Genomic DNA, 89546 nt, shown 5'->3' with positions numbered 1-89546 from the left:
GCGACGGACCTCTTTACGGTCTCCCGCGCGAATGGGAGGGCCCGCTGCTCACCTATCGCGGCGGCCGCCTCGCGATTGCGCAGGATCAGGAAGGCCGGGAGATCCCCGACACCTTCCGGCGTCAGGCCGCGCAGCCGGGACAGGGGCCATACGGCGGCGGGCAGGCATGAAGGCACGTGCCGCTCACCCGTCATTCCGGGGCCGCGCAGCGGAGCCCGGCCGCGACACCGTTGCGGCCGGGCGTTCTCCGGCTACTGCGACTTCCGGGGATCGTCCGCCGGATTCACGTAAGTGATCCCCCAAGGACCCCGCGTGCTCAGCTGCACGACCGTTTCCCGGTCGGTCTGCACGTAGTGCTGCGTTCCCGGCGGCATTGCGATGACGCCGCCGGTTTCGATGGTTTTCATTGCCGCCGGGTCGAACTCGGTTCCCATGCCGATGCCGAACTCGCCGTCCACGACGGTGACCACCTCATGGGCCGGATGGGTGTGGGGCGGAATCCTGTAATCGGCCGGGAACTTGAGCCGCATCACGAACATCTCCTCCTTTGCCGGGTCCCCATAGAGAACCGACATCTGCGCCCCCTTCGGAAGGGACGGAGGACCGTCCTTCCAGGTGACCTCACCTGGATTGACCATGGTGTGCTGGTGCTGCTGGGCGAAGGCCGGCGCCAGGACGAGCAGAAAGGCTGAAACGCAAGTTGTGGCTGGAAGCATGAACGACTGCATCGCGACCTCCCGAAATGGGGTGAGTTGGCGGACGCAAACGAGGCGGTCAGGAAACATCATCTGCCGCCGGACCGAGGCTCTTCCTTTCGCACCCGGTTGTCAAGAAAATGCAGGGCAAGAGCTCCTGCACGGGTTCCTGCCCGTCAATATTCGCCGCCAGGGCAGCATCGCCGGACAAGCTTAGCTTCGTCCATACGCAGTCTTACGTAATACCAAGGGAGAGCGAATTCGCTTAGACCCGCTTCCATTGAAGAAGCAATTCTCTCGACATTCACCAAGGACATAATCGACAACTGCTGTGTTGCGGGGGCAAACACAGTCGTAAGCCGCGTGCGCAGCGACGAGCTGAGCCGCGGCTTTTCTTTTGACCGGACGGGCTTCAGTGGGCCGCCGCCTCCAGCAGGCGCGCGGCGGCGGCGCGGGCCTCTTCGGTGATCGTCGCGCCGGCGAGCATCCGGGCGATCTCCTCGCGGCGGGGCGCGGCGTCGAGCGGCACGACCCGGGTCGCGACCCGGTCGGACCCGCGCACGCCCTCCTTGGCGATGAGGAAGTGGCTCTCCGCCCGGGCGGCCACCTGCGGCGCATGGGTGACGGCCATGACCTGGACCCGCTGCGACAGGCGCGCCAGGCGCTGGCCGATGGCATCGGCCACCGCGCCGCCGACGCCCGTGTCGATTTCGTCGAAGACCAGGGTGGGTGCGGAGCCCTTGTCCGCAAGAACCACCTTCAGGGCCAGCATGAAGCGCGAAAGCTCGCCGCCCGAGGCCACCTTCATGAGGGGACCGCCCCGGGTGCCGGGGTTCGTCTGGGCCCAGAACTCGACCCGCTCGAAGCCGGCCGGGTCGCGACTGTTCTCATCGGTCTGGATTTCGGTGATGAAGCGCGCCCGCTCCAGCTTGAGGGGCGGCAGCTCGGCCTGAACGGCGGCATCCAGCGCCTGGGCGGCCTTCTTGCGGCCCGCCGACAGGGCCCTGGCGGCGCCGATATAGACCTTGTCGGCCTCCTTCACGGCGGCTTCGAGCGCGGCGAGCTTCTCCTCGCCCGCGTCGATGGCGGCCACGTCCTCCAGGAAGCGCTCGCGCAGGTCGGCGAGTTCGTCGGCCGGAACGTCGTATTTGCGGGCGGCGGCTCGGAGGGCGAACAGGCGCTCCTCGGTCTGCTCCAGCTCGCGCGGGTCGTATTCGGTGGCGCGGATGGCCTCTTCCAGCGCCGCCCGCGCCTCGTCGATGGCCACGAGGGCGGCATCGAGCGCCCTGACGCTCGGCTCCACCAGGGCGGGCGCCTGCGCGCTGCGGCGTTCGAGCTTGCGCACGGCCGCCGAGAGTTCGGGAACGGGGGAGGAATTGCCGGCAACCGCCTCGTAGGCTTCGTTGAGGTCCTGCGCGACCTTCTCGGACTGCATCATGACGATGCGGCGCTCGGCGAGGCTCTCCTCCTCCCCGGCGAGGGGCGCGAGCTTGTCCAGCTCCTCCACCGCGTGGCGCAGGAAATCGGATTCCTTGCGGGCCTTGTCGATCCGGGCGCGATGCTCCTGCAGGGCCGCGCGGGCGTCGCGCACCCGGCGCGCGGCCTCGCCCACGGCCTGGACCTCGTTGGAAAGGCCCCCGAAGGCGTCGAGGATCGCCCGGTGGGTGACGGGATCGACGAGAGCCCGGTCGTCGTGCTGGCCGTGGATCTCGACCAGGGCCGCGCCGATGCTCTTGAGAACCTGCACGCTGACCGGCTGGTCGTTGACGAAGGCGCGCGTCCGGCCGTCGGCCACCTGGACGCGGCGCAGGATCAGGTCGCCCTCGGTGTCGATCTCCGCATCCGCGGCGATCCTGCGGGCGGGATGATCCAGGGGGCAGTCGAAGACCGCCGTCACCTGGCCTTGCGTTTCCCCGTGCCGCACGAGGCTTCCGTCGCCTCGTCCGCCCAGAGCCAATGCGAACGCATCGAGCAGAATGGACTTGCCGGCCCCGGTCTCTCCCGTGAGGACGCTGAGGCCCTCACGGAAATGGAGCTCGAGCTTGTCGATCAGGACAATGTCGCGAATCGCGAGCTGGATCAGCATGGAAGGTGGGGTTTTAAGCCCTCTTCTGCCCGACCTGGGGAACGCCGCGGAACGCCTTGCTGATCCACGACTGGGAATCCTCGCGCGGCTCGAGGCCGCCCTTGGTCAGCAGGGCATGGGCGTCCTTGTACCAAGGACTGTCGGGGAAGTTGTGACCGAGAACGGCGGCCGCGGTCTGCGCCTCGTTGACGATGCCCATGGCCATGTAGGCCTCGGTGAGACGCTCGAGAGCCTCTTCCACGTGGCGGGTCGTCTGGTAGCGCGAGACCACGGTGCGGAAGCGGTTGATGGCGCCCGCATAGTTGCGCTTCTGGAGATAGAAGCGGCCGACTTCGAGCTCCTTGCCGGCGAGCTGATCGCTCGCGACCTGGATCTTCTTTCTCGCGTCGGCGACGTACTCGGAATTCGGGTAGCGCTCGACCAGCTCCTGAAGGGCCAGGATGGCGCGCTCCGACTTCTCCTGATCGCGGGTGATGTCCGGGATCTGGTCGTAGTAGGACGACGCCATCAGGTACTGGGCATAGGCCGCATCCGACGTGTTGGGATGCTGCTGCAGGTAGCGACGGGACGCCGTGATGGCCTCCTCATAGAGCCCGCCCTCGTAATTGGCGTAGGCCTCCATGATCATGCCCTTCCGCGACCACTCCGAATAGGGGTACTGGCGGTCGAGGCTGTTGAACTTCTTGGCCGCGCCCTCGAAGTCCCGCTTCTGAATGCGCGCCAGCCCGTCGTTGTAGATCTGCTCGGCCGGAACGTCGGCCACGATCTCGGGCTTGTAGGTCTCGCTCTTATCGAACGGGTTGATCGATGAAAGGGTGTCGCAGCCCGCGAGCACGAGGCCGCACGCTCCGATGACGAGAGCGCGACCGGCAACGCCCGTCAGACCCAAATAAACCTTCGCGAAAGGCATGTTTCGCGGTCCTCCGATAAAACCGTGCTCGATATTCTCAACGATGCACCGCAGGTTCTTTACCCTATGCGCGCGCAAAGCGCCAACCCCCATCCGACAGGCTATGCCCAAGGGATAAGGGGGAGTTGTGGCGAAGCGATGCGGCCAAACGGCGCTCGGCCCGGGAACCGGGCCGGCCAGACTGCGGCTCAGTGCACTTCCGGAGCGAAGGCCGGCATGGCGATGCCGTTGCCGAGCTCGGCGTAGCCCGTCTCGCGGCGGATGCCGGCATCGACGATGGCGTAGTTCGCGCGGCTCGAGAACAGGGCCTCGAGCACCGAGAAGTTCAGGCGGTGGCCGCCGCAATAGGAGCGGTAGGTGCCCAGGAGCGGAAGGCCCGCGAGGGAGAGGTCGCCGACGGCGTCGAGGATCTTGTGCCGCACGAACTCGTCGGCATAGCGCAGGCCCTCGGGGTTCATGATGCCGTCCTCGCCGATGGCGACGGTGTTCTCGAGCGAGGCGCCCAGGGCGAAACCGGCGCTCCACAGCTTCTCGACGTCGCGCATGAAGCCGAAGGTGCGGGCGCGGGAGATGTCGCGGCGGAAGACGGTGGGGGACAGGTCGATGGCCTTGCGCTGGCGGCCGATGACCGGGGTCGGAAAATCGATTTCCACGTCGAGGCGGAAGGCGCGCTCATTGGGAAGAAGCTCGGCGAAGGCCTTGCCCTGGGTCACGCGGACGGGCTTGAGAACCTTCAGGTAGCGGCGGCTGGCGCTCAGGACCGTCAGGCCGACCTGGTCGATCGCGTCGATGAAGGGAGCCGAGCTGCCGTCGAGGATCGGAACCTCGGGACCGTCGATCTCCACGAGGACGTTGTCGACGCCCAGGCCCGCGAAGGCCGCCATCAGGTGCTCGATGGTCGCCACCGCCCCGCTGTCGCGGTCGCCGATGACGGTGCAGAGTTCGGTGGCGGTCACGGTGAGGTGCCGGGCATCGATCAGCCGGTCGAGACCACCGGGAAGGCCGGTCCGGAGAAAGGCAATGCCATGGTTCGCTTCAGCCGGGTGGAGGATCATCTTCACCTCGTCGCCGGAGTGAACTCCGACACCGAGGAGCGTGATGGCTGCGCGAAGCGTGGTTTGCTGGCTTTGTTTCATTATTCTCGGACCTCGTACGCCACAAACTCAGCAGGCAAACGGCCTGGCAGGGATGAAGACGTCCGCTGTTGTTCTTGAAAGACCGGCCGGTTCCCCTTGAATCCCGCCGATCGACTGGAGGCAACATAGTCCTAGAGCCAGGCTAGGCCAAATCACGCTTTCTTACGGTCTGTTACAATCTCGACAATTCGCAACCCCTTGAAAAACAAGAGGTTTACAAATGGTTAAGCCCACGGCCGCGTCCCGGCCGTGGGCTTTCGTTAACACCTTGCGTTAGGTCAGTTTGCCTGACGGCGCAGGAAGGCGGGAATCTCCAGCTGGTCGTCTTCCGCCGTCCGCTGCGGAGGGGTCACCCGGCCCTGGGGGTCGAGCTGTCCCTGAGTCGGACGGTAGCCCTGCGCACCCGCCGCAGGACGCTTGGCGTATTCGGCGTGGACGGAGGACATGGGCTGGCGGGGCGCCTCCTGCTGCACCGGACGCTGGGCGGCCGGCTCCGCCGGAGCCGTCTCGTCCCGGCGGCCGAAGCCCACGGTGGCGAGACGCTGGATCAGCGACATGCGCTTCGTCTCGGGAGCCTGATCGGCCTCGCCGCGGCTGGCGCGGATCTGATTCTGGACCGGCATCGGCAGCTCGTCGATCCGCGGCATGCGGGCCGGACGCATGGCCCGCTCGGCCTGCGGCGGAATGAACGCGGACTGCTCGACCGGCTCGTCGCGATAGACCGGCTGAGCCGCGACCGGAGCCTCGAAGGCAGGCTTCGGCTGCGCCGGGGTGAGGACGACGTCGTCGCGGATCACCGGCTGGGGAGCGGGCTCCACCGGGGTCGCGAGGGACGCATAGGACGGGGCCGGAGCGGCCGGGGCCACGGGGGCCGGCGCCGCGACGGGCTCGGGTGACGTTCCGACCGCCTTCACCGGTTCGGCTTGGGCGGCGGAGCGAAAGGTGGAGGTGGGCTGAGCCTGTGTGGCGCGGGCCCGGGCCTCGGCCCGAAGACGCTCGGCGACCTCGGAGATGCGCTGCTCGGTCGAGGCGATGTCGTTGGTGTTGCCGATCAGGGCCTGATCGATGCCGGTCGCCACCACGGAGACGCGGATGATGCCTTCCAGGCTCTCGTCGAAGGTCGCGCCGAGGATGATGTTGGCATCCTGGTCCACTTCCTCGCGGATGCGGGTCGCGGCTTCGTCGAGTTCGTAGAGGGTGAGGTCGTTGCCGCCCGTGATCGAGATCAGCAGGCCGCGGGCGCCCTTCATCGACACCTCGTCGAGGAGCGGGTTGGCGATGGCGGCTTCGGCCGCGCGGATCGCGCGCTTCTCGCCGGAGGCCTCGCCGGTGCCCATCATCGCCTTGCCCATGCCGCGCATGACCGAGCGGACGTCGGCGAAGTCGAGGTTGATGAGGCCTTCCTTCACCATCAGGTCGGTGATGCAGGCCACGCCGGAATAGAGCACCTGGTCGGCCATGGCGAAGGCGTCCGCGAAGGTCGTCTTCTCCGTGGCGACACGGAAGAGGTTCTGGTTGGGGATGACGATCAGGGTGTCGACCGCCTGCTGGAGCTCCGCGATGCCGGCCTCGGCCAGACGCATGCGGCGGATGCCCTCGAACTGGAACGGCTTCGTGACGACGCCGACAGTGAGTATACCGAGCTCACGGGCCGCGCGGGCCACGACCGGGGCAGCGCCCGTTCCCGTGCCGCCGCCCATGCCGGCGGTGATGAAGACCATGTGGGAGCCGGAGAGCTGATCGCGGATCTCGTCGATCACCTCCTCCGCGGCGGCCCGGCCGACCTCGGGCTGGGAGCCGGCGCCGAGACCCTCGGTCACCTGAACGCCCATCTGGATCACGCGCTGGGCCCGCGACGAGGCCAGAGCCTGCGCGTCGGTGTTCGACACCACGAACTCGACGCCCTCCAGACCGGACTCGATCATGTTGTTCACGGCGTTGCCGCCAGCGCCGCCGACGCCGAAAACGGTGATGTGCGGCTTGAGTTCCCGGATATCCGGAGCATGCAGATTGATTGCCATGACCTGTTGCCTCTTTGGCCTTTGTATCGACAGCGCTTGGCGGACGCTTACCCTTGGTTGACTTGTACTCAGAGCGATGACCGCCGCGCCACCGCTTTACGCGTTAAAAACTCTCGCGAATCCAACGGCCCACCCGCGAGATGTAGCCATCGGTTCCCGTACTCTGAAACAAGCCGCCGGAACGCGGCTCGAAATACTCGATATGCGCCACCTGCGGATAAACCAGCAGGCCGACCACCGCCGAGAAGGCGGGACCCTTGGCGGCTTCGGGCAGCCCCTTGATGCCGAGCGGACGCCCGACCCGGACCTGTCCCTGCAGAATGCGCCGTGCCGTTTCCGGCAGGCCCACGAGCTGGCTTGCGCCGCCCGTCAGCACCACGCGCCGTCCGGCCTGGGCCGCGAAGCCCGCGCCCTTCAGCCGGTCGCGCACCAGTTCGAGAACCTCCTCGACGCGCGGCTTGATGATGCGCACGAGGTGCGATTTCGGCAGGTGATTCGGCACGTCGCGCTCGTCCTCGTCGACCTGCGGCACCGCGATCATGTCGCGATCGTCCGCGCTCGAAGCGATGGCCGAGCCGTAGAGGGTCTTGAGGCGCTCGGCCGCGGACACGCGGGTCGTGAGGCCGCGGGCGATGTCCATGGTCACGTGATGCCCGCCGACCGCGATGGCGTCGCTGTGCACCAGATGGCCGTTGGAGAAGATGCCGACGCTGGTCGTGCCGCCGCCCATGTCCACCACGGCGCAGCCCATCTCCGCCTCGTCGTCCACGAGAGCCGACAGACCGGCCGCGTAGGGCGTGGCGATCACGGCTTCCACTCCGAGGTGGCAGCGCTCGACCGCCAGCATCAGGTTGCGGGCCGCCGCCGCTTCCGACGTGACCACGTGCAGGTCCACGCCGAGGCGCTCGCCGATCATGCCGGTGGGATCGACGATGTGGCTCTGCGCGTCGAGGGAGTAGCCCGTCGGCAGCGCGTGCAGCACGGTGCGCCCGCGGCGCATGTCGTAGTTGCTCGCGATGTCGAGCACGCGATGGATGTCGCCCTGCCCGACCGCGCCGCGCACGGGCACATGCGCCTCGAAATGCTCGGAGCTGAGACGTCCGCCCGTGAGGTTGACGATCACCGACTGGATCTCGACCTTCGCCATCCGCTCGGCGGCATGGACCGCCTGACGGATCGAGGATTCGGCCGCTTCCAGATCGACGATGACGCCGCCCTTGAGGCCGACGGAGCGCTGATGGCCGATGCCGAGAATGCGCGCGAGATGCGTGCGGCCCCTCAGGGACTCGATCTCGTCGACCGGCTTCAGCTCGGCCACGATGCACACGACCTTGCTCGTGCCGATGTCGAGAACCGAGAGAATGGCGCCCTTGCGCGCAGACAGCGGCTTCAGGCGTGGCGTCAAACCATGACCTGAGACACTCATGTATCAACCCCCTTGCCGCGCATAGGCTTCTTCTTGAGAGCATCGGCCCGCGCCGACGCCGCTTCTTCGGTGAGACGAACGACGACCCGGTCGGCCATGCGCAGGTCGATGGCCAGCACATCCTTCTCCAGGATCTTCTGTTCGCGTTCGAGCTTGACGAGCCGGGCCAGCGCATCGGCGGCCCCGAGCTCCGGCAGGCGCACGTCCATGCCGTTATCCATCTTGAGGGTCCAGCGGCGCCCGGAGACGAGGCTTCCGGCGCGGATCCGCTCCTTCAGCGGACCTGCGGCCTCCAGCAGCGCCAGGTAATCCTTGCTGCGCATGTTGGCGCCCTCGCCCACCACCAGCGGCAGATCGACGAATCGCTCGTCCTGCATGAGGTCGATCACGGTACCGTCGGCCGCGATGACGAAGAGCTCGCCGTTGAGCTGCCAGATGGCATGGGGCTCGCGCTCCGTGAGCGTGATGACCAGTTCGTTGGGATAGAGCTTGCGGACGGCGGCGCTCTTGATCATCGGAACGCGCTCGAGACGCTCGCGCAGGTCGTTCACGTCCAGGAACGCGAGGGAGAGCTTGTCGTGCAGCCCTCCGGCCGCCAGCACTTCGTTCTCGCGGATCTGGGAGATGCCGGAAATGGTGATGCGGTCGAGGCCGAGGCCGAACGCGCTGGCGAGGGCGTGATGCGGCTCGCCGTGGTTGCGCATGATCTCGTCGAGATGACCGCCCTGCCAGAGGCCGGTGACGGTGACGGCGCCGAAGAAGCCGAGGGCCAGGCCCGTCCCGAGGAAGCGCGGCACGCGGCGCTCGATCGGGAGGCTGACGGAGCGCCGGCGGGTGCCCCGGGAGGGGCGGAAGACGTTAAGAAATCCGAAACGGGAAGAGCCGGGCCTCCGGGGTTCGAAGGTCGCAGCGCGCGCAACCGCAGCGTCGGCCGGGTAGGCCGTCATCGGTTGCAGGTAGCGTCCTCCACCATCCATTGCACAAGCTCGCCAAACGTATAGCCCGCATGGGCTGCAAGTTCTGGCACCAAGCTTGTCTCGGTCATGCCGGGTTGCGTGTTGACCTCGAGAACCACGAGCTCCCCGGTTCCTCCGGGCGTGTCGTCGTACCTGAAGTCGGCGCGGCTGATTCCCCGACAGCCGAGCGCTTGATGCGCCGTTAACGCCAACTCTTGGACCTTTTGGTAAATATTCGGTTTAATTTCTGCCGGCAGCACGTGAATGGACCCGCCCTTCGCGTACTTTGCGTCATAATCGTAGAACACCCCCGTCGCGGGGCGGATGTCGATGACGCCGAGGGGCTTGTCGCCCATGACCGCGCAGGTCAGTTCACGGCCCGCAACATATGATTCGACAAGGACTTTTTCGCCGAAGGCCCAGTCCTCGCGCAGCAGTTCCTGCGGCGGATGGGAGCGGTCCTCGCGCACGATGATGACCCCGACGGAAGAGCCTTCATCGACCGGTTTGACCACGTAGGGAGCCGGAAGAACGTGGTTTCTGGCCGCTTCCGATCTGTTAACGACCTTCCCCTGCGGCACAGGGACGCCGGCCGCCTGCATGACCATCTTCGCCTTGTCCTTCTGCATGGCGAGGGCCGAAGCGAGAACGCCCGAATGGGTGTAGGGAATCCGGAGGATTTCCAGCAGGCCCTGGATCGTGCCGTCCTCGCCGACGCGGCCGTGGAGGGCGTTGAACACCACGTCCGGGTTCGTGGCCTGGAGCACGGTGGCGATGTCGGGCTGCACGTCGATGGGGGTGACCCGGTAGCCCATCTCCTCCAGCGCCTTGCAGCAGGACCGGCCGGTCGACAGACTGACCTGGCGCTCGGCGGACCATCCGCCCAGAAGGACGGCAACGTGCTTGGCCATGTTGTGCTCTCCTTAAGAGCCCCGCCGTTCGCGCCGGACCGGGGACGGATGCTTGATTCGCCTCAGGCCCGAGAGAGGCCGACGCGTTTGATTTCCCATTCGAGCTCGATTCCGGAATTCTCCCGAACCCGGCGGCGGACCTCCTCGCCCAGCCCCTCGATGTCGGCCGCCGAGGCGGAGCCGTGGTTGATGAGGAAGTTGCAGTGCATCTCGGAGACCTGGGCCTCGCCGATTCGCAGGCCCCGGCATCCGGCCGCGTCCACCAGTTCCCAGGCCTTGCGGCCGGGCGGGTTCTTGAAGGTGGAGCCGCCCGTGCGGGTGTTGACCGGCTGGGTCGAGGAGCGCGCCTCGGTGATGGCGTTCATCTCGGCCAGAATCGCCTCGGGATCCCCGGGACGTCCCTCGAAGAGGGCTTCCGTGAAGATCACGTCCTCCGGCACGCTCGAATGGCGATAGGTGAAGCCCATCTGCCGGTTGGTGAAGGCGACATTCTCGCCCGCGCGGGTGATGCCTCTCGCCTCGACCAGCACGTCCTTCGTCTCGCCGCCATAGGCGCCGCCGTTCATGCGCAGGGCGCCGCCGATGGTGCCGGGAATGCCGCGCAGGAACGACAGGCCGGCGATGCCCGCCTCCGCGGCCGTGCGGGCGACCTTCACGTCGGCCGCGCCCGCGCCCGCCCGGATCCGCTGCCCCGGCTCGATGGCGATGTCGGCGAAGCCCTTGCCGAGGCGGATCACCACGCCCTCCCAGCCTCCGTCCCGGATCAGCAGGTTGGAGCCGAGGCCGACCACGAGAACCGGCATGGCCGGGTCGAGGCGGGCCAGGAAATAGGCGAGGTCGTCCTCGTCGGCGGGCGAGAACAGGACCTGCGCCGGCCCGCCGGTGCGGAACCAGGACAGGGGCGCCGTGGGCGCGTTGGCCTCGAGCTTGCCGCGCAGGTCGGGCATCCGCTCCCTGAGGTCGGCGGTCACGTCCGGAAACATCAGGCCGCCTTCTCGCTCAGCGCCTCGAGCTCTCCCGGCAGGGCATAGGCCCATTGGGTGATGTTGCCCGCGCCCAAGCAGATCACGTAATCGCCGGGCTTGGCGATGCCCTTGACGAGCCCGGCGAGATCCTCGGACTTCTCGAGCGCCATAGCGTTGCGGTGGCCGCGGGCCTTGAGGCCGGAGACGAGGCTGTCGCGATCCGCTCCCGGGATCGGCTGCTCGCCCGCCGCATAGACCGGCGACACGATGACCGCATCCGCGTCGTTGAAGCAGGTGCAGAACTGGTCGAACAGGGACGACAGGCGCGAATAGCGGTGCGGCTGAACCACGGCGATGACCTGTCCGTCCGTCGAGGCGCGGGCGGCCTTGAGAACGGCCGCGATCTCGATGGGATGGTGGCCGTAATCGTCGAAGATCGTCACGCCGTTCCAGTCTCCGGTGCGGGTGAAGCGGCGCTTTACGCCGCCGAACCCGGCGAGGGCCTTGCGGATGGCGTCCGGCGACACGCCGAGCTCGTGGGCGACGGCGATCGCCGCCGTGGCGTTGAGGGCATTGTGGGCGCCGGGCATCGGCAGGACGAGGTCGCCGAGTTCCTGGCGGAAGCCGGGGCGGCGGTCGCGGATCATGACGCGGAAGCGGTTCTGGCCGCCGCGCGAATCGACGTCCATCAGGCGCACGTCCGCCTGCGGGTTCTCGCCGTAGGTGATGATGCGCCGGTCCTCGATGCGCCCCACCAGGTCCTGCACGGTGGGATGGTCGATGCACATCACGGCGAAGCCGTAGAAGGGGATCGAGTCGATGAAGGAGCGGAAGGCGTCCTTGATCGCGTCGAAGGTGCCGAAATGATCGAGGTGCTCGGCATCGATGTTGGTCACGATGGCCACGTCGGCCGGAAGCTTGAGGAAGGTGCCGTCGGATTCGTCCGCCTCCACCACCATCCACTGGCCGTCGCCCATGCGGGCATTGGTGCCGTAGGCGTTGATGATGCCGCCGTTGATGACCGTCGGGTCGAGGCCGCCCGCGTCGAGCAGGGTCGCCACGAGGGAGGTGGTCGTCGTCTTGCCGTGGGTTCCGGCAACGGCCACACAGGACTTGAAACGCATCAGCTCGGCCAGCATCTCGGCGCGCCGGACGACCGGGAGCCGCTTCTCGCGGGCCGTGGTCAATTCCGGGTTGTCGCGCTTGATCGCGGTGGAGACCACGACGATCTCGGCGCCCTCCACGTTCTCGGCCCGGTGGCCGATGAAGGTCTTGATGCCCTTCTCGTTGAGGCGCTTGACGTTGTAGTTGTCGGAGGCGTCCGAGCCCTGAACCGTATAGCCGAGATTGTGCATGACCTCGGCGATGCCAGACATGCCGATGCCGCCGATACCGATGAAATGAATGGGACCTAGCTTCGGCGGCAGTTTCATGGGTTTTTTCCGTTTTTGTTAGAGGCCAATGCGAGAACCGCCTGAGCCAAGCGCTCGGCGGCATCCGTTATGCTGGCGCTATGTGCAGCGGCAGCGGCCCGGGTCAAGCGGTCGGGCTGCTCGATGAACGTGCGCAGCTCGGTCGCGAGGCGCTCGGGCGTGAATTCCGCCTGGGGCAGAACGACCGCCGCGCCGATATCGCCGAGGGTCTTGGCGTTGGCGGCCTGGTCCTGATCGAGCGCCCCCGGCAGGGGCACCAGGATCGAGGGGCGGCCGATCACCGCCAGTTCCGCCACCGTGGAGGCGCCCGAGCGGGAAATGACGAGATGCGCCCGGGCGAGCCGCTGGGGCAGGTCCTTGAAGAAGGGCTCGGCCTCGAAATTCAGACCAAGCCCTTGATAATGCGACCGAACGCGCTCCAGGTCCTCTCCCCTCGCCTGCTGGCAGACGACGAGGCGGGAGCGGATCTCGGCGGGCAGGAGTTCGAGGGCCGGCGGGACCACGTCGCTCATCACCCGGGCGCCCTGGCTGCCGCCGACCACGAGAAGGCTGAACGGCCCGCCCTCCGGCAGGGCCGGATAGGGCTGCCGCGCCGCGTCGAGCACCGCCGGACGGATGGGGTTGCCGGTCTGGACCGTCTTGCCCGGAACATTGGCCGGGATGCCCCTGACGGCGGCGAAGCCCGTCGCGATCAGGGAGGCCCGGCGGGCCAGCAGACGGTTGGCGCGGCCCATGACGCCGTTCGCCTCGTGGATCACCGTCGGCACCCGCAGGAGCGAGGCCGCCACCACCGGCGGAACGGTGGGATAGCCGCCGAACCCGACGACGACGGCGGGTTTCAGGCGCCGGATGGCCGGGATGGCCCTGAACGTGCCTTGGGCCAGCACGAGGGCCGCCTTCGCGATCTGGGGAACCGAGCGGCCGGAGGGCGTGGCGGAGGGAATCTCGACGATCTCGTCGGCGGGAAACGAGCCTGCATAGGCATTGGCGCGCTTGTCGGTGGCGAGCGCGACGCGGGCGCCCGACGCCTTGAGGGCGTTGGCGAGCGCCTCGGCCGGGAACAGGTGTCCGCCCGTGCCGCCGGCCGTCAGGAGGATGAGGGGAGCACTCATCCGCGCACCCCCTCCTGCCCGAAATGGCTCATCATCTCGGCACGGGGGCGGCGGCGGGTGAGCGCGACGAGGAAGCCCATCCCGAGCGCCAGCGACAGCAGCGAGGAGCCGCCGTAGGAGATGAAGGGAAGCGTCATGCCCTTGGCCGGCATGAGGTGGACGTTCACCATCATGTTGATCGAGGCCTGCAGGCCGAACATGAGCACCAGACCCGTCGCCGCGAGGCGGCAGAACGTGTCCTCGCTGCGCCGCGCGAGAGACAGGCCGCGCAGGACGATGAAGGCGAAGAGCATCAGCAGACCCAGGCACACAACGATGCCGAACTCCTCCGCCGTGACGGCGAAGATGAAGTCTGTATGCGCGTCGGGAAGGATGCGCTTCACCGAGCCCTCGCCCGGCCCCCGGCCGAACCATCCGCCGCGGGAGAAGGATTCCATGGCGGTGTCGACCTGGAAGGTATCGCCCGACTCCTTGTCCAGGAAGCGCTCGATGCGGGCGCGCACGTGCGGCAGGAACTCGTAGGCCGCCACGATGCCCACGAGGCCGGCGCCGCCCAGCCCCATGACCCAGAACCAGTGCAGGCCCGCGATGAAGAACAGGCCGCACCACACGATGGTGACGAGCATGGTCTGGCCGAAATCGGGCTGGAGGATGAGCGGGACGATGGTGGCCGGCAGGATCAGGAAGGCGAGCAGCGTGCCCGGCACGTCGCTGCGCCTCGACCCTTCGGAGAAGGCCCAGGCGGCCAGCACGACGAAGGCGGGCTTCACGAATTCCGAGGGCTGGATTCCCAGCGGCCCGATCATGATCCAGCGGTGGGCGCCCTTGATCTCCGGCCCGTACTGGAAGGCCAGGAGGATGAGGGCCATTCCGACCAGATAGACCAGCAGCGCGAGCCGTCGCACATGGCGCAGGGACAGGAAGGAGACCGGGATCAGGATGAGGAGCGCCGGCACGAGGAACAGCACCTGCCGGTTGACGAAATGGAACGTGGACAGCCCGAGACGCTCCGCCACGGGCGGGCCGCCCGCCATGAGGAAGACGAGGCCCGCCACGACGAGGATCGCCAGGGCCGCCAGCAGCAGCCGGTCGACGGTCCACCACCAGTCGCTGAAGGGCGAGCGTTCCGCGCGTGACACCATGGATTTCAGGCTCCCATCGTGGGGTTGATGCCGGGCAAGGCTTTGACGAGGTCGCGGAAGTGGTTCCCGCGCACCTCGAAGTTCGCGTACTGGTCGTAGGAGGCGCAGGCCGGGGACAGCAGAACCACCGTCCCGTCCTCACGCGCTGCCGCGTCCTGCGCCGCCTTCTCGACCGCTTTGTCGAGAGTCCCACAAAACTCGTAAGGAACCGTATCTCCCAAGGTCGCCGCAAACTGCTCCGACGCGGCACCGATCAGGTAGGCCTTGCGGATCTTCGGGAAGTACGGCCGCAGATCCTCGATGCCGCCCTCCTTCGCCTTGCCGCCGAGAATCCAGAGGATGTCGTCGAAGGACTTCAGGGCCTTCTCGGTGGAATCCGCGTTGGTGGCCTTCGAGTCGTTGATGAAGAGCGCCTTCCCGCGCTGGGCCACCTCCTCCATGCGGTGAGGCAGGCCGGGGAAGCTGTGCAGGGCGCGCTGGATGGTCTGCGGGTCCACGCTGCACAGGATGGCGACGGCGACGGCCGCGGCCGCGTTCTGGGCGTTGTGATCCCCCCGCAGGGAGCGGATGTCCGCGAGGCTCGCGACCTCGAAGACATGACCGTCGCGGTTCGACACGATCACGCCGCCCTTCGCGAAGATGCTTCCGCTCTCCCGGTCAGAAAGGCCGACGCGGACGACGCCGCCTTTCGCGGTATTCCGCCCGATGATCGCGCGGCTCGGGGCGTCGTCGGCTCCGATGACCGCCTGCTCGGCGTTGGCGACGAGGCGCTCCTTGATCGCCGCATAGTTCTCCATGGTCCCATGACGGTCGAGATGATCCGGAGAGATGTTCAACATCACGCCGATGGAGGGCGCGAGCGACGGCGCGAGGTCGATCTGGAACGAGGAACACTCGATCACGTGGATCCGGTTGTCGGCGGGCGGATCGAGCGAGAGGATCGCGGTGCCGATATTGCCGCCCATCTGCACGTCGTGCCCCGCCTCGCGCAGGATATGCGCGACGAGCGCCGTGGTGGTCGACTTGCCGTTCGTGCCGGTGATGGCGATGAAGGGGGCGTTCGGCGCGATCTTCGCCCGCTCGCGGCAGAACAGCTCGATGTCGCCGATGATCTCGATGCCCGCCGCCTTCGCGAGCTTGGCCGACCAGTGCGGCTCCGGATGGGTCAAGGGCACGCCCGGAGACAGGATGAGCGCGGAAAAGCGCGACCAGTCGGCCTCGCGCAGGTCGCCGGTCTCGATGCCTTTCGCCCCCGCTTCAGCCATCTTCGCCGGATTGTCATCGCAGGCCACCACATGCGCCCCGCCCTCCTTCAGGGCGAGCGCCGTCACCAGACCCGACCCGCCCAGGCCGAAGAGCGCGACCGTTTTTCCGGAGAACGTGGTGACGGGGGTCATCGGATCACCGCAGCTTCAGGGTCGCGAGACCGATCAGGGCCAGCACCACGGACACGATCCAGAACCGGATCACCACCTGCGGCTCGGTCCAGCCGAGCTGCTCGAAATGGTGGTGGATCGGCGCCATCTTGAACACGCGCTTGCCCGTGAGCTTGAACGACGTGACCTGGATGATGACCGAGAAGATCTCCAGCACGAAGAGGCCGCCGACGATGGCGAGAACGATCTCGTGCTTGGTGGCGACCGCGATGGTGCCGAGAAGGCCGCCGAGCGCCAGGGAGCCCGTGTCGCCCATGAAGATCTGGGCCGGAGGCGCGTTGAACCACAGGAAGCCGAGGCCCGCCCCGATGAGCGCGCCGCAGATCACGGCCAGTTCGCCCGTGCCGGGCACGAAGTGGATCTGCAGGTAGTTGGCGAAGACCGCGTTGCCCACGAGATAGGCGATGAACCCGAAGGTGCCCGCCGCGATCATCACCGGTACGATGGCGAGACCGTCGAGGCCGTCCGTGATGTTGACCGCATTGCCCGCGCCGACGATGACGAAGGCCGCGAACACGATGTAGAACCAGCCGAGATTGAAGATCAGGTCCTTGGAGAAGGGCAGCGCCAGCTTGTTGGTGAGGCCCGGGGCGTCCACATAGGAAATGACGATGCACGCGATGGCGGCGATCACGGCCTCGATGGCGAGGCGCGAGCGGCCCGAGAAGCCCTTGTGCGACTGCTTCGTCACCTTCAGGAAATCGTCGTAGAAGCCGATGGCGCCGAAACCGACCGTGACGAAGATCACGACCCATACGTAAGGATTGGTCAGGTTGGCCCAGAGCAGGGTCGAGACCAGCACGCCGGCCATGATCATCAACCCGCCCATGGTGGGCGTGCCGCGCTTCGTCAGCAGGTGGGACTGGGGTCCGTCCTCGCGGATCGGCTGGCCCTTGCCCTGGCGCACGCGCAGGAGCGAGATGATCGACGGGCCGAACAGGAACACGAAAAGAAGGCCGGTCGCCGTGGCGCCACCGGTTCGAAAAGTGATGTATCGGAAAATGTTGAGGGGGCTGAAATAGGGGCTGAGCTCAGCCAACCAGGTGAACATAGACTATCCTTTCAGCGCGTGCGCCATCTGGGCCGCGCCGTAACGTTCTTTCAAGGCTTTGACAACCAGAGCCATCTTCATGCTGAGGGAGCCCTTGACCATGACGGCGTCGCCGGGGCCGACCGCGGCGCAGACCGCCTCGACCAGCTCGGCCGACGTCTCGGCATGCGCCGAGACCTTGGCCTTCGGCAGCGCATCCACGAGGTTGCGCATCAGCGGCCCGGCGGCGAAGACCATGTCGATGGCGTTGGCCGCGACCGCTTCCGCGAGTTCCTCGTGCAGGCGCGGGCCCTCTTCCCCCAATTCCTTCATGTCGCCCAGTACGGCAATGCGTCGCCCCCGGCGGTCGAGCTCGACCGCGCCCAGATTGGCGAGCGCCGCCCGCATGGAAGCCGGGTTGGCGTTGTAGCTCTCGTCGATCAGGAGGGCCTCGCCGCCCCCGACCGACAGCATGGTGCGCTCGCCGCGCCCGACCGGCGGCTTCAGCTCGGACAGGGAAAGGGCGACGTGCGTCACGTCCGCGCCCAGGGCATGGGCCGCGGCCAGGACGCTCAGGGAGTTCAGCGCGATGTGCCGTCCGGGCATGCCGATGCGGTAGGTCAGGGGCTGGCCGAAGATCCGGGCCTCGACCAGGGACTGATCCGGCTTCACGACGATGCGCTCGGCACGGATATCGGCCGCCTCATGCTCGCCGAAGGTCAGGATGCGCCCGGCATCGGAGGCCAGGGCATGGGCGCGAACCCGCTCGAAATAAGGATTGTCGCGGTTGACGACCGCGGTGCCGCCGGGCTCCAGGCCCGAAAAGATCTCGCCCTTCGCGTCCGCGATTCCCCACATGGAGGGGAAGAACTCGATATGGACCGGCTCGATGGTCGTGATCACGGCCACATGCGGGCGGACCATCCCGGTCAGGGGCAGGATTTCGCCGGCATGGTTCATGCCGATCTCGAAGACCCCGAAGGTGCTCTCGCGCGGCAGGCGAGCCAGGGTGAGCGGCACGCCCCAATGGTTGTTGTAGGACGCCACGGAGGCATGGGTGGAGCCCTGGCGGGACAGGGCGAGGCGCATCGCCTCCTTCGTGCCCGTCTTGCCGACGGAACCGGTGATGGCAACGATCCGGGCCCGGCTGCGCCTGCGGGCGGCCGTTCCGAGCTGCCGCATGGCTTCGAGGACGTCCGGCACCACGATCAGCCTGTCGGAACCCGGGAAATCCCCGGCCTTCGCCTCGGAGACGACGGCGGCCGAAGCGCCCTTCTCCAGGGCCGCGGGCACGAAATCGTGCCCGTCATGCACGTCGCCCCTGATGGCGAAGTAAAGGTCGCCGGGCTCCAGGGTGCGCGTGTCGATGGAGGCCCCGGACGCGTGCGTGAAGCCGCTCCCGACGCGGGCGCCGGTGGCGGCAACGATCTCGTCCAAGGTCCATAAGGGCGCGTTCATCCCTGCCTCTCCGCAATGGCCGCCCTCACCTCGTCGTGATCCGAGAACGGCAGGGTCCGGTCGCCGATGATTTGGCCCGTTTCATGACCCTTGCCCGCCACGACCAGCAGGTCGCCGGGGCGAAGGTCCCTGACGGCCATGCGAATGGCCAGGGCGCGATCACCGATTTCTTGGGCGCCGGGCGCGCCTTTCAAGACCTCGGCCCGAATGGCGGCCGGGTCCTCGGAGCGGGGATTGTCGTCCGTGACGATGACCACGTCGGCCTTTTCCGCCGCGATCTGCCCCATGAGCGGGCGCTTGCCCCGGTCCCGGTCCCCGCCGCAGCCGACGATGCAGATCAGGCGGCCCGTCGTGAACGGACGCAGGGCATCGAGCACATGGGACAGGGCATCGGGCTTGTGGGCATAGTCGACGATGCAGATGGCGCCGTCGACCTCGCCGACCTGCTCCAGGCGGCCGGAAACCCCTTTCAGGCCCGAGAAACCCTCCAGAACCTCGGCCGCCCTCTCCTCGCCCTCGACCGCGAGGACGAGGCCTGCGGCCAGGAGGGCGTTTTCGACCTGGAAGGCCCCGAGGAGCGGCAGCACGGTCCTGACCGTCCGTCCGAAGGCCTCGACCGTCAGCGCCTGCCGGAAGCCCTCTGGGCGCGCTTCGACGAGCCGAACGGTCTCGCCGGTGCGTCCCGTGGTGAGGAGCCGGAGACCGCGCTCCTTCACTCCCTGGAGGAATACATCCGCGAAGGGGCCGTCCGTGTTGATGACCGCCGGAGCATCCTCGGGCAGCAGGGTCTCGAACAGGCGCAGCTTCGCCTTGGCATAGGCCTCGGTGGTGCCGTGATAGTCCAGGTGATCGCGCCCGAGATTGGTGAAACCGGCCGCCCCCAGGCGCACCCCGTCGAGCCGCCGCTGCTCGATGCCGTGCGACGAGGCTTCCATCGCGAGACGGGTCACCCCGTCCCCCGCGAGCCTGTCGAGGGTTTCGTGCAGGGAAATCGGATCGGGCGTGGTTAGCGAACCGTAGGCGGCACCGTCCGACGTGATGACGCCGAGGGTGCCCAGACTCGCGGATTTATGGCCCAGGACCGCGAAGAGCTGGCGGGTGAAGTCCGCCACCGAACTCTTCCCGCTGGTGCCGGTGACCGCCACCACCTTGTCCGGCTGGCGCGGATGGAGGCGCATCGCCGCGAGCGCGAGGGCGCGGCGCACGTCGGGGACTCTGACGTAGGAGATTCCGGCAACGAGGCCGGAAGGACGCTCGGCCTCTCCGACGATGGCGACCGCGCCCGCGGCGACCGCCTGCGGCACGAAGCTCATCCCGTCGGCCTTGGTGCCGGGCACGGCGAAGAACACGCTGCCCTTGCCGACCTTGCGGCTGTCGGAGGCGATCTTCTCGACCGGTAGGCCCGCGTCGCGGCCCTGCGCGTCGGGAAGGAGGTCGCCCAGCTGGACGCTTCCGGCGCTCATGGCTTGGATCCCCAGGCGCCGAGGCGCGACATCAGCGGGAACGGTTCCACCGGCGGCTCGAACCGGGGCGGAATGCCCAGAAGGGGCGCCACGCGCTCGATGACGTTGCCGGTGACGGGACCGGCGTTCCAGCCGGCGGTCGAGAAGCCGTAGGTGCCCTCCACCGCCTGAGGCTCGTCCATGATGGTCAGGAAGACGTATTTCGGCTTGTCGGCGGGCACCACGGCGGTGAACGTGGTGAAGTTCTTGTTCTTCGAATAGCGGCCGTTGATGACCTTCTCGGCGGTGCCGGTCTTGCCCCCGACATAGAAGCCCGCGATGGCGGCGGAGGACGCGGAGCCCTGCGGGACCGACGCGTTGAGGCGCAGCACGTAGCGCATCGCCTCGCTCGTCTCGGGCTTAAGAACCTGCATCGCGTCCTTGCGCGCTTCGGTCTCGTCCCGCTTGAGGAAGGTGGGCTTGATGAGCACGCCGCCGTTGACGAGCGCGCCCACGGCCATGAGCGCCTGAAGCGGCGCCACCGCAAGGCCGTGGCCGAAGGCGATGGTCATGGTGTTGAGCTCGCCCCAGCGCGGCGGAACGATCGGCGCCGCGTTCTCCGGCAGCTCCGTCTCGAGGCGCGCGAGCTGCCCCATCTTGCGCAGGAAGGCCTTGTGACCCTCGACGCCGATGCCGAGCGCCATGCGCGCGGTGCCGATGTTGGAGGAGTGAACGAAGACTTCCGGCGTGGTGAGGACGCGGCGGGTCGGATGATAGTCGCCGATGGTGAAGCGGCCGTAGCGCAGGCCCGACCGGGCATCGAAGCTCGAATTGATGTTGTACTTGCCGGAGTCGAGGGCCATCGCGACCGTGAGCGCCTTGAAGGTGGAGCCCATCTCGAAGACGCCGACATTGATGCGGTTGATCTTGTCGTCCTGGAGCGCATCGACCGGGTTGTTGGGGTCGTAGTCGGGCAGCGACACGAGGGCGATGATCTCGCCCGTGTTCACGTCCATGATGGCGCCGGCCGTCGCCTTGGCCTTGAACTTCGCCATGCCCTTCTGAAGCTCGTCGCGCAGCGCGTGCTGCACGCGCAGATCGAGCGAGAGCTGAACCGGCTTCAGGTCCGCCGCCGTGATGGCGAAGCCGGCCCCGTTGAGATCCTGCAGGCCCTGGCTGTCGATGTATTTCTCGATGCCGGCGATGCCGACATTGTCCACGTTGGCGAACCCCAGCACGTGGGCCGCCGCCACCGCGTTGGGATAGACGCGCTTGTTCTCGGGCAGGAAGCCGACGCCCGGGATGCCGAGCCGATGGACCTCGGCCTGCTGACGCGGCGTGATCTCGCGCTTGACCCAGACGAAGCCTCTCTTGGTGCCGAGCTTGTTGCGGAGTTCGGTGGCGTTGAGATCGGGCAGGACGGCCGTCAGGAGTTCGACCGCCTCGTCCTTGTCGACGATGTTGCGCGGCTCGGCGAAGACCGAAACCATCTTCACGTCGGTGGCCAGGATCTCGCCGTTGCGGTCGACGATATCCGGACGCGCGGCCGAGATTTCCGACGATGCCGCGCGCCGGACGGCGCTCGTGTTGTCGCTCGTCACCGCGAGATAGACGAGACGTCCGCCGATGAGGCTGAACAGCCCCACGAAGCAGAGCGAGGCCAGGCGCACGCGCGCCGTGCTCTTGTCGACGCGCAGGCGGAACAACTCGCGGGCATGGGTCAGAAGACCTCTCTGCGGCGGAGCGATCTGACCCTGCGGTTCGATGTCGGGTTGCTGCAACACGGGCATCACCGTTTCGGAGTTTGTGTCGTCGGAGTGCGGGATTCGCCGTTCTTGTCCTTCGGAGTCGTGGTCGGCCCGAAGAGCCCGAGCGCCTCGAGCTTGCGGCCGATCTCATCCTCGCGTTCGGGACGGGCGGGAAGTTCGGACAGGCGGGCCAGCTGCTGGATCTTCATGGGCTGGAGATCGAGGTGCTGGTCGGCCGCCTCCTGGAGACGGTCGGGACGGTCGAGATACTGCCACTCCGCCCGCAGGACCGCGATGATGTCGCGCTCGCGCTGCACCTTGGATTTGAGCTTCGCCACCTGCTCCACGTAGTAGAGCGTCTCGTACTTGACCGAGTAGGCGTAAGCCGCCGAGGCGATCAGGGCCGTGATGGCGATGATGTGAAGCAATCGGATCACCGGCGCCCTCCCCTTTTTTCAGCCGTTTGCGGCAATTCCGCCAGCATCTCGATGGCACTCAGCGGTTCCTGGGCCGGAGCGTCCGTGCGTGCGCCCGCCCGGAGCTTCGCGGAGCGGGCCCTCGGATTGCGGGACACTTCTTCGTCGCTCGGTCCGACAGGACCCTTCGTGACGGCCTCGAATGTCGGTGCCGCCGACGCGCTCGCGGGCAGATGCCGCGAGCCGCCCGGCGCCCGGCCGGTGCGGGCCGCGAAGAACTGCTTCACGATTCGGTCTTCCAGCGAATGGAAGGTGACGACGACGAGGCGTCCGCCGGGCTTCAGGATGCGTTCGGCCGCATGCAGCGCGCGCACCAGTTCGCCCAGCTCGTCGTTGACCGCGATGCGCAGCCCCTGGAACACGCGCGTCGCCGGATGGATGCCGTTCGGCTCCTGCCTGATGAGCGAGGCCACGAGATCCGCGAGCTGCCGCGTCGTCTCGATGGGCTGCCGGCGCCGCGCCTCGATGACCGCACGCGCCACGGCGCGGGCGCGCCGCTCTTCGCCGTAGTGATAGAAGATGTCCGCCAGCTCGGCTTCCGACGACTCGTTGACGAGATCCGCCGCGCTCGGGCCGGCCTGCTCCATGCGCATGTCGAGAGGGCCGTCGTTGCGGAACGAGAAGCCGCGCTCGGCCTGGTCGAGCTGCATCGACGACACGCCGATGTCGAGCACGACGCCGTCGACGCTCTCGGCGCCCTGCGCCTTCGCGATGTCGTCCAGATCTCCGAAGCGTCCCGCCACGAGCGTGAGACGCTTCTTCGCCTTCGCGACGAGAGCGGCGCCTCCCTCGATCGCGGCGGGATCGCGGTCGATGGCGATGACCGTGTTGCGGGGATGGGCATCGATGATGGCGCGCGTGTATCCGCCTGCGCCGAACGTGCCGTCTATGAAAATGCCGCCGCGCTTGACATCAAGCGCCGTGCAGACCTCTCCCAGGAGCACAGGAACGTGACGGGTCGGTCCGCCAGCGGCTCCGGCTTCTGGGCCGTCGCCGCGTCCCATCATCGCTCCCGTACTCCTGGTGAGGCGTCTTGCACCATACGTGGCTCCAAAACCCGGTTGCCCAAGACCTTCTTCAGATCCCGCACCTTCGCGCGTGCCCCCTCCAGATGCGCGCGAAACTGCTCCGGCTCCCAAATCTGGAACTTGTGACCGAGCCCGACGAACGTCACCGTATCGCGGATCCCGGCATGTACTTTCACTGAGTCCGTCAGGATGACACGCCCCTCCGGATCGACTTTCAGGATTTCGCTGGTTCCGAACAACGCCGTCGACAACTGATCCCGCTCGTCCGAATAGGGAGACATCGTCGACAAGAACGCGTCGATTTCGTTCAGAAGCACGTTGCCGCCCGCGTCCAAAGCCGGCGCATCCAGCGCCGGATGCACGTACAGCCCCTCGAACCCATCCCTGGCGAGAACCGCCCGAAAGGATGCTGGGATCGACACCCGACCCTTCGAATCCAACTTGTTGGTGAAATTGGACACGAAGCGGTTCATGGGCCGCAGCTTGCGCACTCCCGATTGTCAGCCCCCCGGCGGATCGGATCGATCCGCCGCCGCCCGCAGCCGGCAGTAACGCCTCTTTCCGAAGGTGGTTTCCATCGCTTTTCGAGCGATTGGCGGCCCCTTCGGAAGACACCGTCAACGGGATGATTTGGGATAACATGGGATAGTATGGTCGTCAACGGAACGGGGATGGGCTGCAGACCGGTTGGCCGGCAATCCACATCAGAATCGTTTAGGGTTAATGAACCGTAAGCGTCGCAACGGTTTGCGCTCGCTGTTGCAAAATTCTCGGGAGATTTTCGGGAAGAAGAAGAGGTGTCAGCTGGCCTGTAAGCCGGGTTCTGTAGGGCCCAAGTCACCTTGGACGTGGCGGCCATTCCTCTGGGACGATCATTGCTGACCGCCTCTAGCAACCAACCCGGACGACCGGCCTGGAAACGGGCCTGGCGCGAACGCCTGTCGTCCCTATTCGGTTTTGCTCCTGGTGGGGTTTACCCTGCCGTCCGCATTACTGCGTCCGCGGTGCGCTCTTACCGCACCCTTTCACCCTTACCTCGCATGCGAGGCGGTTTGCTTTCTGTGGCACTTTCCCTGGGGTCGCCCCCGCCGGACGTTATCCGGCACCGTGCTTCCATGGAGCCCGGACTTTCCTCCTCGAGCGAACTCGAAGCGGCCGCCCGGCCAGCTGACAGCCCGGATGTGGTGCACAATGCACGCCTACGTCAAGGCTCAATCCCATGCGGCGTGACGAGCGACCGCGTTTCGGAGCCGGAGACCGTGCCTACTCGGCGGCCGCGATGATGGTCTTGACCTTGGAGCAATAGACCCGGGAGGCTTTCGTCATCGTTTGGGTGCGGTGCCCGAACTGGTAGCGCAGGATGGTGCCGCAGGTATCGCCGCCCGCGAGCTGATAGGCTTGGGCGAGGTATTTCAGGCCATAGCGAAGATTGGTCTCGGCATCGAAGAGACCCGCCGCACTGCCCTTGTATCCCAAGGACTGCGCCGTCCGGAAATTCACCTGAGTCAGGCCGAGATTGGGTCCGTTGCGCGCTCCCGCATTGTAGCGGCTCTCGAGGCGCACCACCGCATCGGCCAGCTCGAACGGCAGATTGTTCTCGGACGCATACCGGGCAATCAGCGGTTTCAGGGCGGCCGCGCGGACGGCATCCGAGGAGGCCGCCCTGGACGACCTGGCCTGAACCGGCGCAAGGGCCGAGGTCTGCTCGACGAGCGCCTCCTCGCCGGGGACCGTCTGCGACGCCTTGCCGGCAACCTTTTTCGAAGACTTTTCCGCCGGAGCCGATTCCGTCTCCGCAGCCGCCTCCTCCGAGGGGGCCGATTCGGCCGCCGCGGCTGCGGCCTGCTGCATCGCCTCGAACTGGTCGGGGAGGATGATGCTGGGGCCGTCCCCGCCTTCCGCCTTGGCTTGCGTAGCAAAGGCAAGTGCAGCGACACTCAATGCAGCGACGACCGTCGTCTTCGAGAAATTCTGCCAAGTCATACTACAGCCCCGCTTTGTTGATCGTCGCGTAGCCTGGTGGGTGATGGCCAAATCGGGCGAAGATGTGGCAGATCAAGTCGCAAATATGTTCAAGCCTTTTGAAGCTAGACCGTATTATTCTTCGAACAAACTGCGCCGCTGTCGGTTTTACATGGACGGGATTTCGGAAAATTTTCTAGGGACGAAGCTCCCGCAGGGGAACCGATTTGAACCTGGAGAGTTGGCGAGATCGTAAGGCCAAGCTAAGTAGGGCTGGGCGGCCTACAGCCCGCAAATACAGGGAAGCTTCCATGAAGAAGATCATCACAGCGATTGCCGCCGGTGCGCTCACCCTCTCGATGGCAGCCTGCAACACCCCCGGCGAGCGTGCCGTTGGCGGCGCAGCGATCGGCGGCCTTGCCGGCGCGGCGATCGGCGGCGCGGCGACCGGTCGTGCGGGCGGCGCTCTGGCCGGTGCGGCCATCGGTGCGGCCGGTGGTGCTATCGTCGGCGCCGGCACGGCTCCGCGCGGCCCGGCTTGCCCCTACGGCACCTATCAGGACGTCTACGGCAACGTCTATTGCCGCTAATCGCCACCTGACGCGAATTTTAGGGGCCGGGATTTCTCTCGGCCCTTTTCTTTTGCCTGCTCTTGAGCGTACCACTCACTCATCATGATTCAGTCGATTTGGGGCAAGTTGAGCGGCGCCGGCATCGGGCTTGCGCTCGGGGGACCGATCGGCGCCCTCCTGGGCGGCGTGGCCGGCCATATGCTCGTCGATCGCGAAGGCTCGCTGTTCGGGCGCCCGCCGCGCGACGTCATGTTCACGATGGGTCTCGTCGCCCTCGCGGCCAAGATGGCGAAGGCCGACGGCATCGTGGTCGACCGGGAGGTCAAGGCCTTCGAGCAGGTCGTGGACGTGCCGCCCGAGGAGCATGAGCGCGTGACGCGCCTGTTTCGCCTCGCCATGGAAACGACCGAGGGGTTCGAGGCCTATGCGCGCCAGATCGGCGACGCCTTCAAGGACGAGCCCGCGCTTCTGGAGGACGTGCTCGACGGCCTGTTCCACGTCGCCAAGGCCGACGAAGCGGTGCACGAGGCGGAATTCGCCTATGTGCGGGACGTGGCGACGATCTTCGAGTTCAGCCAGACGGATTTCGAGCGCATCGCCGCGCGCCACGTCAGGCTCGCCGACGATCCCTATCTCATCCTCAAGGCCGACCGGGACATGAGCGACGACGAGTTGAAGCGCCACTACCGCAAGCTCGTCGCGGAAAACCATCCCGACCGGGAAATCGCGCGCGGCCTTCCCCCGGAGGCCGTGAAGATCGCGACGGAACGTCTGGCCGCCATCAACGCCGCGTGGGAGCGCGTCGCCGCCGAGCGGAACCTGAGGTGACCGGATGAGCCCCTCCCTTTCTCCCGAAAGTCCCGTTGCCGCGAAGGTCTTCCCCTCGCCCAACCATGGGGAGAGGAAGGACGGTCAGCATCCCTCGATGATCATCCTGCACTACACCGGAATGCCGGATGCGGGCGAAGCCTTGCAATGGTTGTGCAATCCGGTCTCGCAGGTCTCAGCGCACTATTTCGTCTTCGAGGACGGACGGGTCCTGCAGATGGTGCCCGAGGCTCGCCGGGCCTGGCACGCGGGCGTCTCCTCCTGGAATGGGGAAAGCGACATCAACTCCCGCTCCATCGGCATCGAGATCGCCAATCCCGGGCATCCGGGCGGTCTGCCGCCCTTCCCCGATGCGCAGATGGAAAGCGTCGTCGCCCTGACCAAGGACATCGTGACCCGCTGGCGCATTCCGGCGGTGCGGGTCCTCGCCCATTCGGACGTGGCGCCGGGCCGCAAGCTCGATCCCGGCGAGGGCTTTCCGTGGGAGCGACTCCATCGCGCGGGCGTCGGCCACTGGGTCGCCCCCGCCCCCATCCGCGACGGGCGCTTCTTCTCCCGCGGGGACCAGGGCATGCCCATCGAGGCGCTTCAGGCAATGCTCGCCATGTACGGCTACGGCCTGAGGATCAACGGCACCTTCGACGAGGACACCGAGAAGGTGGTCACGGCCTTCCAGCGCCACTTCCGGCCCGAGCGGGTGGATGGGGTGGCCGACGCCTCGACCATCACCACGCTCCGGGACCTGATCGCGACACGGCCGGCGAACTCCACAGCATGACAAAGAGTTAACTCGAATTCGGGTAAGAATTCAGCCACAATCCGCGCTCATGGACGTCATGTCTGAAGGGGTGCTCCGGTGCGGCGGGTTTGGTTCTGGGTGATTGGCGTTCTGGCGGTGGCCGGAGCCGCAGGCTTCTTCGTGTGGAAGCCTGCCGGCGGGAATGCGTCCGATGTCGCCTATCGCCTCGCCGCCGCCGACCGCGGCACCGTCGTCGCGAGCGTACGCGCCACCGGCACCCTGAACCCCGTCACCACGGTCCTCGTAGGCTCCCAGCTCTCGGGACAGGTCGTGGAGATCCTCGCCGACTACAACACCTCCGTGAAGGAGGGGCAGGTCGTTGCCCGCCTGAACGCCGAACAGATCGAATCCCGCCGCGATGCCGCCCAGGCCGATCTCGCACAAGCCAGGGCCGACCGTGAAACCAAGGGCGCGCAGGTGGACAAGGCCAGATCCGCCCTTCAGCGGTCCGAAGCGATCGCCCTCGACCTTGCGGCCCAGCGGGACCGCGCCCGGGTGCAGCTTGCGGAGGCGGAGCGCAATCTCGAACGTCAGAAGACCCTGAGCGCCCGCGCGGTTGGAACCCAGAGCGCCCTCGAGCAGGCGCAGACCCAGGTCGAGATCCAGAAGGCGGCTCTCGCATCCGCCGAAGCCCAGATCGCCTCCAACAAGGCCGAGGCGACGGGCCTCAGGGCCGATATCGCTCTTGCGGAAGCGGGCCTGAAATCCGCGGATGCCGTCATCCTGCAGCGTCAGGCCAAGCTGAAGGATATCGAGATCGATCTCGGCCGCACGGACATCCGCTCGCCCGTGGACGGCGTCGTGGTGAAGCGCGACATCGAACTCGGCCAGACCGTGGCCGCCTCGCTTTCTGCGCCGACCCTCTTCACCATCGCGCAGGATCTGCGGGAGATCGACATCCATGCCAATATCGACGAGGCGGATGTGGGGCGCCTGAAGCCGGACCAGGCGGTCAGCTTCACGGTGAACGCCTATCCCAACCGCACCTTCGAAGGCACGGTGCGCATGGTCCGCCTCGGCTCGCAGACGGTGCAGAACGTGGTGACCTATACGGCCGTGATCGGCGTGGACAACCGCGACCTCGCGCTTCTGCCCGGCATGACCGCCAACCTTCAGATCGTGACCGACGAGCGCGAGGATGTTCTGCGCGTTCCCAACGCAGCCCTGCGCTTTCGCCCTGCCGTCACCCCCGCCTCCACGGGCAGGAGGGGCGCCGCGGAGGCCGGAACCGCCGGGCCGCAGCGCGGCCCTCGCCTGTCCACGGATGAGGGAACGGGCGGGCGCATCTACCGGCTCGGGCCGGACGGTGCGCCGCAGGCCGTGCCCGTGCGCCTCGGCGTGACGGACGGGAGTGTGACCGAGGTGCTGAGCGGAGAGCTGCAGGAAGGCGACGCCGTGATCGTCGGCGGTCCGCGCGGCGGCGCTGCCGACGCTTCCGCCGGACCGGGCCAGCGCTCACGCCCGCGCCCTCCCCGCATGTTCTGAGGAAGCGGCCATGGCCCTCATCGAAACGCGGGATCTCGGACGCACCTACGAACTCGACGCAGGACGCGTCGTCGCGCTCGACCGCGTCTCCCTCGACATCGAGGAAGGCGACTTCGTCGCGGTCATGGGACCGTCCGGCTCCGGCAAGTCCACCTTCATGAACCTGATCGGCTGCCTCGACAGGCCGACCCACGGTCATTACCGGCTGGCCGGCACGGCCGTCGAAAGCCTCGACGCGAACGGTCTCGCGCGGTTGCGCAACAGCGAGATCGGGTTCGTCTTCCAACAGTTCAATCTTCTGCCGCGGGTGGACGCCCTGAACAACGTGGCCCTGCCGATGATCTATGCCGGCACGGACCGCAGGACGCGCCAGGAACGCGCCCTGCAGGCCCTCGGCCGCGTCGGCTTGGCCGAACGCGCCCATCACCGTCCCATGCAGCTCTCGGGCGGGCAGCAGCAGCGCGTCGCCATCGCGCGCGCCCTCGTGAACAATCCGAGCCTGCTTCTGGCCGACGAGCCGACCGGCGCGCTCGACAGCCGGACGGCGGCCGAGATCCTGAGCCTCTTCCAGGAGCTGAACCGCGAGGGCGTCACCATCGTTCTCGTGACCCACGATGCCGATGTGGGCCGCCATGCGCGCCGCCTCGTCCGCTTCAAGGACGGTCGCGTCATCGAGGACCTGCGTCAGACGCCCCTCGATGCGCGCGACCTCGTGGCGGCGGAGACCGCCGCATGAGACTGATCGAAGCGATCCGCTCCGCGCTTTCCGCGATTTTGGCGAACGCCCTGCGCAGCCTGCTGACCATGCTCGGCATCGTCATCGGCGTCGCCGCCGTCATCGCCATGGTGGCCATCGGCTCTGGCGCCCGCAACCTCGTCGATCAGCAGATCCGGTCGCTGGGCGCGAACCTCGTCATCGTCACGCCGGGCAACGTCACGCAAGGCGGCGCGCGGCTGGGCGCGGGCGCGGCCTCCACCCTGACCGACGAGGATGCGGAGGCGATCAGGAACGAGATCGACGGCGTGGTGGCGGCCGCCCCGTTCGTGCAGGGCGGCGCCCAGGTGGTCGCCGGCGGCAGCAACTGGGGCACGCGGATCTACGGCGTCGATCTCGACTGGTTCTCGGCCCGCGAGTGGGACGTCGCCACGGGCCGGACCTTCGACCCGGAGGAAATCCGCCGGGGCGACATCGCCGTCATTCTCGGCCAGACGGTGGCGAGGAACCTGTTCGGCGACGAGGATCCCGTCGATCAGATCGTGCGGGTGCGCAACGTTCCGTTCCGGGTCATCGGCGTCATGGCGCCGAAAGGCCAGTCGGCCTTCGGCCAGGACCAGGACGACGTGATCTTCGTCCCGCTCGATGCGGGCCGCCGCCGCGTCATCGGCCGTAACTATGCGAAGGACGGCTCCGTCGGCTCGATCTTCGTGAAGTTCGCCAATGAGGAGGACATCGAGCCCGGCATCGAGAGCATGACGTCGCTCCTCAGGCAGCGGCACCGCATCCTGGGCGAACAGGAGGACGATTTCTCCATCCGCAACCTGACGGAGATCGCCAACACCGCGTCGGCCTCGGCCAATACGCTGTCCATGCTGCTGGCGGCCGTGGCCGCCGTCTCGCTGCTCGTGGGCGGCATCGGCATCATGAACATCATGCTGGTCTCGGTGACCGAGCGGACGCGGGAAATCGGCCTGCGTCTCGCGGTCGGGGCGCGGCCACGGGACATCCTGAGCCAGTTCCTGATCGAGGCGACGACGCTCTCCACCATCGGCGGAGCGCTGGGCGTCGGGTTGGGCGCAGGCGCCGCCTATCTCGTCGCGCAGCTCGCGGGCTGGCCCTCGCTGGTTTCGACGAACGCCATCGTCCTAGCGGTCGGATTCTCCGCGCTGGTGGGGATCTTCTTCGGCTTCTACCCGGCGCAGCGAGCCGCGAGGCTCGACCCCATCGAGGCCCTGCGGAGGGAGTGACCGGAGGTCACTCCGCCGCCATCGCCCGGTAGCGCGCCGGATCGTAGTTGAGGATCGGCGAGAGCCAGCGCTCCACTTCCGGAATGCTCATGCCCTTGCGGGCGGCATAATCCTCCACCTGATCGCGCTCCACCTTGGCGACGCCGAAATAGTAGGCGTCCGGATGGGACAGGTAGAGACCGGAGACCGATGAGCCCGGCCACATGGCATAGGCCTCGGTCAGCGTCACGCCGATGCGGCGCTCGGCCTCCAGCAGGCTGAACAGGGTCGCCTTCTCCGTGTGATCGGGCTGGGCCGGATAACCCGGAGCCGGACGAATGCCCTGGTACTCCTCGCGGATCAGGTCCTCGTTGGAATAGGCCTCATCCGGCGCATAGGCCCAGAACTCCTTGCGCACGCGCTGGTGCATGCGCTCCGCAAAGGCTTCCGCCAGGCGATCGGCCAAGGCCTTCACCAGGATCGACTGGTAATCGTCGTTCGCCCGCTCGAAGCGCTCGGCGATGCGGACCTCCTCGATGCCCGAGGTCACGACGAAGCCGCCGACGTAATCGGCCTTGCCGCTCTCGACCGGGGCCACGAAGTCCGACAGGCAGAGATTGGGCTTGCCGTCGCGCTTGGAGAGCTGCTGGCGCAGTCCGTGGAACGTGGCGAGCTGTTCGGAGCGGCTCTCGCCCGTGAACAGCCGGATATCGTCGCCGACCGCGTTCGCGGGCCAGAAGCCGATGACCGCCTTCGGATTGAACCAGCGCTCGTCCACGAGGCGCTTGAGCATTGCCTGGGCATCCTCGAAGAGCTGGCGTGCCGCCTCGCCCTGTTCGGGGTCGTCGAGGATGGCCGGGAAACGGCCCTTCAGCTCCCAGGTCTGGAAGAACGGCGTCCAGTCGATATACGGCACCAGCTCCCCGACATCGTAGCTGCGGAACACCCGGGCGCCGGTGAAGGTGGGCTTGGGCGGCTGATAGGCCGACCAGTCGATCCTCAGCGCATTGGAGCGCGCCTTTTCGAGCGGCAGGCGCTGCTTGTCCGCCTCGGAACGGGCATGGGCGTCGGCGACCTTGCGGTACTCGGCTTGCACCGTCTCCACATAGCCGGGCTTCATCTCGGGCGAGAGCAGCGAGGACACCACGCCGACGGCGCGGCTCGCGTCCGTGACGTAGACGGCCTGCCCCTTGTTGTAGTTCGGGTGGATCTTCACCGCCGTATGAACCCGGCTCGTGGTGGCTCCTCCGATCAGCAGCGGAATGTCGAAACCCTCGCGCTCCATCTCGCTCGCCACATGGACCATCTCGTCCAGGGAGGGCGTGATGAGGCCGGAAAGGCCGATCACGTCCACGTTCTCCTTGCGGGCCGTCTCCAGGATCTTCTGGGCAGGCACCATGACGCCGAGGTCGATCACCTCGTAGTTGTTGCAGGCCAGAACCACGCCGACGATGTTCTTGCCGATGTCGTGCACGTCCCCCTTCACGGTCGCCATCAGCACCTTGCCGGCGGCGGAGCGCGCAGCCGCTCCGGATTTCTCCTTCTCCGCCTCCATGTAGGGCATGAGGTAGGCCACCGCCTGCTTCATCACGCGGGCGGATTTCACCACCTGGGGCAGGAACATCTTGCCGGCGCCGAACAGGTCGCCGACCACGTTCATGCCCGCCATGAGCGGCCCTTCGATCACGTGCAGCGGACGTTCGGCGGCTTGACGGGCCTCCTCCGTGTCCTGCTCGATGAACTCGGTGATGCCGTTGACAAGCGCATGTTCCAGGCGCTTCTCGACCGGCCAGCCGCGCCATTCGAGGTCGACGGTCTTGGCCGCCCCCGCGCCGTCGCCCTTGAAGCGGGGCGCCGCATCCAGCAGGCGCTCCGTCGCGTCGGGCCGGCGGTTGAGGACGACGTCCTCGCACAGTTCGCGCAGCTCCGGATCGATCTGCTCGTAGACGGCGAGCTGACCGGCGTTCACGATGCCCATATCCATGCCGACCTTGATGGCGTGGAACAGGAAGACCGAGTGCATCGCCTCGCGCACCGGCTCGTTGCCGCGGAACGAGAACGAGAGGTTCGACACGCCGCCCGAGATATGGGCGTGCGGCAGCGTCTCGCGGATGATCCGCGTCGCCTCGATGAAGGCGACGCCGTAACCGTTGTGCTCCTCGATGCCGGTGGCGACCGCGAACACGTTCGGATCGAAGATAATGTCCTCCGGCGGGAACCCCACCTCCTCGGTGAGAATCCTGTAGGCGCGGGTGCAGATCTCGACCTTGCGCTCCAGGGTATCCGCCTGCCCCTGTTCGTCGAAGGCCATCACCACGACGGCGGCGCCGTAGGAACGGCAGATCCAGGCCTGCTCGACGAAGGCGTCCACGCCCTCCTTCATGGAGATCGAGTTCACGATGGCCTTGCCTTGAATGCATTTCAGGCCGGCCTCGATCACGTGGAACTTGGACGAGTCCACCATCACGGGCACGCGGGCGATGTCGGGCTCGCCGGCCACGAGATTCAGGAACTCCACCATGGCCTTCTCGGAATCGAGCAGGCCCTCGTCCATGTTCACGTCGATGATCTGCGCGCCGTTCGCCACCTGGTCGCGCGCCACGTCGAGAGCCGCCGCATAATCGCCGTTGGTGATGAGTTTGCGGAACTTGGCGGAGCCGGTGACGTTCGTGCGCTCGCCCACGTTCACGAAGGGAATGTCGGAGGTGAGAACGAAGGGTTCGAGCCCCGAAAGGCGCATGAGCGGCTTGACTTCGGGCACCTGCCTCGGGGCCTTGCCCGCAACCGCATCCGCAATGGCGCGGATATGGTCCGGCGTCGTGCCGCAACAGCCGCCGACCACGTTCACGAGGCCCGCATCGGCGAACTCGGCCAGCATTCCCGCCGTCGCTTCGGGACGCTCGTCGTAGAGGCCGAACTCGTTGGGCAGGCCCGCATTCGGATAGGCGCACACGAGCGTATCCGCGACCTTGCTGATCTCCTGGATATGCGCCCGCATCTCGCGCGCACCGAGCGCGCAGTTGAGGCCGATGGAGAACGGATCGGCATGACGCACGGAATGCCAGAACGCCGTCGGCGTCTGGCCGGAGAGCGTGCGTCCGGACAGGTCCGTGATGGTGCCCGAGATCATGATCGGGAGCCTGACGCCCTTCTCGGCGAAGACCCGATGCGTCGCGACGATGGCCGCCTTGGCGTTGAGGGTGTCGAAGATGGTCTCGATGAGGATGATCTCGGATCCGCCGTCGATGAGCCCCCTCACCTGCTCGGCATAAGAATCGCGCACCTCGTCGAAGGTCACGGCGCGATAGCCGGGATTGTTCACGTCGGGAGAGATCGACAGCGTGCGGTTCGTCGGCCCGATGGCGCCGGCCACGAAGCGGCGGCGGCCATCCTCCTTCTGCGCCATGAGCGCGGCCTCGCGCGCAAGGCGGGCGCCCTCGAAGTTCAGGTCGTAGACGATCTCCTCCATGCCGTAATCGGCCTGGGCGATGGAGGTGCCGGAAAAGGTGTTGGTCTCGACGATGTCGGCGCCTGCGCGGAAATAGTTGAGATGCACGTCCCGCACCGCGTCCGGCTGGGTCAGGATCAAGAGGTCGTTGTTGCCCTTGACGTCCTGCTTCCAGTCCTTGAACCGCTCGCCCCTGAAATCCTCCTCGGAGAAGCGGTAGCTCTGGAGCTCGGTTCCCATCGCGCCGTCGAGCACGAGAATGCGCTTCGATGCGGCTTCGCGAAGGGCCTTCAGAATATCGGCACCGTCGGCAGGACAAGGAGTGAAAGTCGTCATTTTCTTTTCTTTCGCCATGACCGCACGGTCCGGCACGTCGCAGAATGATCAGGCTGCCGCTTTCACGGCGTGGTCGCGCAATCCCAGCAGGTGGCAGATCGCGTAGACCAGGTCCGCGCGGTTCATGGTGTAGAAGTGGAACTCGCTGACGCCCCGGTCCACGAGATCGATCACCTGCTCGGCGGCGACGGCGGCGGCGATGAGCTTCCGCGTGTCCACGTCGTTGTCGAGACCGTCGAACCGCGCAGCGAGCCATGCCGGAATGGTGGCGCCCGCCTTTGCGGCGAAATTCGCAGTCTGCTTGAAGTTCTGGACGGGAACGATGCCGGGAACGATGGGAATGTCGATGCCCCGCGCCCGGACGCGGTCGAGATAGCGGAAGTAATGGTCGTTATCGAAGAAGAACTGCGTGATCGCGCGGTCGGCGCCGCAATCGACCTTGGCCTTCAGGGCGTCGATATCCGCGTCAAGCGACGTGGCCTCCGGATGCTTCTCGGGATAAGCCGAGACCGACACCTCGAAGTCGCCGATGGATTTGATCGCCGACACCAGGTCGCAGGCCTGCTGATAACCGCCCGGATGGGGCACGTAAGTCGTGCCGAGCCCGCCGACCGGGTCGCCGCGCAGGGCCAGACATGGCGGACGCCTGCCTCCCAATAGGAGCGGACGACGTCGTTCACCTCTTCCTTGGTGGCCGCCACGCAGGTGAGATGCGCGGCGGGCTTCAGCGCCGTTTCGCGCACGAGGCGGGATACCGTGGCGTGGGTCCGCTCGCGGGTCGAACCGCCGGCGCCGTACGTGACGGAGACGAATTGCGGATTGAGGGGAGCCAGACGCTCGATGGAGGACCAGAGCGTGGCCTCCATCTCCGGAGTCTTGGGCGGGAAGAACTCGAACGAGACTCGGATCGAACAGGTGTCCTGCCGGCTGGGGCGGAGCGTGAGCGGCGACATCAGGCAACCTCTTTGTTGGATTCGATCAGAGGCCAATCCGTCGCCACGCGGCGATCCTGGCCGAGCCAAAGGGAAACGATCAGCTGCTCGCCGGCCTTCTTTTGCGGCGCGACATCCCGCGTGAGCGTGCAGTCGAGGCCGGATTCATCGAGCCAGGTGGAGACCTGCTCGGGCGCGAAGCCGAGACGGCGATGGGCCTGGGCCTCGCGCAGGAACTCGAGATTGTGGGGCGCGAAATCCACGACCAGGATGCGCCCGCCGGGAGCGACGAGACGGGCCGCCTCGCGGATCGCCCGGGCCGGATCGTCGAGATAGTGCAGCACCTGATGGATGACGACGAGATCGAACGTGTCGCGCGGGAACGGAGGCGCATAGATGTCTCCCTGCCGGAGTTCGATCCGCGAGAGCCCGGCCTTTTCCAGGTTCGCCCGCGCCACGGAGAGCATGGCGTGGCTGGCATCGAGCCCGACTGTCCGCAGCGCGCGCGGCGCCAGCAGCTGCAGCATTCGGCCGGTGCCGGTGCCGAGATCGACGAGATTGACGATCGGCTTCGACCCGAGGGCGTCCACCACGGCCGCCTCGACAACCGCCTCGGGAGCATGGAGCGACCGGATGCGGTCCCAATCGGGAGCAAGGCGGGAGAAGAAGGCCTGAGCCGCCTGGGCACGCTGCTCGCGAACGGTCTGCAGCCGGGTGCGGTCCTCCAGCAGTTGCGGATCCGATCGGTCGAGGCTGTCCAGCATCGGGCGGAGGATGCTCAGGGCCGGTCCCCGGTCCGTCAGCCGGAAGAAGGCCCAGGCCCCTTCGCGGTGGCGCTCCACGAGGCCGGCCTCGACGAGAAGCTTCAGATGACGGGAAATCCGGGGCTGGGACTGGCCGAGGATATCGGTGAGGTCCGACACCGAAAGCTCGCCCTCCGTGAGAAGAGCCAGGATCCGCATGCGCGTTTCCTCGGCCGCAGCCCGCAGCACGTTCAGGGTCGTATCAAGAGACGGGGACGCAGAATCGGTCACAGCCAAATCTCGCTCTCACATATAAAGATATGTTTATATCTTCATCGTAAGCGCGCGGCAAGCGGATCCTCACCCCTTTCTGCGGACCACCTTGGCCCGTTGCGCCATCAGGACCAGGACGAACACCCCGGTGGCGACGAGCCACGCCGTCGGCTCGATGGGCTCCCGGTTGAGGAGTGCCGCGAAGATAAGGGTGATGAAGGTCTGCAGCAGCTGAACCTGGCTCACATGGGCAATCCCGCCGAGGGCAAGGCCGGCGTTCCAGGCGAAGAAGCCGAGATACTGGCTCATGAGCGCGACGTAGGCGAAGCCGATCCAGCTCCAGGCCGGAACGGCCGCAGGCGTGGCCGGCATGGTCCAGAGGGCCAGGGGAATCGTGGCCGGAAGGGCCACCACGAGAACCCAGGAAATCACCTCCCATCCGGCATAGCCGCTGCGGACGAGCTTGCCGGACAGGACGTAGCCGAGGGCGGAGGTCAGGGCGGCTGCCAAAAGGTAGAGGTCGCCCCTCCCCAGGGAGCCGCCTCCCTCGTACAGCGTGAACCCGACGACCAGGGCCGCACCGGCCACGGCGGCTGCCCAGAAGGCCGGGCTCGGCCGCTCTCCCGCGATCAGGGCGCTGATGGCGGAGGTGGCGAGCGGCAGGATGCCCAGGACGACGCCCCCATGCGAGGCGGGCACGCTCTGCATCGCAAGCGCGGTGAATCCCGGGAAGCCTCCGACGAGGCACAGGGCGACGAGCGCCAGCGTCCCCACCTGTCTTCTCTCCGGCCAGGGCTTGCGCAGAAGCAGCAGCGTCGTCCCGGCCAGAAGCCCCGCCACCGCCGCCCGGCCGGCCGTCACGAAAAGCGGGCTGAGAAACTCGACGGCGAGATGGGTGAAGGGGAGCGTGCCGGCGAAGATGCACACGCCCACGAAGCCCAGGAGCAGGCCCGAGGTTTCACGCGACATGGTGGGCCATCAGCGGAAGGGCGGCTCGTCGAAGCTCCGCAGTTTTCGGGAATGGAGCGAGCCGCGCTGGCCCCGGAGGTTGTCCAGGGCGGCAAGCCCGATCATGAGGTGCTCCCCCACAGCGCGCTCGTAGAACGCATTCGCCGCGCCCGGCAGCTTGATCTCGCCGTGAAGGGGCTTGTCGGACACGCAGAGCAGCGTCCCATAGGGAACGCGCAGGCGATAGCCCTGAGCCGCGATGGTGCCGCTTTCCATGTCCACGGCGATGGCGCGGGACAAGTTGATCTGCCGCCGCTCCTGGCTCCAGCGAAGCTCCCAGTTGCGGTCGTCGTAGGTCACGACCGTGCCGGTGCGCAGGCGCCGCTTCAGGTCGTCGCCCCGGTCGCCGGTGACCTGGGCCGCCGCCTCCTGCAGGGCGACCTGGACCTCGGCCAGGGCGGGAATCGGGATTTCCGGCGGCACGGCACCGTCGAGAATGCGGTCGCGCCGGAGATAGCCGTGGGCCAGCACGTAATCGCCGATGGTTTGGGACTGCCGCAGGCCGCCGCAATGGCCGACCATGAGCCAGCAATGGGGACGCATCACCGCCAGGTGGTCCGTGATGTTCTTCGCGTTGGAGGGCCCGACCCCGATATTCACCAGGGTGACGCCGTGTCCGTTGCGGTGGATCAGGTGATAGGCCGGCATCTGGAACCGGTGCCAGGGGGAGGATGCCACGAGTTCGGCGACGGCGGAGCCCTTCAGTCCCCGCTCCACCACGATCCCGCCCGGCAGGACCAGCCTCTCGAACTCGCTGTCCTCCTTCGCCAGTTCACCGACCGCCCACTGGACGAACTGGTCCACGTAGCGGTGATAGTTGGTCAGCAGGATCCAGGGTTGAACGGACCGCCAGTCGCTGCCCGTGTAATGCACGAGGCGCCGGAGCGAATAGTCTACCCGGGCGGCGTCGAACAGCGCCAGCGGCCGCGGATCGCCCTCCCGGAAGATCCAGGTGCCGTCGGCGATCTCGTCGCCGACCTTGGCGAGCAGCGGCGTCGGGAAATGCTGCGCCAGCTCCGCAGCGGAATGGGCGCCCCGGCCCAGCTCGTCGCCACGTTCGAAAACGTAAGGGTACGGGATCTCCTGATCGCTGACGCCAACCTCGAGGGTCGCGCCGTAGTCGCGCACGAGATAGTTCAGCTGCTCCAGGAGGTAGCTCTTGAAAAAGGTGGGCTGGGTGATCGTCGTCGCATAGACGCCGGGCCCCTGGAACTTGGCATAGGCACGCTGCTTGACCGGCGGCAGGGATGTGGCCCGATAGGTCAGCCGCAATTCCGGATAGCGAAAGCGGGCCCTCTCGCTGGCGGTGGGGGCGGTCCCGGTGGAGAAGAAGTGCTCCAGCGCATGGCGCTGCGCCTCGATGGCCGTGTCGTAGAGGTGAATGAGCCGATCGACGGCTTCTTCAGGAGTCGCAACGGTTTGAAAGGCTGGAATCTGATCGGCTGGCACGGGGACGTCTCATGTCATGTCTCGTGCCTCAAGGGTCATACACCCTTTCGAGCAGGAACCCAACTGCCTTGATGGGCGGCCCGCAACCGCCGATGACAAAAGGACGAAGGGGGCGCTGCCGGCCGACAGCCCCCCTTCAAACGACGTTGCGCAGGCGAATTACCGCGCGAACTTCTTGTACTTGATCCGGTGCGGAATCGTGGAATCCGTACCGAGGCGGCGCTTCTTGTCCTCCTCGTAATCGGCGAAGTTGCCCTCGAACCACTCCACGTGGCTGTCGCCCTCGAAGGCGAGGATGTGGGTGGCGATGCGGTCCAGGAACCAGCGATCGTGGCTGATGATCACGGCGCAGCCCGCATAATCCTCCAGCGCCTCTTCGAGGGCGCGCAGGGTGTCCACGTCGAGGTCGTTGGTCGGCTCGTCGAGAAGCAGGACGTTCGAGCCCGACTTCAGGATCTTGGCGAGGTGCACGCGGTTGCGCTCGCCGCCCGAGAGAACGCCCACCTTCTTCTGCTGGTCCGATCCCTTGAAGTTGAAGGCGGAGCAATAGGCGCGGGCATTGATCTCGCGCTTGCCGAGATAGAGCACCTCGTTGCCGCCGGAGATCTCCTCGTAGAGGGTCTTGTTGGCATCGAGCGAATCGCGGCTCTGGTCCACATAGCCGAGCTTGACGCTCTCGCCGATCTGGATCGAGCCCTCGTCCGGCTGCTCCTGCCCCGTGATCATGCGGAACAGGGTGGTCTTGCCGGCGCCGTTCGGGCCGATGACGCCCACGATGCCGCCCGGAGGCAGCTTGAAGGACAGGCCGTCGATGAGCAGCTTGTCGCCGAAGGCCTTCTTGAGGTTGTCGAACTCGATGACGTTGTTGCCCAGGCGCTCGGCGATGGGAATGATGATCTGCGCCGTGGTCGGCCCCTTCTCGGCCGCCTTGGCGACGAGGTCCTCGTAGCGCTGGATACGGGCCTTGGACTTGGCCTGACGGGCCTTGGGCGAGGCCGAGACCCATTCGCGCTCGCGCTCGATGGTGCGCTGGCGCGCCTCTTCCTCGCGGCCTTCCTGGGCCAGGCGCTTCTGCTTCTGCTCGAGCCAGGACGAGTAGTTGCCCTCGTAGGGGATGCCCCGGCCGCGGTCGAGCTCGAGGATCCAGCCGGTCACGTTGTCGAGGAAGTAGCGGTCGTGGGTGACGATCAGGATGGCGCCCGGATAGGTCCGCAGATGGCCTTCGAGCCAGGCGGTGGTCTCGGCGTCCAGGTGGTTGGTGGGCTCGTCGAGGAGGAGCAGTTCCGGCTGCTCCAGGAGGAGCTTGCACAGCGCCACGCGACGGCGCTCGCCGCCCGAGAGCTTGTCCACGGACCAGTCGTCCGGCGGGCAGCGCAGGGCGTCCATGGCCTGATCCACCTGGGAATCCAGGTCCCACAGGCCCTTCGCCTCGATCTCGTCCTGGAGGCGGGTCATCTCGTCCGCCGTCTCCTCGGAATAGTTCATGGCGAGCTCGTTGTAGCGGTCGAGGATCGCCTTCTTGGCGGCCACGCCCTCCATCACGTTCTCGCGGACGTTCTTGGTCGGGTCGAGCTGCGGCTCCTGCGGCAGATAGCCGACCCGCGCGCCTTCGGCCACCCAACCTTCGCCGTTCCAGTCCTTGTCGATGCCGGCCATGATCCGGAGCAGGGTCGACTTACCGGCGCCGTTGACGCCGAGCACGCCGATCTTGGCGTCCGGGTAGAAGGACAGGTGGATGTTGTCCAAGACCTTCTTGCCGTTCGGGTAGGTCTTGGTGAGACCACGCATGTGGTAGATGAACTGACGGGACACGGCAAAAACCCTGCTGAATGGTGAACGCGATGAATGGATTGCGCGTCAGTTAGCAGGGGGAGCCAAGACCGGCAAGGGTTTGGGATCAGAGACCGAAGGGATAGGTCTCCGGCATTCCCTTCCCGTGGGCATGGGTGAGCGGCGTCACGGCCCTGGTCTCGTCGAACCACACGAAGGCATCGAACTGCTCGGCCATGACGGCCTCGAAATAGTGGCTGTAGAGCTCGGTCTCGGGCCGGTAGATCACCCCGATGGCCCGTTCCAGGCGTGGCCGCGACAGAGCTTCCTTCAGATCCTGCTGTCCGTTTTCCCGCCAGTCGGTCAGGAAACAGCCGAGCCCGGCATCGCGGAAGATCCGCTCGTGGCTGTCGGGCCTCGCCGGCCGGACGTCCTTGACCTCCATGGGGCCGTCCCAGTCGCTGGCGGCGGCGACCGTGCCGCGGTCGGTGCCGAACCCGATCAGCACCGCCTCGCCGCGATAGGCCGTGCGGCAGAGCTCACCGATATTGAACTCCCCCTGCCAGCCCATGGCGGTCGCGGAGGCGTTGCCGATATGGGAGTTGTGCGCCCAGATCACCGCCTTGGCGTTCTCGCGCCGGGCCAGGAGGCTCTGGAGCGTGTCGAACATGTGCCGGTCGCGCAGGTTCCAGGACTCCGTCGAGCCCTCGTACATGATGCGGTAGTAATGCTCCGCCGCATGAACGATCTTAGCGTTCTGCACCGCGTCGAAGAATGCCTCGCCGCCATCGGCCTTCAGGTATTCCAGCCTCCGGTCGAGCATGGATTGGAGCTGGTCGAGCAGGGCCTGGTCGCAGGGCCGTTTGCGGCCCGTGAGGACGGCTCGCCCGTAGAGGGCGGGATCCGATTGCCAGGGGCTGAGGCAGCCATATCGTCCCCGGGCCTCATCGACACCCTCGGGATCCACCTTCTCCAGATATTTCAGCACCGACTGAATGGACGAGTGCAGGCTGTAGACGTCGAGGCCCCGGAACTCGGCGCGCTCGGCCTCCGGCCGGTCACGGTTGTGGTCGCGCATCCAGTTGACGAAATCCGCCACCTCGTCATTGCGCCACATCCAGGTGGGAAAACGCTCGAAAGCGGCATCGTCCGTGTCCGGAACCTTGCGATGCCGCACATAGGCGTCGATCCTGGCGGCGTCCGGCCAATCGGCCTCGACGGCCACGATGTTGAAGCCGTGCTCCTCGATCAGGCGCCGGGTGATCGCGGCCCGCGCCCTGTAGAATTCCGACGTGCCGTGGGTGGCCTCGCCGAGCAGAACGACCTTGGCGTCGGAAAAGCGGTCGAACATGGAACCGAACGCGGTTGCATCCGAAATCGGAGGCAATGTCTCGCCATGCTCGCGCACGACCTCGACCGCCTCACGGATGCCCGCCTCGTTCTCTTTCTGCTTCCATGACAATCCGGCCATCGCAACACCTCGTGAAGCCCAGAGACAACGCTTCTGCGGTGCTCCACTAACGATGGGGAGGTTGTCCTGTTCCGGGTGATCAGGATGCCCTGGCTTGCGGCTCGTCCGTTTTCGACATGCTCTCCAGCGCGGTCAGCGCGGCGGCTCTTGCCGCCTCCGGATGCTCGACGCCCGGCGGCATTTGGACGATGACCTGAGGACGGGCGAACTGAATTCCCTCACGAGCGAAGGCGTCGCGAACGCGCTGGTACACCTCACGCTGCAGCCCCCATTGCTCGCCGGGCTTGGCCGTGAACTTGACGCCGACGACGATGCCGTACTGCTCCATGCGTCGGACGCCCTGGAACTTCAGCGGCTGGAGCAGATGGGAGCCGAACTCCTCGTCCCCGTCCAGCTCGGCGGCGATCTGCTTCACGATCTTTTTCGCTTTGACGAGGTCGGTGTCGAACGCGATCGTGAACTCGATCTTCACGATGGTGTAGTCGCGGCTGAAATTGGTGATCTGGCGGATTTCGCCGAACGGCACCGTATAGAGCTGACCGCGCGGATGCCTCAGCCGCAGGGAACGGATCGACATTTTCTCGACGGTGCCCTTGGCATTGCCGATCTCGACGAACTCGCCGAGTCGAAAGGCATCGTCCGCCAGGAAGAACAATCCGGAGATCACGTCCTTCACCAGGGTCTGCGACCCGAAGCCGATGGCGATGCCCAGCACGCCCGCCCCGGCGAGCATGGGCGCGATGTTGATCCCCATCGCCATCAGGATCACCATGCCGGCGACCGAAAAGATGAAGATCGCCGTCGCCGCCCGCAGGAGCGGCAGAAAGGTCTGCAGGCGCGTCGCCGCCGGGATGTGCCCTTGATCGTCGGAGCGGGTGATGTCCGCATGAGCGGCAGGGGCGTAGGAATCCAAGGCCGTGCGGGCGAGTTCCCACAGCATGAGCGCAAGCGCGCAGGCGATGCCGATATCGATGACGGCCCGGGCGAAAGGCTCGCCCAGTCGATCCGTCGCCAGAGCCAACGGATTGATGTTCCAGATCAGGGCGAAGCCGATCCCGTAGCCGGCGAAAGCCGCGAGACGGGCACTGCGCCGCAGCGCCAACCGCCACGCCTTCACCTCCTCCGCCGCGACGGAAGGCTTCGCGAACAGAAAGGCGAGAACGATGCCGAGAAGCAGAACGCTCGCGGCCCCCTTCACGAATGCCGCACCCTGATGATGAACGGATGCCACCACCGTCACGACGCCGGTCAGGCTCAGCATGAAAACGGAGACGCCATACCAGTGGGGCCTGATGTACCGGACGATCACGTCTCCCGCTTCGTAGGGCCTTCCCCAGTCCTGCGGAAGAGCGCTCCGAAAGGCGCCGAGGGCGCCGAAACCCGCACCGAGAAAGCCGAGCCAAAGCAGGGTCGCGAGGGCGAGCCGAGGCTCCGCCTCGACGCCGGCGAGCCTCAACAGACCGAGGAAAACGTAACCGAACGCGAGGATGCCGAGCCCCGAACGAATGCGGTGCAGCGGCTTGCGGATCGTCTCTTCCCGATCCCGGCCGGCAAGCAGCCGCAGGAATGTATCCACCACATGCATGAAGCCCCAGGCGAGGCTGAGGGCGAGCGCTGCGGACCGGATCGGAGATCCCTTGAACGCGAGGACGATCAGCGTCGGCAGAGGGAACAGGAGCGCGGCGAGCAAGGCCCCGGCCCTGTGCGTGCGAGCGAAGTGCCAGGACCGCCGGACGACCCCTTCCAGCAGGTAACCTGCCAGAACGGCCGCAGCCATGGCGGCAAGCAAGAGCAGGAGCGACTGAGGCACGGAGCGGCTGCTCGCCAGCCAGGCAAGCATCTGGCCCAGAGCCTCCGGAATACCTCCGATTCCTGTGCCCACCGCCTCGGCATGGGCGGCCATTCGCTCCGCCGCCCGTTCGGAGGCGGCAACGAGGGCGGCGGCATCCTCCTGGGCCAGCGCCGTCCCGGTGAGCGCCGGAAAGGCACCCGCCGATGCGCCGATAGAGCCAACCCGCAACATGATCCGATCCCTCGCATGCAGCCGCCCGGGCGCCGAATGCCCGGACGGCTCCCTCATGAGATACGACAGGATGGATTGACGCAACGCTAAGGCCAGGAAAGCCTTAAACGGACGCTACCGCCAGATCTTCCGCCATGTCCGCCATCATGGCCGCATAGGCCTCCTCGGCGGCCAGAACGGTGGTCATCTGCACCGTATGGGCGAAACGGTAGGGCTCGCCATAGATCGTCTCGTCCGGGAACTCCGTGATCAGCGTGAGCGGCGTCGGATAGCGCTCGTCGGCCGTCAGCAGGCACGGCACGTCGTTGATGATCTCGTAAGGCGTCCCGCCGGAATGGATCGCGCAGATCTCGATCTGGCGCCGGTTGAACTCGGGCAGGCCCGGAACGGCCGAAAGGCGCTTCGTCACGGCCTCGACCAGCCTGCGCGCCTGCTCCGCCCAGGAGGGCTTGTGCCGCATGACCAGGAAGAAGCCCTTGGGGATCGACCAGAGTTCGAACCCGCGCGGCAGATAGCCGGTGAAGGGCCGCGTCCATTCATGGGCCGGATAGCCGTGCAGATTGACGTGGAGCTGCGCACCCGACATCTGCAGCGCCTGGATCCGCGCCCCCTTCTCGTAGGTCGGGCTGCCCCGGTCGTATTCCAGATCGTTGCCGAGGGAAGTGTAGCGCGCCGCATGGTGCATGTGGCGCGGATTGCCCTCGCAGAGACGACCATGCAGCGCGTAGCCGTCCGGGTTCTCCACGGGGATGAGGGCGATGTTCGCCTCGGGATCGGCAAGCAGGCGCCTGGCCGCCCTCAGGGCGCCCACCGGCGCCGAGGTCTCGTTGGCGTGCTGGCCGCCGGTGACGAGCACCGCCGGACGCGAGCCCGACCGGTAGAGGCCACGCACCGGCCGCCCTTCGCGGGACAGGCCTTCGAAGGTCTCGCCCGGAAGTTCCGCCAGCTCCCGGTGGATCTGCGCCAATCCGGGGGCCGCATCCGCAGCGTCGAGGTCCTGTTCCGCCCGGTGCGGATCCTCGGGAGCGCCGAAGGAGCGCAGTTCCACGCGCACATGCGCGTCCCCGTCCCCTTCGCGGATGTCGGGCACGATCTGGCCCGGCTGCAACCCGCGATCCTCCGGGGGGCGGCCCGACCTGTGCTTGAAGAACTCGAGCAGCGAGAAATAGAAATCCTCGTGCAGCGCCTCACGAGTGCTCATCACCTCGTCGTCGTAGCCCAGGGATCTTTCGATCCCGGGGATCGTCACATCGATCGCAAGGGTCTCCGCATAGGGCTCCGCCGCAGGCCATTCATGGGCTGCGACCGCTTCCATGACTTTCCGGAAGACGATTTCGATCTCCGTTTCGAGCGCCCGGTCGATGTCGGGCGCATTTCCGGGAAGCCCCGTGACCTTGAGCCAGCCTGTCGGCGTCAGGTCGACCTGTTCGAGATGGTTCGTGCGCAGGCGGTTCGGAGCGAACACCTCGTGCTCCGCCGCACGCCCATCGGTGTATTCCACGCGCACCCGGTAGGTCAGATCGGCCTCGCCGGGCTCGAAGACGGCCTCGACGCCGTCGAGCAGGGCGGCGAGCGGATAGGCCTCCGACAGGAAGCGCATGGGATCCGCCTCCTCGTGCACGGGATAGCGGACGGCGACCCGCTTCAGGTCCGCCATGTCGATGTCTTCGAGGAAGGCATGAACGAGAGGCTTGTAGGCACTATGCAGCCGCGCCGAAATGCCCGCCTCCGCAAGAGTCCGCTCCGCCTCGCGGCGCGCGGGCTCATTCTCGAAGAGCCAAGCCTCGAGACGAGCCCCGCGGCGGGTTTCACCGGTCCACTCGCGCAGGAGAGTGTCGAGGGTACGGGGGACCCGCTCATTGAGTAGAATCGTCATTTTCCTGTCTGTCCTGTCGGATCCAAGAGGTCGCGCAGCCAATCGCCCAGGAGGTTGAGGCCGAGCACGGTGAACATGATGGCGAGGCCCGGGAAGACGCTGACCCACCAGGCCGACTGCAGGTAGGTGCGCCCGTCGGCCAGCATGCCGCCCCAGCTCGGGATCAGCGGATCGACGCCAAGCCCGAGGAAGGTGAGGCTGCTCTCGAGCAGAATGTTGTTGGCGACGTTCAGCGTCATGAGAATGACGATGGGGCCGAGCACGTTGGGCAGGATATGGGTGAAGATGATGCGTCCGTTGCCGACGCCGATGGCGCGGGCCGACAGGATGAATTCCCGGTCCCGCAGGGCCAGGACGGAGCCGCGCACCAGACGGGCATACTGCACCCATTGCGCGACGATCATGAAGAAGATCACCTTGTCGACGCCGGTTCCGAGAATGGCCAGGAACATGATGGCGATCAGGATGAACGGCAGGGCGAGCTGGATGTCGGCGAAACGCATCAGCAGCACCTCGGCGATGCCGCGGTAATAGCCCGCCACGAGGCCGACGAGCGTGCCGAGCACCACCGCCCCGAGCACCGACAGAATGCCCACCGTCAGCGAGATCTTGCCGCCGACGATGACGCGCGCCAGCACGTCCCGCCCCAGCGGATCGGTGCCGAGGATGTGCGCCGGATCCTGGAAGGGCGGGATCAGGCGGGCCATCAGGTCCATGCTCTCGCCGCCATCCGGAAACAGGAAGCCGGAGAACAGGACCGCCAGACACATGCCGCCGGTGAGAGTGATGCCGAGGGCGAATTCCAGCGAGCGGAAACGCCGGCGGTTCGGGGATACGGCCTGAGCTCCTGCCATGGGATCACTCCGTCCGGATGCGCGGGTCGATCAGCCCGTAGGCGATGTCGACCAGAAGGTTGATGAGAACGATGAACAGGGCGAGCACCGTGATGGTGCCCTGCAGCACCGGATAGTCGCGGCCCGAGATCGCGTCGAAGGCCAGCGTGCCCATGCCGGGCCAGTTGAACACGCGCTCCACGATCACGATGCCGCCGATCAGGCCGCCGAACTGCAGGCCGATATAGGTCACGAGCGGAATCGCGGAGTTGCGCAGGGCGTGCTTGTAGAGGACGACGCGATCCGCCAGACCCTTGGAGCGGGCCACCATGATGTATTGCTGCGACAGCGTTTCCAGCATCGAGGTGCGCACGAGGCGGACGTTGGTGGCCGTGAGAATGATCGCCATGGTCAGGGCCGGCATGATGAAGCTCTCGGGCCCCTCCATGCCGCTCGGCGGCAGAATGCCGAGCACGATGGAGAACAAGAGCACCATCATGATGGCGAGCCAGAAATTCGGGAAGGACAGGCCGACGAGGGACAGGATGCGGATCAGCTGATCCGGCCAGCGGCCGCGATTGACTGCCGCATAGACGCCGAGCGGCACCGACAGGGCAATCGACACCAGAAGCGAGGTGAAGGCGAGGAGAAGCGTCGAGGGAAGGGCCTGCGCGATCAGCGTGGAGACGGGCGTTCCCCCCATGAAGCTGCGCCCGAAATCGCCCACGAAGATCCCTTGCAGGAAGCTGAAATACTGGACGAAGAAGGGGCGTTCGAGGCCCAGAGCCTGCCGGATGTTCTGCAGATCCTCCTCGGTGACGTTGCCGCCGCCGCCCATGAGCATGATGGCGGGATCTCCCGACAGCCTGACCGCAGACGAGACGATCAAGGTGACGGCCAGGACCACGAATATGGCCTGCAGCAGTCGTTTGAGGATGAAGCCCGCCATGCGGTGAACCTTCCTGGTCTTGGAAAAACGGCCCCGCTTTCGCGGGGCCTTTCTGAAAGTATCGGCCCCGGGCGCTCTCTCGGCGAAAGCACCCGGAAACGCAGATTAGTCGACGCTCGTTTCCGTGAAGCGGAAGCGACGATCCGCCGGAGCATCGAAGTTCTTGACCCGCTTGTTCACGCCATAGATCGTGTTCTGGTTGTAGAGCGGGATTTCGAGCGCCTTGTCGGCCACATAGCGGGCGATTTCCTGGAGAAGGTTCTCACGCTCCTTCACGTCGTAGATCGTGCGCTGCTTCTCGAGCATCTCGTTGAGCTTGGGATCGTTGTCGTACGGGTTCCACTTCTCGCCCGTGTGGTACATCAGGTAAGCGGTGTTGTCGTAGTCGAACGTCCAGCCGCCCCAGGCCTGGTGCCAGGCCTCTCCGGTCTTGCCGTTCGGGATGATGTCGTTGAGCAGGACCGGCGGCTCGTAGGGCTGCAGCGACGGCTTCAGGCCCAGGGCCTGCAGGAAGCCTGCGGCGGCCTGCGCCACTTCGCGGAAGGTCGCGTCGTTGCCGCGGAAGTCGATCTTCACCGGAGCGCCCGCCGGCACCTTGGCCTGCTGCAGCATCTGCTTCGCCTTGGCGAGATCGAAGGGCAGCGGCTTCAGGTTCGGATCGTGGCCGAAGGACAGTTCGGACTGGAAGCTCGCGATGGGCTTGGCATGGCCGAGGAGCACGGCCTTGATGATCGCATCGCGGTCGATGCCCATGATCAGCGCCTTGCGGACGTTCTGGTCCTTCGTGATGCCTTCCTTGGTGTTCAGACGCAGCGAGACCACCGTCGGGCCGGTGATGCTGATGAGATCGAGGTTCGGGCTCTTCTCGACGGTCGGCGCGAGGCCGAACGGGATCAGCGTCGCCACGTCGATGCGGCCGGCCTGGAGCTCGGCAACCTGCGTGTTGGCCTCGGAGATGAAACGCGTCACCACCTTGTCGAGCTTGGGCGCGCCGCCCCAGTGCTCGGGATTGGCCTCGAGGGTCAGGCTGACCTTCGGGTTGTACTCGACGAACTTGAACGGGCCCGTGCCGACGGGATGGGTGTTGAAGTGATCGTCGCCCTTCTCCTGGATGTATTTGGGCGGGACGATCATGGCGCCATAGCCGGCGAGCTTCGTCAGCAGAACCGGATCGGGCTGCTTCATGACGAAATCGACCGTGTGGTCGTCGACCACCTCGACATGGTCGATGGTGTTGTAGTTCGACTGCTGCGGACCCTTCTTGCCCTCGGCGCCGAGCAGGCGATCGAAGGTGAACTTCACGGCCTGAGCATTGAAGGGCTCACCGTTGTGGAACTTTACGTTCTCGCGCAGCTTGAAGCGGATGCGGCTGTTGTTGTCGAGGAATTCCCAGCTGGTCGCGAGGCCGGGCTTCAGCTTCATGTCGGCGCCGCGCGCGGTCAGGCCGTCATAGATGTTATTGGCGGCCGAGGACCAGTCGACCAGGAAGGTGTCGATGGGGTCCCAGCTGCCGGGATCGATGGCGACGGCAACCGTCATGGTTCCGGCCGCCTGAGCACCCGACGCCATCAGCGGCGCCAAGGCTGTCGCAACCGTGAGGCCCAGGGCCTTCAAGGTTCGTGAAAGTCTCATCTGTAATCTCCCTCTGAGTAGAGTCTATGCGGCGCCGCGGAGCCGTTCGGGCTCGATGGCGACCCAATGGCCGGGCTCGACCTCCCGCATCTGGTGAATCGCCGGCTCCTGTCCGACCGGCCGCACCGGGCTCGGGATTTCGCCCTCGATCCGGGTCTGCGCGCGCTCGCGCTCCGGATCGGCGATCGGAACGGCCGAAAGCAGCTTGCGGGTGTAGGAATGCTGCGGGTTCTCGAACACCGCCTGCCGCGTTCCGATCTCGACGATCTGGCCGAGATACATGACCGCGACACGGTGGCTGATCTTCTCCACCACGGCCATGTCGTGGGTGATGAAGAGATAGGACAGATGCCTGCGCTCCTGCAGCTCCATGAGCAGATTGACGATCTGCGCCTGGATCGACACGTCGAGCGCGGAGACGGATTCGTCGGCGATGATCAGCTTGGGATCGCTCGCAAGCGCGCGGGCGATGCAGACGCGCTGGCGCTGACCGCCCGAGAATTCGTGCGGGTAGCGCTTGGCATGCTGGGGCTGCAGGCCGACCTGCTCCAGCAATTCCTGCACGCGCCGGTCGATCGCCTTGCGATCCCTGATCAGGCCGTGGACGATGATCGGCTCCGCGATGCTGTAGCCGACCGTATGGCGCGGATCGAGCGAGGCGAAGGGATCCTGGAAGATGTACTGGATCTCCTGCCGCAGACGGCGGCGATCCGCCTGGCTCATGGCCGCCATGTCGCGCCCGTTGAAGCGCACCGTGCCGCCGGTCGGCTCCACAAGCTGCTGCAGCGTGCGCCCGATGGTGGATTTTCCGCTGCCGGATTCACCCACCAGAGCAAGGGTTTCGCCGGGATAGATGTCGAAGCTCACCTCCTCGACCGCGTGCACCCGGTGGGTCACCCGACCGAAGAAGGTCTTGCCGACGTCGAAACGGGTCGTCAGCTTGTCCACCTGGAGAATGGGCTTCGTGTAGTCTGCCGTATTCTGGATGTGCGTCTCGCCGACCTGCTTCGGCACGCCGCCATCCATGACGATGACGGGGGTGCGCTTCGGGAGCGGCTGGCCCGTGAGGCTTCCCAAGCGCGGCACGGCGGAGAGCAGCGCACGCGTATAGGGATGCTTCGGCGCCGCGAAGATCTCCCGCACCGGCCCCTGTTCGACCTTTTCGCCTTTCCACATCACCACCACGTCGTCGGCCATCTCGGCGACCACGCCCATGTCGTGGGTGATGAAGATGACGGCGGTCCCCATCTCCTGCTGCAGGTCGCGGACGATGTTCAGGATCTGCGCCTGGATCGTCACGTCGAGGGCGGTCGTGGGCTCGTCGGCGATGAGGAGCTTGGGGTTGCAGGCGAGCGCCATCGCGATCATCACGCGCTGGCGCATCCCGCCGGAGAGCTGGTGCGGGTAGCGGTCGAGGAGCTTCTCCGCATCCGGAAGCCGTACCTTCTGCAGCAATTCCTTCGCCCGCGTGCGTGCATCTCGGGTGTTCAGCCCCTCGTGGAGGGTGAGCGTCTCCGCGATCTGATTGCCGATGGTGAAAACCGGATTGAGCGACGTCATCGGCTCCTGGAAGATCATGGCGATGTCGTTGCCGCGGATTTCCCGGAGCTTCGCATCGGACGCCTCGACCAGATTCAGCGCCTCGGTCCCATCGGGGCGGAACAGGACCTCACCGCCGACAATGCGCCCGCCCGTGTAGTCGGTGAGGCGCATGATCGCGAGCGACGTCACGGATTTCCCCGAACCGGACTCGCCGACGACCGCCAGCGTCCGGCCCGGCTGCACGTCGAAGCTGACGTCCTTGACCGCCCGGAAGGCACCTCCGCCTGTCCCGAACTCGACGGACAGCGAGCGGACGGACAAAAGGGGCGCGCTGGCCGAGTCGGGCTTGGCTTTGTTGTCGGACATCAATCAATAACTCATGATGAGGTGACCGCCTGACGCAATGTCAGAACGAAACCTCTTTAATACCTGTCACAAAACACAGCTTGACGGGGCTCAGGTCAAGCCCCGTTCATATGTTGTTAATGCATTAGAGAGATGCGGCCCAAGCAGCAATGCTGTCGTCTGCCGCACCTTGTCGCTATGGAGTTACCCACTCACCTTTGCGCATGAGCGGCTCCGCCTGCCCGTTTGCTGTAACACCATCCACATCCACTTGATCGGACCCGATCATCCAGTCGATATGGATCAGGCTGCGGTTCGACCCACGGGCGGCGAGTTCCTCCTCGCTCATCGAGCCGCCGTCCCGGATGCACTTGCTGTAGGCCTGTCCCAGGGCGATGTGGCTGGAAGCGTTCTCGTCGAAGAGCGTGTTGTAGAACAGAAGGCCGCTCTGCGAGATCGGCGAGGAATAGGGAACCAGCGCCACCTCGCCGAGGTGACGCGCGCCCTCGTCGGTGTCCAGAACCTTGTTGAGCACGGCCTCGCCGGTGCGTGCGCGGCTCTCGACGATCCGTCCGCTCTCGAAGGTGACCTGAATGTCCTGGATCAGGGTTCCCTGGTACGACAGCGGCTTGGTGCTGGTCACGTAGCCTTCCACCCGGTCCCTGTGGGGCGTCGTGAAAACCTCCTCGGTCGGGATGTTCGCGTTACAGACGACGCCGTTCTTGGCCTTGGTCGAGCCGCCGTTCCACTCATGCCCGTCCGCAAGGCCGACACGCAGGTCGGTGCCCGGGCCGCGGAAGTGGAGAGCGGCGTAGTTCTTCTCGTTCAGCATGCGCGTGCGGGCCTGGAGGTTCGCGTTGTGATCGGCCCAGTTCGCGATGGGGTCCGGCGTATCGGCCCGCGAGGCGGAGAAGATGGCGCTCCAGAGCTTGGCGACGGCGACATCCTCGGGATCGTTCGGGAAGACGGCCTTCGCCCAGGCCGGTGTTGCGGCGGAGACGATGGTCCAGTTTGTGTCGAAGCCGGCGATCAGGTTGAGCGCAGGCATATAGGCCTTGGAGCGCGCGCGGTTGGCGCGGGAGACCTTTTCCGGGTCCTCCTTGGCAAGGAGGGACGGATCCTCACCGACAATGGCGAGACGGGCGGCCCCGTTCCTGTAGGCCGTCGCCATGCCCTCGTACAGCCACGCTGCGGCGGTATCGAAACCCTCGTCCCGCCCATGGCGGAAGCGCATCAGGGTGGCCTCCTCGTCGGAGAACATCGTGGTGACGAGGGAGGCTCCCGCCCTGTAGGCATGCTCCGTGATGCGCCGCGTCAGGGGAACGGCGTCGAGCGGCGCCGTTATGACGACCTCCTGCCCCGGCTTCAGCCCGAGTCCGACGCGTACGGCAACCTCGGCCAGACGGTCGAGAAGAGTCGCATGGGACGTGGCCTCGGACGGATTCCGGAATTGGTCGTTCATGATCCTGCCTTTCGGATGAAGAGGTGGAGGGTCAAGCTACACACCCCGACAGGGCGCGCAAGCCTTGTGAACGCTGTCTCATCCCCCGTTCCTGGGCGCTTGGACGAGAACCTCCGGATCGAAGGCGATGCTCTTGATGACGGCATGAACGGGAAGACCGGGCGCAAGGCCGAGACCCTCGACGGACTTCCGCGTCAGCCGGGCCACAAGCTTGTCCCCGGCACAATCGACTACAACGTCGACGCCGGCACCGTCGGGCGCGTCGATTCCGAAGATCGTTCCAGGCAGGACGTTCAAGGCGCTCAGGCCCTCTGGGGCCTTCAGGGAGAGCATGATGTCGCGGGCCCTAAGCCGAACCCGCAGAGGCGCGCCGACCGGGAGGTCGAGCCGGGGCACGGTCAGGATGCCGGCCTTGGCCTGAAGCGTCGTCAGATCATAGACATCCTCGTGCCGGAGCACATGCGTGTCGATCAGAGCCCCAACCTCCAACCGCTCCGCGTGCGGGAAGAGGCTGGCATGGGTCAGAATATCCGTAGCAGGCCCGGAGGCCTTCACCCGTCCGTCCGAGAGAACGACGATGGATGTCGCCAGGCGTGCGATCTCCGGGACGGAATGGCTGACCAGGACGATGGGCACGTCGCCCTCGTCCCGAAGCCGTTCGATATAGGGATAGATCTCCGCCTTTCGCGCCTCGTCGAGGGAGGCCAGCGGTTCGTCCATGAGGAGAAGCTGAGGATCGGTCAGGAGCGCCCGCCCCAAGGCGACCCGCTGCTTTTCGCCTCCCGAGAGGGTCGAGGGCTGGCGGGTCAGCAGATGCCCTATGCCGAGCAGCCCGACGATCCCGTCGAAACTCGCCCGCCGCTCGGCCCGCGGGGTGAACCAGCGCCCGAACAGCAGGTTCTGACGCACGTTCAGGTGGGGAAAGAGCCGCCCCTCCTGAAAGACATAGCCGACCCGACGCCGGTGCTTGGGCACGAAGGTTCCAGCAGGGGTATCGACGAGCACGCGCCCATTCACGACGATCCGTCCCTCGGAGGGACGGACGAGACCGCCGATGGCGTTGACCAGGGTCGTCTTGCCCGAGCCGGACTGGCCGAACAGAGCGGTCAGGCGCCCCTCGGAACGGAAGCATGCCTGAAGCGTGAAGGCGCCCTGCCGATGGCGGATGTCGACGTCCAGGCTCATCGGGCAAGAAGCCTCCGCCGCACCCGCCGCGCCATCCATTCCGATACCCAGAGCGCACCGACCGAAATGGCGACAGAGACGAGCGTCAGCCGCAATGCGCCCCCCTCGCCTCCAGGCACCTGCGTCAGGGTGTAGATGGCGGAAGGGATCGTCTGGGTCTCTCCGGGTATGTTGGAGACGAAGGTGATGGTCGCTCCGAACTCTCCCATGGCCTTGGCGAAGGAAAGGACCATGCCGGCCAGGATGCCGGGAAGGATCAACGGCAGGGTCACGACGAGGAACACCCACACGGGATGAGCCCCCAGCGTTCCCGCCGCATCCTCGAGCTTCCGGTCCACCGCCTCGATGGACAGGCGAACGGCGCGGACGAGGAGAGGAAAGCCCATGACCGCGCAGGCCAACGCGGCGCCGGTCCAGCGAAAGGAAAGCACGATCCCGAGGTGATCGGCCAGGAACGCTCCGATAGGCCCTCGTCGCCCAAAACCAAGCAGGAGGGCATAGCCGACGACGACCGGGGGCAGGACCAAAGGCAGATGCACGAGCACATCGAGCGCCTGCCGCCCCCAGAAGCGGCCCCGCTCCAGAAGCAGCGCCACGGCGATCCCGGGCACCACGCTTGCGGCCATGGCCGCCAGGGCAACCTTGAGGCTGAGCCTCACCGCCGTCCATTCCTCGGGAGACAGCCAGTCGCTCACGAGGCGGACGCCATTTTGTCGATGACGGTGAACCCGTGACGCTCGAACAGGGATTTCGCCTCGTCCGAGCGAAGGAAATCCAGAAAGGCGCCTGCATCGGGATTGTTCGATGCCCGTGTCAGAGCAACCGGATAGATGATCGGAGGGTGAGCGCCATCCGGAAAGGTGCCGACGACCCTGACATTCGGGTCGGACGCCGCATCGGTGCGATAGACGATCCCGAGCGGCACCTCCTCGCGGGAGGCGAGAAGGAGCGCGGCACGCACGCTTTCGGTCTGAACCAGCTTGTCCTTCACGGCGGCCCAGGCCCCGAGGGCTTCCAGGGCGGCTCTGCCATACTTCCCGGCGGGGACGGCCTCGACATTGCCCATGGCGAGCCTGCCCGTGCCGAGCGCCTTGGAGAGGTCCAGGCCATGTCGAACGGCGAGATCCAGGGACGAGCCCTTGGGGGCAACGAGAACGAGCGCATTGCCGAGCAGGTTCACCCGCGTCTCGTTCCGGATGAGGTTCCGGGAGGCGGCGTAATCCATCCAGTCCAGATCGGCCGGGAAGAAGATGTCGGCAGGAGCGCCGGCGTCGATCTGCCTCGCCAGGGCATTGCTGGCCGCGTAGGAGATCACGACCTTCTTGCCGGTTTCGCGCATCCAGGCAGCCCCGATATCGTCCAGTGCGTTCCTCAGGCTTGCGGCGGCGAAGACGAGAACGGGACGGGATTCGGCCCGCAGATCGAGGGAGCCCAGTCCAAGCACCATCGCGAACACGAGCGCCCAGATCGCAAGGGCCCAGGTGTGACGCGCTCGATGCATATTCACTCCAGCTTGGCGAGGCTCGGCTCGGATCGGCCAAGCCGGCATCCTACCGGAGCCGGCCCCGGCTTCAAGCGGGACGTCGCTTCGGAGAGGCGCGCCTGCCGACGGAGCGCACGAGGCGGTAGCCCAACAGCGCCACAACGATCGCCGCGTAGACCAGGGGCTCCGGCGGCCAGGACTTCACGACGAGGAGGTAATGCAGCACCGCGCCGATGGCCGCCACGTAGACCAGGCGGTGCAGCCGCGCCCAGGCCTGTCCGCCGAGACGCTTGATGGCGGCGTTGTTGGACGTGAGCGCCAGAGGGATGAGAATGACGAAAGTGGCCATTCCGATCGTGATGTAGGGACGCTTCACGATGTCGGCCCAAATCGCCGCGGCATCGAGCCCCTGATCGAGAACCAGATAGGTCAGAAGATGCAGGGCGGCATAGTAGAAGGCGAGCAAACCCAGCGCCCGGCGATAGCGCAGCAGGTTGATGTTGAGGACCTGCCGCAACGGCGTGACGGCGAGGCTGGCGATGAGGAAGCGCAGGGCCCACAGGCCGAGGGCCTGCTCCAGATAGCGCATCGGATCGGCGCCGAGCCGATCGTTGACGCCCTCATAGAACAGCCACACCGCCGGGACGAAGCCGACGATATAGACGGCGATCTTGGGTATCCGGGGCACGGCGAAGCCCCGCTTCGCCCCGTGTACTGTCGTTCTTCCGGCCATCAATAGAACTTCTTCAGGTCCATGCCGGCGTAAAGCTGCGCCACCTGGTCGGCATAGCCGTTGAAAGGCAGGGTCGGCCGCCTCTTCGCGAAAAGACCGCCCTCCCCGATCCGCCGCTCGGTCGCCTGACTCCAGCGGGGATGGTCCACGCTCGGGTTGACGTTGGCATAGAACCCGTACTCGTCGGGCGCCTGCTTGTTCCAGGAGGTTTCCGGCTGCTTCTCGACGAAGCTGATGCGCACAATCGACTTGATGCCCTTGAATCCGTATTTCCACGGCACCACGAGCCGGATGGGCGCACCGTTCTGGTTAGGCAGGGTTTCGCCGTAAAGGCCGACGGCCAGGATGGTGAGAGGGTGCATCGCCTCGTCCATCCGCAACCCCTCCACGTAGGGCCAGTCGAGGACGGGGAAGAACGTGTCCGTGCCGGGCATCTCGTCGGGCCGATAGGCCGTTTCGAAAGCCACATACTTGGCGCTGCCCAGCGGCTCCACCCGTCTGATGAGATCCGCCAGCGGAAAGCCGACCCACGGGATCACCATGGACCAGCCCTCCACGCAGCGCATGCGATAGATGCGCTCCTCGAGCGTCACGGGCTTGAGCAGGTCCTCCAAGGCATAGTCTGCGGGCTTGGCGACCAGCCCATCGACCTTGACCGTCCATGGCGAGGTCTTGAGCGTGTGGGCCTTGGCGGCGGGCGAAGCCTTGTCCGTGCCGAACTCGTAGAAGTTGTTGTAGGTCGTGATGTCCTCGCGACTCGTCAGCTTCTCGTCGGTCGCGGAAAGAGGGCTCTTGGCGGCCGGAAGCGGCGCAGCCCCGAGGGAACCGGGCAGACCCGCGGCCAGGGCGAGGCCGGCGGCGCCGGTCATCCATTGCCGCCGGTTGAGATAAACCTCCCGAGGGGTGATCTCGGATGGAAGAATGTCGGCAGGGCGTCGGATCAACACGGTAGCACCTCGTCTGAAATCCATTCTGGAATGGGTACACCTCCAAGGGCGCGGTGTGCTCTCACGTTCGTGTTATAATCTCCCAAAATATCCGCCAATCGGACGCTCCCCAAGGTAAGCCGCTCGGCCGTCCCTATCAGACGGAGGCGATGCGCCGCCCCCTCTCGTCAAAGAGGTGCGACTGGTGCGAAACGGGCCGGAGGGCGATGGTCTCGCCAGGCTTCAGAGAGCATCGCTCCCGCAGCAGGACGGTGAGGCTGCCGCCCTCGACCTTGACCATCAGGGTCGTATCGGACCCGGTCGGCTCGACGACGGCGACCGTTGCAGGAATGGAATCGGGCTCACCGGGGGACATGACCTGAAGGTGCTCGGGCCGGATGCCGTAGGTCAACTTGGTCCCCACCGGCACGGGAGGCTGGGCGCCCAAGGACAGGACCGCGCCACTCGCCAGGGCAAATCCCGCCTTCTCCAGGCGCCCGTCGATGAAGTTCATGGCCGGAGAGCCGATGAAGCCGGCCACGAAACGGTTCGCCGGGCGGTCGTAGAGCTCCAGCGGCGCGCCGACCTGCTCGACGATGCCGTCATGCATCACCACGATCTTGTCGGCCATGGTCATGGCCTCGATCTGGTCGTGCGTCACATAGACCGTCGTGGTCTTCAGGCGCTGATGCAGTTCCTTGATCTCGGCTCTCATGGCCACGCGCAGCTTGGCATCGAGGTTGGAGAGCGGCTCGTCGAACAGGAAGACCTGGGGATCGCGCACGATGGCGCGGCCCATGGCGACGCGCTGGCGCTGACCGCCCGAAAGCTGGCGCGGATAGCGGTCCAGAAGCTGCGTCAGACCGAGCGATGCGGCCGCTTCCTGCACCCGCTTGCCCTGCTCGGCCTTGGGCACGCCCTTGAGCCTGAGCGAGAACGCCATGTTCTCGGCCACGGTCATGTGCGGATAGAGGGCGTAGCTCTGGAACACCATGGCGATGTCCCGGTCCTTCGGCGGAACGTCGTTGACCACTCGCGAGCCGATGCGGATCTCGCCGTCCGTGATGTCCTCGAGGCCTGCGATCATGCGCAGGAGCGTCGACTTCCCGCAGCCGGACGGGCCGACCAGGATGACGAACTCGCCATCCTGAATATCGACATCCACTCCCTTGATGATCGAGACGGGCCCGAAGGACTTGCGCACATCGCGGATCGATACATTCGCCATCTCAAACTCCGTCCTGTGACAGATGGGCTCTCCCTCCGGGAGGTGCCGATGTTCCGTTGTCTGCCCAGAACTCGGCGGCCTGGGCGAATTTCTTGGTGATCTCGCGCGGATTGGTGATCGCGGTTCCGACCACCACCGCATGAGCGCCACGCTCGAAGGCGGCCGTGACCAGATCGGGCGTGTCGAAGCGCCCCTCTGCGATCACCGGGACCGGCACAGCGCCGACAAGGGCCGACAGGAGGTCCAGATCCGGACCTGCGGCCCTTCTCTCGATGGTCTCGTCCGTATAGCCGGACAGAGTCGTGGCGACGTAGGTTGCCCCATAGGCATGAGCCGCCCGCCCCTCTTCCAGCGTTGCGATGTCGGCGAAAACCTCTCTGCCGAGTTCGCCGCGAATCCGCGCGATCAGACGCTCGACGGACTCGCCGTTGCGCGGACGCGGCGTGGCATCGATGCCGATGACGTCGGCGCCAGCCCGGGCGACCGCGGCCGCATTCTCGAAATCCGGCGTGATGTAGACCGGATAACGGTCATCCCAGACCTTCGAGATTCCGATGATCGGCAGCCGCGTCACGGCACGGATCGCCGCCACGTCGTCGGGTCCGTTGGCGCGGATGGCCCTTGCGCCGCCGGCCTCCGCCGCACGGGCCATGGCGGCCATGTGAACAGGCCCATGAAGCGGGTTGTCGGCGCGGGCCTGACACGAAACGACGAGCGCACCTTTCGGAATCAGCACGTTCGTCTCCTACTTGACCGCGCCGGCGGTCATACCCTGGATGAACTGACGGGACAGGGCGATGTAGAGGAGCGTGATGGGAGCGGCCGCGATGGTGAGGCCGGCGAACAGCATGCCCCAATCCGTGGTGTACTCGCCCATGAAGGTGGTAAGCCCCTGCGGCAGGGTCTTGTAGTCGTCCGTCTGAATGAACACGAGCGGGAAGAAGAAGTCGTTCCAGATCGGCACCGCATTCTGGATAGCCGCAATCGCCATGGGCGGGCGGGCCAGGGGCAGCATGACCGACCACATGATGCGCGGCTCCGATGCCCCGTCGATGCGGGCGGCATCCTCGAGCTCGGACGGAAGCGAGCGCAGGAAGCCCGCCATGATGAACACCGCCGACGGAAGGCCGATGGCGGTATAGGTGACGATCAGGCTCCAGCGGCTGTCGAGGAGATTCAGGTCGCGCAGCAGGATGAAGAGCGGGATCACCGCGAGCTTCAAGGGCAGCATCAGGCCTGCCAGGAAGAACAGCAGGATGAAGGTGTTGGTGCGCGACTCGTAGCGGGCTACCGCATAGCCCGCCATGGTGCCGAGAACGAGGATCAGAACGATCGAGGTTCCGGTCACGATGATGGAGTTCACGAAGTAGGTCGGCATGGACGTTTCGCCGAGAACCCGCGTGAAATTCTGAACCTGCGTGAAATCGGGCAGCGCGAAGGGATGTTCGAAGATCTCGCCCGTGGACTTGAAGGCCGAGAAGACCATGACCACGACCGGGTAGAGCATGATGAACGAGTTCATGATCAGAATGATCTGAGCCAGGAACGCGAACGAGATGGGCCTCGGCGGAGCCGGGGAATACATGGCCTTGGTGGTCAAAACTGGATCTCCCGGCGGCGCAGCCAAAGCGTGAGCATCGAGGCGAAGACTACGATGAAGAGGAAGATCACCGTGGCGAGCGCGGAGCCTTGGCCGAAATTCTGGATGCTGGCGCTCTGATTGCCGAAGGCGGTTCGGTAGAACACGAGACCCAGCACGTCGGTCGAACCGAAGGGCGAACCGTCGAGGCCGGCCATGACGTACGGGATCTCGAACCAGTTGAAGGCTCCGATGAAGAGCAGGGTGAAGAGGATGGTGGTGCTCGGCGCGACGAGCGGCCAGATCACGTTCTTGAGCAACTGCCATTCGTTGGTGCCGTCGAGACGTGCGGCCTCGATGATCTCGGAGGGAATGCGCTGCATGCCCGCGAGATAGACGAGCGTCGGAAAGCCTATGAAATGCCAGGCATTGGCCAGGATCAGCGCGCCCAGCGCGGTCGAGGAATCGCCGAGCCAGGGCTTGGCCCAGGAATCGAGGCCCAGCGCATAAAGCGCCTGGTTCACGATGCCGAAATTCGGATTGAGAAAAAGCTTCCAGAGAAAACCGACGATGATGGTCGAAAGCACGACGGGCACGAAGACCGCCAGGCGGTGGAAGCGGAAACCGAACGGCTCCTTGTAGAGAAGCCAGGCGAGGAGGAACCCGCCGCCGTTCTGGATGATCATCAGCGCGACGAGGGCGTAGACATTGTGCAGGAAGGCGTTCCACACGACCGGCGCCATGGTGGGCCCGAAGAGGACCTCCCTGAAGTTCTCCAGTCCGACGAACTCGCCGCGCGCCAGCCCCTGCCACTCGTAGAAGGCATAGGCGAAAGCCGACAGGATGGGATAGACCACGAAGAGCGACATGAAGACCACGGGCGGCACGATGAGGAATGCCACCCAGCTGCGATGCTTCAGGGTCCGGGCCTGCTTGGGAGAGACGGGCATGGGAAAACTCTCATGGAAAGAGCGGCGGGCTTCATCGCCCGCCGCTCCCCTGTCGAAGCCTTACTTCTGGAACGGCTTGTAGTAGGTCGCGATGCCCTTGTTGATCTCGGCGGCAGCCTGTTCGGGCGTCTGCTGACCGGCGAGCATCTTCTGCACGTTGGACTGCAGGAGCACCGAACCGCTCGGCTCCTGATAGCGGAAGCGCACGAGCATCAGATAGGACATGGCCCCTTCCGCCAGCTTCGCGATGCCTTGAGTCAACGGGTCCTCGATCTTGATGCCCTTGATCGGAGACAGGTTCTTCAACTCGTTGGTGAAGAGCGTGCCGTATTCGGGGGTGGCGAGGAAGCGCACGAACTTGATCGCGGCATCCTTCTTGTCCGTCTTCGCATTCACGGCATAGCCGCCGTCATAGTAGCGGGCCACCAAGCGCTCGTCGCTGGGCTTTTCCACCGGAGAGGCGAACACGCCGAGTTCGAGGGTCGGGTTCTGCTTCTTGAAATTCGCCACCTCGAAGGAACCGCCCGCGAACATGGCCGCGCGGCCGGCCACGAAGAGCTGCTGCGAGGAGGCGTAATCGACGCCTGTGAAGTTCGGCGCGAAATACTGGCTGATATCCTTGAGCTTGGCCAACGCGTTGACGAAACGCGGATCGGTGAAGTTGGCCTTGCCGGAAACGATGTCCTCCTCGAACTGTTTGCCGAGCATGGAGGAGAGCAGTGCAGCAACGATGGTCTCGTTCTGCCACGCCGTAGACGTGCCGTTCGCAAACGGGGTGATGTTCTTGGATTTGAGGGTCTGGGCGAGCTTCATCATCTCGTCCCAGGTCTGGGGCGGCTGGACGCCCGCATCCTTGAAGATCTTGTTATTGTAGATCACCAGCATCGTCTGGGTGGCGAAAGGCACCGCATAGACCTTGCCGTCCGCGCGCAGCGTCTCGGCGGCGAGCGCCGCATCCGGGAAGTTCGCCAGTTCCGGAACGGTCTGCTTGTCGAGGGCGAGCAGGTAGCCCGGAGTCGCAATCGTCTCCAGGTTGCCGTAGGCGCGAACCTGGATCACGTCCGGTCCGCGTCCAGCGGCGAGCGCCGTGGAGAGGATCGTCTGATAGTTCTCAGGAGCGAAGGTCTCGAACTTCACCGAGATATCGGGTTCCTTCTCCTGGAACTTCTTGATGATGTCGTTGTAGAAAGCCTTGTCTTCCTGCCGCCAGCTCCAGAAGGTCAGCTCCGTCTTGGCCATGGCGGCGCCCGCCGAGAGCAGATAGCCGCCTGCGGCCACACCGAGCAGAAGTCGTCTTGTCAGTTTCATCTTGAGTTCCCTCTTCATTGAAGTCTCGTCCTCCCTCCGCAAAGCCCGTCCCGGGGACGGATCTTGCGGAATCCCTTCAGCCGTATGGTTCGGCCGCGATCACGAGAACCGTAGCATCATCGTGGATTTTGACACGAGGGTAGACGCCCGCCTTGGGGTCGCTCCGCTCCAGTTCACGCAACTCCTGCATCAAATCCTCGCCTTCGCCCGCGGCAAGGCGGGCATGAAGGGAGGCATCGGAATAGGCCCCGAACACGTCGACAAGCCGCATGAAGCCGTCCGTCGCGAGGACGATGGGCTCATCCGGAGCAGCCTCCGTCTCGAACCTCAATTCCCGACCCGCCCAGGGACGGGTCGGATGCACGACCCAGTAGCCTTCGGGACGATTGAGCTGTTCGCGGTTCTCGAGGATCTGCCGTCTGACGGCTTCGGGAATCTGTCCCGGCTCATGCCCTCCAGGGGCGAGCGCTGCCAGCGTGCGCCGCTCGAACGGCTTCGCCCGCTCGTCCGTCCACCGGACCACACCGTTCGCGGAGGAAACCAGAGCGACCACATCGCCCAGAAATCCGCCCTCCAGGAGAATCTTTCCGTTTGCCCTTGCGCAAACCCTCAGAAGGCCGAGGCACGCCGAGGGACCATGCCCCTCGCTATCGGCTGTCTGAACGGCCTCCTCGGCGAAGGCGTCCCTGACGCCTGTTTCAAGCCAATCGAATACCTCCCCCACATCTGCGGATGAGGCGACGCCACCGAGTTTCTGCCCGATCGTGCGGGCGAGCCAGGCGGCATCGGTCGCCCCGGCGGTCAGCCGCCCGCCGGAGAGGCCTGTCGCCCCGTCGATGATCCAGGCATAGGATCCGTGCAGCCCGGCCTCGTCCTCGTTGATGCGGGAGCCAGGCAAGGACTGCCGGTACAGCGACCGGAAGCGGGATTGAGGGCGAGTATCGTTCACGCCCTAACTGGTCTCATATTGGTCGCGCTCTGTCCATACTGGTCTCAAGCGCTGTTCACACCCTGCCTCCGGCTTCGGGAGGCGCGCGACTGCGCCTTAGAAGGGGAGCCCGGTGTAGTTCTCGGCCAGGGACCGGGACGCCGCCTCGGAGCTGACGAGATAGTCGAACTCGGTTCTCTGCATCCTGCGCCCGAAAGCATCCGTATCCGGGAAGGTATGGAGGATCGAGGTCATCCACCAGGAGAAGCGTTCCGCCTTCCACACCCTGGCGAGGGCCCGGGCGGAATAGGCGTCGATCCCGGCGGACGAACGCTCTTCATAATATTCGATCAACGCTTCGGCGAGATAGCGGACGTCGCTGGCTGCAAGATTCAGGCCCTTCGCTCCGGTCGGGGGCACGATGTGAGCGGCATCGCCGGCAAGGAAAAGGTGGCCGAACCGGAGGGGCTCGGCCACGAAGCTCCTCAGGGGAGCGATCGACTTCTCGATCGACGGGCCGGTCAGGAGCCTGCCGGCGGTCTCGTCGTTCAGGCGGCGGCGCAGTTCGTCCCAGAAGCGGTCGTCGGACCAATCCTCGACCTTCTCATCCGTCGAGACCTGCACATAGTAACGGCTGCGGGTGGGAGAGCGCATGGAGCAGAGCGCGAAGCCGCGGCTGTGGTGGGCGTAGATCAATTCGTCCGCAACCGGCGGCCGGTCGACGAGAATGCCGAGCCAGCCGAAGGGATAGACCCGTTCAAACGTCCTGAGCGCAGTCTCCGGAACGCTGGCACGGGACACCCCGTGGTAGCCGTCGCATCCGGCGATGAAATCGCACGAGATTTCGTGCTCTGTTCCATCCTTCAGGTAGCTGACCCGCGGCTTGTCACCGTCGAAATCGTGGAGGGCGACGTTCTCGGCCTCGTAGATCGTCGTCGCGCCCGCAGCATCGCGGGCCTGCATCAGGTCGCGCGTGACCTCCGTCTGCCCGTAGACCATGACCGTCCGTCCGACGAGTTCACGAAAGTCGAAGCGGTGCGCGTCTCCATCGAAGGAGAGCTCGACCCCATCGCGGATCAGGCCCTCCGCCTGCATTCTCCCGCTGACGCCTGCCTGCTCCAGCAGCTCGACGGTTCCCTGTTCGAGAACGCCGGCACGGATGCGGCCCAGCACGTAATCCCGGCTGCGGCGCTCCAGGATGACGGTCTCGATGCCCTGGTTTTCGAGCAGATGCCCCAGCAGAAGGCCAGCCGGGCCGGCGCCGATGATGACAACCTTGGTGCGCATGCGTCTCCTCCCGGCGGCTCAGGCCGCATCTCATATGGCAGGAAGATGCGCGGGAGACCTCCATCGGCCAATGGACAATCCGCGCAAAGACCAGGACAATTCGAACATCTCACTCCGAATTTCCCAGGACCGGCGCTTTTCGATGGCAGGCATTCCAACCTACTCACTCTATGGAGAATTCAAGGAGGATACGCAGTCGGACTGGATCCATTGCGAAACGATCCAGGCGCGCAGCCGCTTGCACAATTACGAGATCCAGCCGCACCGGCACGAAAGCCTTTTCCAGATCCTCCACCTGGAACGCGGCCAAGCGGAACTCGTCCTCGACGGGAGGCGCAACCGTCTCGATGCCCCCTGCATCGTCACATTGCCCGCCATGGTGGTGCACGGCTACACATTCTCGCCCGATGTGGAAGGTACCGTGCTGACCCTGTTCGAGGGACGTCTGCCCCATGTCCTTCGATCCGCAGGCGGAACCGAGAACAGCTTCCGCGAGGTGCAGCTCCTGCCGCTGTCCGAGCACCCGACGATGGCCCGGTCCATCGCTGCAGACATTGCGGAAATCGCTACCGAATTCGAGGCTCAGGCCCCATGCCGCCTCGGAGCGATCGAGGCCCGCCTTGCGCTTGTGCTCATCGCAGTCCATCGAATGAGCGGCCTAGCGCTCCAAACCTCCCATGGCCCAGGCAGCCGGTCGCTCCAGCACGCCCTGCGCTTCCGCCAACTCGTCGATCAGGATTATCGCACCCATCAGCCCCTCGACACCTACGCCCGCAGGCTCGGCGTCACCTCGACCCACCTCAACCGCATCTGCCGGGAGCATCTCGGCGACACGGCCTTGGGCATCATCCACCAGCGGATCGTCATCGAGGCGAAACGGTACCTGACCTTCAGCTCCCTGAGCGCCAAGGAGATCGCACTGGCACTGGCATTCGACGACCCGGCCTACTTCACGCGTTTCTTCAAAAATCGCACCGGTCTTTCGCCGCTCGAATTCCGCCATCGCCAGCGAAGCACGGCGGCCTGAACCGTCCCGCCCCTCCCCGCGTTCCCCAGGAGTTGAGGAGAATGCCGATGGCTGACACGGAACGGAAAAATCCCGGCGACGAGGATGTGCCTGGGACAGCGCAGACCGGCGACGACATCTGCCCGACCTGCAATGGCTCCGGCGAGGTCGGGCGTAAAGCCTGTCCGGATTGCGGCGGCAGCGGGAAAATCACCGTGATCGTCGGCGACGCCTGACGCGCCGGCTATCTTCCGGCTTCCGACGGCAGGAACGTGAGTCCCTCGATGAGCCCCCGGGCCATGTTCAGGCCTGCCCCGCACGCCACCAGCATCTGAGGCAGCACGAGCCATTCAAGGGTCCAGGCGGCTCCCGAGCGCTCGTTCTCGTGGACGAGGGCCTGATGGAGCGTGCCGAGCAGGCCTGCATTGAAGCGGGCGAGCGTGACGAGCACCTCGGCGGGAACCGGGTTGGACTTGTGAGGCATGGCGGACGAGCCTCCGCCAACTGCGAGGCGCACCTCTCTCACCTCGTTCTGCGCCATCAGGGCAACGTCCTGTCCGATCTTGCCCAAAGTTCCCGAAAGGAGAGAGAGCCAGGAGGCGAACTCGCCGATCCGATCCCGCTGCGAATGCCACGCGGGAACGGAGCCGAGTCCGAGCTGCCTCGCCATGGCGTCGGCAACCGCAGCGCCATGCCCCTTCAGCTCGGCGCGGGTGCCGACCGGACCGCCGAGCTGAAGCACCAGCAGACGCGGCATGAGCGCCTGCAGCGTCTCCCGATGCCTTTCGAGGGGGCCGAGCCAGGTCTCGATCTTGTCGGCGGCCGTGAAGGGCAGAGCCTGCTGCATCCGCGTATGGGCCATGAGACGCACGGCACCGTCGCGAACCTTGAGCACCTGCATCGCCTGGATGAGATGTTCGAGACGGCGCAGGTACAACTCCGTGATGTTTTTGAGCCGCAGGACCAGAGCCGTGTCGATGACGTCCTGGCTCGTCGCCCCCACATGCACCGATTTCGCATGAGGCTCGCCGACTGCGGAACGCAGCTGCCTCACGAACTCGGGAACGACAACGCCATCCTGAGCCAGCCCACGCGACAGTCCCTTCCAATCCGGCTCGAATGCGGCGCAGATTTCCGAGATCCGGACCGCCGCCCCTCGTTCGATGAGACCGACCTCCGCCTCCGCCGAAGCCAGGGCCGCTTCCACCCGAAGCATGGCCCGGAGCTCGGCCTCACCGGAAAGAAGCGCCTCGATCTCGTCGTCTCCGACGAGGGATTGGAGCAGGGAGGACGGTTGCATGGGCGCGATCATAGACGAAGCTTAGACAGCCTCGAGGGCGATGGAAATGCCCTGCCCCACACCCACACACATGGTCGCCAATGCGCGCTTCTTCCCCTTGAGCTTCAGCTCGAGTGCGGCCGTGCCGGTGATGCGTGCGCCGGACATGCCGAGCGGATGCCCCAGGGCGATGGCTCCGCCATTGGGATTCACGTGATCCGCATCCTCCGGGATGCCCAGGTCGCGCAGAACGGCGATACCCTGACTGGCGAAGGCTTCGTTCAGCTCGATCACATCGAAATCCGAGGGCTTGAGCCCGAGGCGGGCGCAGAGCTTCTTCGTGGACGGCGCCGGACCGATCCCCATGATGCGTGGCGGGACACCGGCGGTGGCCCCGCCGACGACACGCGCAATCGGTTCGAGACCGAATCTCCTCATGGCCTCCTCCGAGGCGACGATCAGCGCGGCAGCGCCGTCGTTCACGCCGGATGCGTTGCCCGCGGTCACCGATCCGTCCTTGCGGAACGGCGTCGAGAGCTTGGCGAGGCCTTCCAGGGTCGTGTCGCCACGGGGATGCTCGTCCCTGTCGACGATCACCGGATCCCCTTTTCGCCGAGGGATTGTGACCGGCACGATTTCCTTGGCAAGACGCCCGTTCTCCTGCGCCGCAGCAGCTTTCTTCTGCGAGCGCAGCGCAAAAGCATCCTGGTCGGCGCGCGAGATCTGGAACTCTTCGGCCACGTTCTCGCCGGTCTCCGGCATCGAGTCGATGCCGTACTGGCTCTTCATCAGCGGATTGACGAAGCGCCAGCCGATGGTGGTGTCGTAAATCTCGGTGGCTCGGGAGAAAGCCGCGTCGGCCTTCGGCATGACGAAAGGCGCACGGGACATGGACTCGACACCGCCCGCTATCATCAGATCCGCTTCGCCCGCCTTGATGGCCCGTGCCGCCGCAATGACCGCATCCATGCCCGACCCGCACAACCGGTTGATGGTCGTGCCCGAGACGGAGCCGGGCAGGCCTGCAAGAAGCACCGCCATGCGGGCAACGTTGCGGTTGTCCTCCCCTGCCTGATTGGCGCAACCATAGATCACGTCGTCGACCGCCTCGAAATCGACGTTCGGATAGCGCTCCATCAAGGCCTTCAGCGGGACGGCGCCGAGATCGTCGGCACGAACGCTCGAGAGCGAACCGGCATAACGACCAATGGGAGTGCGCACATAGGCGCAGATATAAGCCTCGCGCATCCTCAGGCTCCCTTCTTGCCGCCATGGGCCTTTTCCGTGCGCGCCTGCAGCTCGCGCAGGGTCGTGAGCTCGAGCTCTGTCGGCGGAGGCGTTTCCTCGACATCGTCGGCGAAGCGAACCTTCCAGCCGCAGGTCTCCTGAACCTGCTCACGCGTCACGCCGGGATGCATCGACACGACGGTGAACTCCTTCGTCTCCGGATCGGGCTTCCAAACGGCCAGATCCGTGATCAGCAGCGTCGGGCCCTTGGTCGTGATGCCGAGACGCTCGCGGTGATCGCCGCCCTCCCCATGGCCGAAGGACGTGTAGAAGTCGATCTTCTCCACCATGCCGCGGGTGGACTGCTTCATGGTGATGTAGACCTCCTTGCAGGAGGTCGCGATTTCGGGGGCTCCGCCGCCCCCTGGTAGGCGCACCTTCGGGTGCTGGTAATCGCCGATGACGGTGGTGTTGATGTTGCCGAAGCGGTCGAGCTGCGCCGCTCCCAGGAAGCCGATGGAGATGCGCCCGCCCTGAAGCCAATAGCGGAACATCTCGGGCACCGACACGGTCGACACCGCCGTCTCGCACAGCACGCCGTCGCCGATGGAAAGCGGAAGCACCTCGGGAGCCGTGCCGATGGTGCCGCTCTCATAGATCAGGGTGATGTCGGGCGCGTGGGTCAGCCGCGCCACGTTGCAGGCGGCCGAGGGAGCGCCGATCCCGACGAAGCACACATCCTCGCTGGTAAGGGCGCGGGCGGCCGCGATGGTCATCATCTCGTTAGGGGTGAAACCGTTCATGGCTCTATCTCTCACAATCCCTGCACGCGAGCGGCGAAGACCTCTGGCCCCACAGCAAGCACGTTCTCGCTCATCCACTGGGTGAACAGATCCCGGTCGGCGGAGATCTTGTCCCATTCGAGATAGGCGGCGTTGTCACGATCATAATAGCCGTGGGCGTAGGACGGGTGCGCGCCACCCGGCACATGCACGACGGAGGTCACGGTCCAATGAGGAAGGATGCACAGGTTCGGGTGCATCCCGTCGAAATCCTCCACGATCTCCTCGACGGTCACCACGGCGCGCTTGGCGGCCAGGACCGCCTCCTTCTGCACGCCGACGATGCCTTCGATGAGGATGTCCCCGCGCCTGCTGGCCTTCTGCGCATGGATGAAGGCGACATCCGGCCGGTGGGCGGGCACAGCTGCCAACTGCTCGCCGGTGAAGGGACAGGTCACGCTCTTGATGGAGGGGTTGACCTCCTTGAGACCGGCACCGAGATAGCCCCGAAACACGGCGCAGGGCAGCCCGGCGGCGCCAGCCTCGTAGGCGTTGGCCATGGCGGCATGACTGTGCTCTTCCGTTTCGATGGAGCGCGGCCAGCCGTTCTCGATGGCGTCGCGCATCCGGCGCAGGAGACCGACGCCCGGATTGCCCGCGTAGGAGAAGATCACCTTCTTGACGAGCCCCATGCCGACCATCTGATCGTAGATGATGTCAGGGGTCATGCGGATCAGCGTGAGGTCCTTGCGCCCCTGGCGGATGACCTCGTGGGCCGCGGCATGGGGAATGAGGTGTGTGAAACCCTCGAAGGCGACCGTATCGCCGTCGCACAGGTTCTCGGCGACGGCTTCCTGCAGGCTTTGAAACTTGGCCATAGTACGCTTTCAGATGACGATCAGATATCGAAGAACACGGTTTCCTTCTCACCCTGCAGATGGATGTCGAAGGTGTAGGTCGGCAACCCGTTCTCCTCGCCGCGAGTGGCGATCAGCGTGGGCACGCGCGCCTTGTGGGCGATCCTGCCGAGAACCGGGCATTCCGCATTGGCGGCCTCCTCGTCGCTGAAATACATGCGCGTGTGGAGACCGGTATTGATCCCGCGCGCCACGATCCAGAACGTGATGTGAGGCGCCATGAGGCGTCCGTCGCTATAGGGCACGCGGCCGGGCTTGATCGTCTCGAAACGGTACTCGCCCGTCGTGCCGTCGGCCGGTTGGCGTCCCCATCCCACGAAATGCGGGTCGGCGCGTCCGCGCCGCTCCTGCGGGCTGTTGTAGAGCCCCTCCGCATCGGCCTGCCAGATCTCGATGAGCGCGTCCTTGAGAGGATCCCCGGCACCGTCGTAGACGTGCCCCTTGATGATGACGCGCTCCCCCTTCGTCTCGGGAGCCACGAGCACGAGGCCGAGGTCTTCCTTCCAGACCCCCGTGATCTCGACCCAGTTCGGATTGGTGCCGATATGGACGTACGGCCCCGCCGTTTGGGAGGGCGATTCCTTCAAGAATCCGAGTTTCTGGACCATCAGTTCCCCTCCATCCGGTTTTCGAACATGGTCGAGCGGCGGCCGCGCAGAACGATGTCGAACTTGTAGGCGAGCGCATCCATCGGAAGCGTGTTCTGCCGGTCGAGCGCCGCGATCAGCTGCTCGATCCCGGCCTTGTCGGGGATCGTCATCACGATGGGATCCTGCCAGATCATCGGGTCCCCTTCGAAATACATCTGGGTGATCAGCCTCTGTGCGAAGGCGTGGCCGAAGACCGAGAAATGGATGTGGGCCGGCCGCCAGTCGTTGACGCCGTTCGGCCAGGGATAGGCCCCCGGCTTGACGGTTCTGAACCAGTAGCGCCCGTCCTCGTCCGTGATCGTGCGTCCGCAGCCGCCGAAATTCGGATCGATGGCCGCGAGATAGGTTTCCTTCTTGTGCCGGTAGCGGCCGCCGGCATTGGCCTGCCAGAACTCCAGAAGAGCTCCGGGAACGGGGCGGCCATTCTCGTCGAGGACACGGCCATAGACGACGATCCGCTGACCGATCGGGTCTCCGGTCTTTGCGAAGTTACGCAGGAGGTCGTTGTCGAGCGGGCCAATCCTGTCGTGCCCGAAGACAGGGCCCGTCATTTCCGAAATCGTGTTGTCGAGCGACAGGAGCGCCTGCTGCGGCGAGCGGAGCACGGATGTCTTGTAGTTCGGCGTGAAAGCGGGCGGATGCCAGCTCCGGTCGCGATGATAGAAGGGGCCTTGATCAACCATGTTTTCTACCCATTGAAATTGTGCTGAAGCAAAGAACGCAAGCTCGGCTCGCTCCTGCTATCGACCGGCATCCGCTTCCATCTCGGCATAGGCCTTCTTGACGATCTTGAAGGCGTGGTTGGCGGCCGGCACGCCGGCATAGACCGCCACATGCAAAAGCGCCTCCTTGATGTCTTCCTTGGTTGCACCTGTGTTGCGCGTTGCCCGCACATGCATCGCAACCTCCTCGTCCTGGCCGAGAGCGGCGAGAAGGGCGATGGTGACGATCGACCGCTCGCGCCTGGTGAAGCCGGGGCGGGACCAGACCGAACCCCAGGCTCCCTCCGTGATGAAGGTCTGGAAATCCTCGTCGAACTCGGTCATCTGGGCGGTGGCCCGGTCCACATGGGCGTCGCCGAGGACCTGCCGGCGAACCGCCATTCCGGCCTCGAACCGCTCGCTACGCGCTTTCTCAGACAAGTCCCGCCTCCTGAAGGTGTTGACCGATGAGTCTGGACAGCACGACGGGCTGCTCGACGCATGGAATGTGACCTGCCGGCTCGATGAGTTCGAACCGCGCATCTGGAATGAGTTCGGCCGTGCGCCGCACGATGTCGGGCGGCGTGGAGCCGTCCTGGTCTCCGGCGACGCAGAGCGTCGGCACCGCGATCCGGCCCGCATCGGCCGTCAGGTCGGCATCGCGGATGGCCGCGCAGGTACCGGCATAGCCATGGACCGGCGTGCGGACCAGCATGTTGCGCCAGCCTGCGCATTCATCGGCGCGGGAGCGGCGGAATTCGGCGGTGAACCAGCGTTCCAGAACGTTGCCGACAATTGACTCAAGACCGTTCTTCTCGACGGCAGCAATCCGGTCCGCCCAGGTTTCGGACATACCGATCTTGGCCGCCGTGCAGCATAGGGTCAGGGACTGAACGCGATCGGGCACGCGGACCGCCATTCGCTGCGCGATCATGCCGCCCACGGACAATCCCACGAGAGACGCACGCTCCACATTCAAGATGTCGAGAAGCGCGAGGAGATCGTCGACGTGATCGTCCATCGTGTAGGGCGCGGGAGGGGCATCGGACAGGCCGTGGCCGCGCTTGTCGTAGAGAACGACCTGGAAACGGTCGAGGAAAGCCGGCACGACCTCCTGCCAGATCCGGAAGTCGCTGCCCAGGGAGTTCATGAACACGAGGGTGGGACCGCCGGCGCGGCCGAGCACCTGGTGATGGAGGACGATCCCGTTTGCGCGTACGAATGCCATAGCCAACCTCAGTGCAGGGACCCGACGCCGATATAGCGCTCGACCAGGTCGTGATCGGAACGCAGGGTCTCGCTCGTTCCCTGCCAGACGATCCGCCCCCGTTCAAGGATCATGACGGAATCGGCGAAGTCCAGAGCACTCTCGAGCCGCTGCTCCACGAGGAGGATCGTCATCTCGCCGCTCGCCGCAAGTCGCGTGAAGGCGACCATGAGCTCGTCGCAGATGACGGGAGCCAGCCCCTCGAGGGGCTCGTCGAGCAGAAGCACCGACGGGCGCCCGAGAATGGTGCGGGCAGTAGACAGCATCTGCTGCTCGCCGCCGGACAGCTGCCAGCCGAGGTTGCGCCGCCGCTCCTTCAGCCGGGGGAACATGTCGTAGGCTTCCTCGATCACGCTGCGCGGTCGGTCCTTGATGCCGACCAGAAGATTCTCCTCCACCGTTAAGGAGCGGAAAATGTCCCGCGTCTGCGGCACGAGCCCGATGCCCTTCATCGCACGGTCCGAGCTCTTCGCGCCCGAGACGTCGATGCCGTCGATCCTGATCTCCCCGTTGTAGCGGCGGGTCATCCCCATGAGGCTCGCCAGGAGCGTGGTCTTGCCCATGCCGTTTCGGCCCAGGATGGAGAGACGAGACCCTGCGGGAACGGAGAAGGAGAGGTCTTCCAGAACCACGGTCGGGCCGTAGCCGGCACTCAATCCTTCGACTTCAAGCGACGCTGCGGGCATTGGCGTAGTTCCCCAGATAAGCCTCGCGAACCTTTGCGTCGGCCGCGACTTCGGATGGAAGTCCCTCGAAGATGATCTCGCCCGCCGCCAGCACGACCACCCGTTTGGCGAACCGGAAGACGAGATCCATGTCGTGCTCGATCATGAGCACTGCGAGGCTCGGCGGAAGTCGCTCCAGAGCCTGTTCGATGCGCGGCGTTTCGCTCGATGGTACGCCGGCCGCGGGCTCGTCGAGAAGCAGCACCTTGGGCTTGAGCGCGAGCGCAATGCCGATTTCGAGCAGCCGCTGCTGACCGTAGGCGATTTCCCCGACCCTGCGGCGGGCAACCTCTATGAGGCCTAGCGTGCCGAGGATACCCTCGACTTCCTCCGCTACTTCCGAATTGCCGTGGAAGCGGGCGAGGATTCTGGCAGCCTTTCCTTCCCGCTGCAGGATGGTGAGCGTGATATGCTCCTCGGGAGTCATGTCGGAGAAGAGGCGCGTGACCTGGAAGGTGCGCACCAGTCCTTGGCGAACCCTGCGGACGGCACCGAGCTCCGTCACGTCCTCGCCGTGCAGCACGACGCGCCCGGCGCTCGGCCTGATCTGCCCCGTGACAAGGTTGACGAATGTCGTCTTGCCTGCCCCGTTCGGCCCGATCAAAGCAAGCCTTTCGCCGGCCGGCATGGCGAGCGAGATGTTCCGGCTGACGGCGAGGCCGCCGAACGATTTGGAGAGCCCTTCGACGCGGAAGAGATCGCTCATGCTCTTCCTCCCCTATTCCGCTGTCTGGAGGGAAGGACCCTGTCGGCAAGGCCGCTGAGACCGCCCGGCGCCGCCAGCACGACGGCAATCAGCAACGCCCCGACCATCGTCATCCAGTGGAAGGGGTTGATGGCGGAGACCACGTGCTCGAAGCCCATGAAGATAACGGTGCCGACGAGTGCCCCATAGAGGCTTCCCAGGCCGCCGAGAACCAGCATGACCAGAGCATTGGCGGACAACTCGAAGCTGAGGCTGTCCAGTCCGACGACCTGGGTGGAGATTGCCGCCAAAGCGCCGCCGATGCCAGCCACGGCTCCTGAGATGACGAACATCTTGAGCAGAACGGGGAACACGAAGGCTCCCATGGCGCCGATGCGGATCGGATCCTCCTTGATCCCGCGGCACAGCATGCCGAAGGGCGAAGAGACGACGAACTTCAACACGATGAAGATGACGACGAGCAGAGCAAGGCCGAAGAGATAGGCCGTCTGCCCCCAGAGATCGAACTCGAACACACCGAAGAGCGGGCCCACCATCAGGCCGGCGAGTCCATCGCTGCCGCCCGTGTACGCAGAGGCCTTGTTGGCCGCCTCGTGAAAGAGCTGCACGATCGCAATCGAGAGAACGAGTTGCGCCAGACCGTGAGCCCTCAGCATGATCGTCCCCATGAGAAGCCCCGCCACCGCCCCCGCCACGGCTCCGATCAGGATCAGGGTCAACGGCTCGGTCACGCCGTTCACGCAGGCAATCCCGGCAGCATAGGCCCCCGCTCCGAAGAGCGCCGCCTGTCCGAGAGTGGCAACACCGCAATAGCCGACGACGAGATCGATGGAGAGGACAAGGAGCGCCACGGCGATCACGCGGGTGAGAAGCGCCAGATTGTCCGGAAACAACCAGAACCCGGCGAGCCCGGCGGCGATGATCAAGATCACGCCCACCACATCGCGGACGACCCGCGGGCCGGGGATAGGCGCCGCCGCAAGCTTCTCGGTTTGGGCCATGGTCGGCATGCTACTGGGCCTTTCCGAAGAAACCGCGCGGGAAGATGCAGACGATCGCGATGACCGCGGCGTAGAAGAAGAAGTTGCCGAACTCGGGCATGAGATACCGGCCTGTCGTGTCCACGGCGCCGAGCACGAGACATGCGATCACCGCCCCAAGAATGGACCCCGCGCCACCCACGGACACGACCACCAGGAAAGTGACCATGTAGCGAAGAGCGTAATAGGGCTCGATCGGAAGAAACTCCGCCCCCACGACTCCGCCGAAGGCAGCCAGCCCGATCGCGATGGCGAAGCTGACGGCGTAGACGACCTGTGTGCGGACCCCCAGGGCGTCGGCCATGGCGGCATTGTCGACCGTCGCACGCAGCCTGATGCCGAAGGCCGTCCGTTCGATCAGATACCAGAGGCCGGCGGCAACGACGAGCCCGCACGCCATCACGAAGAGCCGGTGGGCTGCAATTGTCTTGAAGCCGACATCGACCGGCTGCGCCAGACTCTCCGGGAGAGGAATGGTCTTCAGGGTCGGCCCGAAGAAGTAGTTGGTGATGCCGATCACGCAGAAGGTGATGCCGATGGTCATCAGCACCTGGGTGAGCTCGGAACTGCCGTAGATGCGTCGGAAAAGGAACCTCTCCAGGGGAATGGAGAGGATGATCGTTCCGATGATCGCGAGGAAGATCGCAATCGCATAACCCAGCCCGAGATCGCGGGCGGCGTAGGAGGCGATGTAGCCGGCGATCATCGCAAAGGCGCCGTGGGCGAGATTGACCACCCGCATCAAGCCCATCGTGAGCGACAGGCCGATGCAGATGATGAAGAGCGCCATGCCGTACGCGAAGGCGTCGATCCCGATGCTGAGGATGGTCTGCATGTGAGCATCTCAATCAGCCGTGAGGCTGAAGATGGGGCGTAAGACGCGGTCTCGGCTGAGACCGCGCTCTCTGATAGCCTCGGACCGCACCCTTACTGGGTTGCGAGGCCCGGGTCTTTCTGGTTGGGGAAGGTCTCGATCTCTTTGTTGATGAGCTTGCCGTCCGGCCCCTTCACGACTTCCCGCAGGTAGATGTTCTGGGTCACGTGCCGGGTTTCCGGATCGATGCTGACGGGACCGCGCGGACTGGTCCAGGCAAGGCCCTTCACGGCATCGACCGCCTTCTGCGCATCCTGCTTCCCATCCGTAGCCTCGATCATCTTGTAGATGACGTGCATCCCGTCATAGGCCCCGACGGAGGGGAAGGAGAGCTGCTCGGGCGAACCGATGGCCTTCGTCGCCGCTTCGACGAAGCGCTTGTTCTCCGGCGAGTCGTGCGAGACTGCGTAATGGAAGGTGGTGAGAAGACCCAAGGCCCCTTCGCCGAGAGCCGGCAGGTCCGATTCCTGTGTCAGGTCGCCCGGCGCGAAGAACTTGATACCGGCCTGCTTGAGGCCGGTCTCGTTGTAGGCCTTCACGAAGCCCAGCGTCGTGGGTCCCGACGGCAAGAAAGCGAACACGGCCTCGGCGCCGGAGTCGCGGACGCGCTGCATGATCGGGCTGAAATCGGTGGTGTTGAGCGGCATTCTGATAGTCTCGACCACCTGCCCGCCGGCCGCCTCGAAAGATTTCTTGAATGCGGCCTCGGCATCGACGCCCGGGCCATAATCGCTGACGGCCGAGATCACCTTCTTGACGCCGCGGTCGGTGGCGATCTTACCGAGAGGCGTCGTCGTCTGGGCCGTGGTGAAGGACGTCCGCACGACGAGCGGCGACTGGTTCATGATGGCGGATGTGGCCGCATTGAAGATCACGAGCGGGGTATTGGCCTGCTTGAGGAGCGGCGTGATCGCCAGCGCATCCGGCGTGAAATAGACGCCGCCGAGATACTGGACCTTCTCCTTGACGACCAACTCCTGGGCCAGGGCGCGGGATTGTGCAGGGTTGGCGGCCGGAAGATCGCGATAGATGACCTCGATGTCGTGGCCCTTCACGCTCTTGCCGTTGAGAGCCATGTAGGCCTCGACGCCCGCCTGGAAGTTCTTGCCCTGCAAGGCGAACGGGCCGGAGAAGGGCCCGATGATGCCGACCTTGATGGTGTCGGCAGCCGCGGAGACGGAGCCCGCGAGCAGGACGCCGGCGGCGGCACTGAGAAGCTTCTTCATAGATGGCATGTCTTTCCTCCCTAGAGGCCTCATTCGGCAGGACCTGCGGTCTCTTAGCCTTTGGTCTCATCTTTTGTTCGTACTGCGAACATTGATTACCATAGCGAACATGAAGTACAAATATCGAGCTGGTGTCAAGGCTACCAAAGTCCAGCACATGCTCTGTGTCGGGAGGTCTCATGGCGAATTCGGATATGGATGAGAGCACCGGAGGAGACCGGGAAATCGTTGCGAGCCTAGAGAAAGGCCTGGCCGTGATCGAGGCCTTCGACGGAACCCGCCCGCGGCTGACGCTGTCGGAGGTGGCCAAGCTGACCGGGATCACGCGTGCCGGCGCACGCCGCTACCTGCGCACGCTCACCAAGCTGAACTATGCCGATTTCGACGGGCGCTATTTCAGCCTGAGCCCCCGCATTCTGAGATTGGGCTACGCTTATCTCTCATCCGCGTCGGACTCCGCCCGCCTGCAGCCCTTCCTCGAAAGGATCTCCGAACAGACGGGGGAATCGAGTTCGGCCGCCGTGCTCGACGGTGACGAGATCGTCTATATTGCGCGCTCTGCCACGCGACGGATCATGTCGATAGGGCTCGGCGTCGGCAGCCGGCTTCCGGCCTATTGCACATCCCTGGGGCGGGCCATTCTCGCCTATCAGCCGCCTGCGGAGCTCGACGCCTACCTCGACCGGGTCCGGCTGGAGCCAAGGACCCCCAAGACGATTACGGACAGGACGCAACTGCGTGCCGCCCTGGATGCTGTCCGCGCTCAGGGCTTCGCGATGGTCAGCGAGGAGCTCGAATTCGGCCTGAGATCCATCGCCGTTCCGCTGATCCAGAAGAACGGCAAGGTCACGATCGCCCTGAACATCAGCGCGCAGGTGGCTCACGCCTCCCCGGCGGAGATGGAGGAGCGCTTTCTTCCCTCCTTGAAAGAGGCGAGCGAGGCGCTTCGCTACACGTTCTAGCAGGCGTGACGGAGCGCCTTTCCGCCGCTCGGAAGACTAGATCCCATCGAGGAAAGCCGGCCCTCTCATGGATCCATGAAGGCTCCAAACTTGACTCGCGCAGCGGGCCACATTCAGTCTGAGGTTTCTGCCGTCCGCTCGTCCTGAGGCTCCCTTGCTCAGCCATCCCATTGCGTCGCTCGACCTTTCCGGACGCTCTTTTCTGAAGATGCACGGCCTCGGCAACGATTTCGTCGTTGTCGACGGACGAACGAAACCCTTTTCTCCTTCTCCCGATGTGATCCGCCTGATCTGCAACCGCCATACCGGAGTGGGTGGCGACCAGCTTCTCGTCATCGAGCCGCCGACGGTTGCCGGCGCAGATGCGCGCATGCGCATCTACAACGTGGATGGCACGGAAGCACAGACCTGCCTGAACGCGACCCGATGCGTCGGATGGCTTCTTCTGAAGGAGAGCGGCGGCAGGCGCCTTCATCTAGAGACCTTGGGAGGGCTCATCGACGCATTCGATCCGGGGGAGAATGAACTGACGCTTCGCCTCGGCTCTCCCCGATGGGACTGGCGAAGCATCCCCCTCGCCTCCCCCGCCGACACCCTCATGCTCGACCTGTCCTCAGGCCCGCTTTCGCAGCCGACAGCCGTCAATGTAGGCAACCCGCATCTCGTCTGCTTCGTGGAGCAGCGGGATGCCGTCGATGTTCCGCGCTGGGCGGCGCCCATGCAGAACCATCCCATGCTACCGGAAGGTGCCAATATCGGCGTCGCCGAGATCGTCGGGCCGGACCGCCTGCGCCTCGTCGTTTGGGAACGCCCTGGAATCCTGACCCAGGCCTGCGGCAGCGGCGCCTGTGCCGCCGTCCTTGCCGCCCGCCGCCGGGGCCTGACCGACGAGAGGTGCATCACGGTGGAAATGCCCGGCGGGACACTGAGGATCGAGGTCGACGACGACGAGAGCCTCACCCTGACCGGTCCCGTCGCCGTCGCGTTCTCCGGGCGGCTCCCTCCTTGGGTTTGATCCGTGGCCGTCCTCTGCGACAATCGTTCATGCGCATCCGCCCCGCAAAACCCTTACACCTCGGCCCCACCTTAGAGCCCGAACAATTCCGCGAGCGAAAAAGCCTTTTCCGATGAACTACCTTGTCCTCGACCTGGAGACGGCCAATCCCGATTGCGCCTCCATCTGCCAAATCGGGATCGTGAAGGTCGAGAATGGCGAGACCACCGCGACGATCTCCCATCTGATCGATCCGCAGGACAGTTTCGATCACTGGAACATCAAGGTGCATGGCATTCAGCCCCACCATGTGGTGGGATGCCCCAGTTTCTGCGAGCTCCTTCCCGAGCTGATACCCCTGCTCGAAGGTCAGATCATCGTGACGCATGGCTCGTTCGACAGAGTGGCAATCACAAAGGCTTGCCAGAAATACGGGCTTCCCGCCGTGGAGGCGACCTGGCTCGACAACCAGACCGTCGTGCGCCGGACCTGGCCCCAGTTCTCCCGTAAGGGCTATTCGCTCGGAAACCTGGCCAATCACTTCGGAATTGAGTTCCAGCACCACGATGCTCTCGAAGATGCCATCGCAACGGCTCATATCTTCCGGAGAGCTTTGGCGGAGAGCGGGCGGACGGCCAGCGAGTGGGTCTCCGCTATGGGGCAGCGCAGCCCGCACCAGGGGGCGATCCTGCAGCACGGCTCGGTCAGCGGTCCCTTCGCAGGCAAGACCGTCGTCTTCACCGGACGTATGCAGATAACCCGCAAGGAGGCTGCCCGACGCGCAGCCGCCCTCGGGTTCACGGTCGCGGCCGCCGTCTCGCCGACCACCAGCCTTCTCTGCGTCGGAGACGACAGGAACAGGGTCGGCAAGAGCTCCAAGGAGCGGGACGCAGAGCGCCTTCTTCTGGCCGGCCATCCGATCTCGATCATGGCCGAGCACGAATTCTGGCGGCTGCTGTCGGCATGATCCACGGGACCGAGGAGCGCGCGGTCGTCTATACCGATGGGGCCTGCATGGGCCGCGGCAGGCTGCGTCCGGGCGGCTATGCGGCCATCATCCTCCTCGGAAGCCGGGAAGACATCATCACCGGCCGAAGCTTGGCCACGACCAATACGGCGATGGAACTCATGGGGGTCGTCGAGGCTCTGGAGGCCCTTCCGCCGTCTATCCCGGTCGAGATCTACAGCGATAGCCACTACGTCATCATGGGAGCCACCAAGCATCTGCCATGGTGGCGGTCGCGGGGCTGGCGGATCGTGAAAGGCGGCAAGGTCGCGAACAAGGACCTCTGGCAGCGTCTCTCCCTTCATCTGAGCGGGCGCTCCGTGACCTGGAACTGGGTCAAGGGCCACTCGGGCGACCTCCACAACGAGCGTGCCCATGCCCTGGCCTATCAGGAGGCGCAGGGCGCCGCCCGCGGAATCCTCCGGGATCCGGGCAAAAATGATCGAATTCCTGGGATGGGCGTTAGTGGAGTGGAATGACCCTGCCCCGACAAAGGAAAAGCCATGATTACGCTCGAGATCGCCGGGAAGGCCGTAGCCGTCACCAACGCGGACGAGGATCAAGCCCGGGAACTGTTTCTCAGCGAGAGCTTCAAAGATGACCTGATGTCGTTTAAGAGCGAGGGCCGCCCCCTTTGGGACGGATCGGCTGCCTTGACGACCAGGGCCTCATCGGAAGACGAAATCGACGCTTTCACTGAGGCTCTGGATGAAGAGGACGAGGACGAAGACGACGACCTCGGCGACGATGACCTTGATATCGATGTTGTTTTCCTGGTCTCGATCGACGAAATAGACGATAGCGCCGCCTCAGGCTGATGATTTTACCGGAGCTAACCACTGCTCCTCAGAAAACGGTTCAGCCGCAAACCCATGCCCTTCCCTAGAACGAATTCCAGCCTCGAGCGCGCTCTCGCCGATAAAGGCTACAATGAGCCCACTCCCGTCCAGGCGGCCGTGCTTCAGCCCGACGTCCTGGACCGCGACCTTCTCGTCTCCGCCCAGACCGGCTCGGGCAAGACCGTCGCCTATGGCCTCGCCCTCGCGTCCACCCTGCTCGGCGACGCCGAGCGGTTTGGCGCGCCGGCCGAGCCCCTGGCCCTCATCATCGCCCCGACCCGTGAACTGGCCCTGCAGGTCAACCGGGAGCTCATCTGGCTTTACGGGCCCGCGGGTGCGCGGGTGGCATCCTGCGTCGGCGGAATGGATGTCCGCCGGGAGCAGCGCGCCCTCGCGGATGGCTGCCACATCGTGGTCGGCACTCCGGGGCGCTTGCGCGACCATCTGGAACGGGGCCGGCTCGACACCTCGAAACTCCAGGCCGTGGTGCTCGACGAAGCCGACGAGATGCTGGATCTGGGCTTCCGCGAGGACCTCGAATTCATCCTGGATGCGACGCCTGCCGAACGGCGGACGCTCCTTTTCTCCGCGACGATCCCGAAGAACATCGCAGCGATGGCGCGGCGCTACCAGCGCGACGCTGCCCGAATCGACACCCTGGTGCAGAACCAGCCGCACGGCGACATCGAGTACAGAGCCGTGAGGATCGCGCCGAACGAGATCGAACACGGCGTCGTGAACGTGCTGCGCTTCTACGAAAGCCGCGGCGCCATGGTGTTCTGCCATACCCGCGAGGCCGTCAGGCACCTGCAGGCAAGCCTGCTGGAGCGCGGCTTCTCGGCCGTCGCCCTTTCGGGCGAGCTCAGCCAGAGCGAGCGCACCCATGCCCTTCAGGCACTCCGCGACGGCCGCGCGCGGGTCTGTGTCGCAACGGACGTCGCGGCGCGCGGCATCGATCTTCCGGATCTCGGCCTGGTCATCCATGCGGATTTGCCGAACGACCACGAGACGCTCCTGCACCGAAGCGGACGCACGGGCCGCGCCGGCCGGAAGGGTGTCTGCGTCCTCCTCGTTCCCTATACCCGCCGCAGAAAGGCCGAGAGGCTTGTGGATGCGGCCGGTGTGGATGTCACATGGGGCGGCCCGCCATCGGCCGACGAAATCCGCCTGAAGGATCAGGAGCGGCTGCTGAAGGATCCGGTCTTCTCCGAGGAGTCGACGGAGGAGGACCTCGCGATGGCGCGGGCGCTCCTCGAGGGCCGCTCGGCCGAGGACATTGCGGCGGCTCTGGTTCGATCCTACCGTATGCGCCTCCCGGCCCCGGAGGAGATCTTCGATTCCGGATCGGATCGAGGCGAGCGTCCCCGCAGGGAAAAGCGCGAATTCAGGGAAGAGGGCGACGGCCGCCGCGGTTCTCGCCGTGGAGACGGAGCAGAGGACGACCGCCGCAGCCCGGGGGACATGGTGTGGTTCCGCATGAGCGTGGGTCGCCGCAACAATGCCGATCCCCGCTGGCTCGTCCCCATCATCTGCCGCCTGGGGCACGTGACCAAGAAGGAAATCGGCGTCATCCGCATCTTCGATCAAGAGACGAAGTTCGAGATCGCCAAGTCACATGCTGCGAAATTCGCCGCAGCCGCCCGCAAGACCAACGACGAGGATATCCGGATCGCCCCGGCGGATGGCGATCGCCCCCACCAAAAGGCCGAAGGGAACAAGGGCTCGAAGGATCGTGGCCCCTCGAAGGACCGCGGTCCCAAGAGCGGCAAGAAGCCGCCCTTCAAGCAAAAGCCCAAGGAAGGGTTCTCCAAGAAGCGCAAGCGGGACTGAGCGTCCCATCCGAAGGGTAAGGGGAAGCGGCACGACGGCTGCTGCTTCCCGCCCTGCCGATCAGCGAACGGCCGTCAGGCGCATTGGAGCTGCCGTTTCGGAAGCCGCCTTCGCATAGAGACCCCGATTGACCGGATCGGGAGACAGAGCCTCCGTCAGGCCGATCACCGTTTCCGCCGCTCCCAGGAGCAGCGCGCCGTCTGGCGCCATGGCGTTCGCCAGGCGATGCAGCACGTCCGTTTTCGTGGGCTTGTCGAAATAGATGAGCACGTTGCGGCAGTAGATGATGTCGAATGTGCCGAGGTGGCCGAACTCCTTGATCAGATTGAGGGGCCGGTAGTCCACCATGGCGCGTATCTGCGGCGAGATTTGCCACTGATCCCCGTTCTGCTTGAAGTACTTCACCAGAAGCTGGATCGGGAGCCCCCGCTGCACCTCGAACTGGTTGTAGAGTCCGGCCTTGGCCTTCTCCAGGACCTCGGTCGAGATGTCCGTGGCCACGATGTCGACATGCCAGCCGGCAAGCCGCCCCGACGCCTCGTTGAGCAGCATGGCCAGCGAGTAAGGCTCCTGCCCTGTCGACGCCGCAGCGCACCAGATGCGCAGCCGGCGTGTGGAGGCGCGCGCTGCGAGATAGCGCGGCAACAGCACGTCCTTGAAGAGATCGAAGGGACCCTTGTCTCGGAAGAAGAAGGTTTCGTTCGTCGTCATGGCCTCGACGACGGCCTTTTCGAGACCGGAGTTCCGTCCGCTCTTGAGAACGGTCACCATCTGCGAGAGCGTTTCCAGCTCAAAACGGCGGCAGATCGGGCTGAGGCGGCTTTCCACGAGGTAGCGTTTCTCCGCCGTCAAGGCGAGCCCGGATCGAGCCTTCAGGAAACCGCGTAGGAATTCGAAGTCGAGTTCGGTCATGGTGTCGACCCGGTGATATGGCCCTTGAGAACAGGCCCGATGGATTCGAGAGAAAGGATGTCCTGAGCGAGCCCTGCCTTGGCCACACTGCCGGGCATGCCCCACACAGTGCTGGTCGCCTCGTCCTGGGCGAGAACGGTGCCCCCGGCCTGAACGATCGACCGTGAGCCGCCCGTGCCGTCCGAGCCCATGCCCGTCAGGATGACGGCGAGAGCGGAGCTGCCGAAGATGGCGGCCGCATCGCGGAACAGCACATCGACGGCCGGCCGGCAGAAGTTCTCCGGTGGCCCGTCGTCGAGGCGGATGACCGGGTTTCCTGACCCGCCCGAGAGTCCCATGTGACGCCCGCCGGGTGCGATGAAGATCGTTCCCGGCACCAGCGGCTCACCGTCGGCGGGCTCGCAGGCCCGCACGCCGAACTGGGCGCGCAGATGATCGGCGAACACCGCCGTGAACATCGGCGGCATGTGCTGCACGATCAGCACCGGAACCCTGTGAATGGCGGGGCCGAGGCCGATGAGGACCTGCTCGACCGCACGCGGCCCTCCGGTGGACGCTCCGATCAGAAGAACCTTGGGTCGGGACATGATCGGCTTCACGGTCGGGCGGGATACGCTCGCGGCGATCCGCACGGGACGGGCGCGGGATCCGGCATGGGTCTTCAGCTTCTCGATCAGGTCGCGGCGGAAGTCGTCGGAGGTGGACTTTTCGCGCTGCGACTCCGGTTTGGCGAGGTAGTCCACGGCGCCGAGGGACAGGCACTTCACCGAGATCTCGGCATTGCGCCGGGTCAGGGTGGAGACGACGATCACCTTGACCCCCGGCCTGCGCTTGAGGATGAGCGGCAATGCCGCGACGCCGTCCATCTCGGGCATCTCGAGGTCGAGCAGGACGATGTCGGGTTCGAAGCGCTCCAGCGCGTCGACGGCAATGCGGCCGTTAGCGGCGGTCGTGACGACGTCGAAGGCCCCGGTCTCGGTGATCCATCGGGCCACGAGGCCACGGACGACCACGCTGTCGTCGACGACCATCACGCGTGTCCGCGTAGACCCGGCGGGCAGTGTCTGGGAGGCGGACTCTGCAGGCATGAATGAAACTCAGATCAAAAACAAAGATGAGGATTGGAGCCGCGGATGGAAATCATCCGTGGCCTAGATGATGCCGGCTTCCTGAAATTTGGCTGCCACGATGTCCTTGTCGAACGGCTTCATGATGTACTCGTTCGCCCCGGCCTCGAGGGCGCGGGAGATGTGGGCAATATCGTTCTCGGTGGTGCAGAAGATGATCTTCGGCTCGCCTCCACCGGGCATCTGGCGGACCTGCGTCAGGAACTCGTATCCGTCCATGACGGGCATGTTCCAGTCCAGCAGAACCACGTCCGGCATTTCCGATTGGCACGTAATCAGCGCCTTCTCCCCGTTTTCGGCTTCGGAGACACGGAACCCCATGTCTTCCAGAATACGCCGGGAGACTTTGCGGATGACCGTGGAATCATCGACGACCAGGCAATGCATCATGGTCTCAAACTCCTGAAAATTTACGCAGCTTTTCGGATATCGAATTGAAGGACTTGATCGNGGCAGCCGTGCCGTCGGAGGCGTCGTCCACGTCCTTGAAGCCGATCTGCTTCAGAAGGTTGCGCAGGATCCGGATCATCGTCTGGTAATCGTCAACCACAAGAACCGGAATGGATAGATCAAGACTCACGATGTTTAATCCTTCTTCTCAGGCAGGTCGGAGGGTTTCGGCGGCGAAATCCCCTAGGCGGCTTGCCTTTCCGTCTCGAATGCGAGAACCGCGTCCACGTTTAGGATGATGAGGAGTTTTGACTGGAGCTGGTGGACGCCCTGGGACAGGCTGGCCCAGCGCGGGTCCATGTGCACGGGGTTGGGCTGCAGGTTGTCCGGATCGAGCTTGAGCACCTCGCCCACCTCGTCGACCAGAAGCCCGTACGCCTCCCCCTGGTGCTCCAGACCCACCGCCATCCGCCGCTCCGACCCCTCCCGGTCCCCCAGCCGCAGACGACGCCGCAGGCTCACCGCCGTCACCACCCGCCCGCGCAGGTTCAACAGGCCCGCAATCTCCGCCGACGCCAGCGGCACCGACGTCATCTCCGCCACCACGAACACGTCGTGAACCCGGTCGATCGGCAGCCCCAGAAGCTGGCCGTCCACCGTCACCGTCACGTATTCCACCTGGCGCGAGAACCCCTTGGCTCCCGCCCCCTTCGCCGGCACCATGCTCATGCCGCCTCCTCCCTCGTCTCATCCAGTTCCGACAGCGCCGCCAGAAGGCCGCGCCGGTCGAACTTCGCCACCAGTTCCGTCACCTGAAGCTTGTGCGCCTGCGCAATCTGACGCGGGTCGTGCTTCACCGTCAGGCCGATCACCGGCAGGCGCGCAAACCGCGTCGAGGCGCGAAGGCTCGCGATCAGCTCGAACCCGGACCGGTCCGGAAGCTCCAGCTCGCTGATCAGCACGTCCACCGCCGCCCCCGAGGCCAGAACCTGCAGCGCCTCGCCCGCGCTGGCCGCCGCATGCACCTTGTAGCCCGAGGCCTTGAGCACCGGCGTGAGCATGTTGCGGAAGAACGCCGAGCCGTCCACCAGCAGCACGCCGCGCCCCGCCGGCGCGCCCGCCGGCGCCGCCGAGCGCATCCACGCCTCCGCCACCAGCGGCAGGTAATGCGCCACGTTCACCACCTCGGTCGCCCGGCCCCGGATCACCGCCGAGCCCACCAGGTCCGAGCGGTCCGCCACCAGCTCGATGTCGAGCCGGTCGTCCACGATGTCGACGATCTCCTCCACCGCCAGACCCAGCGACAGGTCCCCGTCCGAGAACACCACCAGCGCCTGCGAGCCCTCGCGCTTGATCGACAGGGCCTCGTCGCAGGCCACCAGCGGCATCAGGCGGCCCCGGTACTGCACCAGCGGACGCCCGCTCACCCACTCGATCGTGGCCGCGTCGATCTCCTCCAGCCGCGTCACCAGCGACAAAGGCACCGCCTTCAGGGCCGAGCCCCCGCCCCGGAACACCAGCATCGTGGTGGTCTCGTCGTCGCGCGCCCCAGCCTGCTCGGCCGCCTCGTCGCCGGCAAACGGGCTGTCCTCCGAGCCCGACCCCACCATGCGCGCCAGCCCGTTCGGGTCCACGATCAGCACCACCGCCCCGTCGCCCAGGATGGTGTTGCCCGAGAACAGCTGGATGTGGCGCAGCTTCGACGACATCGGCTTGACCACGATCTCCTCGGTGTGGAACACCCCGTCCACCAGGATGCCGAAGCGCTGGCGCCCGACCTGGGTCACCACCACGAAGCCTTCGCTCGCCGCCTCGTCCCCCGACAGCCCCAGCACCTTCGACAGCGGCACGATCGGCAAAAGCCGCTCGCGCAGGCGCAGCACCGGCGTGCCGTTGATGCGCTCGATCGTGTGCTCCGAGCCCGGCGTCACCCGCACCAGCTCCAGCACCGCCACCTGCGGGATGGCGTAGCGCTGGTCCTTGGACGCCACGATCAGCGCCGCCACGATCGCCAGCGTGAGCGGGATCTTGATCGTGAACGTGGTGCCCCGGCCCTGCTCCGAGCGGATGTCCACCGTGCCGCCGATCAGCTCGATGTTGGTCTTGACCACGTCCATGCCCACGCCCCGGCCCGAGACCGAGGTCACGGCCGCCGCCGTGGAGAAGCCGGGGTGGAAGATGAACTTGGCCACCTGGGCCTCGCTCATGCGCTCGACCTCGGCCTCCGTGGCGATGCCGCGCTCGACCGCCTTGCGCCGGATGGCCGCGAAGTTCAGCCCCTTGCCGTCGTCGGCGATCTCGATCGTGATCGAGCCGCCCTCGTGATAGGCGTTGAGCCGGATCGTGCCGCGCTCCGGCTTGCCGGCCGCCGCCCGCTCGAGCGGGCTTTCGATGCCGTGATCGGCGGAGTTGCGCACCATGTGGGTGAGCGGGTCCTTGATCACCTCCAGCACCTGGCGGTCGAGCTCGGTCTCGGCGCCCTGCATCACCAGCTCGATCTTCTTGTCGAGCTCGGACGACAGGTCGCGCACCACCCGCGGCAGCTTCTGCCAGGCATTGCCGATCGGCTGCATGCGGGTGCGCATGACCCCGTCCTGCAGCTCGGCGGTCACGTGCGACAGGCGCTGCAGCGGCACCTTGTAGCTGCCGTCGTCGACCCGGCGCGAGATCTCGAGCAGCTGGTTGCGGGTGAGCACCAGCTCGGACACCATGGTCATGAGGTGCTCGAGGGTGTCGACATTGACCCGGATGGTCTGCACCTTGGCCGAGGGCGCCTCGCCGCCCTCCTCGCCGCCGGCCCGGCCCTCGGCCTTCTCGACCGGCTTTGCCGCGGCGGGCGCCGCAGCGGCGGGCTTTGCCGCGGCGGGTCTGGAAGCGGCCGGCTTGGGCGCCGGACCGGGCGCCTCGCGGAAGGCGCGCTCGAGCTCGTCCAGCGGCACCTCGCCCGGCAGCAGGGCCCTTTCCAGCACCTGATAGGCGAGCGTGCCGGTGGTCACCGCCGGTGCCGCCGGGCTCGTCGGACCGGGGGTCTCGCGGAAGGCGCGCTCGAGCTCGTCCAGCGGCACCTCGCCCGGCAGCAGGGCGCGCTCCAGCACCTGATAGGCGAGTGTGCCGGTGGCGGCGGCGGGCGCCGGGGCGGCGGCCGTCTCCTGCGCCGGCTCCTGGGCCGCCATGGCCTCGAGCGCATCGATCAGGTCGTGATCGGCGCCCTCGGGCTCGACGGCGTCGCGCTCGAGATCGGCCAGGATCTCCTTGATCCGGTCCAGGGTCGACAGGATCAGGGTCACCGCGGCCGAGGTCACCGGCATGCCGTCGCGGAACTTGCCCATCAGGGTCTCGGCCGCATGGGCCAGCGCCTCCAGGCGCGGCAATCCCAGAAAGCCGCAGGTGCCCTTGATGGTGTGGACCAGGCGGAAGATGTTGCTCAGGATCGCCTTGTTGTTGGGATCCTGCTCGAAGCGCACCAGCTCCACGTCGACCGTGTCGAGATGCTCGGCCGTCTCGGTCAAAAACTCACGCAGAAGATCGTCCATTCACGCCACTCACATTCGACAACGGCTGCAACACAAAACTTGACGGGGAGCACCGGCGCGCCGGCGCCGGTGCCGGGAAGGTCCGGCCTCAGGCGGCCTGGACCCCGGAGAGGAAGTGCTCGACCTCCTGGCCGAGGCTGGCCGAGTGCCGGGCCAGCTCCTGGGCGGCGGAGAGCACCTGGGCGGCGGCCGCCCCGGTCTCGCCGGCGCCGCGGCGGACCTCGCCGATGTTGCCGGTGACGAGCTCGGTGCCGCGGGCGGCCTCCTGCACGTTGCGGGAGATCTCGGCGGTGGCGGCGCCCTGCTGTTCCATGGCGGCGGCGATCGAGACCGAGATCTGGGACATCTCGGCAATGGTGCTGGCGATGGCCTGGATGGCGCGCACGGCCTCCTCGGTCGCCTGCTGGACCGATCCGATCTGGGCCGAGATCTCCTCGGTGGCCTTGGAGGTCTGGTTGGCGAGCTCCTTGACCTCGGAGGCCACGACCGCAAAGCCCTTGCCGGCCTCGCCGGCCCGCGCGGCCTCGATGGTGGCGTTGAGGGCGAGCAGGTTGGTCTGGGACGCGATGTTGTTGATGAGCGCGATCACGTTGCCGATCTTCTCGGCCGAGACGGCCAGGGTCTGGACGGTGGCGTTGGTGCGCTGGGCGTCGGCGACGGCGCGTTCGGCGATCTGGGAGGACTGGCTGACCTGACCGGCGATCTCGCGGATCGAGATGGAGAGCTCCTCGGTGGCGGCCGCCACCGTCTGCACGTTGGACGAGGTCTGCTCGGCCGCCGAGGCCACGCTCACCGAGCGCCCCGTCGCCTGGTCCGCAACGTCACGCATCGATCGTGCCGTGACCTCCATCTC

Annotated in this window: 79 protein-coding genes, 1 other RNA gene and 2 pseudogenes; 14 read left to right on the top strand and 68 right to left on the bottom strand. The window is 65.8% G+C overall.

Annotation, left to right across the window (positions count from 1 at the left end):
- Nucleotides 1-251: 251 nt before the first annotated feature.
- The 22 genes from ACFOYU_RS07100 to ACFOYU_RS06995 all read right to left on the bottom strand — a co-directional run bounded on the left by ACFOYU_RS07100 (nucleotide 252) and on the right by ACFOYU_RS06995 (nucleotide 25394).
- Entirely contained in the window at nucleotides 252-728 is a 477-nt protein-coding gene (locus tag ACFOYU_RS07100) for a cupin domain-containing protein (protein WP_226742165.1), read from the bottom strand.
- A gap of 379 nt (nucleotides 729-1107) precedes the next feature.
- The gene (recN, locus tag ACFOYU_RS07095; RefSeq protein WP_377033022.1) at nucleotides 1108-2781 is read right to left on the bottom strand and encodes a DNA repair protein RecN; all 1674 of its coding nucleotides are present in this window, start codon (nucleotides 2779-2781) and stop codon (nucleotides 1108-1110) included.
- Nucleotides 2782-2794: 13 nt separating this feature from the next.
- Nucleotides 2795-3691 carry an outer membrane protein assembly factor BamD gene (locus ACFOYU_RS07090; protein WP_226742163.1) on the bottom strand — a complete coding sequence of 299 codons (897 nt, stop codon included), beginning with the start codon at nucleotides 3689-3691 and terminating at the stop codon, nucleotides 2795-2797.
- 188 nt (nucleotides 3692-3879) lie between these two features.
- The gene (gene lpxC / locus ACFOYU_RS07085; RefSeq protein WP_226742162.1) at nucleotides 3880-4827 is read right to left on the bottom strand and encodes a UDP-3-O-acyl-N-acetylglucosamine deacetylase; all 948 of its coding nucleotides are present in this window, start codon (nucleotides 4825-4827) and stop codon (nucleotides 3880-3882) included.
- Between the two features lie 278 nt (nucleotides 4828-5105).
- Nucleotides 5106-6848, bottom strand: a complete 1743-nt coding sequence (ftsZ, locus tag ACFOYU_RS07080) for a cell division protein FtsZ (protein WP_226742161.1) — start codon at nucleotides 6846-6848, stop codon at nucleotides 5106-5108.
- 103 nt (nucleotides 6849-6951) lie between these two features.
- Complete coding sequence (gene ftsA / locus ACFOYU_RS07075) at nucleotides 6952-8274, bottom strand: cell division protein FtsA (RefSeq protein WP_226742160.1); 1323 nt, start codon at nucleotides 8272-8274, stop codon at nucleotides 6952-6954.
- On the bottom strand, nucleotides 8271-9251 hold the full coding sequence (locus ACFOYU_RS07070; protein ID WP_377033021.1) for a cell division protein FtsQ/DivIB: 981 nt from the start codon (nucleotides 9249-9251) through the stop codon (nucleotides 8271-8273). Before ACFOYU_RS07070 ends, ftsA begins: the two co-directional genes overlap by 4 nt.
- Nucleotides 9218-10141: a D-alanine--D-alanine ligase gene (locus ACFOYU_RS07065; RefSeq protein ID WP_377033020.1), complete on the bottom strand. Its 924-nt coding sequence runs from the start codon at nucleotides 10139-10141 to the stop codon at nucleotides 9218-9220. The genes ACFOYU_RS07070 and ACFOYU_RS07065 overlap by 34 nt, the downstream gene beginning before the upstream one ends.
- A gap of 62 nt (nucleotides 10142-10203) precedes the next feature.
- A complete protein-coding gene (murB, locus tag ACFOYU_RS07060) occupies nucleotides 10204-11124 on the bottom strand; it encodes a UDP-N-acetylmuramate dehydrogenase (RefSeq protein WP_377033019.1) in 921 nt (306 codons plus the stop codon).
- Complete coding sequence (gene murC, locus ACFOYU_RS07055; protein WP_226742156.1) at nucleotides 11124-12539, bottom strand: UDP-N-acetylmuramate--L-alanine ligase; 1416 nt, start codon at nucleotides 12537-12539, stop codon at nucleotides 11124-11126. The genes murB and murC overlap by 1 nt, the downstream gene beginning before the upstream one ends.
- Complete coding sequence (murG, locus tag ACFOYU_RS07050; RefSeq protein WP_377033018.1) at nucleotides 12536-13651, bottom strand: undecaprenyldiphospho-muramoylpentapeptide beta-N-acetylglucosaminyltransferase; 1116 nt, start codon at nucleotides 13649-13651, stop codon at nucleotides 12536-12538. Before murG ends, murC begins: the two co-directional genes overlap by 4 nt.
- Nucleotides 13648-14793 (bottom strand): FtsW/RodA/SpoVE family cell cycle protein, encoded by a 1146-nt coding sequence (locus ACFOYU_RS07045; RefSeq protein WP_226742154.1) that lies wholly within the window; start codon nucleotides 14791-14793, stop codon nucleotides 13648-13650. The genes murG and ACFOYU_RS07045 overlap by 4 nt, the downstream gene beginning before the upstream one ends.
- A 5-nt stretch (nucleotides 14794-14798) precedes the next feature.
- Entirely contained in the window at nucleotides 14799-16190 is a 1392-nt protein-coding gene (murD, locus tag ACFOYU_RS07040; protein ID WP_377033017.1) for a UDP-N-acetylmuramoyl-L-alanine--D-glutamate ligase, read from the bottom strand.
- Nucleotides 16191-16194: 4 nt separating this feature from the next.
- On the bottom strand, nucleotides 16195-17280 hold the full coding sequence (gene mraY / locus ACFOYU_RS07035) for a phospho-N-acetylmuramoyl-pentapeptide-transferase (protein ID WP_226742152.1): 1086 nt from the start codon (nucleotides 17278-17280) through the stop codon (nucleotides 16195-16197).
- Nucleotides 17281-17283: 3 nt separating this feature from the next.
- Nucleotides 17284-18717, bottom strand: a complete 1434-nt coding sequence (locus ACFOYU_RS07030; RefSeq protein WP_226742151.1) for a UDP-N-acetylmuramoylalanyl-D-glutamyl-2,6-diaminopimelate--D-alanyl-D-alanine ligase — start codon at nucleotides 18715-18717, stop codon at nucleotides 17284-17286.
- A complete protein-coding gene (locus ACFOYU_RS07025; protein ID WP_377033016.1) occupies nucleotides 18714-20180 on the bottom strand; it encodes a UDP-N-acetylmuramoyl-L-alanyl-D-glutamate--2,6-diaminopimelate ligase in 1467 nt (488 codons plus the stop codon). The genes ACFOYU_RS07030 and ACFOYU_RS07025 overlap by 4 nt, the downstream gene beginning before the upstream one ends.
- Nucleotides 20177-21949 carry a penicillin-binding protein 2 gene (locus ACFOYU_RS07020; protein WP_226742149.1) on the bottom strand — a complete coding sequence of 591 codons (1773 nt, stop codon included), beginning with the start codon at nucleotides 21947-21949 and terminating at the stop codon, nucleotides 20177-20179. The genes ACFOYU_RS07025 and ACFOYU_RS07020 overlap by 4 nt, the downstream gene beginning before the upstream one ends.
- The gene (locus tag ACFOYU_RS07015) at nucleotides 21949-22344 is read right to left on the bottom strand and encodes a hypothetical protein (protein WP_226742148.1); all 396 of its coding nucleotides are present in this window, start codon (nucleotides 22342-22344) and stop codon (nucleotides 21949-21951) included. Before ACFOYU_RS07015 ends, ACFOYU_RS07020 begins: the two co-directional genes overlap by 1 nt.
- Nucleotides 22341-23390 carry a 16S rRNA (cytosine(1402)-N(4))-methyltransferase RsmH gene (rsmH, locus tag ACFOYU_RS07010; RefSeq protein WP_226742147.1) on the bottom strand — a complete coding sequence of 350 codons (1050 nt, stop codon included), beginning with the start codon at nucleotides 23388-23390 and terminating at the stop codon, nucleotides 22341-22343. Before rsmH ends, ACFOYU_RS07015 begins: the two co-directional genes overlap by 4 nt.
- Nucleotides 23387-23884 (bottom strand): division/cell wall cluster transcriptional repressor MraZ, encoded by a 498-nt coding sequence (mraZ, locus tag ACFOYU_RS07005; RefSeq protein ID WP_226742146.1) that lies wholly within the window; start codon nucleotides 23882-23884, stop codon nucleotides 23387-23389. The genes rsmH and mraZ overlap by 4 nt, the downstream gene beginning before the upstream one ends.
- A gap of 323 nt (nucleotides 23885-24207) precedes the next feature.
- Nucleotides 24208-24582, bottom strand: an RNA gene (rnpB, locus tag ACFOYU_RS07000) — RNase P RNA component class A.
- 92 nt (nucleotides 24583-24674) lie between these two features.
- Complete coding sequence (locus ACFOYU_RS06995) at nucleotides 24675-25394, bottom strand: transglycosylase SLT domain-containing protein (protein WP_377033015.1); 720 nt, start codon at nucleotides 25392-25394, stop codon at nucleotides 24675-24677.
- A 290-nt stretch (nucleotides 25395-25684) separates the two neighbouring features.
- On the opposite strand from ACFOYU_RS06995, the gene ACFOYU_RS06990 reads away from it, so the two are divergent.
- The 6 genes from ACFOYU_RS06990 to ACFOYU_RS06965 all read left to right on the top strand — a co-directional run bounded on the left by ACFOYU_RS06990 (nucleotide 25685) and on the right by ACFOYU_RS06965 (nucleotide 31022).
- Nucleotides 25685-25963 (top strand): hypothetical protein, encoded by a 279-nt coding sequence (locus ACFOYU_RS06990; RefSeq protein WP_226742144.1) that lies wholly within the window; start codon nucleotides 25685-25687, stop codon nucleotides 25961-25963.
- 84 nt (nucleotides 25964-26047) lie between these two features.
- Nucleotides 26048-26773 (top strand): DnaJ family molecular chaperone, encoded by a 726-nt coding sequence (locus ACFOYU_RS06985; RefSeq protein ID WP_226742143.1) that lies wholly within the window; start codon nucleotides 26048-26050, stop codon nucleotides 26771-26773.
- 4 nt (nucleotides 26774-26777) lie between these two features.
- Nucleotides 26778-27551, top strand: coding sequence for an N-acetylmuramoyl-L-alanine amidase (locus ACFOYU_RS06980; RefSeq protein WP_377033014.1), 774 nt, complete (start codon nucleotides 26778-26780; stop codon nucleotides 27549-27551).
- 78 nt (nucleotides 27552-27629) lie between these two features.
- The gene (locus ACFOYU_RS06975; protein WP_377033013.1) at nucleotides 27630-29057 is read left to right on the top strand and encodes an efflux RND transporter periplasmic adaptor subunit; all 1428 of its coding nucleotides are present in this window, start codon (nucleotides 27630-27632) and stop codon (nucleotides 29055-29057) included.
- A 10-nt stretch (nucleotides 29058-29067) separates the two neighbouring features.
- Complete coding sequence (locus ACFOYU_RS06970) at nucleotides 29068-29793, top strand: ABC transporter ATP-binding protein (RefSeq protein ID WP_226742140.1); 726 nt, start codon at nucleotides 29068-29070, stop codon at nucleotides 29791-29793.
- Entirely contained in the window at nucleotides 29790-31022 is a 1233-nt protein-coding gene (locus ACFOYU_RS06965) for an ABC transporter permease (protein WP_377033012.1), read from the top strand. The genes ACFOYU_RS06970 and ACFOYU_RS06965 overlap by 4 nt, the downstream gene beginning before the upstream one ends.
- 7 nt (nucleotides 31023-31029) lie before the next feature.
- On the opposite strand, the gene metH is transcribed toward ACFOYU_RS06965, so the two are convergent.
- The 26 genes and pseudogenes from metH to pobA all read right to left on the bottom strand — a co-directional run bounded on the left by metH (nucleotide 31030) and on the right by pobA (nucleotide 64700).
- Nucleotides 31030-34785, bottom strand: coding sequence for a methionine synthase (gene metH / locus ACFOYU_RS06960; protein ID WP_377033011.1), 3756 nt, complete (start codon nucleotides 34783-34785; stop codon nucleotides 31030-31032).
- A gap of 48 nt (nucleotides 34786-34833) precedes the next feature.
- Nucleotides 34834-35738: pseudogene (gene metF / locus ACFOYU_RS06955) on the bottom strand (methylenetetrahydrofolate reductase [NAD(P)H]).
- Nucleotides 35738-36751 (bottom strand): ArsR/SmtB family transcription factor, encoded by a 1014-nt coding sequence (locus tag ACFOYU_RS06950; protein ID WP_377033010.1) that lies wholly within the window; start codon nucleotides 36749-36751, stop codon nucleotides 35738-35740. The pseudogene metF and the gene ACFOYU_RS06950 overlap by 1 nt, the downstream one beginning before the upstream one ends.
- A gap of 69 nt (nucleotides 36752-36820) precedes the next feature.
- Nucleotides 36821-37702: a DMT family transporter gene (locus ACFOYU_RS06945; protein WP_377033009.1), complete on the bottom strand. Its 882-nt coding sequence runs from the start codon at nucleotides 37700-37702 to the stop codon at nucleotides 36821-36823.
- Nucleotides 37703-37711: 9 nt separating this feature from the next.
- On the bottom strand, nucleotides 37712-39190 hold the full coding sequence (locus ACFOYU_RS06940) for an AMP nucleosidase (RefSeq protein WP_226742135.1): 1479 nt from the start codon (nucleotides 39188-39190) through the stop codon (nucleotides 37712-37714).
- Between the two features lie 159 nt (nucleotides 39191-39349).
- Entirely contained in the window at nucleotides 39350-41002 is a 1653-nt protein-coding gene (gene ettA, locus ACFOYU_RS06935) for an energy-dependent translational throttle protein EttA (protein ID WP_226742133.1), read from the bottom strand.
- Between the two features lie 85 nt (nucleotides 41003-41087).
- Complete coding sequence (locus ACFOYU_RS06930) at nucleotides 41088-42431, bottom strand: erythromycin esterase family protein (protein WP_377033008.1); 1344 nt, start codon at nucleotides 42429-42431, stop codon at nucleotides 41088-41090.
- Between the two features lie 79 nt (nucleotides 42432-42510).
- A complete protein-coding gene (locus ACFOYU_RS06925) occupies nucleotides 42511-44454 on the bottom strand; it encodes a mechanosensitive ion channel family protein (protein ID WP_377033007.1) in 1944 nt (647 codons plus the stop codon).
- A 103-nt stretch (nucleotides 44455-44557) separates the two neighbouring features.
- Nucleotides 44558-46330, bottom strand: coding sequence for a M14 family zinc carboxypeptidase (locus ACFOYU_RS06920; RefSeq protein ID WP_377033006.1), 1773 nt, complete (start codon nucleotides 46328-46330; stop codon nucleotides 44558-44560).
- Nucleotides 46327-47184, bottom strand: coding sequence for an ABC transporter permease (locus tag ACFOYU_RS06915; protein ID WP_226742129.1), 858 nt, complete (start codon nucleotides 47182-47184; stop codon nucleotides 46327-46329). Before ACFOYU_RS06915 ends, ACFOYU_RS06920 begins: the two co-directional genes overlap by 4 nt.
- 4 nt (nucleotides 47185-47188) lie before the next feature.
- On the bottom strand, nucleotides 47189-48112 hold the full coding sequence (locus ACFOYU_RS06910) for an ABC transporter permease (RefSeq protein WP_377033005.1): 924 nt from the start codon (nucleotides 48110-48112) through the stop codon (nucleotides 47189-47191).
- Nucleotides 48113-48217: 105 nt separating this feature from the next.
- Nucleotides 48218-49744, bottom strand: a complete 1527-nt coding sequence (locus ACFOYU_RS06905) for an ABC transporter substrate-binding protein (protein ID WP_226742127.1) — start codon at nucleotides 49742-49744, stop codon at nucleotides 48218-48220.
- A 24-nt stretch (nucleotides 49745-49768) separates the two neighbouring features.
- Nucleotides 49769-51652, bottom strand: coding sequence for a dipeptide ABC transporter ATP-binding protein (locus tag ACFOYU_RS06900; RefSeq protein ID WP_377033004.1), 1884 nt, complete (start codon nucleotides 51650-51652; stop codon nucleotides 49769-49771).
- 175 nt (nucleotides 51653-51827) lie between these two features.
- Complete coding sequence (locus ACFOYU_RS06895; RefSeq protein ID WP_377033003.1) at nucleotides 51828-53093, bottom strand: aminopeptidase; 1266 nt, start codon at nucleotides 53091-53093, stop codon at nucleotides 51828-51830.
- A 78-nt stretch (nucleotides 53094-53171) separates the two neighbouring features.
- The gene (gene modC, locus ACFOYU_RS06890) at nucleotides 53172-54278 is read right to left on the bottom strand and encodes a molybdenum ABC transporter ATP-binding protein (protein WP_377033002.1); all 1107 of its coding nucleotides are present in this window, start codon (nucleotides 54276-54278) and stop codon (nucleotides 53172-53174) included.
- Entirely contained in the window at nucleotides 54275-54973 is a 699-nt protein-coding gene (gene modB / locus ACFOYU_RS06885) for a molybdate ABC transporter permease subunit (RefSeq protein WP_377033001.1), read from the bottom strand. The genes modC and modB overlap by 4 nt, the downstream gene beginning before the upstream one ends.
- A complete protein-coding gene (modA, locus tag ACFOYU_RS06880) occupies nucleotides 54970-55779 on the bottom strand; it encodes a molybdate ABC transporter substrate-binding protein (RefSeq protein WP_377033000.1) in 810 nt (269 codons plus the stop codon). The genes modB and modA overlap by 4 nt, the downstream gene beginning before the upstream one ends.
- Nucleotides 55780-55849: 70 nt before the next feature.
- On the bottom strand, nucleotides 55850-56494 hold the full coding sequence (gene msrQ, locus ACFOYU_RS06875; RefSeq protein ID WP_377032999.1) for a protein-methionine-sulfoxide reductase heme-binding subunit MsrQ: 645 nt from the start codon (nucleotides 56492-56494) through the stop codon (nucleotides 55850-55852).
- Nucleotides 56494-57465 (bottom strand): protein-methionine-sulfoxide reductase catalytic subunit MsrP, encoded by a 972-nt coding sequence (gene msrP, locus ACFOYU_RS06870; protein WP_377032998.1) that lies wholly within the window; start codon nucleotides 57463-57465, stop codon nucleotides 56494-56496. Before msrP ends, msrQ begins: the two co-directional genes overlap by 1 nt.
- Nucleotides 57466-57577: 112 nt before the next feature.
- Entirely contained in the window at nucleotides 57578-58648 is a 1071-nt protein-coding gene (locus ACFOYU_RS06865; RefSeq protein WP_377032997.1) for an ABC transporter ATP-binding protein, read from the bottom strand.
- 1 nt (nucleotide 58649) lies between these two features.
- Nucleotides 58650-59384: an N-acetylmannosamine-6-phosphate 2-epimerase gene (locus ACFOYU_RS06860; RefSeq protein ID WP_377032996.1), complete on the bottom strand. Its 735-nt coding sequence runs from the start codon at nucleotides 59382-59384 to the stop codon at nucleotides 58650-58652.
- A 9-nt stretch (nucleotides 59385-59393) separates the two neighbouring features.
- Entirely contained in the window at nucleotides 59394-60248 is an 855-nt protein-coding gene (locus ACFOYU_RS06855; RefSeq protein WP_226742118.1) for a carbohydrate ABC transporter permease, read from the bottom strand.
- A complete protein-coding gene (locus ACFOYU_RS06850; RefSeq protein WP_377032995.1) occupies nucleotides 60245-61177 on the bottom strand; it encodes a carbohydrate ABC transporter permease in 933 nt (310 codons plus the stop codon). The genes ACFOYU_RS06855 and ACFOYU_RS06850 overlap by 4 nt, the downstream gene beginning before the upstream one ends.
- 60 nt (nucleotides 61178-61237) lie before the next feature.
- A complete protein-coding gene (locus tag ACFOYU_RS06845; protein WP_377032994.1) occupies nucleotides 61238-62485 on the bottom strand; it encodes an extracellular solute-binding protein in 1248 nt (415 codons plus the stop codon).
- A gap of 76 nt (nucleotides 62486-62561) precedes the next feature.
- The gene (locus tag ACFOYU_RS06840) at nucleotides 62562-63434 is read right to left on the bottom strand and encodes a hypothetical protein (protein ID WP_377032993.1); all 873 of its coding nucleotides are present in this window, start codon (nucleotides 63432-63434) and stop codon (nucleotides 62562-62564) included.
- A 96-nt stretch (nucleotides 63435-63530) separates the two neighbouring features.
- Nucleotides 63531-64700, bottom strand: coding sequence for a 4-hydroxybenzoate 3-monooxygenase (gene pobA, locus ACFOYU_RS06835; protein ID WP_377032992.1), 1170 nt, complete (start codon nucleotides 64698-64700; stop codon nucleotides 63531-63533).
- A gap of 142 nt (nucleotides 64701-64842) precedes the next feature.
- On the opposite strand from pobA, the gene ACFOYU_RS06830 reads away from it, so the two are divergent.
- Together ACFOYU_RS06830 and ACFOYU_RS06825 are read left to right on the top strand one after the other, a co-directional pair.
- Complete coding sequence (locus tag ACFOYU_RS06830) at nucleotides 64843-65727, top strand: helix-turn-helix domain-containing protein (RefSeq protein WP_377032991.1); 885 nt, start codon at nucleotides 64843-64845, stop codon at nucleotides 65725-65727.
- A 47-nt stretch (nucleotides 65728-65774) separates the two neighbouring features.
- Nucleotides 65775-65942, top strand: coding sequence for a hypothetical protein (locus ACFOYU_RS06825; protein WP_377032990.1), 168 nt, complete (start codon nucleotides 65775-65777; stop codon nucleotides 65940-65942).
- Nucleotides 65943-65950: 8 nt separating this feature from the next.
- Here ACFOYU_RS06825 and ACFOYU_RS06820 read toward each other — a convergent pair whose 3' ends face one another.
- The 13 genes from ACFOYU_RS06820 to ACFOYU_RS06760 form a co-directional block, all read right to left on the bottom strand.
- Nucleotides 65951-67006: a 3-carboxy-cis,cis-muconate cycloisomerase gene (locus ACFOYU_RS06820; protein ID WP_377032989.1), complete on the bottom strand. Its 1056-nt coding sequence runs from the start codon at nucleotides 67004-67006 to the stop codon at nucleotides 65951-65953.
- A 21-nt stretch (nucleotides 67007-67027) separates the two neighbouring features.
- Nucleotides 67028-68233, bottom strand: coding sequence for a 3-oxoadipyl-CoA thiolase (gene pcaF / locus ACFOYU_RS06815; RefSeq protein WP_377032988.1), 1206 nt, complete (start codon nucleotides 68231-68233; stop codon nucleotides 67028-67030).
- A gap of 2 nt (nucleotides 68234-68235) precedes the next feature.
- Nucleotides 68236-69015 carry a CoA-transferase subunit beta gene (locus tag ACFOYU_RS06810; protein ID WP_377032987.1) on the bottom strand — a complete coding sequence of 260 codons (780 nt, stop codon included), beginning with the start codon at nucleotides 69013-69015 and terminating at the stop codon, nucleotides 68236-68238.
- 11 nt (nucleotides 69016-69026) lie between these two features.
- Nucleotides 69027-69872: a CoA transferase subunit A gene (locus ACFOYU_RS06805; protein WP_377032986.1), complete on the bottom strand. Its 846-nt coding sequence runs from the start codon at nucleotides 69870-69872 to the stop codon at nucleotides 69027-69029.
- Between the two features lie 20 nt (nucleotides 69873-69892).
- Nucleotides 69893-70519 (bottom strand): protocatechuate 3,4-dioxygenase subunit alpha, encoded by a 627-nt coding sequence (pcaG, locus tag ACFOYU_RS06800; protein ID WP_226742107.1) that lies wholly within the window; start codon nucleotides 70517-70519, stop codon nucleotides 69893-69895.
- Entirely contained in the window at nucleotides 70519-71244 is a 726-nt protein-coding gene (gene pcaH / locus ACFOYU_RS06795) for a protocatechuate 3,4-dioxygenase subunit beta (RefSeq protein ID WP_226742106.1), read from the bottom strand. Before pcaH ends, pcaG begins: the two co-directional genes overlap by 1 nt.
- A gap of 57 nt (nucleotides 71245-71301) precedes the next feature.
- Nucleotides 71302-71703: a 4-carboxymuconolactone decarboxylase gene (pcaC, locus tag ACFOYU_RS06790; RefSeq protein WP_377032985.1), complete on the bottom strand. Its 402-nt coding sequence runs from the start codon at nucleotides 71701-71703 to the stop codon at nucleotides 71302-71304.
- Nucleotides 71696-72490 (bottom strand): 3-oxoadipate enol-lactonase, encoded by a 795-nt coding sequence (pcaD, locus tag ACFOYU_RS06785; protein ID WP_377032984.1) that lies wholly within the window; start codon nucleotides 72488-72490, stop codon nucleotides 71696-71698. Before pcaD ends, pcaC begins: the two co-directional genes overlap by 8 nt.
- Nucleotides 72491-72498: 8 nt before the next feature.
- Entirely contained in the window at nucleotides 72499-73215 is a 717-nt protein-coding gene (locus ACFOYU_RS06780; RefSeq protein ID WP_226742103.1) for an ABC transporter ATP-binding protein, read from the bottom strand.
- Nucleotides 73196-73960, bottom strand: a complete 765-nt coding sequence (locus tag ACFOYU_RS06775) for an ABC transporter ATP-binding protein (RefSeq protein WP_377032983.1) — start codon at nucleotides 73958-73960, stop codon at nucleotides 73196-73198. The genes ACFOYU_RS06780 and ACFOYU_RS06775 overlap by 20 nt, the downstream gene beginning before the upstream one ends.
- Entirely contained in the window at nucleotides 73957-74961 is a 1005-nt protein-coding gene (locus ACFOYU_RS06770) for a branched-chain amino acid ABC transporter permease (RefSeq protein WP_377032982.1), read from the bottom strand. The genes ACFOYU_RS06775 and ACFOYU_RS06770 overlap by 4 nt, the downstream gene beginning before the upstream one ends.
- A 10-nt stretch (nucleotides 74962-74971) precedes the next feature.
- Nucleotides 74972-75835 carry a branched-chain amino acid ABC transporter permease gene (locus ACFOYU_RS06765; protein ID WP_377032981.1) on the bottom strand — a complete coding sequence of 288 codons (864 nt, stop codon included), beginning with the start codon at nucleotides 75833-75835 and terminating at the stop codon, nucleotides 74972-74974.
- 92 nt (nucleotides 75836-75927) lie between these two features.
- Nucleotides 75928-77100 (bottom strand): ABC transporter substrate-binding protein, encoded by a 1173-nt coding sequence (locus ACFOYU_RS06760; RefSeq protein ID WP_377033023.1) that lies wholly within the window; start codon nucleotides 77098-77100, stop codon nucleotides 75928-75930.
- 179 nt (nucleotides 77101-77279) lie between these two features.
- Between ACFOYU_RS06760 and ACFOYU_RS06755 the strand changes: the two genes are divergently transcribed.
- The 6 genes from ACFOYU_RS06755 to ACFOYU_RS06730 all read left to right on the top strand — a co-directional run bounded on the left by ACFOYU_RS06755 (nucleotide 77280) and on the right by ACFOYU_RS06730 (nucleotide 82731).
- A complete protein-coding gene (locus ACFOYU_RS06755; protein WP_377032980.1) occupies nucleotides 77280-78062 on the top strand; it encodes an IclR family transcriptional regulator in 783 nt (260 codons plus the stop codon).
- Nucleotides 78063-78216: 154 nt separating this feature from the next.
- Entirely contained in the window at nucleotides 78217-79077 is an 861-nt protein-coding gene (gene dapF, locus ACFOYU_RS06750) for a diaminopimelate epimerase (protein ID WP_377032979.1), read from the top strand.
- Between the two features lie 112 nt (nucleotides 79078-79189).
- On the top strand, nucleotides 79190-80023 hold the full coding sequence (locus tag ACFOYU_RS06745) for an exonuclease domain-containing protein (RefSeq protein WP_377032978.1): 834 nt from the start codon (nucleotides 79190-79192) through the stop codon (nucleotides 80021-80023).
- Nucleotides 80020-80541: a ribonuclease H gene (locus ACFOYU_RS06740; protein ID WP_377032977.1), complete on the top strand. Its 522-nt coding sequence runs from the start codon at nucleotides 80020-80022 to the stop codon at nucleotides 80539-80541. The genes ACFOYU_RS06745 and ACFOYU_RS06740 overlap by 4 nt, the downstream gene beginning before the upstream one ends.
- 24 nt (nucleotides 80542-80565) lie before the next feature.
- On the top strand, nucleotides 80566-80880 hold the full coding sequence (locus tag ACFOYU_RS06735) for a hypothetical protein (RefSeq protein WP_226742096.1): 315 nt from the start codon (nucleotides 80566-80568) through the stop codon (nucleotides 80878-80880).
- A gap of 54 nt (nucleotides 80881-80934) precedes the next feature.
- The gene (locus ACFOYU_RS06730) at nucleotides 80935-82731 is read left to right on the top strand and encodes a DEAD/DEAH box helicase (protein WP_377032976.1); all 1797 of its coding nucleotides are present in this window, start codon (nucleotides 80935-80937) and stop codon (nucleotides 82729-82731) included.
- Between the two features lie 60 nt (nucleotides 82732-82791).
- On the opposite strand, the gene ACFOYU_RS06725 is transcribed toward ACFOYU_RS06730, so the two are convergent.
- The 7 genes and pseudogenes from ACFOYU_RS06725 to ACFOYU_RS06695 all read right to left on the bottom strand — a co-directional run.
- Nucleotides 82792-83643: a CheR family methyltransferase gene (locus ACFOYU_RS06725; RefSeq protein ID WP_377032975.1), complete on the bottom strand. Its 852-nt coding sequence runs from the start codon at nucleotides 83641-83643 to the stop codon at nucleotides 82792-82794.
- On the bottom strand, nucleotides 83640-84731 hold the full coding sequence (locus ACFOYU_RS06720) for a chemotaxis response regulator protein-glutamate methylesterase (RefSeq protein WP_377032974.1): 1092 nt from the start codon (nucleotides 84729-84731) through the stop codon (nucleotides 83640-83642). Before ACFOYU_RS06720 ends, ACFOYU_RS06725 begins: the two co-directional genes overlap by 4 nt.
- A gap of 63 nt (nucleotides 84732-84794) precedes the next feature.
- The gene (locus tag ACFOYU_RS06715; RefSeq protein WP_226742092.1) at nucleotides 84795-85160 is read right to left on the bottom strand and encodes a PleD family two-component system response regulator; all 366 of its coding nucleotides are present in this window, start codon (nucleotides 85158-85160) and stop codon (nucleotides 84795-84797) included.
- Nucleotides 85161-85196: 36 nt separating this feature from the next.
- Nucleotides 85197-85350, bottom strand: a pseudogene (locus tag ACFOYU_RS06710) (two-component system response regulator); the annotation flags it as partial.
- Nucleotides 85351-85403: 53 nt separating this feature from the next.
- The gene (locus ACFOYU_RS06705) at nucleotides 85404-85889 is read right to left on the bottom strand and encodes a chemotaxis protein CheW (RefSeq protein ID WP_377032973.1); all 486 of its coding nucleotides are present in this window, start codon (nucleotides 85887-85889) and stop codon (nucleotides 85404-85406) included.
- Entirely contained in the window at nucleotides 85886-88693 is a 2808-nt protein-coding gene (locus tag ACFOYU_RS06700; protein WP_377032972.1) for a chemotaxis protein CheW, read from the bottom strand. The genes ACFOYU_RS06705 and ACFOYU_RS06700 overlap by 4 nt, the downstream gene beginning before the upstream one ends.
- A gap of 88 nt (nucleotides 88694-88781) precedes the next feature.
- Nucleotides 88782-89546: methyl-accepting chemotaxis protein (locus ACFOYU_RS06695; RefSeq protein ID WP_377032971.1), on the bottom strand; the 765-nt coding region annotated here is incomplete at its 5' end.

Source organism: Microvirga sp. GCM10011540 (assembly GCF_042650665.1).
In the GTDB taxonomy this organism is placed as follows: domain Bacteria; phylum Pseudomonadota; class Alphaproteobacteria; order Rhizobiales; family Beijerinckiaceae; genus Microvirga; species Microvirga lenta.
This window is presented reverse-complemented; position numbering and strand designations above follow the sequence as displayed.

Excerpts from the sequence above, each read along its gene's own strand:
- ACFOYU_RS07100 (WP_226742165.1), bottom strand. The coding sequence starts at position 728 with ATGCAGTCGTTCATGCTTCCAGCCACAACTTGCGTTTCAGCCTTTCTG.
- recN (WP_377033022.1), bottom strand. The coding sequence starts at position 2,781 with ATGCTGATCCAGCTCGCGATTCGCGACATTGTCCTGATCGACAAGCTC.
- ACFOYU_RS07090 (WP_226742163.1), bottom strand. The coding sequence starts at position 3,691 with ATGCCTTTCGCGAAGGTTTATTTGGGTCTGACGGGCGTTGCCGGTCGC.
- lpxC (WP_226742162.1), bottom strand. The coding sequence starts at position 4,827 with ATGAAACAAAGCCAGCAAACCACGCTTCGCGCAGCCATCACGCTCCTC.
- ftsZ (WP_226742161.1), bottom strand. The coding sequence starts at position 6,848 with ATGGCAATCAATCTGCATGCTCCGGATATCCGGGAACTCAAGCCGCAC.
- ftsA (WP_226742160.1), bottom strand. The coding sequence starts at position 8,274 with ATGAGTGTCTCAGGTCATGGTTTGACGCCACGCCTGAAGCCGCTGTCT.
- ACFOYU_RS07070 (WP_377033021.1), bottom strand. The coding sequence starts at position 9,251 with ATGGATGGTGGAGGACGCTACCTGCAACCGATGACGGCCTACCCGGCC.
- ACFOYU_RS07065 (WP_377033020.1), bottom strand. The coding sequence starts at position 10,141 with ATGGCCAAGCACGTTGCCGTCCTTCTGGGCGGATGGTCCGCCGAGCGC.
- murB (WP_377033019.1), bottom strand. The coding sequence starts at position 11,124 with ATGTTTCCGGACGTGACCGCCGACCTCAGGGAGCGGATGCCCGACCTG.
- murC (WP_226742156.1), bottom strand. The coding sequence starts at position 12,539 with ATGAAACTGCCGCCGAAGCTAGGTCCCATTCATTTCATCGGTATCGGC.
- murG (WP_377033018.1), bottom strand. The coding sequence starts at position 13,651 with ATGAGTGCTCCCCTCATCCTCCTGACGGCCGGCGGCACGGGCGGACAC.
- ACFOYU_RS07045 (WP_226742154.1), bottom strand. The coding sequence starts at position 14,793 with ATGGTGTCACGCGCGGAACGCTCGCCCTTCAGCGACTGGTGGTGGACC.
- murD (WP_377033017.1), bottom strand. The coding sequence starts at position 16,190 with ATGACCCCCGTCACCACGTTCTCCGGAAAAACGGTCGCGCTCTTCGGC.
- mraY (WP_226742152.1), bottom strand. The coding sequence starts at position 17,280 with ATGTTCACCTGGTTGGCTGAGCTCAGCCCCTATTTCAGCCCCCTCAAC.
- ACFOYU_RS07030 (WP_226742151.1), bottom strand. The coding sequence starts at position 18,717 with ATGAACGCGCCCTTATGGACCTTGGACGAGATCGTTGCCGCCACCGGC.
- ACFOYU_RS07025 (WP_377033016.1), bottom strand. The coding sequence starts at position 20,180 with ATGAGCGCCGGAAGCGTCCAGCTGGGCGACCTCCTTCCCGACGCGCAG.
- ACFOYU_RS07020 (WP_226742149.1), bottom strand. The coding sequence starts at position 21,949 with ATGCCCGTGTTGCAGCAACCCGACATCGAACCGCAGGGTCAGATCGCT.
- rsmH (WP_226742147.1), bottom strand. The coding sequence starts at position 23,390 with ATGATGGGACGCGGCGACGGCCCAGAAGCCGGAGCCGCTGGCGGACCG.
- mraZ (WP_226742146.1), bottom strand. The coding sequence starts at position 23,884 with ATGAACCGCTTCGTGTCCAATTTCACCAACAAGTTGGATTCGAAGGGT.
- ACFOYU_RS06995 (WP_377033015.1), bottom strand. The coding sequence starts at position 25,394 with ATGACTTGGCAGAATTTCTCGAAGACGACGGTCGTCGCTGCATTGAGT.
- ACFOYU_RS06990 (WP_226742144.1), top strand. The coding sequence starts at position 25,685 with ATGAAGAAGATCATCACAGCGATTGCCGCCGGTGCGCTCACCCTCTCG.
- ACFOYU_RS06985 (WP_226742143.1), top strand. The coding sequence starts at position 26,048 with ATGATTCAGTCGATTTGGGGCAAGTTGAGCGGCGCCGGCATCGGGCTT.
- ACFOYU_RS06980 (WP_377033014.1), top strand. The coding sequence starts at position 26,778 with ATGAGCCCCTCCCTTTCTCCCGAAAGTCCCGTTGCCGCGAAGGTCTTC.
- ACFOYU_RS06970 (WP_226742140.1), top strand. The coding sequence starts at position 29,068 with ATGGCCCTCATCGAAACGCGGGATCTCGGACGCACCTACGAACTCGAC.
- ACFOYU_RS06965 (WP_377033012.1), top strand. The coding sequence starts at position 29,790 with ATGAGACTGATCGAAGCGATCCGCTCCGCGCTTTCCGCGATTTTGGCG.
- metH (WP_377033011.1), bottom strand. The coding sequence starts at position 34,785 with ATGACGACTTTCACTCCTTGTCCTGCCGACGGTGCCGATATTCTGAAG.
- ACFOYU_RS06945 (WP_377033009.1), bottom strand. The coding sequence starts at position 37,702 with ATGTCGCGTGAAACCTCGGGCCTGCTCCTGGGCTTCGTGGGCGTGTGC.
- ACFOYU_RS06930 (WP_377033008.1), bottom strand. The coding sequence starts at position 42,431 with ATGGCCGGATTGTCATGGAAGCAGAAAGAGAACGAGGCGGGCATCCGT.
- ACFOYU_RS06925 (WP_377033007.1), bottom strand. The coding sequence starts at position 44,454 with ATGTTGCGGGTTGGCTCTATCGGCGCATCGGCGGGTGCCTTTCCGGCG.
- ACFOYU_RS06920 (WP_377033006.1), bottom strand. The coding sequence starts at position 46,330 with ATGACGATTCTACTCAATGAGCGGGTCCCCCGTACCCTCGACACTCTC.
- ACFOYU_RS06915 (WP_226742129.1), bottom strand. The coding sequence starts at position 47,184 with ATGGCAGGAGCTCAGGCCGTATCCCCGAACCGCCGGCGTTTCCGCTCG.
- ACFOYU_RS06910 (WP_377033005.1), bottom strand. The coding sequence starts at position 48,112 with ATGGCGGGCTTCATCCTCAAACGACTGCTGCAGGCCATATTCGTGGTC.
- ACFOYU_RS06905 (WP_226742127.1), bottom strand. The coding sequence starts at position 49,744 with ATGAGACTTTCACGAACCTTGAAGGCCCTGGGCCTCACGGTTGCGACA.
- ACFOYU_RS06900 (WP_377033004.1), bottom strand. The coding sequence starts at position 51,652 with ATGTCCGACAACAAAGCCAAGCCCGACTCGGCCAGCGCGCCCCTTTTG.
- ACFOYU_RS06895 (WP_377033003.1), bottom strand. The coding sequence starts at position 53,093 with ATGAACGACCAATTCCGGAATCCGTCCGAGGCCACGTCCCATGCGACT.
- modC (WP_377033002.1), bottom strand. The coding sequence starts at position 54,278 with ATGAGCCTGGACGTCGACATCCGCCATCGGCAGGGCGCCTTCACGCTT.
- modA (WP_377033000.1), bottom strand. The coding sequence starts at position 55,779 with ATGCATCGAGCGCGTCACACCTGGGCCCTTGCGATCTGGGCGCTCGTG.
- msrQ (WP_377032999.1), bottom strand. The coding sequence starts at position 56,494 with ATGGCCGGAAGAACGACAGTACACGGGGCGAAGCGGGGCTTCGCCGTG.
- msrP (WP_377032998.1), bottom strand. The coding sequence starts at position 57,465 with ATGGATTTCAGACGAGGTGCTACCGTGTTGATCCGACGCCCTGCCGAC.
- ACFOYU_RS06865 (WP_377032997.1), bottom strand. The coding sequence starts at position 58,648 with ATGGCGAATGTATCGATCCGCGATGTGCGCAAGTCCTTCGGGCCCGTC.
- ACFOYU_RS06850 (WP_377032995.1), bottom strand. The coding sequence starts at position 61,177 with ATGCCCGTCTCTCCCAAGCAGGCCCGGACCCTGAAGCATCGCAGCTGG.
- ACFOYU_RS06845 (WP_377032994.1), bottom strand. The coding sequence starts at position 62,485 with ATGAAACTGACAAGACGACTTCTGCTCGGTGTGGCCGCAGGCGGCTAT.
- pobA (WP_377032992.1), bottom strand. The coding sequence starts at position 64,700 with ATGCGCACCAAGGTTGTCATCATCGGCGCCGGCCCGGCTGGCCTTCTG.
- ACFOYU_RS06830 (WP_377032991.1), top strand. The coding sequence starts at position 64,843 with ATGGCAGGCATTCCAACCTACTCACTCTATGGAGAATTCAAGGAGGAT.
- ACFOYU_RS06825 (WP_377032990.1), top strand. The coding sequence starts at position 65,775 with ATGGCTGACACGGAACGGAAAAATCCCGGCGACGAGGATGTGCCTGGG.
- ACFOYU_RS06820 (WP_377032989.1), bottom strand. The coding sequence starts at position 67,006 with ATGCAACCGTCCTCCCTGCTCCAATCCCTCGTCGGAGACGACGAGATC.
- pcaF (WP_377032988.1), bottom strand. The coding sequence starts at position 68,233 with ATGCGCGAGGCTTATATCTGCGCCTATGTGCGCACTCCCATTGGTCGT.
- ACFOYU_RS06810 (WP_377032987.1), bottom strand. The coding sequence starts at position 69,015 with ATGAACGGTTTCACCCCTAACGAGATGATGACCATCGCGGCCGCCCGC.
- ACFOYU_RS06805 (WP_377032986.1), bottom strand. The coding sequence starts at position 69,872 with ATGGCCAAGTTTCAAAGCCTGCAGGAAGCCGTCGCCGAGAACCTGTGC.
- pcaG (WP_226742107.1), bottom strand. The coding sequence starts at position 70,519 with ATGGTCCAGAAACTCGGATTCTTGAAGGAATCGCCCTCCCAAACGGCG.
- pcaH (WP_226742106.1), bottom strand. The coding sequence starts at position 71,244 with ATGGTTGATCAAGGCCCCTTCTATCATCGCGACCGGAGCTGGCATCCG.
- pcaD (WP_377032984.1), bottom strand. The coding sequence starts at position 72,490 with ATGGCATTCGTACGCGCAAACGGGATCGTCCTCCATCACCAGGTGCTC.
- ACFOYU_RS06780 (WP_226742103.1), bottom strand. The coding sequence starts at position 73,215 with ATGCCCGCAGCGTCGCTTGAAGTCGAAGGATTGAGTGCCGGCTACGGC.
- ACFOYU_RS06775 (WP_377032983.1), bottom strand. The coding sequence starts at position 73,960 with ATGAGCGATCTCTTCCGCGTCGAAGGGCTCTCCAAATCGTTCGGCGGC.
- ACFOYU_RS06770 (WP_377032982.1), bottom strand. The coding sequence starts at position 74,961 with ATGGCCCAAACCGAGAAGCTTGCGGCGGCGCCTATCCCCGGCCCGCGG.
- ACFOYU_RS06765 (WP_377032981.1), bottom strand. The coding sequence starts at position 75,835 with ATGCAGACCATCCTCAGCATCGGGATCGACGCCTTCGCGTACGGCATG.
- ACFOYU_RS06760 (WP_377033023.1), bottom strand. The coding sequence starts at position 77,100 with ATGAAGAAGCTTCTCAGTGCCGCCGCCGGCGTCCTGCTCGCGGGCTCC.
- ACFOYU_RS06755 (WP_377032980.1), top strand. The coding sequence starts at position 77,280 with ATGGCGAATTCGGATATGGATGAGAGCACCGGAGGAGACCGGGAAATC.
- ACFOYU_RS06745 (WP_377032978.1), top strand. The coding sequence starts at position 79,190 with ATGAACTACCTTGTCCTCGACCTGGAGACGGCCAATCCCGATTGCGCC.
- ACFOYU_RS06740 (WP_377032977.1), top strand. The coding sequence starts at position 80,020 with ATGATCCACGGGACCGAGGAGCGCGCGGTCGTCTATACCGATGGGGCC.
- ACFOYU_RS06735 (WP_226742096.1), top strand. The coding sequence starts at position 80,566 with ATGATTACGCTCGAGATCGCCGGGAAGGCCGTAGCCGTCACCAACGCG.
- ACFOYU_RS06730 (WP_377032976.1), top strand. The coding sequence starts at position 80,935 with ATGCCCTTCCCTAGAACGAATTCCAGCCTCGAGCGCGCTCTCGCCGAT.
- ACFOYU_RS06725 (WP_377032975.1), bottom strand. The coding sequence starts at position 83,643 with ATGACCGAACTCGACTTCGAATTCCTACGCGGTTTCCTGAAGGCTCGA.
- ACFOYU_RS06720 (WP_377032974.1), bottom strand. The coding sequence starts at position 84,731 with ATGCCTGCAGAGTCCGCCTCCCAGACACTGCCCGCCGGGTCTACGCGG.
- ACFOYU_RS06715 (WP_226742092.1), bottom strand. The coding sequence starts at position 85,160 with ATGATGCATTGCCTGGTCGTCGATGATTCCACGGTCATCCGCAAAGTC.
- ACFOYU_RS06705 (WP_377032973.1), bottom strand. The coding sequence starts at position 85,889 with ATGAGCATGGTGCCGGCGAAGGGGGCGGGAGCCAAGGGGTTCTCGCGC.
- ACFOYU_RS06700 (WP_377032972.1), bottom strand. The coding sequence starts at position 88,693 with ATGGACGATCTTCTGCGTGAGTTTTTGACCGAGACGGCCGAGCATCTC.